At 58.5% G+C, this 115343-nt stretch carries 103 protein-coding genes (2 of these 103 only partly in view); 52 read left to right on the forward strand and 51 right to left on the reverse strand.

Annotated features, from left to right (window positions below):
• From ETAA8_RS03295 to ETAA8_RS03330, 8 genes are all read left to right on the forward strand, one after another.
• A protein-coding gene (locus ETAA8_RS03295) for an outer membrane protein assembly factor BamB family protein (protein ID WP_145084831.1) crosses the window boundary here: on the forward strand, positions 1-977 show its 3' portion. 202 nt of this gene lie to the left of the window's left edge; only the last 977 of its 1179 coding nucleotides appear in the window; its start codon lies beyond the left edge, outside the window; its stop codon occupies positions 975-977.
• 11 nt (positions 978-988) lie between these two features.
• Complete coding sequence (locus ETAA8_RS03300; protein ID WP_145084833.1) at positions 989-1588, forward strand: Uma2 family endonuclease; 600 nt, start codon at positions 989-991, stop codon at positions 1586-1588.
• 94 nt (positions 1589-1682) lie between these two features.
• On the forward strand, positions 1683-2255 hold the full coding sequence (locus ETAA8_RS03305; RefSeq protein WP_145084836.1) for a Uma2 family endonuclease: 573 nt from the start codon (positions 1683-1685) through the stop codon (positions 2253-2255).
• 39 nt (positions 2256-2294) lie between these two features.
• Positions 2295-3605, forward strand: coding sequence for a coproporphyrinogen-III oxidase family protein (locus ETAA8_RS03310; RefSeq protein ID WP_145084839.1), 1311 nt, complete (start codon positions 2295-2297; stop codon positions 3603-3605).
• Positions 3602-4066 carry a glycine cleavage system protein H gene (locus ETAA8_RS03315; RefSeq protein ID WP_238397668.1) on the forward strand — a complete coding sequence of 155 codons (465 nt, stop codon included), beginning with the start codon at positions 3602-3604 and terminating at the stop codon, positions 4064-4066. The genes ETAA8_RS03310 and ETAA8_RS03315 overlap by 4 nt, the downstream gene beginning before the upstream one ends.
• 100 nt (positions 4067-4166) lie before the next feature.
• Complete coding sequence (locus tag ETAA8_RS03320; protein WP_145084842.1) at positions 4167-5342, forward strand: ATP-binding protein; 1176 nt, start codon at positions 4167-4169, stop codon at positions 5340-5342.
• Positions 5343-5676: 334 nt separating this feature from the next.
• The gene (locus ETAA8_RS03325) at positions 5677-6969 is read left to right on the forward strand and encodes a glucose-1-phosphate adenylyltransferase (RefSeq protein WP_238397669.1); all 1293 of its coding nucleotides are present in this window, start codon (positions 5677-5679) and stop codon (positions 6967-6969) included.
• Positions 6970-7534: 565 nt separating this feature from the next.
• Complete coding sequence (locus ETAA8_RS03330; protein WP_145084848.1) at positions 7535-8935, forward strand: M48 family metalloprotease; 1401 nt, start codon at positions 7535-7537, stop codon at positions 8933-8935.
• A gap of 74 nt (positions 8936-9009) precedes the next feature.
• Here the strand turns inward: ETAA8_RS03330 and ETAA8_RS03335 are convergent, their stop codons facing one another.
• The 5 genes from ETAA8_RS03335 to ETAA8_RS03360 form a co-directional block, all read right to left on the reverse strand.
• On the reverse strand, positions 9010-9306 hold the full coding sequence (locus ETAA8_RS03335; protein ID WP_145084851.1) for a hypothetical protein: 297 nt from the start codon (positions 9304-9306) through the stop codon (positions 9010-9012).
• Between the two features lie 20 nt (positions 9307-9326).
• Positions 9327-9926, reverse strand: a complete 600-nt coding sequence (locus tag ETAA8_RS03340) for a GNAT family N-acetyltransferase (RefSeq protein ID WP_202921532.1) — start codon at positions 9924-9926, stop codon at positions 9327-9329.
• Between the two features lie 28 nt (positions 9927-9954).
• Positions 9955-11085, reverse strand: coding sequence for an SGNH/GDSL hydrolase family protein (locus ETAA8_RS03345; RefSeq protein WP_145084858.1), 1131 nt, complete (start codon positions 11083-11085; stop codon positions 9955-9957).
• Positions 11086-12344: 1259 nt separating this feature from the next.
• Positions 12345-13601, reverse strand: coding sequence for a prepilin peptidase (locus ETAA8_RS03355; RefSeq protein ID WP_145084864.1), 1257 nt, complete (start codon positions 13599-13601; stop codon positions 12345-12347).
• A complete protein-coding gene (locus ETAA8_RS03360) occupies positions 13598-14134 on the reverse strand; it encodes a shikimate kinase (protein ID WP_145084867.1) in 537 nt (178 codons plus the stop codon). Before ETAA8_RS03360 ends, ETAA8_RS03355 begins: the two co-directional genes overlap by 4 nt.
• A gap of 390 nt (positions 14135-14524) precedes the next feature.
• Here ETAA8_RS03360 and ETAA8_RS03365 point away from each other — a divergent pair, with 390 nt between their 5' ends.
• Together ETAA8_RS03365 and ETAA8_RS03370 are read left to right on the forward strand one after the other, a co-directional pair.
• Complete coding sequence (locus ETAA8_RS03365) at positions 14525-17224, forward strand: hypothetical protein (protein ID WP_145084870.1); 2700 nt, start codon at positions 14525-14527, stop codon at positions 17222-17224.
• Positions 17225-17418: 194 nt separating this feature from the next.
• Complete coding sequence (locus ETAA8_RS03370; protein WP_145084873.1) at positions 17419-18237, forward strand: PilZ domain-containing protein; 819 nt, start codon at positions 17419-17421, stop codon at positions 18235-18237.
• Positions 18238-18369: 132 nt separating this feature from the next.
• Here ETAA8_RS03370 and ETAA8_RS03375 read toward each other — a convergent pair whose 3' ends face one another.
• The 5 genes from ETAA8_RS03375 to ETAA8_RS03395 form a co-directional block, all read right to left on the reverse strand.
• The gene (locus ETAA8_RS03375; protein WP_145084876.1) at positions 18370-19461 is read right to left on the reverse strand and encodes a YIP1 family protein; all 1092 of its coding nucleotides are present in this window, start codon (positions 19459-19461) and stop codon (positions 18370-18372) included.
• Positions 19462-19471: 10 nt separating this feature from the next.
• On the reverse strand, positions 19472-20209 hold the full coding sequence (locus ETAA8_RS03380; protein WP_145084879.1) for a YIP1 family protein: 738 nt from the start codon (positions 20207-20209) through the stop codon (positions 19472-19474).
• A 418-nt stretch (positions 20210-20627) separates the two neighbouring features.
• Entirely contained in the window at positions 20628-22058 is a 1431-nt protein-coding gene (locus ETAA8_RS03385; protein ID WP_145084882.1) for a hypothetical protein, read from the reverse strand.
• 159 nt (positions 22059-22217) lie between these two features.
• The gene (locus ETAA8_RS03390) at positions 22218-22517 is read right to left on the reverse strand and encodes a hypothetical protein (RefSeq protein ID WP_145084885.1); all 300 of its coding nucleotides are present in this window, start codon (positions 22515-22517) and stop codon (positions 22218-22220) included.
• 211 nt (positions 22518-22728) lie between these two features.
• On the reverse strand, positions 22729-23427 hold the full coding sequence (locus ETAA8_RS03395; RefSeq protein WP_145084887.1) for a hypothetical protein: 699 nt from the start codon (positions 23425-23427) through the stop codon (positions 22729-22731).
• Between the two features lie 202 nt (positions 23428-23629).
• Here ETAA8_RS03395 and ETAA8_RS03400 point away from each other — a divergent pair, with 202 nt between their 5' ends.
• The gene (locus ETAA8_RS03400; RefSeq protein ID WP_145084890.1) at positions 23630-24910 is read left to right on the forward strand and encodes an acetylxylan esterase; all 1281 of its coding nucleotides are present in this window, start codon (positions 23630-23632) and stop codon (positions 24908-24910) included.
• Between the two features lie 352 nt (positions 24911-25262).
• On the opposite strand, the gene ETAA8_RS03405 is transcribed toward ETAA8_RS03400, so the two are convergent.
• From ETAA8_RS03405 to ETAA8_RS03415, 3 genes are all read right to left on the reverse strand, one after another.
• Positions 25263-26036: a VOC family protein gene (locus ETAA8_RS03405; protein WP_145084893.1), complete on the reverse strand. Its 774-nt coding sequence runs from the start codon at positions 26034-26036 to the stop codon at positions 25263-25265.
• Positions 26037-26044: 8 nt separating this feature from the next.
• Positions 26045-26503 (reverse strand): DinB family protein, encoded by a 459-nt coding sequence (locus ETAA8_RS03410; protein WP_145084896.1) that lies wholly within the window; start codon positions 26501-26503, stop codon positions 26045-26047.
• 146 nt (positions 26504-26649) lie between these two features.
• Positions 26650-27456 carry a hypothetical protein gene (locus ETAA8_RS03415; protein ID WP_145084899.1) on the reverse strand — a complete coding sequence of 269 codons (807 nt, stop codon included), beginning with the start codon at positions 27454-27456 and terminating at the stop codon, positions 26650-26652.
• Between the two features lie 148 nt (positions 27457-27604).
• Between ETAA8_RS03415 and ETAA8_RS03420 the strand changes: the two genes are divergently transcribed.
• On the forward strand, positions 27605-28051 hold the full coding sequence (locus ETAA8_RS03420; protein ID WP_145084902.1) for an SRPBCC family protein: 447 nt from the start codon (positions 27605-27607) through the stop codon (positions 28049-28051).
• Between the two features lie 69 nt (positions 28052-28120).
• Positions 28121-28555 (forward strand): DoxX family protein, encoded by a 435-nt coding sequence (locus tag ETAA8_RS03425; protein WP_145084905.1) that lies wholly within the window; start codon positions 28121-28123, stop codon positions 28553-28555.
• A gap of 12 nt (positions 28556-28567) precedes the next feature.
• Here ETAA8_RS03425 and ETAA8_RS03430 read toward each other — a convergent pair whose 3' ends face one another.
• The 3 genes from ETAA8_RS03430 to ETAA8_RS03440 all read right to left on the reverse strand — a co-directional run bounded on the left by ETAA8_RS03430 (position 28568) and on the right by ETAA8_RS03440 (position 37534).
• Positions 28568-35821 carry a protein kinase domain-containing protein gene (locus ETAA8_RS03430; RefSeq protein ID WP_145084908.1) on the reverse strand — a complete coding sequence of 2418 codons (7254 nt, stop codon included), beginning with the start codon at positions 35819-35821 and terminating at the stop codon, positions 28568-28570.
• Positions 35822-35923: 102 nt separating this feature from the next.
• The gene (locus ETAA8_RS03435; protein ID WP_145084911.1) at positions 35924-36403 is read right to left on the reverse strand and encodes a hypothetical protein; all 480 of its coding nucleotides are present in this window, start codon (positions 36401-36403) and stop codon (positions 35924-35926) included.
• A gap of 48 nt (positions 36404-36451) precedes the next feature.
• Positions 36452-37534, reverse strand: coding sequence for an AOC03_06830 family ribosome hibernation factor (locus ETAA8_RS03440; RefSeq protein ID WP_145084914.1), 1083 nt, complete (start codon positions 37532-37534; stop codon positions 36452-36454).
• A gap of 272 nt (positions 37535-37806) precedes the next feature.
• On the opposite strand from ETAA8_RS03440, the gene ETAA8_RS03445 reads away from it, so the two are divergent.
• A complete protein-coding gene (locus ETAA8_RS03445; RefSeq protein ID WP_145084917.1) occupies positions 37807-38061 on the forward strand; it encodes a hypothetical protein in 255 nt (84 codons plus the stop codon).
• A 12-nt stretch (positions 38062-38073) separates the two neighbouring features.
• Here the strand turns inward: ETAA8_RS03445 and ETAA8_RS03450 are convergent, their stop codons facing one another.
• Together ETAA8_RS03450 and ETAA8_RS03455 are read right to left on the reverse strand one after the other, a co-directional pair.
• Positions 38074-38769, reverse strand: coding sequence for an ureidoglycolate lyase (locus ETAA8_RS03450; protein WP_202921533.1), 696 nt, complete (start codon positions 38767-38769; stop codon positions 38074-38076).
• A 26-nt stretch (positions 38770-38795) separates the two neighbouring features.
• A complete protein-coding gene (locus ETAA8_RS03455; protein WP_145084920.1) occupies positions 38796-39563 on the reverse strand; it encodes a DNA alkylation repair protein in 768 nt (255 codons plus the stop codon).
• A gap of 220 nt (positions 39564-39783) precedes the next feature.
• Here ETAA8_RS03455 and ETAA8_RS03460 point away from each other — a divergent pair, with 220 nt between their 5' ends.
• Positions 39784-41031: a PIN domain-containing protein gene (locus ETAA8_RS03460; protein ID WP_145084923.1), complete on the forward strand. Its 1248-nt coding sequence runs from the start codon at positions 39784-39786 to the stop codon at positions 41029-41031.
• Between the two features lie 7 nt (positions 41032-41038).
• Here the strand turns inward: ETAA8_RS03460 and ETAA8_RS03465 are convergent, their stop codons facing one another.
• Positions 41039-41557 carry a DUF4189 domain-containing protein gene (locus ETAA8_RS03465; RefSeq protein ID WP_145084926.1) on the reverse strand — a complete coding sequence of 173 codons (519 nt, stop codon included), beginning with the start codon at positions 41555-41557 and terminating at the stop codon, positions 41039-41041.
• A gap of 245 nt (positions 41558-41802) precedes the next feature.
• A complete protein-coding gene (locus ETAA8_RS03470) occupies positions 41803-42027 on the reverse strand; it encodes a hypothetical protein (protein ID WP_145084929.1) in 225 nt (74 codons plus the stop codon).
• A gap of 1142 nt (positions 42028-43169) precedes the next feature.
• On the opposite strand from ETAA8_RS03470, the gene ETAA8_RS03475 reads away from it, so the two are divergent.
• Positions 43170-44579, forward strand: coding sequence for a transposase (locus ETAA8_RS03475; RefSeq protein WP_145083689.1), 1410 nt, complete (start codon positions 43170-43172; stop codon positions 44577-44579).
• Between the two features lie 260 nt (positions 44580-44839).
• Here ETAA8_RS03475 and ETAA8_RS03480 read toward each other — a convergent pair whose 3' ends face one another.
• Together ETAA8_RS03480 and ETAA8_RS03485 are read right to left on the reverse strand one after the other, a co-directional pair.
• Positions 44840-45859 (reverse strand): hypothetical protein, encoded by a 1020-nt coding sequence (locus ETAA8_RS03480; protein WP_145084933.1) that lies wholly within the window; start codon positions 45857-45859, stop codon positions 44840-44842.
• A 770-nt stretch (positions 45860-46629) separates the two neighbouring features.
• Positions 46630-47955, reverse strand: coding sequence for a TlpA family protein disulfide reductase (locus ETAA8_RS03485; protein ID WP_145084936.1), 1326 nt, complete (start codon positions 47953-47955; stop codon positions 46630-46632).
• Between the two features lie 154 nt (positions 47956-48109).
• Here ETAA8_RS03485 and ETAA8_RS03490 point away from each other — a divergent pair, with 154 nt between their 5' ends.
• The 3 genes from ETAA8_RS03490 to ETAA8_RS03500 are packed head-to-tail and all read left to right on the forward strand — an operon-like array spanning position 48110 to position 49052.
• The gene (locus ETAA8_RS03490) at positions 48110-48391 is read left to right on the forward strand and encodes a DUF4258 domain-containing protein (RefSeq protein WP_145084939.1); all 282 of its coding nucleotides are present in this window, start codon (positions 48110-48112) and stop codon (positions 48389-48391) included.
• Positions 48392-48402: 11 nt separating this feature from the next.
• The gene (locus ETAA8_RS03495; protein ID WP_145084941.1) at positions 48403-48630 is read left to right on the forward strand and encodes a hypothetical protein; all 228 of its coding nucleotides are present in this window, start codon (positions 48403-48405) and stop codon (positions 48628-48630) included.
• An 8-nt stretch (positions 48631-48638) separates the two neighbouring features.
• Positions 48639-49052 carry an NUDIX hydrolase gene (locus ETAA8_RS03500; protein ID WP_145084944.1) on the forward strand — a complete coding sequence of 138 codons (414 nt, stop codon included), beginning with the start codon at positions 48639-48641 and terminating at the stop codon, positions 49050-49052.
• On the opposite strand, the gene trpS is transcribed toward ETAA8_RS03500, so the two are convergent.
• The 5 genes from trpS to ETAA8_RS03525 form a co-directional block, all read right to left on the reverse strand.
• On the reverse strand, positions 49049-50014 hold the full coding sequence (trpS, locus tag ETAA8_RS03505; protein WP_145084947.1) for a tryptophan--tRNA ligase: 966 nt from the start codon (positions 50012-50014) through the stop codon (positions 49049-49051). The two genes, ETAA8_RS03500 and trpS, sit on opposite strands and share 4 nt — an antisense overlap.
• Before the next feature lie 22 nt (positions 50015-50036).
• Positions 50037-50960 carry a dihydroorotate dehydrogenase gene (locus ETAA8_RS03510; RefSeq protein ID WP_145084950.1) on the reverse strand — a complete coding sequence of 308 codons (924 nt, stop codon included), beginning with the start codon at positions 50958-50960 and terminating at the stop codon, positions 50037-50039.
• A gap of 169 nt (positions 50961-51129) precedes the next feature.
• Positions 51130-51348, reverse strand: coding sequence for a hypothetical protein (locus tag ETAA8_RS03515; protein ID WP_202921534.1), 219 nt, complete (start codon positions 51346-51348; stop codon positions 51130-51132).
• 106 nt (positions 51349-51454) lie between these two features.
• On the reverse strand, positions 51455-51841 hold the full coding sequence (locus ETAA8_RS03520) for an HU family DNA-binding protein (RefSeq protein WP_145084956.1): 387 nt from the start codon (positions 51839-51841) through the stop codon (positions 51455-51457).
• A gap of 476 nt (positions 51842-52317) precedes the next feature.
• Positions 52318-52737: a YkgJ family cysteine cluster protein gene (locus ETAA8_RS03525; RefSeq protein WP_145084959.1), complete on the reverse strand. Its 420-nt coding sequence runs from the start codon at positions 52735-52737 to the stop codon at positions 52318-52320.
• Positions 52738-52826: 89 nt separating this feature from the next.
• Between ETAA8_RS03525 and ETAA8_RS03530 the strand changes: the two genes are divergently transcribed.
• From ETAA8_RS03530 to truB, 3 genes are read left to right on the forward strand one after another with little or no spacing between them, the layout of a single operon-like run.
• Positions 52827-53186 carry a hypothetical protein gene (locus ETAA8_RS03530; RefSeq protein ID WP_145084963.1) on the forward strand — a complete coding sequence of 120 codons (360 nt, stop codon included), beginning with the start codon at positions 52827-52829 and terminating at the stop codon, positions 53184-53186.
• 58 nt (positions 53187-53244) lie between these two features.
• Positions 53245-54663, forward strand: coding sequence for an MATE family efflux transporter (locus ETAA8_RS03535; protein WP_202921535.1), 1419 nt, complete (start codon positions 53245-53247; stop codon positions 54661-54663).
• Between the two features lie 20 nt (positions 54664-54683).
• Entirely contained in the window at positions 54684-55571 is an 888-nt protein-coding gene (gene truB, locus ETAA8_RS03540; RefSeq protein ID WP_145084968.1) for a tRNA pseudouridine(55) synthase TruB, read from the forward strand.
• 171 nt (positions 55572-55742) lie between these two features.
• Here truB and ETAA8_RS03545 read toward each other — a convergent pair whose 3' ends face one another.
• The 3 genes from ETAA8_RS03545 to ETAA8_RS03555 form a co-directional block, all read right to left on the reverse strand.
• Positions 55743-56222, reverse strand: a complete 480-nt coding sequence (locus tag ETAA8_RS03545; protein ID WP_145084971.1) for a cupin domain-containing protein — start codon at positions 56220-56222, stop codon at positions 55743-55745.
• 33 nt (positions 56223-56255) lie between these two features.
• The gene (locus ETAA8_RS03550) at positions 56256-56771 is read right to left on the reverse strand and encodes a DUF421 domain-containing protein (RefSeq protein ID WP_145084974.1); all 516 of its coding nucleotides are present in this window, start codon (positions 56769-56771) and stop codon (positions 56256-56258) included.
• Between the two features lie 137 nt (positions 56772-56908).
• Positions 56909-57211, reverse strand: a complete 303-nt coding sequence (locus ETAA8_RS03555; protein ID WP_145084977.1) for a hypothetical protein — start codon at positions 57209-57211, stop codon at positions 56909-56911.
• A 364-nt stretch (positions 57212-57575) separates the two neighbouring features.
• Between ETAA8_RS03555 and ETAA8_RS03560 the strand changes: the two genes are divergently transcribed.
• From ETAA8_RS03560 to ETAA8_RS03570, 3 genes are all read left to right on the forward strand, one after another.
• Positions 57576-57719 carry a Sec-independent protein translocase subunit TatA/TatB gene (locus ETAA8_RS03560; protein WP_145084980.1) on the forward strand — a complete coding sequence of 48 codons (144 nt, stop codon included), beginning with the start codon at positions 57576-57578 and terminating at the stop codon, positions 57717-57719.
• Positions 57720-57889: 170 nt separating this feature from the next.
• Positions 57890-58132, forward strand: coding sequence for a twin-arginine translocase TatA/TatE family subunit (locus ETAA8_RS03565; RefSeq protein WP_145084982.1), 243 nt, complete (start codon positions 57890-57892; stop codon positions 58130-58132).
• A gap of 117 nt (positions 58133-58249) precedes the next feature.
• Positions 58250-58555 (forward strand): Sec-independent protein translocase subunit TatA/TatB, encoded by a 306-nt coding sequence (locus ETAA8_RS03570; RefSeq protein WP_145084985.1) that lies wholly within the window; start codon positions 58250-58252, stop codon positions 58553-58555.
• A gap of 149 nt (positions 58556-58704) precedes the next feature.
• Here ETAA8_RS03570 and ETAA8_RS03575 read toward each other — a convergent pair whose 3' ends face one another.
• From ETAA8_RS03575 to uvrA, 7 genes are all read right to left on the reverse strand, one after another.
• The gene (locus ETAA8_RS03575) at positions 58705-60966 is read right to left on the reverse strand and encodes a xanthine dehydrogenase family protein molybdopterin-binding subunit (RefSeq protein ID WP_145084988.1); all 2262 of its coding nucleotides are present in this window, start codon (positions 60964-60966) and stop codon (positions 58705-58707) included.
• 114 nt (positions 60967-61080) lie between these two features.
• On the reverse strand, positions 61081-61554 hold the full coding sequence (locus ETAA8_RS03580; RefSeq protein ID WP_145084995.1) for a (2Fe-2S)-binding protein: 474 nt from the start codon (positions 61552-61554) through the stop codon (positions 61081-61083).
• 45 nt (positions 61555-61599) lie between these two features.
• Positions 61600-62484: an FAD binding domain-containing protein gene (locus tag ETAA8_RS03585; protein WP_145084997.1), complete on the reverse strand. Its 885-nt coding sequence runs from the start codon at positions 62482-62484 to the stop codon at positions 61600-61602.
• Between the two features lie 95 nt (positions 62485-62579).
• A complete protein-coding gene (locus tag ETAA8_RS03590; protein ID WP_145084999.1) occupies positions 62580-63305 on the reverse strand; it encodes an alpha/beta hydrolase in 726 nt (241 codons plus the stop codon).
• The gene (locus tag ETAA8_RS03595) at positions 63302-63691 is read right to left on the reverse strand and encodes a hypothetical protein (RefSeq protein WP_145085001.1); all 390 of its coding nucleotides are present in this window, start codon (positions 63689-63691) and stop codon (positions 63302-63304) included. The genes ETAA8_RS03590 and ETAA8_RS03595 overlap by 4 nt, the downstream gene beginning before the upstream one ends.
• 134 nt (positions 63692-63825) lie before the next feature.
• The gene (locus ETAA8_RS03600; RefSeq protein ID WP_238397670.1) at positions 63826-64479 is read right to left on the reverse strand and encodes a DOMON domain-containing protein; all 654 of its coding nucleotides are present in this window, start codon (positions 64477-64479) and stop codon (positions 63826-63828) included.
• Complete coding sequence (gene uvrA / locus ETAA8_RS03605; protein WP_238397671.1) at positions 64476-71756, reverse strand: excinuclease ABC subunit UvrA; 7281 nt, start codon at positions 71754-71756, stop codon at positions 64476-64478. Before uvrA ends, ETAA8_RS03600 begins: the two co-directional genes overlap by 4 nt.
• 212 nt (positions 71757-71968) lie before the next feature.
• On the opposite strand from uvrA, the gene ETAA8_RS03610 reads away from it, so the two are divergent.
• Entirely contained in the window at positions 71969-72496 is a 528-nt protein-coding gene (locus ETAA8_RS03610; protein WP_145085023.1) for a hypothetical protein, read from the forward strand.
• A gap of 5 nt (positions 72497-72501) precedes the next feature.
• On the opposite strand, the gene ETAA8_RS03615 is transcribed toward ETAA8_RS03610, so the two are convergent.
• Positions 72502-73113 carry a hypothetical protein gene (locus tag ETAA8_RS03615; RefSeq protein ID WP_145085026.1) on the reverse strand — a complete coding sequence of 204 codons (612 nt, stop codon included), beginning with the start codon at positions 73111-73113 and terminating at the stop codon, positions 72502-72504.
• A gap of 256 nt (positions 73114-73369) precedes the next feature.
• On the opposite strand from ETAA8_RS03615, the gene ETAA8_RS03620 reads away from it, so the two are divergent.
• Complete coding sequence (locus tag ETAA8_RS03620) at positions 73370-74824, forward strand: outer membrane protein assembly factor BamB family protein (protein WP_145085029.1); 1455 nt, start codon at positions 73370-73372, stop codon at positions 74822-74824.
• 14 nt (positions 74825-74838) lie between these two features.
• Here the strand turns inward: ETAA8_RS03620 and ETAA8_RS03625 are convergent, their stop codons facing one another.
• Positions 74839-75771, reverse strand: a complete 933-nt coding sequence (locus tag ETAA8_RS03625) for a DUF1559 domain-containing protein (RefSeq protein ID WP_145085032.1) — start codon at positions 75769-75771, stop codon at positions 74839-74841.
• A 340-nt stretch (positions 75772-76111) separates the two neighbouring features.
• On the opposite strand from ETAA8_RS03625, the gene ETAA8_RS03630 reads away from it, so the two are divergent.
• From ETAA8_RS03630 to ETAA8_RS03640, 3 genes are all read left to right on the forward strand, one after another.
• On the forward strand, positions 76112-77197 hold the full coding sequence (locus ETAA8_RS03630; RefSeq protein WP_145085035.1) for a 1,9-bis(guanidino)-5-aza-nonane synthase: 1086 nt from the start codon (positions 76112-76114) through the stop codon (positions 77195-77197).
• A 355-nt stretch (positions 77198-77552) separates the two neighbouring features.
• Entirely contained in the window at positions 77553-78413 is an 861-nt protein-coding gene (locus ETAA8_RS03635) for an MBL fold metallo-hydrolase (RefSeq protein WP_145085038.1), read from the forward strand.
• A 58-nt stretch (positions 78414-78471) separates the two neighbouring features.
• Positions 78472-78678 (forward strand): hypothetical protein, encoded by a 207-nt coding sequence (locus ETAA8_RS03640; protein ID WP_145085040.1) that lies wholly within the window; start codon positions 78472-78474, stop codon positions 78676-78678.
• Between the two features lie 30 nt (positions 78679-78708).
• Here ETAA8_RS03640 and ETAA8_RS03645 read toward each other — a convergent pair whose 3' ends face one another.
• The 3 genes from ETAA8_RS03645 to ETAA8_RS03655 are packed head-to-tail and all read right to left on the reverse strand — an operon-like array spanning position 78709 to position 84014.
• Positions 78709-81942, reverse strand: coding sequence for an efflux RND transporter permease subunit (locus ETAA8_RS03645; protein WP_145085043.1), 3234 nt, complete (start codon positions 81940-81942; stop codon positions 78709-78711).
• Positions 81943-81944: 2 nt separating this feature from the next.
• The gene (locus tag ETAA8_RS03650) at positions 81945-83345 is read right to left on the reverse strand and encodes an efflux RND transporter periplasmic adaptor subunit (RefSeq protein WP_145085046.1); all 1401 of its coding nucleotides are present in this window, start codon (positions 83343-83345) and stop codon (positions 81945-81947) included.
• A gap of 6 nt (positions 83346-83351) precedes the next feature.
• Positions 83352-84014, reverse strand: coding sequence for a TetR/AcrR family transcriptional regulator (locus tag ETAA8_RS03655; RefSeq protein ID WP_145085048.1), 663 nt, complete (start codon positions 84012-84014; stop codon positions 83352-83354).
• A 281-nt stretch (positions 84015-84295) separates the two neighbouring features.
• On the opposite strand from ETAA8_RS03655, the gene rimO reads away from it, so the two are divergent.
• The 4 genes from rimO to ETAA8_RS03675 all read left to right on the forward strand — a co-directional run bounded on the left by rimO (position 84296) and on the right by ETAA8_RS03675 (position 87341).
• Positions 84296-85729 carry a 30S ribosomal protein S12 methylthiotransferase RimO gene (gene rimO / locus ETAA8_RS03660; RefSeq protein ID WP_202921536.1) on the forward strand — a complete coding sequence of 478 codons (1434 nt, stop codon included), beginning with the start codon at positions 84296-84298 and terminating at the stop codon, positions 85727-85729.
• The gene (locus ETAA8_RS03665; protein ID WP_145085055.1) at positions 85726-86124 is read left to right on the forward strand and encodes a hypothetical protein; all 399 of its coding nucleotides are present in this window, start codon (positions 85726-85728) and stop codon (positions 86122-86124) included. Before rimO ends, ETAA8_RS03665 begins: the two co-directional genes overlap by 4 nt.
• Complete coding sequence (locus tag ETAA8_RS03670) at positions 86105-86692, forward strand: hypothetical protein (protein WP_145085057.1); 588 nt, start codon at positions 86105-86107, stop codon at positions 86690-86692. The genes ETAA8_RS03665 and ETAA8_RS03670 overlap by 20 nt, the downstream gene beginning before the upstream one ends.
• 229 nt (positions 86693-86921) lie before the next feature.
• Positions 86922-87341, forward strand: a complete 420-nt coding sequence (locus ETAA8_RS03675) for a hypothetical protein (RefSeq protein WP_145085060.1) — start codon at positions 86922-86924, stop codon at positions 87339-87341.
• 814 nt (positions 87342-88155) lie between these two features.
• On the opposite strand, the gene ETAA8_RS03680 is transcribed toward ETAA8_RS03675, so the two are convergent.
• Positions 88156-88395: a hypothetical protein gene (locus ETAA8_RS03680; protein WP_145085063.1), complete on the reverse strand. Its 240-nt coding sequence runs from the start codon at positions 88393-88395 to the stop codon at positions 88156-88158.
• A gap of 74 nt (positions 88396-88469) precedes the next feature.
• Here ETAA8_RS03680 and ETAA8_RS03685 point away from each other — a divergent pair, with 74 nt between their 5' ends.
• The 7 genes from ETAA8_RS03685 to ETAA8_RS03715 all read left to right on the forward strand — a co-directional run bounded on the left by ETAA8_RS03685 (position 88470) and on the right by ETAA8_RS03715 (position 94759).
• A complete protein-coding gene (locus ETAA8_RS03685; protein ID WP_145085066.1) occupies positions 88470-88685 on the forward strand; it encodes a hypothetical protein in 216 nt (71 codons plus the stop codon).
• Between the two features lie 121 nt (positions 88686-88806).
• Positions 88807-89046 (forward strand): hypothetical protein, encoded by a 240-nt coding sequence (locus ETAA8_RS03690; RefSeq protein ID WP_145085069.1) that lies wholly within the window; start codon positions 88807-88809, stop codon positions 89044-89046.
• A 9-nt stretch (positions 89047-89055) separates the two neighbouring features.
• Positions 89056-89310 carry a hypothetical protein gene (locus ETAA8_RS03695; RefSeq protein ID WP_145085072.1) on the forward strand — a complete coding sequence of 85 codons (255 nt, stop codon included), beginning with the start codon at positions 89056-89058 and terminating at the stop codon, positions 89308-89310.
• Positions 89311-89381: 71 nt separating this feature from the next.
• On the forward strand, positions 89382-89561 hold the full coding sequence (locus tag ETAA8_RS03700) for a hypothetical protein (RefSeq protein ID WP_145085075.1): 180 nt from the start codon (positions 89382-89384) through the stop codon (positions 89559-89561).
• A gap of 229 nt (positions 89562-89790) precedes the next feature.
• Complete coding sequence (locus tag ETAA8_RS03705; RefSeq protein WP_145085078.1) at positions 89791-90054, forward strand: hypothetical protein; 264 nt, start codon at positions 89791-89793, stop codon at positions 90052-90054.
• Between the two features lie 146 nt (positions 90055-90200).
• On the forward strand, positions 90201-91304 hold the full coding sequence (locus ETAA8_RS03710) for an efflux RND transporter periplasmic adaptor subunit (protein WP_202921537.1): 1104 nt from the start codon (positions 90201-90203) through the stop codon (positions 91302-91304).
• 77 nt (positions 91305-91381) lie between these two features.
• On the forward strand, positions 91382-94759 hold the full coding sequence (locus tag ETAA8_RS03715; RefSeq protein WP_202921538.1) for an efflux RND transporter permease subunit: 3378 nt from the start codon (positions 91382-91384) through the stop codon (positions 94757-94759).
• A gap of 41 nt (positions 94760-94800) precedes the next feature.
• On the opposite strand, the gene ETAA8_RS03720 is transcribed toward ETAA8_RS03715, so the two are convergent.
• A complete protein-coding gene (locus ETAA8_RS03720) occupies positions 94801-97437 on the reverse strand; it encodes a tetratricopeptide repeat protein (protein ID WP_145085088.1) in 2637 nt (878 codons plus the stop codon).
• Between the two features lie 95 nt (positions 97438-97532).
• Between ETAA8_RS03720 and purE the strand changes: the two genes are divergently transcribed.
• Positions 97533-98024 (forward strand): 5-(carboxyamino)imidazole ribonucleotide mutase, encoded by a 492-nt coding sequence (gene purE / locus ETAA8_RS03725; RefSeq protein ID WP_145085091.1) that lies wholly within the window; start codon positions 97533-97535, stop codon positions 98022-98024.
• A 44-nt stretch (positions 98025-98068) separates the two neighbouring features.
• On the opposite strand, the gene ETAA8_RS03730 is transcribed toward purE, so the two are convergent.
• Positions 98069-98647, reverse strand: coding sequence for a hypothetical protein (locus ETAA8_RS03730; RefSeq protein ID WP_145085094.1), 579 nt, complete (start codon positions 98645-98647; stop codon positions 98069-98071).
• A gap of 171 nt (positions 98648-98818) precedes the next feature.
• Here ETAA8_RS03730 and ETAA8_RS03735 point away from each other — a divergent pair, with 171 nt between their 5' ends.
• Entirely contained in the window at positions 98819-99628 is an 810-nt protein-coding gene (locus ETAA8_RS03735) for a cupredoxin domain-containing protein (protein ID WP_145085097.1), read from the forward strand.
• 26 nt (positions 99629-99654) lie between these two features.
• Here the strand turns inward: ETAA8_RS03735 and ETAA8_RS03740 are convergent, their stop codons facing one another.
• The 3 genes from ETAA8_RS03740 to ETAA8_RS03750 all read right to left on the reverse strand — a co-directional run bounded on the left by ETAA8_RS03740 (position 99655) and on the right by ETAA8_RS03750 (position 102837).
• Complete coding sequence (locus ETAA8_RS03740) at positions 99655-100680, reverse strand: cytochrome-c peroxidase (RefSeq protein ID WP_202921539.1); 1026 nt, start codon at positions 100678-100680, stop codon at positions 99655-99657.
• 207 nt (positions 100681-100887) lie between these two features.
• Entirely contained in the window at positions 100888-101739 is an 852-nt protein-coding gene (hisN, locus tag ETAA8_RS03745) for a histidinol-phosphatase (RefSeq protein WP_145085100.1), read from the reverse strand.
• Between the two features lie 174 nt (positions 101740-101913).
• The gene (locus ETAA8_RS03750; RefSeq protein ID WP_202921540.1) at positions 101914-102837 is read right to left on the reverse strand and encodes a hypothetical protein; all 924 of its coding nucleotides are present in this window, start codon (positions 102835-102837) and stop codon (positions 101914-101916) included.
• 231 nt (positions 102838-103068) lie between these two features.
• Here ETAA8_RS03750 and ETAA8_RS03755 point away from each other — a divergent pair, with 231 nt between their 5' ends.
• The 5 genes from ETAA8_RS03755 to ETAA8_RS03775 all read left to right on the forward strand — a co-directional run bounded on the left by ETAA8_RS03755 (position 103069) and on the right by ETAA8_RS03775 (position 107298).
• Positions 103069-104577 carry a right-handed parallel beta-helix repeat-containing protein gene (locus tag ETAA8_RS03755; protein ID WP_145085106.1) on the forward strand — a complete coding sequence of 503 codons (1509 nt, stop codon included), beginning with the start codon at positions 103069-103071 and terminating at the stop codon, positions 104575-104577.
• Complete coding sequence (mgsA, locus tag ETAA8_RS03760) at positions 104574-104966, forward strand: methylglyoxal synthase (RefSeq protein ID WP_145085109.1); 393 nt, start codon at positions 104574-104576, stop codon at positions 104964-104966. Before ETAA8_RS03755 ends, mgsA begins: the two co-directional genes overlap by 4 nt.
• A complete protein-coding gene (locus ETAA8_RS03765) occupies positions 104963-105346 on the forward strand; it encodes a hypothetical protein (RefSeq protein WP_145085112.1) in 384 nt (127 codons plus the stop codon). Before mgsA ends, ETAA8_RS03765 begins: the two co-directional genes overlap by 4 nt.
• A 75-nt stretch (positions 105347-105421) precedes the next feature.
• The gene (locus ETAA8_RS03770; RefSeq protein WP_145085115.1) at positions 105422-106543 is read left to right on the forward strand and encodes an AIR synthase related protein; all 1122 of its coding nucleotides are present in this window, start codon (positions 105422-105424) and stop codon (positions 106541-106543) included.
• A 248-nt stretch (positions 106544-106791) separates the two neighbouring features.
• On the forward strand, positions 106792-107298 hold the full coding sequence (locus tag ETAA8_RS03775; RefSeq protein ID WP_145085118.1) for a chemotaxis protein CheX: 507 nt from the start codon (positions 106792-106794) through the stop codon (positions 107296-107298).
• Between the two features lie 177 nt (positions 107299-107475).
• On the opposite strand, the gene menC is transcribed toward ETAA8_RS03775, so the two are convergent.
• The 3 genes from menC to ETAA8_RS03790 form a co-directional block, all read right to left on the reverse strand.
• Positions 107476-108600 carry an o-succinylbenzoate synthase gene (gene menC, locus ETAA8_RS03780; RefSeq protein WP_145085121.1) on the reverse strand — a complete coding sequence of 375 codons (1125 nt, stop codon included), beginning with the start codon at positions 108598-108600 and terminating at the stop codon, positions 107476-107478.
• Between the two features lie 88 nt (positions 108601-108688).
• Entirely contained in the window at positions 108689-109609 is a 921-nt protein-coding gene (locus ETAA8_RS03785; protein ID WP_145085124.1) for a hypothetical protein, read from the reverse strand.
• An 8-nt stretch (positions 109610-109617) separates the two neighbouring features.
• Complete coding sequence (locus ETAA8_RS03790; protein ID WP_145085127.1) at positions 109618-111285, reverse strand: hypothetical protein; 1668 nt, start codon at positions 111283-111285, stop codon at positions 109618-109620.
• 191 nt (positions 111286-111476) lie between these two features.
• Here ETAA8_RS03790 and ETAA8_RS03795 point away from each other — a divergent pair, with 191 nt between their 5' ends.
• The 4 genes from ETAA8_RS03795 to ETAA8_RS03810 form a co-directional block, all read left to right on the forward strand.
• Positions 111477-111863 carry a hypothetical protein gene (locus ETAA8_RS03795; protein WP_145085130.1) on the forward strand — a complete coding sequence of 129 codons (387 nt, stop codon included), beginning with the start codon at positions 111477-111479 and terminating at the stop codon, positions 111861-111863.
• A 70-nt stretch (positions 111864-111933) separates the two neighbouring features.
• A complete protein-coding gene (locus ETAA8_RS03800; protein ID WP_145085133.1) occupies positions 111934-114210 on the forward strand; it encodes a hypothetical protein in 2277 nt (758 codons plus the stop codon).
• Between the two features lie 66 nt (positions 114211-114276).
• Positions 114277-115221, forward strand: coding sequence for an ABC transporter ATP-binding protein (locus tag ETAA8_RS03805; protein WP_238397672.1), 945 nt, complete (start codon positions 114277-114279; stop codon positions 115219-115221).
• Positions 115218-115343 carry the start of a hypothetical protein gene (locus tag ETAA8_RS03810; protein ID WP_145085135.1) on the forward strand. It continues 1575 nt past the right edge of the window, so the window shows 126 of its 1701 coding nt (coding positions 1-126); the start codon lies at positions 115218-115220; its stop codon lies off the right edge, out of view. The genes ETAA8_RS03805 and ETAA8_RS03810 overlap by 4 nt, the downstream gene beginning before the upstream one ends.

Raw genomic sequence — 115343 nt, forward strand, 5'->3', positions numbered from 1 at the left:
CGGACAACCCCGATCAGCTTTGGAAGATGTCGGTCGAAGGGGGCGCGTTCGAATCGACTCCGGCCATTGTCGATGGCGTCGTCTATATCGGCGATCTCGATGGCAAGTTCTTCGCCCTCGATCTGCAAACCGGCAAAGAGAAATGGCACTGGAAGATCGATAGCGGCTTCATGGCTGCCCCCGCGGTTCGCGATGGCTTGATCTTCCAGGGCGATATCGACGGCAACTGCCACTGCCTCGATCTGGCGACTGGCAAAGAAAAATGGAAGTTCGCGGCTGAAGCCGAAGTCGATTCCAGCGCTAATTTCTGGCAAGACAAAGTTCTGTTCGGCTCGCAAGATCGCTACCTCTATTGCTTGGAAGCAGCGACGGGCAAACTTGTTTGGAAGCACGCCATCGAAGATCAGATTCGCTGCACGCCGACCGTCGTCGGCGATCGCTGCTTCGTCGCGGGCTGTGATAGCAAGTTGCACATTGTCGATCTGACGAAAGGTGCCGACGCGGCGGAAGTTGCCATCGATGCACCTACCGGCGTTACTCCGGCGGTTCTCGGCGATCAGGTGTTCTTTGGCACCGAAGCCGGTGAACTGTTTGCTGTCGACTGGAAGGAAGCGAAGGTCACTTGGCGCGACAAGGGTGCAGGACAGCCGTATCGCAGTTCTCCGGCAGTGATGGAGGGGATGGTGGTTTGCGGAACTCGCGAGCGCAAAGTCATCGCTCTCGATCCGGTGAATGGCAACTCGTTGTGGAGCTTTGCCACCAAGCAGCGGATCGATAGCTCCCCGGTCATCGCGGGCGAACGTGTGATTGTCGGCGCGGCGGATGGCCGCTTGTACGGAATCGATCGCAAGACCGGCAACGAAGTCTGGCAAAAGCAGGCTTCCGGCGGCTTTGTTGGCTCAGCTGCCGTGGCTGACGGCAATATTGTCGTCGCCACCGACCGCGGCACCGTCTATTGCTACGGCGCGAAGGGTTAAGGAACTACCGCATGTCCATTTCATCGCTGCCGCCGCCAACTGAAAAGTTGATCACCGCGGATGACTTATTGAATATGCCCGATGATGGCCGCGTAACGGAGTTGGTAAGGGGAAGGATTGTTGAGATGCCGCCGACTCAATTGCCGCACGGTAAGGTTTGCCTCGCGATTGGAGGCATCTTGGTCAAATATCTTGAGGTTCACGACGTTGGTCACGGCGCGGTTAATGACTGCGGAATCATTACGAAGCGTGCCCCAGATACGGTGCGTGGGGCCGATGCCGCCTTTGGAAGCTATGTTCGGCTGCCGAAGGATCAACCGCCACGCGGCTATTGGCCAGTTTCGCCTGAAATTGTGTTCGAGGTGCTAAGCCCCACAGACCGCCCCGGCGCAACCCTTACCAAAGTTTCAGAATATCTCGCAGCGGGTGTCGTTGTGGTGATTGTTGTTGATCCAGACGAGTATTTAATTCACGTGAACGCCGCCAGCCAACTCCCTTTCGAGCTGGGCTTCGGCGATCAACTCAAGCTCAACCAATTCCTGCCCGAATCGCTTCCCGAATGGACCGTTGCTGTTCGCGAGTTTTTTAGATTTCTGCCGCAGCCGAATTAGAAATAATTGCATAAACGTGACCATCGAAACTGTAATAACTAAAGTTGGCAGTGAAGACACCATAAGAAGTTTTGCTCGAGGTTAAAGAGAAGCCATGCCAACTGTTTCCAGCACTTCAGCCAAGCTGCTAACTATGGGGGAGTTCATCGCGATTCCCGCCGGTAGTATGCCATTCGAATTAGTCCTCGGCAGGGCTGTAGAGATGAACGTTCCCGCCCCAACTCACGGCAAGTGCTGCTCGAACATCTCGCGTGCCATGGGGCGCTACCTCGATCAATATGACCTTGGACACCTCACGAGTGAGGCAGGTGTCATCACGCACCGCGACCCAGATTCAATCCGTCCCCCAGACGTGGCGTTTTTTAGCTACGCGAAAATGCCTCGTGGCGATCTACCGGAAGGATATTGGCCCGTTAGTCCTGAGCTGGTGTTTGAGGTTAGGTCTCAGTACGACCGTTGGGTCGAGATTGTCGCCAAAGTCGGCGAGTTCCTCAGCGCGGGCATCCTTGTTGTCGCAGTACTCGATCCACAAGAACGCAAGCTGCACGTTTACTCAGCAGATCGGCCCACGCAGATCTTGGCAGAAGCGGATGTGTTTCAGGTGACGGAGTTCCTGCCCGACATCCTTCCCAATTGCACACTTGCCGTTCGCGATTTTTTGAAATAACCGCATGCAAATTGCCCGCCTTTTTGGAAACAGCTTCCCGTGACCATCGAAACCGTAAAAACCGAAGTTGGCAGTTACTTCATCTCCAACTATCCGCCATTCTCGCAGTGGAAGGCGGAAGAAGTCGGCGCGATCGAGAAGGCGCTCCATAGCCCGCCGCTGCGCGATACGCCGCTGGGGCTGTATCTGCACATTCCGTTCTGCCGTAAGCGCTGCAAGTTCTGTTATTTTCGCGTCTATACCGACAAGAACGCTCACGACGTCGAATACTACGTTTCCGCGCTGTCAAAAGAGATTGAACTCGTCAGCCAGTTGCCGGTGATGGGTGGCCGGCCGTTTCGCTTCGTTTATTTCGGCGGTGGTACACCGTCGTTCTTGAGTGCCAAGCAGTTGACCTCGCTCGTGGACCGCTTAAAGAAGCATGTCAATTGGGACCATGCGGAAGAAGTGACGTTCGAGTGCGAGCCTGGCACGCTGTCAGAACCGAAGATTCACACGCTCAAGGAACTTGGTGTCACGCGGCTGAGTCTCGGCGTCGAGAACTTCAGCGACGCGGTGCTGGAAGAAAACGGCCGGGCTCACTTGTCGCCCGAAGTTTACAAAGCGTGGCAGTGGATTCAGGATGCTCAGTTCCACAACGTCAACATCGACCTCATCTCCGGCATGGTCGGTGAGACGTGGGACAACTGGCGCGAGAACATCAAGAAGACGATCGAGCTGTCTCCCGATAGTGTCACCATCTATCAAATGGAGCTGCCGTTCAACACTGTCTATTCCAAAGACATGCTCGGCAATCAGATCGAAAGCCCGGTTGCCGATTGGCCGACCAAGCGCGCCTGGCTCAATTACGCGTATGACGAACTGCAGGCCGTGGGCTATCACATTTCCAGCGCCTATACGCTGGTGAAAGACCCGACCAAGGTCAACTTCAGCTATCGAGATAATTTGTGGCGCGGTTCCGATCTGCTGGCGACCGGTGTCGCCAGCTTTGGGCACGTCGCAGGGATTCACTATCAGAATAAAACCGAGTGGGCCGACTACACCAAGACCCTGCTCGAAGACAACAAGCTGCCGCTGCTGCGTGCGATGCAGCCGACGCAACATCAGCTTTTGATTCGCGAGTTGATTCTGCTGCTGAAGAAGGGCTATCTCGACGTCAACTATTTCCGCCACAAGTACAACGTTGACGTGCTCGACGAATTCCGCGATGCCTGGCAGCAGCACCGGTCCGAAGGAATGCTCAGCTTTGACAACGACCGCGTCACGCTGACCCGCGACGGGCTGCTGCATGTCGACGCGTTGTTGCCCGCGTTCTTCGAATCGCAACATCAAGGGGTTCGCTACACTTGAGCGAGCCGCTGACGTTTGAGATGGGGAAATTCGTCGCCGAGTTTCCCGTGGACAGGCTCTACGCCAAGAATCACATGTGGGCTGAACCGCGCGGCGAACTGCTGCGCTTCGGCTTCTCTGCCTATGCCGTGCGGCTGCTGCAGGACGTCTACTTCCTTGACTGGTCGATCGACGCCGGCACCGACCTGAAAGAGAAACAGGAAATCGGCAGCATCGAGAGCAAAAAGGCCGAGAGCAGCCTCTACTCGCCCGTGGCCGGCCGCTTGCTGGAGTTCAATCAGGAAATTCTCTCCGACCCGTCGTCCATCAACGTCGACAAGTACGGCGCAGGCTGGATATTTGAGATGCAGCCCGTTCCCGGCCTGGCCAGCCCGTTGCTCACGGCTCAGCAATATCTCGAACACCTCGCCGCCGTCTGGGAAGTCACCCAGCGGACCATCAAAGGCCAGATGAACGAATAGGCTGCATTTTTCCGCCGTTTGAGGCTAAACTGAGCGTTGGTCCTTTGCCTGTCCTGGACCATCCCGATCCATTTGAATCCTCCCCAGCACGTACAAAATCATGGCCAAGCGCATTGCCGTCGTTCTCTCGCAAGGTCAGAGCCAACATCCAGCCAAGCGCCAGCTGGAAGAAGACATCGCTGCTGCCCTCCTCATGGAGCCCGGCATCGATCTGGTAATTGTCCCGCACCTATATGATCTCAAGCCCGATGGCACTGGCACTCTCGCGCTGTCGAACATCAAAGGCAACATGATCGTCCTGGCCTGGCTATTTGATCGGGCCACGCGCTGGACGCTCGACCGCATGGGCATTCGGGGCAAAGAAGGAACTTCGCTGCTCAAATCGGCCGATGAAGAGACGGACGAAGATGAGGATGAAGCTGCCGAAGCTGAAGAAACCGCAGCAGCGTCGGAGAAGACGCGAGTCAACGACTCGCGCGACCTTCCCAATCGCAAGATCTACTGCCTCGATCTGCGCGTGCAGCCTAAGGCGGAAACGTTCGTCGAAGAAGTGAAACGGATTGCCCGCGAAGCGTCGATGCAATTGATCGGCCTCGGTGGTCTGGGCGGCGGAATCGGGAGCAAACCAACTGGTCCTTCAGCGTCTGGCCCTTCACCGGCCGCACTGGCTCGGTTTGCAGAGCCAACAAACTCTACGGCCCTGCCCATCATTTCGGCCCCCGATCTTTCGCCTGTGAATACACCGTTCTCGTTCCTGACGGAAAGCAAGTCGGCCGATGCCAGTGGCGAAACACCTTCGCAAATCATTCGCATCGAAGAGACCGGCGATCGCCGTTGGTATCCCGTCATCGATTACAGCCGTTGCACGAACTGCATGGAGTGCATCGACTTCTGCCTGTTCGGCGTTTACGGCCTCGACCGCGCCGATACGATCCTCGTCGAGCAGCCCGACAATTGTCGCAAGGGCTGTCCGGCGTGCAGCCGCGTTTGTCCCGAGAACGCCATCATCTTCCCGCAGCACAAGACGCCATCGATCGCGGGCTCGCCCGAAGTGGCCGGCAGCATGAAGATCGATCTCTCGCGTCTTTTCGGCGCTCCCGAAACGGGCGAATCCGCCGAGCAAGCTGCCGTCCGCGAGCGCGACGAGCAACTGCAACTCGCCGGCCGCACTGCCGTCGGTGCCTCTGTCGGCCTGCCCAAGCGGCAAGCCAGCGCTCCGCAGCCCAAGGACGAACTCGATAGCTTGCTAGACTCGCTGGATGAGTTGGATATTTAGCAGTCCTGTCTTCTTTACTCCTAGAGTAAGCCTAGTGCTGCGCACTAGGCTGGTAAAAATTACACCTTTGGTGCTGGAAAGTAATCGCGCATTTTTCCTCGCTTGTCTTTGGGCATAAATAGAAATGGCGAATCGCTAACCCATCGGCTGACTCCGATCCCACAAAGGCCAGCTTGGGGCGTATCTTGCCCCATAGAGCCCTTCGGGCTATGTTATTGCCTGCAGATCGCGTAGGCGCGCCTCTCCCCGCCTACTCGGTCTATCGTTTGCTTGTCTAAGTAGTTCGTGCTCCTGCCTCACCCATCGCCCCCCTCTCGTGTCCTAGAAGTTGATCATGCGCAATGTTATTTCGCTCGTGCTGGGCGGTGGTCGCGGCACTCGTTTGTATCCATTGACGAAGTTTCGCTCGAAGCCGGCCGTTCCGCTAGCCGGTAAGTACCGGCTGATTGATATCCCCCTGTCGAACTGCATCAACAGCGGGCTGAACCGCATGTATGTACTGACGCAGTTCATGTCGGTCAGTTTGCACCGTCACATTCGCCAGACGTATCGCTTCGACCACTTCAGCGGCGGCTTCGTCGAATTGCTCGCTGCCCAGCAAACGACCAACGACGAGAAGAAGGACTGGTACCAAGGTACTGCCGACGCGGTGCGCAAGAACCTGCGTTACTTGCAACAGCCGGGCATCGACTATGTGCTGATTCTGTCCGGCGATCAGTTGTATCGCATGGACTATCGCGAAATGATCAAGACGCATCAGGATAGCAAGGCCGATGTGACCATTGCCGGCATTCCTGTCGATCGCGAAGCGGCAAAGGGCTTCGGCATCATGCGGATTAATGACGAGGGTCGCGTGCAGGGCTTCTTGGAGAAGCCGCAGACCTACAAAGAGATGGACATGGTCAAGATGGACCCGGCCTGGATCGATGCCCGCGGCATCCCCAGCAAGGGACGCGACCTGATCGCCAGCATGGGCATCTATCTGTTCAATCGCGACATGCTCGTCGATGCACTCGAGAAAACCGATTACCCCGACTTCGGCAAAGAGATCTTCCCCGCTGTGGTCCGCTCCAAGCGAGTCATGCTCCACATGTTCGATGGCTACTGGGAAGACATCGGCACGATTAAGGCCTTCTACGAAGCCAACCTCAGTCTGGCCGGCACGCATCCTCCCTTCGATCTCTCTGCGGCTGTCGCGCCCATTTATTCGCGGCCGCGCTTTTTGCCCCCCACGATGTTTGATGGCGCCACCATCAAACGCAGCTTGATCGCTGACGGTTGCCAGATCGGTCAGGGCGCAGTGATCGAGAACAGCGTGATCGGACTGCGGACAATCATTGGCGAAGGCGTGACCATTCGCAACACCGTCATCATGGGTGCCGACTCTTACGACACCGATGGCACTAAGCAGAAGCACGCGAATAACGGCACGCCCCAGACCGGCATTGGTGACCGCTCCTACATCGAAGGCGCGATCATCGATAAGAACGTCCGCATCGGTAAAGGCGTGCGGATCGTCAACGAGCAGGGGGTCGAAAACCGCGGCGAAGACGAAGCTTGCATCATTCGCGATGGCATTCCGTGCGTGGTCAAAGATGGTGTCATCCCCGACAACTTCCGGTTGTAATCGTCCGGATTGAAAACGCCTACGAAGCCCGCACAACTGGGAGCAGATGAATTAGGCTGCGTCCGAATTTCTCTCAGTGCGAAGCGGCCGCACGGACTGTCCATAGGCCAGCTTGACGCTTCGCGGTCGGCTCTGGCTTGTTCTCGCTCATGGCGAAGAAGGGGCCGCGTAACGTTTTTGATAAACGAGAGTCAGCGGTCAAATGTTCTTGGCAGCGGGGACAGCAGGCACCCTCAGCAGATTCATTCACGCCCCGGCAATGGGCATCGCAAGACCAACAGTAATAAACACTTCCGTCCAACATCAGCCAAACTCGCTAACGACACGAACTGGGTATAAGAAAGTTTTATCGGCAGGCCGTGCAATCGACATGAGTCGTAATATGCGAAAACCTAATCCACACAAACGGCATCTTCGTACTGCAATTCAAGTGCCGTGATCCGTGCCAGCCCGCTAGCAATTGAAAGCTTGCGCGCGGCCAACTAGCCTGAAACTCAGCGAAATTGCTGCTCCGTTGTTGTGGCAGACTTCGCGCGACCGCTTCGCAACGTTCCCAGGGAAATCCATGCAGCTGATCATTCTTGCTGCCTTGCTGGCCACCCTGGCACAGACTGAGTCAACCCCCGCACCCGTCACGGGCACAGGGGTCTCGGCCATCTCCGACCAATGGCGACTGCTGTTGATCCTGCTGGCCACCCTCGCCGCACCGGTCGCTACGGCCTGCGATTGTTATTGGTTCATCTCGCGACTGACCAAAGCCAGCCCGCTCCAAACTGCCGATTGGCAGCAAGTCGGCCACCGCTATCAACGCTTGCAACTCGCTGGGCTCTGGCTCTGGCTGGCTGGTTCCCTGGCCGTCATTTACTTGTTGAATTGGCCAGCCATTGTTCGCCTCGCGTGGGGCTGGCAGGCCTGGCCACTCGTCGATGATCTACTGGTCCTCGCGCCGGTCATCGGTTCGCTCCTGCTCGTTTGGACGACGTTCTTCTATGTCGAACGAACCGCCCAACGACTGCGCCACGCTCCGCTCCGCGCATCATCGCTACTGACTTACCTCGTCTGGCAATCCCGCCATTATCTGGCCATGGCCTTGGTCCCCGCGCTCCTCATCATTGCCGTCCATGATCTGGCAACTACCTACTTCGTCACTTCCATGTGGGGTACATTCCTACCGCAGGAATCTGCCTGGCTCCTCGCAATTCCCCTGCTTTTAATCATTTCGCTGGGTCTTCCCCTCTTGCTGAGCAGACTCTGGGCCACCAGCGACTTGCCCGTTGGTGAACTACGCACCAATCTGGAATCGATCAGCCACGAACTGAAGACGCCGCTGACGCGGCTCCTCGTCTGGCACACGCAAGGACGAATGGCCAATGCCGCCGTCGCTGGCCTCTCGCGCTACTGTCGCTATTTGTTCCTGACCGATGCCTTGCTCGTCCAGCTGACGCCTGACGAAATCGCCGCCGTCTGTCGCCACGAACTGGGGCATCTCCAGCGTAAGCATTTGCTACAGCGGTTGCTTCTCCTCGTTATTCCTGCCCTCGCTTGGTTCGCTATCCAATCTTTCTTCGCAATCGACGTCGATCTTCTCTCGACGTACTCTCCCTATTCCCTAGCAGTCTCAGCTGGCTACTTGGCCTATGCGGCAATCGTCATTGGTCTTGTCTCGAAATGGCTCGAATACGACGCCGATTTGTCCGCCGTGTACGATTCGCAAGGAAATCTAAATGCCGACAGCGCTCGCGACCTGATCCACGCCCTCGTCGTCCTCCAAGGACCGCACCGCGATAGCCGCTTCACGCACTGGCTTCATCCGCCGACTGCTGATCGCGTCGCTTGGATCCGACGAGTTCTCATGCAACCTGCGCTCGGCTTCGCCTATCGCCGCCGACTCGACCAATTGGCTCGCGGCATCTATGCCCTGGTCGTTGGCCTGGTGCTGCTTGCCGTACTCGCGATCGCCGCGTAGCTGCTAAAGTGCGGGCATGCACGCAATTCCTGCCTCGGCACCAACGAACTCTCGCTGCAGCACAGTTTTGAGGATCAGCTGCTCTTGCGCGACTGCCAGTATGCGACGAGTTCTTGCGCGCAGTTCCGACTATGTCGCTTGTCGAAGTGACTCATTCCCATTTGGTCTGTGACAACCCATCGCATGTATTCCACGATCTCCTCCACGCTGGCTCCACGGTCAAGGAGGCGAACTACATCCACCGAATAGCTATCGTATTCGTCCTGGTTTTTCTCGCTGATGACGCCGATAGGATCCCAGCGGCGCAGAACTTCCATCACCTTCAGGTGCGGTTGATTCTGCGGCATGCTCAGGTAGTCAGACGGTTCCATGAGCAATCTCGGACCAGCATTCAACGACCTGCATCCGTCGCGTCGCGCAACTGTTTGCTCCAAATTAATTGCACTTCGTTCGGCAGGAGGGGATACGCAAACCGGTCAACGCACCTCAACTCGAATCCCGCCGCGGCGTAGAAGCGGCACGCAGGAACATTGTTATTCTGGGTCTCGACGGATAAACGCTGCTTTCCCGCCGAGCGTGCGCGGCGCTCTGCAAAAGCCAGAAGTTGCCTTCCCACACCACGGCGCTGGTAATCTGGCCGGACACGAATATCCCAAAGCACCGCCTCGGCATTATCCCTGAGCCGGCCGTACACTTGAGTCGTATCGATGATGATGGCCACGCTGCCAACATGGGCTTCATCAGAGAATGCAGCACAGAGGCACCACTTTGTCAGATCCCATTGCTTCGCCCAACCGTCGGGGGACTGCCCAGGCAGCGAATCATAGTCTTTTTTATAAGGTGCATCGACGTCGCGACGGATGAGCCGTATGCCTCCCAGTCCATCAGCGAACAATTCGACCGCCAGATGCTCATTGACCTCGAATGCAATCGGAATCGAACCGTATTGCGCGATGAAGTTCGGCAGTTGCTCACGAAGTTGAAGATTCAAGATGCGCAGTCTCTCACGTGCCAGATATCTACTTCTTCACCAGCGGGGCGAGGACTTTGGAAAACTCGTCCGCCATGCGCAGGAAGCCGAGGTCGGTGGGATGCGAGCCATCGACCGTATCTTCGCCATCGGCACCCAGTTGGTTTTCGCCGGGCAAATAGAACAGCAGTTTGTCGTGCGGCTGTAACTCGGCAAAAATCTTCTTGAGTGCAGCTCGGCTCGTCGAGTTCCGTTCGGCGCGGTCGCGTTTGAGAAATGCATCGCCGTAAGTTCGATCTTCGGCCAGGACAATGGGCGTATTCGGGTGAGCCTGGCGGAGCGTAGCAACCAGCGGTGCCGTGTTGGCGGTAACTTCGGCAGCCGTCATGTTCGGCAGGCAGTCGATGACATAGACAACCGCTTCGATATCGACGATGCAGGCGGTTACTTCCGCTTCCATCTTGCCGTTGCCCGAGAAGCCCAGATTGATCACCGGGCGATCGAGGCGACGCCCAAGGATCGCGGTGTGCACCATGCCAGGGCGTGACGCGCAGCCTCCCTGTGTGATGCTGGTGCCGTAAAACACAATCGGCAAGCGAACCGACTCTTCGCGCACGAGGCGTTCGATCTTACTTCCTTCAGCAACGCCAATCTCGACTTGTGATACGCCGTTGTACAGCGGCAGGTACAAGCAATAGTCGCGCGGAGTCTTCGATAGTCCGTCGACAAGCAACGCCGTGTGCTTCGTTCCTTCCTTGGGCTGACCGACGCTCAACCAGCGCCACGTACCTTTATCGTCGCGCACATAGAGGTCGACCCCGCTCACGCCGGTCGCCGGCATGTGCGGCATGCCGAGCTTGGCCGACGTATTCGTCCATTGGCAGCGGATGGTGGGCGAATCGGTGCGAAAGCGAACGCACAGGCCCGCTGAATTCTGACTCAAGCTCCAGACCGGTGGGCGGACTTTTCCTTCCGCGCGTGCCGGGAGTCGATCGTACGGAGCTTTGGTATCGGTAAAGCCTTGCCCTTCCAGGCCAATCACGCGGGCATCGTACCAATCGAGTTTGGCCGCTTCATCACGCCGTACTCTCGATCCATCGACAGCCCCGGTTAGATCAGCAGCAAGCAGCGCCGCCGGGCTAAGAGTAAGAAACGCAACAACTGCGACGCGGCAAAGCATGGGACGTTCCGGGGCAAGTTTGAAGTTCAGAATTGAAGAGGCATGAATAATCTGAGCGATTCGCGGGCAATAAGCAACAATCTCCGGGCGCTGATTTTTCTGACCTCTGACACCCAACTCCGCCAAGAAATGATTAGAGCCGCCCTGACATCGCGTCGCGGCGGCTCTTTCTCGTTGTTATCGGTTGCGTGCAGCCGGCATCTGAGGGCAAGGCATCATGCCCGCTGATTCAGGCGGCTACAACAGCTTAGGGGCTGCGGTCACCAAAAAGCACTTAGGCCTTCTTGGTTGCAGGTGCCTTCTTCGAAGCCTTCTTGGTTGCCTTCTTAGCAGCCTTCTTCGGGGCAGCCTTCTTAGCAGCTTTCTTCTTGGCCACAGCAACATCCTCCCTTAGGAAAAACTTGGCGAGTCGAGCAGCAAACGAAACAGATCGATCCGCTCTGAACTCACCTATGCCACGGTCCGCGGTTCCTGTCGCCATGTTTCCAGTGCGATAGTGCCAGTGTGCCGTAACATCCCGTGTGTCACATCCACTCTGGCAGGCGGTCCGGTAACTCCCTGCTTTGGTCACTCGCGTTGTGTCGTTGAAGACAGCTCGTTGTCGACTTGAGATCGGCAACTTTTGTGGTCAAGTGTCATTGACAAAAGTCATCGACATTTTTTCCACGCGAGTTGCTACCAATGTTGCGAGTTGCTTGCAAATCGTCAAGAGGAAATGTCGCCGCGCGCTCCAACATCGTGCAAGAATTCAGCGCGCGAAGGATGTCGCGCGACACTTACTCGTGCGCTTTCGCGCGCGTGCGCAGCGGCGCCGCCCAGTCCTTTCGCAGCGCTGAAAACAGTGCGCGCTGAACTGCACACATGATCGATAGCGTTCACTCTACACACGGTGATACCGCTTGCGCAGCGCTAATTGCAGGTTGCCTCTCGTCCGCGGTGCCACGTTATTTTTCGCAAAATTCAGCCTGTTTTTTCGCAATTCTAAGGACTCACCTGTTTGACTCTTGAGTCCGCGCAGGTGCGTGCGCGCCGCACATCGTGAGTTCGTTTCTGCGCAGCGCTCATCGCGCGCGAACTACGCAGACCTGACATTGAACACTCACGCTCGCGCGCTGATCACAGTCGCGCGCGAGCGCTGACGAAGAGAAAACCTGCGCTGAAAAGACGCGCGAAATATTTTTTCAAATTTGTGCGCGCGGCTCGCGTTTACTGGTCACTCGCAGACAAGAAATGTGACATCGCGCGCGTTCGCGCGATCTCTAGTGACCTTCGATGCGCGCCCAAATCGCATCTCGAATGAGGCGCCACACCATCAGCATGCCGGTCATCGCGAGCAAGAAGAAGGCGATGGCGATGGGGACGAGTGCGCCGAGTTCGAAGATGCCACGGGCATATCCTTCCCACAGTCCACGCCAGGCAACGATCACGATCACGGTTGCCAAAGAAAGATACGGACCAAAGGCAATATCTTTGCGCCTGGTGATGATGAATTGTGTCAGCGCGACAAAAACGGCAGCTGCCGGAGAGAGAAAAAAGACCAGCAACGACGCTTGCCAACCGACCACGACACCAATCATCGCCATGAGCGTGACATCGCCAAAACCCATCGCCTCTTGCTGCAACCCAATGCTGCCGCCGATGCGCACGCCCCACACCAGCCCGCCTGCAAAGGCAAGTCCAGCCAGAGAGGTGAGCAGCGACTGCCAATGTGTACCGCCCCACAGCCAGGTTCCGGTCACAGCCAGCGAAATCAAGACAAACAGGATTCCCAAACGCCACCAAGTGCCGTGGCGAATGATACTTGCGATGTAAAACTGGGCAGCTTTGAGTGGGCCGCGGCGAAAAGTAAGCGTGCCGGGAACGATGGCCAGCCACCACAGCCAAACGATGGTCAGGGCCAGCGCCAACCCTGGCCAGTTCATGAATTCCGCCGGAAACATAACCGCTGGTCGAGAAGTAAGCAGGAGTGATTCAACCGTGGCAACGCCGGGCAGGGGGACACCGAAGTAGATCACAGGCAGATGAGCTGTCGGCCAAATTGTCATCACTAGCAGGAGCAACAACGTGCCGGGAAGGGTGACCGTATCGGGAATCGTTTGTTCGTCGAAGTCAATGAACGTCGCGGCCGTCAGCAGGGCGATTAGCGCCGCGTGGGCGGCGAACATGGGATACCAGTAGCTAGTGGCGAGCGGCGCGCTGAGCGGAATGGGCGGCAGCAGTCCGCCTGTCGTCTCAAAATGAAACAGCCAGACCATGCCCGCCCCATAAACGGCTTCGATGAGTATCGGGCGAACCCAAAACCAACGGCCATGCAGGTGTTCTTCGCGCCGCAAGCGCCACCAACCATAAAGCGGGACGCAATCGAGCCAAGTGCGCGGTACCGCATGTTCCGGAGGGAGTGACCAAGGGCTGATCGGTCGTGCGCGGAACGCCAGGGTGTAGACCGCCCAGTTAATTCCACTACCGACCAGTAGCGCCACGACAAAGATCAGCACAGCGATCAGCGGCCCCATCATTGCCGACCTTCCTGCTGAGTCACCAGCCAGGCGGCGATATGCTGCGCGATTGCAGGTGGTGCGTTATCATCCACGTCGACAATCAAGTTCGCGAGTGCGGCATAGATCGGTTCGCGCACTGCGAGTAGCTGCTTCACTTCTTCAATACCGCCCCCGGCTGTGAGGTTCGGTCGCCGCGCTCCGGTGGTGGGATCTTGTTCGATTCGCTTTATGAGCGTTTCGGCGCGAGCTCGCAGCCAGACAATGTGGCCGCTAGTGCGCAGCGCCGTCCGGTTTTCCTCTCGCAAGATGACACCGCCCCCCCAAGAGACCACGATCGGTTCGCGCGCTGTTAGTTCCCGGACAACCTGACTTTCGCGATCACGAAATCCTGCTTCGCCTTCGAGAGCAAAAATCTCGCGGATCGTCTGTCCTGCCTGCTGCTCCAGGAGTTCGTCGGCATCGAACGCCGGCCACCCGAGGCGATCACCCAGAAGGCGGGCTACTGTGGTTTTGCCGCAGCCGCGATAGCCAACAAGATAAAGACTGGTCATGAGTTGAATTGACCGGGACGATGGAGCCGAGTTTGGGGAGAGTGATTGGCGTGAAAAAACGAACTGATCAGTTAGCTTCGCACTCAAGTCAGGCTGCTAACTGAACACAGGCAAGACAGTGCTGCTCTGGCTCTGCAGGTGTGCGGAATTCCGCGAGCAGTCGCGGCTGGCCGCAGCCGCTATCACCGCACTTTTTTACTAATCGGCAAAGTCACGGGGCAAGTGCTGTCAAAGCAGTGATTTCTGTCTGGCAACTTGGGGCGGTCGCAGAGGTTACCCCTCATTCACCGTTGTAATTCGTCTTGGCGGCCCAAGTGTTCCGATTTTACTATCAGAGAGGCGCGAATGTGCGGCCCCTCTAGGCGAATGCATGGAACGCGGAGCCGGGTGATGAGTCGACTTGTCCGACGCTACTCTTGGAAGTTTTTGGGTCTGGTACTGCTGATTGCCGTTCTAAGTCTGGTCGCGCCCTACGGGTGGCGACATTTCTTGCCTCAGCAGGCCGAACATCAGATCACTTCGCACTTTGGGGTGCCCGCGCACCTGCAAAGCCCGACGGAGAACGTGGAGTTCACTCCTTCTGCACCCGCGATGCAGACCGCACTGCCGTATCAGGTGGCAGAAGCCCCGCCGGCATTCGAACTGCCCGACTTCCCTGCCCATCAGCCAACTCAGCTGACCGAACCGACCCCAGCCTCCGAAGAACCGCTGGAAACGCCGACGAATCCCGGTTTGGAAGCCTTTGAAACTCCGAAGCAAGTCGCGCCGACTGGCCCGGTCGTGGCCGAGCAAATTGATCTCGATCCTTCCTTATCGGAACTTCCTACCCGTACCGCCCCCAAGTTCGATCTGGAACTGACTTCGCCAGGTTCAGAAGAAGCCCCTCCTACTGAAACTCCAGCTGAGCCTTCCTTGCCACCTGCGAGCCCACTGGAGCCGCGCACACTGCCCGATTCAGCAGACCTGCCCAATCAGGCGACCATCCGACCTGAAGTTCATCCCGATATTCCCGCCCCTCCGGCGCACACTTCGGCTGGAGTGTGGCCTTACCCCACGGCGCTGATCACTCAGCTGCGCGAACTTGCCGAAGAAGAACCATCAGCTGCCGCTTGGGCCCAGCGGACCATCGTCCAGCTGGAAGCTTTGGCGATGATTAACAAGCTGGAAGTGCCTGCGGTGGGCGCTGCCCTCGATGAACTCCATTTGCTTTCGTCGCAGGCCAAAGACATTGCCGCCGCCTTGCCAACCGATAATCAGCGGTCGCGCGTGCTGCGTGTGGGTTATGCGATTGTCCGTCGTATCGCCATCTGGCAAATCACGCATGCCGTGGCATTCGAAGCGGCAGATCGAAAGACTGCAGTTCCCAGTACGGCGGATTGGTCACGCTGCCTCACGTCACTCGAACATAAACTGGCCACGCTGCCCGGCGGATCGCCCTGGACCAACTATCTGCGACTGGAACAAGCCAAGCAAAAGATCGGCTCCGCTGAAACTTCACCGGCCGAACGCCGCACTTTGGCCCGCGACATCCTCCGCCGCCTGAACTCGACACAATTTGATGCCAACCAAGGTGACTTCGCAGAATCTCCGGTCTTTGCCGATCTGACGCGCCACCTCAAGATCTGGTCCGATGAACCAGTCGACCTTGTCCACGTCCTGCAATCGATCGAAGACTACGAGCGACAAGACTTGACGGCCGAGAGCACCGCGCTGTCGAACGTCTATCAGCAGCTCCGCTGGTCGCCCGATGCACGGATTGCCGAACTGGGCGAGACGATCAACATGTACTATCGCAACGCCAACGTCCGCGTCGCGATCTCGGCTGAGCTCGTCAATCGCATGCTCCCCAAGGAAGCGCGGCAGTTCGAATATGTGCAGGATTACATTCAGGGTGCGCGGGTTGAGGGAAACAGCGAAGCCAGCACGAAGCTGCGGTTAGTACTCCTGCCTGATCGACTTCGCTGGCGAATGGGGCTGGAAGCGAATGGTCAGGTCGCTTCGGACACCTCATCGACGAAGGGCCCCGCCACCTTCTACCAGAATGGTGTTTCGAGTTATCGAGTGCGGAAAATGCTGCTCGTCGACCGCCGGGGTGTCCGCATGTTCAATGCCGAAGCCGAGGCCCAAGCCAATAACAACCTGCTCGATTACGAAACTTCGTATGACGGCATTCCCCTGCTGGGGAGCATTGCTCGCGCGATCGCCATCAGCCAATACGACGCCGCGCAAGATTCGGCGCGGCTGGAAGTAGAAGGAAAGATCCAAGGTCGTGCCACTTCTCGCATCGATCAAGCGGTAGCCGAGCAGTTAAAGAAGGGGAAGGAAAACTTTCAGACCAAACTGCTCGAACCAATGCGCAAACTGCAACTCGAGCCAACGGCCGTCGATATGGAGACCACTCACGAGCGACTCATTGCCCGCTATCGCCTCGCCGGGCACGAGCAGCTGTCTTCGCATACGCCGCGGCCCCAAGCCCCCGGTGATAGCCTGCTGAGCGTACAGGTGCACGAAACGGCGTTGAACAACATTCTGAACCGATTGAACCTGTCGGGTCGCCGCATTGAACTGCGAGAGTTGTATCGCGAGGTCACTTCTGTCTTCTCGAAAGATGTCCCACCGCCGCCGGACGATTTGCCGGAAGATGTTTTCGTCACATTTATGGACAGTGACCCAGTGCGAGTTGATTGCGATGAAGGCCGCGTCCGTCTCACGATCCGCATCGAGTCGCTGGAGCACGGCAAGTCGAAGTGGCAGAACTTCACGGTGCGGGGCTATTACGCTCCCTACTCCGACCAACTCGATGCCAACCTGGCGCGGGATGGAGTTATCGAACTGATCGGCAGCAAGCTGCGGTTCGGCGATCAGATCGCCCTCCGCGGGATCTTCAGCCGAGTGTTATCACGAAATCGCAAACTGAACCTCGTCAACAAGCAGATTGCAATGTCGCCTGAACTGCAGGATCAGCAGGTGACGCAGCTGGTCATTCACGATGGCTGGATCGGCGTCGCACTCGGACCAAAGCACCCGCAGCGGCAGACCATTGGACCAAGCATGACTACTCGTCCGGCCGAAGGACAGCGCTCGCGATAATCGTGGTCATTGCAGTCACAACGGCTGTCATCCCGCGATGGAGGCAGCCTTGCACGGCACGATCGTTACAACCCACATTGGCAAGCCGTGGTGGGTCGTGAACTGCGACCCGACAACGCGAGAATTTCGCCCAAGCACAGACCGGCAACCTATGTTTCAGGGAGCCGAGATTAGGTTTGTGTTCAGGTGCGACCATGAATTCCTCAGAACAGCGTAATGCTTTTCGCATTCAGATGCCCGACGGGCAGAAGAAGGCGAGGCTGCGCATTGAGGGTCGGTCGTTCGATGTACAGCTGCTCGATGCTTCGTCAACGGGCGTCGCAATTGCTTGCCCGCTGACTGTGGGACTCGAAATCGACGATAAGTGCGAACTCCATACGCCGAGCGGCGGCAGCTTCATTCGCATTGTGCGGAAGGAAGTCTTTTCCGACGGCATCTTGCTGGGTGCGGAGCGTACGGGTGATCTGTCGGATGCCAAGCGAGGTTGGCTGGCGGCGGTTCTGGAGTTTGTGACGCCGCCGAAATACTCTGTCGAAGGCTTCTCTGCCAAGCTGGCGGTGGGCTGGGCCGCAGGTTTAGTCCTTGCCATCTGTGGAATGGTCTACGCCTGTTGGCACTTTGGCTGGCTGGCGACGCATCAGCCGTTAGCTGCGGCACCAGCCGTGCAACTTCCGTTGAGCACGCCCGTAGTTGAAGAGCAGCTGCAACAGGCGGTTCGCACCGTCGAAGCTGCCTTGCCGGAGGTTCCGGTCGTTACTTCGGAAAGTGATCTCCGCGCGCTGAAGATATTCAACCAACAGAAGCTGTTGCTCTTGCCCGAAACGGCTCGCCGCCTACGTTTAACCCCCGCGCAAGAAAGCCAGATTCAGCGGGCCGTCGAAGCCGCCGCAGCAGCAGCGGCCGATACCTCGCGGAACGACTTCTGGGAATCCATTCGCCGCAGTGAAGTCCAAATTCTGAGCGTGCTCAGCCCGGGGCAAGTCAAAGCCTGGCGTCAACTGAACGGCACTTAAGGGGGCGTAGGGAGCACGCCTGTCATTCGTCAGCCTGAGTTTCTGCTTCGCTACCCGCCCCAGTGCTTGCTCGCCGAGGGGTTTCTGCTTGCGCACGGGCTAGCATTCGCAACCGTGTTCATTCTTCCAGCCTTAGTTTTGAAAAGCGTTAAGCGAATTTAAGGCGAGAGCGCCCACTACCAGCACGAACGCGCTGCCGACCAGAACGACGATCATCAGTGCGACCGCACCGATTCCTTGTCCAGTGGTGCAGCGCTGCGCTTCCATCAGCGCGTTCGCCAGGCAGGCGATACCCCAGACAAAGAACACGCAACTCCCCACGCAGGGCACCATGGCAACGATGCACATCCCGCCCAAGCTGTAGGCCATCACGCGAAGCGTCGTTTCGAAACCGAGGTTGGCACCTCCGACCAAATACAGGCAGCCGTGTAGCAGCGCCGCCCCGAGGTAGCAAAAGATGGGCATCAGTAAACAAAGTATGCCCATGCCAAACGCCATGCTCAGCATTTCCCAGACAAACTCGTCATCGCCACCTCCCCCGGCTTGAAGTGCCCCCATGCCAGCCTGCAGCACCAGGTTGTACGTCCAGAAAATGGTCGAGCAGCTTAGAAAAAACAATATTGGTACCAAGTGCCCGCCGGTGGGCTTCATCCGCCGAAAAGCCTCGTTCATTTCAAACAAAATCAACTTGAGTGTCTCGAACCAGGTGCCCAGGCCCATCGACAACTCCCACGGCAACCCTTGACCGACACCTGCCTGCTGTGGCACTTGATGCGGCAAGAAGCCGCCCCCTGGCGAGGCATAAGGATTAGCGGCGGATGGTGCAAACGAAAACGGCTGATTCGAGCCCGGCTTGGATTCGCCCAAAGGCGTTGCTTCGGCAAACGGATTTGTCGCTGGTCCGGAATGTCCCGCGGGAGGGAGCGGAGAAAATGCACCAGCACTCGGCATCCACGTGGGTGCCGTGGGAGCGGGTGGAGTTGTGGGCGTTGGAAATGCTTGTGGTGGCAAGGGCTCCAATGGTTTTGGGTCGAACGAACCAAGTCCACTCGGATTTGCACCCAGACTGCCGAGACCTGGTGACAACATACCCGGCGATGACGGGGCACTGGCAGGAATCTGATTGATCGTCTGACAACCGGGACAACGCGCCATTTTTCCGGCGCTGGCGTCGGGCACTCGCAATTGACGGCCGCATTGCGAGCAAGTGAGTTCGATGGGCATGCCAATCCGATCAACGGGGAGCTTGCGACAAAGCCGCCACGATTACAGAGAAAAACAAAACACCAATCAGAGCCAACAGCATAAAGCAAGCAATCAGCGGCAGCAGTACCACCAACGCGGCTCGCCCCATCGGCACTTCATGAGCCTTGTGCACCGCCACAATGTTGACCCCAATCGACCAGAAGACCTGAATGACCGGACCAATGACTGGAATGAGTTGAAGCCAGGTGAGCGAGCCTTGTGAAAAAGCGACAATCCGGAAGGAGGTATCAAATGTTTGCCGGCTCCCCCCCGTGATCAGCAGACAGATATGCAGAATCGCGGCAGCGATCAAATTGCCGAGCGTTGCCCCCAGCACCACGCCGACCGCCCCAGCCACCACATTGCCAATCAGGTTCATCAGCACCGCCGCACCGATGGCGTCGGCCGGCGCATCAAGCAGCGTCATCTGGATGTATGTCAGCGGCACGCCCCAGACAATGTTCGCCACGGCACCGATGCTCAGCCCGAGCATCGAGAACATCATCGGGCCACCCATGTCGCCCCGTTGCAGCATCATCGAGAAAGCGCGGCCCGGTTCGAACGAAACCAGTTTGGCGGTATCGATGTACGCCTTAACATCTTTCCTGCGAGACTTCTCCCAAGGCAGGCCAGCTCGACCAGCTTTGGACTTCTGCGGCGCTGGCGTTTGATAACCAATGTTCGGCGAAGCATATGGATTGACGGGTGCCGCAGCTCCAAATGGCATTCCCCCACCGGGCGGTGGTGGTGGAGCTGCGGGTGGAGGTCCACCGAGAAAATCGAATGGACTCGGCTGATGCGGACCACTACCGTGCGGTCTGCCTGAGAAATCGAATGGGTTCGGGAGCGGGCTGTGGCTGGGAGGTCCGAAACCTGGGGGACCAATAGGTGGCGGTACGAATGGAGGTGGAGGAAAACCGGGCGGAGCAAAACCGGGTGCAGGTGGTGGCGGAGGACCGAAGCCCGGGTGAGGGGGTAATGTTGGTGGTGGCGGTGCGTGTGGACCAGCAACAGGGATCTGCATGAGCAGCTGACACTTCGGGCAACGAGCATTCTTGCCGGCACTCGCGTCCGGTACTCGCAGCAACTGATTGCACTGCGCGCAGCGAAACTCGATCGTCATAAGTCAGCCATCAAGGTGAGAGTCAGCTTCGGAAAGAACGTTTTACCTGATCCTGATAAAGCACCACAAGCGCCCAAATGCCGAACGGGAACGCGCAACCTCCCGTGCAGGGAATTGCGGCCAACCAAGCCGCTGCCACTGCATTCCCGTAATTCTTACGCTGCAGCATATTGATGGAGCCCACGATAATCATGATCTGGAAGATGAGCCAAAGAATGTGCAGCAGCACCGGCCCCACCGTCCGAACGATTCCGACATCAGTACCGTGCCTGACTGAAAGACCAGTAATGGCGGCAAAATAAAGCGCATCTAGCACTAGCAAAAAACAGATATAGAGCAACAGAGGTCCGACAAACACCAGTTGAAATATCGCGGGGAGAATTAGATGGAAATTGCCGCTTCCCGAACTGGGCGTGTTGGCAGGCGGCCCCGCATAAGGCTGTGGTGACTGATACGGATTTGGCGCGAACGAACTGGCTGCCGGCAAACCATAGCCGCTCGACGGCGCGCCGAACGGATCACTGCCGACGGGAACCAGCCCTGGCGCGCCATTGTTAAAGCCTCCTCCGCCACCACCGCCGCCAAACAAATCGCCGCCAGGAACGCCTCCCATTGGCCCGAGTGGAGTCAATCCACCCATTCCCACCGCCGGTGGACCGCCGAACAAATCTCCTCCAGCGCCCCCTATCGGCGTTAGTCCCGGTACAGCTGCCGGTCCGCCAAACAAGTCACCGCCACCAATGGGTGTCAGTCCCGGCGTAGCAGCACCTCCGCCAAACAAATCGCCGCCACCACCCAGCGGAGTCAGCGGCGTGAGCGGTTGTAAGCCGGGAGTTGCGGCAGATGCCGGAGCCTGTTTGGCGGGAGCAGGTCGGGCACTAGCCGGCGTCGGTTTTTGCGGTGGCCTGGCCGCCGGTTTTGGTTCGTCGAGCGGGGCGAGACCGTCCAGCGGAGCCAGGCCGATCTCTGCTTGAACTTTGGGCTTCTTGGGTACTCCCAACGGCCGCGCAACAGGCAAAGGCGCGGGTGCCTTTTTCGCAACAGCCGCTGGGGAGGGAGGCGTTGGAACAGAAGCAGGCGGGGGAGCGCTGGGAGCGACTTTCGTCACTGCCGGTTTGGGCTTGTTGTTGAGCGGAATCTGCACCACTTCACTGCAGTGCGGACATTTCCCCTTCTTGCCCGCCGCAGCCCGAGGAGTGCGAACCATTTGCCCGCAGCCACTGCAAAAAAATTCGATCGGCCCCGTCTCGGCGGCCTCTGTGGCTGGCGTGCTCGAGGTAGCAATCTCTGGCGGTTTAATGGTCGCCGCGGGCGGAACAGATGTCGAGGCAGGTGCAGCAACGGGAATCTGGACGATCGCCGCACAACTCGGGCACTTCCCCCGCTTGCCAGCGGCAGCATCGGGAGTGCGAACCAACTGGGCGCACTGCGGGCAAGGAAATTCAATGGTCATGACCAGCCAAAGACACTAGTGCGGCGATTGAAAATTACAACCGAGGTCACCTGGCTGCTGCCCCACGGTCCTCGCACGTCACCCTATCGTAGTTAATGGCGGTGACAGTTGCACGTCATACGCTGACCGATCTTCGCTCCGATTTCACACGATTTTCCACTAGGGTCGCCGGACTTCCGGCAGCATCGGTCGTGACGAATTTTCGGGTGCGAAATCTCGGCTGGAAAAATCGCCTAACGCTGGCCGCTGCGTAATCGTTGGAGTCTGCTGCAGCCGTTGATAGACGACAAATCCAACGCCTCCCAAAACAACCAGCATCGCCAGCCAGAGCACGCCGTCGCGAACCACCGAGAATAGTCCCTTGAGCCCCGGGAATGCTCCGAACAGAGAGATGACTAGAGCCAGCCCGGCCATAACGACCGCGACCAACGACAGCTGCATGTTCGCGTCCAGTTTCATGGCCGCACCTGCCCGAACAAACTCAGTAATGCGAAGTGATCACTGTTGGCCCCTCAGCCTGCTGCTGAACGAGCGACGCAACGTGACCTACTCTGTTTATTTCCGCTTGGACCGATTTTGACAATCGTATTCTTGCCTCTTTCTGCCGAAGGACACCAACTTTTTCGAAGTCGCGTTCGGCTTATGCCGGCTGCGAAAACTTTGTGCTCCACTACTTACTCGGTTGCAGACAAATCACAAAATCCGGATGCGATTCCTCATAGTCATGTCTCGCCTGCTGCACAGCCAGATAGGCCCGCGTGCGAGACAACACCCACGCGATCAGCGATAGGGCAAATGCCACCGCCAGTGCGGCGAACATGATCGGCCGCGTGCCGAAAAACAGACAGCCGACAAAAATCATCGTCGCAACCACCCCCGTCGCAGCGAACCAGCTTTGCACGTCCCACAATCGCTTGGCTGACGGACTCGACTTCTCGACGAGCCACGCTTCGTAGACTTCATCTGGCACATCGGTCGCGTAAATCGTCGCTTCGTACTCGCCCGCAGCAATTGCCACTGGCGAGCACATGCCCGGCCTCTTTCCCAGCATGGTCCGATCGGTCTTGAATGCGTACTCCAAACCCCCGAACCAACTTTCGCCTGCCACCTTCACCTTCCGCAGCCACTTCACCTCGCGCGAGTACAATCGCAACTCCGCTGGCAACGGTTCATCGACACACAACACCAGCGAGTAATTCCCCTCAGCCTCGCCAGGCAACTGGATCACCGTGCCGCGCTCGGCCAACTCGTCGAACAGCTTCGATTCACTCCCCTCCTCGACCCGCTCATCAAAATCATCCGGCAGCAGTTCCGGCCAGAACAGCCCGAGCAGTGCAGAATCAGTACCGCCGGTGGCGAAGTGTTTCATGGATTCCCATTGCTGCTTGGTACTGGCAATCACTAGGTGCGTCGATTGTCATTAGGTTCGATTGCGCGACCTTGTGCCAGCCCGGTGTAGCGTTCGACGAGCATTCTCGCCTGACAACCGCTCGATACACACCGCGTTCTCAATTCAATTATGATTTGGTCGTTCGCCGCATATCATCCTCATTGCCTCGCCGGAGCTTCTCATGTTCTTTCGCACCACGCTCGCGCTGGCCGCGATCTTTCTCCCGTTGGTCGCGCTGGCCGAAACGAAGTTGCAGGTTACCACCGACAAGCCCGCGGCCATTTATGAACCGGGCGAAGCAGTGGTCTGGAAGGTGGTGGCCAAAGATGGCGAGACCTTGGTCCCCGGCAAAATCACCTACACCGTGAAGCGCGGCGGACTCAAGGAAATCGCCAAAGGCGAAGCAACCGGCAGCGAAACCACCGTCCGTCATCAAGACCCAGCTGACGCGGCGAAGGCGCCCGGCGTTGTTTTGCTCGAAGTGACATTCAAGCCCGACGGTGACGGGAAAGAATTGAAGGCCAGCGGCGCTGCCGTCTATTCCCCCGAGAAGATCACTCGTTCCACGCCCGTCCCTGCTGACTTCGATGAGTTCTGGAAAACCAAGATCGCCGAACTCGATGCGGTGCCCATGAACGTGCAGGTCGAGAAGGTCGACATCGGCGATGCCAATATCGAATACTACAAGATCACGATGGACAACATTCGTGGCCGCAAGATCTACGGCCAACTGGCCAAGCCGGTCGGCGGCGAGAAACTCCCCGCCCTCTTGCAAGTGCAATGGGCCGGCGTCTATCCGCTGAATCGCGATTGGGTTCTCGGTCCCGCGCGGCAAGGACGGCTGGCCTTCAACATCATCGCTCACGGCCTGCCCATCGACGAACCGGCCAAGTTTTATCAAGAGAAGGCTGCGAAGGAACTCAGCGATTACCCCGGCCAGGGAAATGATGATCGCGAGACCAGCTACTTCCTGCCGATGTTCCTATCCTGCCGCCGCGCGGTCGACTACCTCACCCAGCGGCCCGATTGGGACAAGAAGCATCTCGTGGTGCAGGGTGGCAGCCAAGGTGGTTATCAGGCCATCGTCACCGCAGGCATTCATCCGGCCGTCACCGCCTTCGCTGCCAACGTCCCTGCGGGCTGCGATCACACCGGCAAGCAAGCGGGGCGTGCGCCGGGTTGGCCCAACTGGGCGAGTCGGCAGAAAAAAGACGTCGAGAAGATGCTCGAGACCTCGCGTTACTTCGACGCCATGAACTTCGCGACTCGCGTCAAGGTCCCCGGGCTCATCGGCCTCGGCCTGATCGACCCCGTCTGTCCCGCCGAAGGTGTGCTCGCCACCTGCAACGAACTGCAAGGCCCCGAGCAAATCGTCATCATGCCTCTGGCCGATCACGGCGGCGACCACAAAGCCTACTACGCCAAGTTCGGTCCATTCCTCGACAAACAGTTAAAGGACTAACGTCGTGCGGCGAATATGTGGGTTTCGATTTCAACCAACTTGTTCAACTAGAGCCTGTTAATTGAACACCAATTGCTCGCAAACCCGAGAGTTGCGCTAGGTGCTGTCCATTTAAGGGGAGCTTAATTGAACACCCCCCTTGGCGGTTTGGTGCCTTTGTCTTCAGGCCCCAAGGCCCGGCTATAGGTTAGCCCAGGGCCAGCGCAGCGATGAAGTCGCAAAGCGTCGCCCTGGGCTGACATGGCGCCGCACCTTCGGTGCTAATGACGTTTCGAACGGCTGACGATTTACTTCCACGCATCTTTAAATGCGCCCACGTTGGAACCACCTGTTGCGGTCGTGCAGTAATTCGTTACCCAGATTGTGAGTTTAGATTAGCCTTCAAGGTGAACTTGATGTCGGCAAGCTCTTCACATGTGATGAAACGTTGAATCAAGTCATGGTTCGTGCCGTCAACATGAATGTCGGCCTCGTGGCAAAACAACAGGCTTAGTTCGCCATTAGGAGCATCGATGATTAAGTCGGTACCTCCAGGCTCAACAATTTTCTGCTCCAGGGAATCTTCTAGGAAAGACGGCAGGTAGTCCGTTGGTACGCCCAACGGGTGGAACAGTAACGAGCCGTGGAGACGAGTTCCAACGCCGTAGGAAACAGAGTATTCGCACTTGCCCAGTAGTCGAAACAGAATCGGGGGGAGTTGCACAATCGCGGATCGTATTCGCTCGGGCTTTAGATACTCAGACCGATAACTTTCGGTTGGAGGGGGCCCGGGTGAATTCACCGCCGTCCCAAACGAAACTTGATTTCCGTCGGGATCGCGCACGATGAAATCCCGCATTCCATATTCGTAGGTCTTCGGTTCCTCTGCTGCCACGGCACCGCGGCCGGTAATCTCGGCAAAATAGCCGTCGACTTCATTGCAAAAGATATACACCGCGCCCGAACCGGGTTGGCTCGCGTTTGGATTGCCTTGCTGTGACAAATGCAGGCGGCATTCGTCGCGCTCAATGCCCGCATATTGCCCGAAACGAAACGCTTCGCGAAAGCCGAGCACGTCGACATAGTACCGCAGCGAAGCATCGAGGTCGGTCACGGTGAAGACGGTCGCAGCACTGTTGATTTTCATGGTTGAGCTCAACCACCCTCGCGCGTGAAAATGATGAAATCGGTGCTAGGGACCGTGCCACCGTGGCGGCCAATGATCTTGGCGATCTGCCCGCGGTGATAGGGACCGTGCGCAATCACCTGCGTGAGAATATCGATGACCAGCGTCGCAAACTCCTGACCGGCCGCGTTGCGATAGTGCTTCATATCGATCAGGTGGTTCTCGGCCAGGTTCTCCAAAAACTCGCAATAGCCCGCTTCGTTCTCTGCCGCCAGCTGTTCGCACTCGTCGAGCGTCAGCGCGGGCCAAACGGCATGGCGCGGTTCACGCTGCTGCAAGCGCGAGAGCCACACGTGCTCAGCGGCCAGCAGGTGGGCCATTAGCGGCAACGCTTCTGCCTGTGCCGCGGCAGTAACACGCACGGTTGCTAATGTTCGTTGATCTGCCCAAGCCACATAGCGGAACATCCGCTGCAGGTACGGTTTCATAGGGCGGCCTACTAATTCATTTCTATTTTGAGTTCATCATCGCGCTGCCGCATTTTATCACTGCCACTCGAATAGGTAGAGAGTGCAGCCCGACGAAACAACCGCTGGACGCCTGGGATTTATGAACGGATGAGATCCAGATGGAGCTAAGGGAGCGGTCGCCGCACATCGTAGAAAGTCTTCGCGTAGTCTGCGTAGGCTTTGATTCTCGCATCCAAATCGCGGCGATGCTCTTCGCTGCTGGCGGGTAACTTGGCATCCTTGGCTGAATACCCACCGTTGTTCAAAATCCAACCGGGTGCGTGCCGGTGAAAGTAGTCTTCCATAGCCAGCTTGATTGGCTCAAACGGCGCAGGCATGCCGTTCGGTGGTCCCAAGGCCCCGAATTCACCACCGGCGGAACTGGCGGCGTTCTTAATCAAGACCACATGACCATAGGTCATGCTGCGCGCGGGAACGGAGCGCCCTCCGCCCAGATTTGTTTGATCCAGGATGTTGTCTGCCAGGCGAACGGCGACTGCCACTCCTTCCGGCGGCACTGCCATCATCAGGCCTGTGTCCTTGGCCTGCGCGGTCTCCACCACGCTGATATCGACCGGCAAATCGCCGTGCAAATGCCTGAGCAATTCGCGCGTCTTCTCATCCTTCGCCATCCTGGGTAGTAACTCGCGCCAGGCTGCAAGCGCCGCTTCTTCTGTGGTCTGAACCTCTCCCGCCAAGCGCCGCAGCTCAAAATAGGCGTTGGACGTGACTGCCGCCTTGTATTCAAGTGGCTGTGGTGCGGTACTCGACGGCGGAGCAGTTGTTAACGCCTGCGCAGATACCGGTGGCACAGTTAGCGGCGGTTGGTTTTTCTGGCAGCCAGTGACCATGCCACTTACGGCGAGCAAGAGCGAAACCCAGCCGAAGCGATGGGCAAATAGCGACACAAAATAACGGCGATCTGTGAACATGGCGGCAGGCCCCGAACGAAGAGTTAGTGTTGCCGATGGTAAGCGAGGCCCTTGCCCTCGCACGTCATTGCCCATGCCCTACACCCAACGATATTCAACCTATAATGAGTCAATCACAATCACAACTCTTCCCCAGGAGCCAATCACCATGTCGACCGGAACCGTTCGCTTTCAGCGAGTACTGCGTACGTCGCCCGAGAAGGTCTATCGCGCTTTTCTCGATGCCGATGCGATGGTCAAGTGGTTGCCGCCGCATGGCTTCACTGGCAAGGTGCATCAAATCGATGTGCGGGTCGGCGGCACCTACAAAATGTCGTTCACCAATTTCACCAGCGGCCACAGCCACTCGTTTGGCGGCGAGTACTTGGAACTCGTTCCCAACGAAAAGATTCGCCACACCGACGTATTCGACGATCCGAACTTGCCCGGCCAGATGGAAACCACCATCACGCTAAAGCAAGTCAGTTGCGGGACCGAGGTGAACATCGTCCAATCAGGCATCCCCGCCGTGATTCCCACCGAAGCTTGCTGCCTCGGTTGGCAGGAATCGCTGCAGCTACTTGCGCTGCTCGTTGAACCAGAAATTCCTGGTTAGCTCACGATATGGCAGGCCCGTTGCCGGCGGGAACCGGCTCTACACGACTCAACAATTCAGGAACCTCCTGTGCCTCAAGAATCGACCGTGCCGCAGCCCTCGCAGCCGCGCTGGATGACCTACACAGGCTGGTTTTTCACCCTGCTGATTTTTGGCACGCTGTTGTTCAGCGCGTGGATGAAGTTCAGCGTAGTGCTGAAGATCGGCCCTTGGGAGGACGCTGCCAAGGAGTTCAGCTCGCTCGGCATCTCGCCTGAGACCATGGCCATGATTGGGGGCGTGGAAGTGGTCTGCGCGCTGCTGTATCTCTTTCCCAGAACGGCCATCTTGGGTGCCGTGCTGCTGCAGGGTTATTTGGCCGCAGCGTTTTGCACTCATCTCATCGCCCGCGAACGGAACCCCGCGGCCGAGTTCGAACTGGCCCCACTCATTGTCGCCGCGCTGATGTGGCTCGGCATCTTGTTGCGCGAGCCGCGCCTGCGCGCGATTATGTTCTGGCGATAGGTCCGCGGCAATTTACTTGGGTGGAGTTGCGGGAGCGGCTTCGTCGCAATTGATGATGCATTGGGGGAATGCCTGCTTAACGGCGGCGACGCCGGCCGGATCGAGATTATTCTTTTCGCCCTCTATGAGGGTCAGGTTTTTGCAGGTCAACAGCGGGCGCAGATCCACGATCTTCGTGTAGCCACAGAACAACCGGCTGAGGGGCGAATTCGACAGAGGAGTCAGGTCCGCCGTCGGCGTGTCGCCAATGTTTAATGATGTTAATGGCATTCCGATCAGCGGACTGAGATCGGTAACGTTGCTATGACATACATTAAGAAACGAGATTGGCATTCCACGTAACGGGCTGAGATCTGAAAACGGCTTGCGCTGATTATCGCTCGCGACGAGGTCGAGCACGTAGAGCTTGGCAAACGCGCGCACTGGCGACACATCGCGCAGGTTGTCAAGACGCAGCCGAATTCCAAACACGGCTCCCCCGTTGAGCACCGGTTCTGCTTCGCCTTGATTGCCGCGAATGATTCCATCAAATCCCGGGTTGAGTGCGACCAACTTCTTGCTGACAGCTGCGATTTGTTCATTCGCGGGAAGCTGTTGCGTTTCGGCGACCCATTGTTGGAACGCAGGCGATTGCCACGGCCTTATTTCGGTCGGCGGCGCGGCGGTCGGCTCGAGGACCATTTGTTTGCCTTGATCGCCGTCCATGCCGACCAGTGTGATGCGGCACCAAGGAACTAGCTTGGCAAATCGCTGAGCCGCGGGGAGCCGCGCCGCATGACCGTCCTGATAGCCGCTAAAATTCAGGCGAGTCAGCCGCGGCAAGGGGCCGAACTCTTCCAACTTCGCGTGATTGATGTTGTAAAGCCGTAGGTCTTGGAGCGACGTCAAACGTGCGACCTGACGTTCCCAGTCCGGGTAGGCGACGTATTGCAGGCCCAGCGATTCCAATTGGTTAAACGCAGCCAGAAATGCAGGGTCCGTATCCTTGGGGCCGATGCGTCCCAAGGAGAGCTGGCGCAGGTTGACCAGCGTTGCCAACTGCGGCAGCCCGTCTTTGGTCACCGGGGATGACGACACGTCGAAAACGCCCTTGAGCGATTCCAGATCGGCGAGCGTTGCGAGGCGTTTTAGCACTTCGTCGGTGACGGCCGCGCCGTTGTTGTAGTCAAGCGCGACGCCGACGATTGTCGCGGGCGAGGTTGGCGGCGTCGCGGTTGGCTTGAGCGTGGTTTCCGTGTACGGTCCCGAACGCAACGTGAGCGTCGCCCTGAGCCCTTGCAGCCAGACGATGTCCTCGGGCTTCGACGGCGCAAGGGGCCAGCGAAGGGCCGCGGCTGCCGGCGTCCCACTGCGCAGCGGTTTCATCACGCCGCGGGTCGTGGTCAGCTTGGCTTCGATGAGTTTTGTGGAGGCGGTCTTGGTGAGGTAACTCTCAAAAAAGAGTGTCGGCTCGGGGAGGTCGGGGCCGACGGCCGCTTGGAGTTGTGCGCGCGTGCCGGTCCATTCGAACACCGGCTTTCCAGTATCGACGACGACGATTCGGACTTCGTTCGCAGTGGGGCGAGTCACTTCGATCTGGACGTCGCGCCGCTTATTTTCGCCGAAGTGCGATCGCACTTCGGAGCTCGGGTTGGTGGAAGCGTCCGCCTTGGGCCCTCCCAATTGGAGGATCACCCGACCAGCACTAAAGGCGACGACCAGGCCTTTCGACTCGAAGGGGAGCGTCACCTTGGGATATCCCCGATCGGCCGAGAAGGCTAGTCGCAACGAATACTCCTCGCCCGGATCGACAGGCAAACGGAGCAAGTAGTTCACGCCCGCCGTTGCCGCGGTGTGCAACTCCGCCCCTTGCCTGGTCCACTCGCCCCTCAGCACGTCTTGGCTCAGATCGACGAATGGCAAGAGATCGACTTCCGTCGCCGCCGCACCCGGCGCGGGCAGCGCGATTGGCAGCACGACGCGGCCGAAGCCGGAGTAATTTGTCTTTTCTACTTCGGTCTCGTCGGCCCAGAAATCGGCGCGTGCGAAACTATTGACCGTTCGGCGATCTACTCCGCCACCGTCCTTGCCCGAGCCGCCGCGCTTGATCCGAAATGCCCCGACGTCTTCCCGAGGATCGTCGCGACGGCTAAGCAGCCCCGCCGAGTACGGACCGCCGCCGCGAGCAGTGCAGTCCCAACACGTCTCACTCGACCCAGCGTATAGGCCAACCAGACCGAACGGATTGGGGGCAGCGCACTGTCTCTTGAACTCGACGTCGTTGACGCTGTCATTACCGAAGTACCAGAGCGTGTTCGTACCCGCGCGGCAGGCATATTCCCATTGGGCCTCGGTGGGCAAGCGGTAGCCGTCGGCATCGTCGATGGGTGTGATCTGCGCCCCTTCGATCCGGTAGGCGGGCCGCTTCCCTTCGCGCTCGCTCAGCTTATTGCAAAACGCGATCGCGTCGGGCCAGGCCACGTAGCTCGACAACGGTTTGTTCGGATCCTGCTCCATCTCGGGTCGTAGTTGCCCGACGACGTCGCGATAGCGGCCGGACGTGACTTCCTCTACTTCCATGTAGAACGGCCGCGTGATTCGTACGGGATGCGCCGGCCGCGCATGAACTAGTTGCCTATTCAATCGATCTTCTTTCACACCCGTCAGCCGCATCAACTCTTCGTCGGTATACTCCGGGCCAAGCCCCATCTGGAACTCGCCCGGCGGAACGAGTCGGAACTTCATGCCCAGGCCGTTGGTGAATTCGACCGGCTTGCCGAGATACCTCGCCCAAGATTCTTGATGCTTCAGCGCAGCCGCCGTATCGAAGGGAAAGACTGCCGGGGGCGGTGCTTGCGAAGTGGTGGGAGATGGCACGGCGACAGCCTTCAGCAAGTCGTCGTCGCGGATGACCCACAGCGTACGACCGTCGCCAGAGATGGACACGGCCAGGTTCGCCGCGCGAAATTCGGGGCCGAGTTCGATTGGGTTTTCGAACGGTGCGTCGATCGTGGGACGCGTCGCCATCCAAATGGCTTTGGGCGCTTCGGGGGTCCGATCTTCGGCCACCACCGCCACCAGCGTGAGGCCGTCGTTGGTAATGGATGTCGAACGGAGATTGCCCAAACCGTCGATTGCTTGGCCGATTGGCTGCACCGACGCGAATTCCTGGTCAGGCCCAGTTCGCCGCGCTACACGACCGACCGATTGCTGCGAGGAAGTCGTCCGCGTAAACGTCAGCCACCGGCCATCGGCAGAGAGGCCGGGATACCAAGAGCGACCAGGCTCATTGATCTCGGTTCCTAGCCGGACGGGTGCGCTAAATGGTTGGGCGGCGTCGGCACGGGCGGTCGACCACAATGCTTCGCCTGCCGATCGTTTAGAGAAGAAGACTAGCGTTTTGCGATCCTGCGAAATCGTCGCGTAATTGTCTTCCGATTCGTTTGCCACTTTGCCATTGACGATCGGCCCCAAATTCACCGGTGTGGGCCAAGGATCGCCGACACGCTCGCGGGTCGTAAGCACCACGTCGCGATCTTTGCCCGGGGTACTTCCGACCAACGTCATGCCGTCGTGGCCGATAAACGGCGCAGATACCTTGGGCAAACTCCCCGGCCCGTTGCGGGCTTCGGTCGCCACGATTTTCCATCTGCTGCCAGCTGAAGACGGAGACGTCGCACTCGGCCGCGCTGGGGCAGTAGCATTCGGCGCAGTACCACTTTTCGGCACGCGGCGGGTCTGCCAAAGATCAGTACTACCCTGTCCACCTGGGCGATCCGACATAAACACTAACGTCGTATCATCAGCTGAGAGCGCAGGACAACCATCGCGAATGTCGGCTCGGCCGCGAGGCAGATTCAACGGCGTCACCGTTTCAAACGGTTGGTCGGTGTTAGCTCGTGTGCTGACCCAAAGCTGCGAATCTTCTTTGGTGGTGACGGCAAAAATCAATGCTCGACCGTCCGACGATAGAACGGAATTCATGGTATTGCTGATCTCCGTCATTGCCGGATGGCGTGGCAGGAGAAACGGAGCTGGAGTTCCGAACGGCGCATTGATCTTGGGTCGCTGACTGAGCCAATATCGATCCCGTAGAAATCCGGCTCGCTCCGAGCGAAACAACAGTGTGAGGCCGTCTGCCGACAGGTTCGGTTCGCAATCCATAGCCGTTGAATTTAACTCGGCCAAAGGTTTGGGGGCGTCGAACGGAACGTGGATCGAACGGCGACGTGCTTCCCAAAGATCAGTGAATTGCAGATCCGTCGTTCCTTTGGCAAACCGGCGAAACACGATCGAAAGGCCGTCTGTCGAAAGAGTTGGCGAAGTCGATCCATGTTCGGCGAAGACAGGGTCGGTTCCCAAAGGTTGAGGGGCGCTGAAAGGAGCATCGACCGACGTGCGCGTCGCCATTACCATTTTTGAGCGACTGTTGCTGTAACTGAAATAAACCAAAGTGAGCCCATCGCCTGACAGGGTTGGACTTACTTCGGCAGACGCGCCGTTGATCAACGGGCCCAGATTCTCCGGCTCGGTCCAAACATAATCGGGCGAGGTAAGCACCTCGGCCGGCGAAGGCATCGAACTTCTCCGGGCTCCCCTGACGTTAACCCACTTGGCCCCGACGATCTTGCCGTGGTGGTTGTTGCCGCTGGAGTCGTTGAGCACGTCGCCCTTCCCGTCGTCACAGTGGTAGAGCGCCACCGTGTCGGCGTCCGGCTCGAACCGCTTGTAGGGGACGAAGTTCTCGGTATACCGAGCCTTGTTCGATACACGAATTTCGTAAGCCTGCCCGGTAAAGAACATGGGGTTCTTCTCATCGGGTAGCCTGCCCAACAAAATCGGACCGATGTTCGCCGCCTTGAGTTCTCCTGGGCCGTAGTTTTGTGGAAACTCGGGGAAGCGCAAGCCGTCGACGAAAAGCGCGATCTTGCTCCCATCCCACACCCAGGCGAAATGGACGGCCTTTCCGGGTTCGACATCCTTTCGGCGAGTCAGATTGTATCCATTAGCCGTCTGGCTGAGTTGGGCCTCCCACATCTTCCCTCGGATCACCAAACCGGACCATTTGCGTCCCGAAAAATGAACTAGACCAGCGTTTTCCAGGTCGTCCGGCAACTGGGCAATCACGTACCCTTCCACGGTGAATGGCCTCTTCCCGTCGTACTCAATGGGCAATTCGGCCCAACTGCTGCCGGTAAACGACAGGGCACCGATCGAACCTGATGCAGCCGGGTCGGCATCGTTGTTAACCCACTTGGCCCCGACGATCTTGCCGTGGTGATTGTTGCCGGAGGAGTCGATCAGGACGTCGCCGGTTCCTTCGTCGCAATGGTAAAGCACAAGCGTACTGGAATCTTTGCTAAAGCGATCGCCACGTGCGGGGGGCGCAAAGTTGCCCTGATAACGGGCAACATTGGAAACGCGCACTTCGTCGATCAAGCCGGTGTGAACCCAGCCAAGCCGTAAGTCATGTCTTTGCTTGAGAAAGTCCTCATCAAGGTCCAGGTTCTTGGTTCCGACGAGAGCACCGTTCACATAGAGGCGGATTTGCTTCTTTTCGTAAACGCCTGCCAAGTGCGTGGGGCGGTCGGTTGGAGCGGAGTGAACAATCTCACCTTGTTTCCAAACGCGGAAATGCCACTGACCATTTTCGCCACCGAGGTTGAGCAGGTCATAGAAAAACACCGACGAAGGAACTTTATCTGGAACCACTTGTTGCACAGCATCTGGATGCAACCAGGCTTCGAGAGTGAGTGGTCCCGAAAGATCGACCTCGACGGGGCAGGTAACAACACTATCGACGTCGAACTGCAGTGCGAAGTTGGGGGAAGACACTGCGTTACGCGATGCAGTCGGCCTCCCACTAGTTTCGTCTGCTTTCACAATCGCTGTGCCTCCATCGGGCACTTTGACCTTTGCTACTTCATTCCCATCTTTGTCCTTAATGATGACCCACACACCGAGCGCGATCAGAAGCAGGCCGCCCAGCCCGCCGGCGACAAGCGCGAGCGGTTGTCGCCACCAAGGACCGCGGGGCCTCTTGAGTGAGCGATCGCTGGCGACCTGGATCGATCGTTGTGAGATAGGATCCGTCGTGGCTTGCGAGTTGTTGAGCGCGATTGTTGGGGAAACGTCGGCCGCTGAGTTGGCAGTCGTGCGTGGCTGTTCGGCAAGGGCCGCTCCGCTGGTCGTTGCCTTGTTGCCCGAGAACGATTGAAAGAAGGAGCCGAGCTTGCTCTCCGCTGCAGGCTTGGCGACAGGACCGGACGCCTTGGCAGCGAGGGCGATGAGAGCCCCTTCGACCTCGGCCATTGTTTGATAGCGGGCTTCCGGTTTCTTGGCCACCATTCGCTCGAAGATTGCCACCAACTCTTTGGGCGCATCGGGCCGCTGCGTGGCGAGGGGCGGAATTGGCTTCTGCTGGTGCGCCATCAGCTTTTGCACGAGTGATTCACCCTCGTACATGTTCTGCGCGGTGAGTAATCGATAGAGCGTGCAGCCCAGCGAGTAAATATCGGCCCGGCCGTCGGCATGGCGAGTATCGAAGGCCTGCTCCGGTGCCATGTAGTCGACAGTCCCCATTACGTCGCCCGATTTGGTAAGCCCGTCCTGAACGGCACCATCATCGAAACGAGCGAGACCCATATCGAGAATCTTGACGACGCCCTCTTGATCCAGCAGCAGGTTGGCCGGCTTGATATCGCGATGAACGACTCCCTTGCTGTGGGCAAAGGCGAGCCCCTTCGCCGTCTGGCGAATGTAATCAACGGCTTGCGCGACCGGCAGCGCGCCGGACGAAGCGACGATGTGTGACAGGTCGCGTCCCGCGACGTGTTCCATCACCAGAAAATGCTGTCCCTTGGCGTGCCCTGCATCGTAGGCCACGACAATGTTGGGATGGACCAACTTGGCGGCTGCTTCAACTTCGCGCTCGAACCGCTTGATGGCCGCATCGTCTTTGGTGAGGGAAGTCGGCAGCAGCTTGATCGCCACCAGGCGTTTCATGCGGCGATGCTGGGCCTTGAAGACTTGCCCCATGCCGCCAGCGCCGATCCGGGCGAGCAACACGTAGTCGCCCAGCACCAGTGGAGTCTGACTGCCGGCCAGCAACTCCTCAGCCTGAAACTTGGTGAGCTTCTCGCGCTCGACGAGCAGCTTGGCGAGGGCTGCGCCATCTTTTGGCCGCTGGCCGGCTGGGAGTTCGTTCCACAGCCCTTTGATTTCGTCAGCCGACGAAAGCCCCGCGACGATGACGGACTTTGCAAATTGATCGGCACCGACAGCCACGGCAGGTTCTCCAGCAGCCCCCCATTCTAACCAGATGGGCCAGGTTTTCGCCACACTTCAATGGTGCGGAATTGAAGCCGAAGCGTGCCGGGACTCTCCGTATCAAAGCCAAAAGCGTTCACGCTGTTTGCGGGTTAGTTGTTGATAGGCGTCGGTGTCTTTCGCCAGGCGGTCGAGAAATCCAATGGCCAGTTCCCACGCCATGCTCTCGCGCTCGGCCTGAGTAATCACCTTCAATAACTCGCTCGCATAGGAGCCAAACATATAGACCTGCGTGGGGCGAGGCACCGCTTTGTTGTTGGCCAGAATGGCCAGGTGCTCGATCTCGAGCAGCATAAGGTGAAACTTGCGTTCCATGTCGCAATTTGTTGGGTCGCGCACCAGGGTCCGGCTCTCGATCGCCGCAATATTCTGCGCGATGTAGCTTCCTTCGTCGAACAGCCGCAGATGCGCCTCGATGAACCGCGACAGATTCTCAATGCGGCGATTGCGAATCTGCGCGTACGAGTTCAGCGCGAAGACCGACAGCGCAACGATGGCCGTTACGACTGTCGCATAATCGCGCAGCTGGCTGGTATCCACAGGACAACCCTGCTATCGACGGAAAGGGAGAGAGGACGCAATCAGCGCTTAGCTGCGGACCACGACCGCGATCTTTTGATGAACTTCCAGATCGTCCTCTCCATAAAAGTAAACTTCACCACCGGCTTCCATGACTCGTTCGATGACCTCATCGACCACATCGTCGAGCGCTGCCGGCCCATTACCCGTGAAGGGCATTAAGCGGTCACCTTCCGGGCTGATATCGGCCGGATACTTGAAGTTCTTTTCGACCAGCAACACGCGGACCTTGCCGCCGACCACAGCGCGCCAGACCTGATCGATTCCCGAAGCATGCCGACTCGCGCTCACCGCGTCATCGAGTTGCACCAGCGCTTCGGTACGACGAACCGTCGCGCCAGCTTCAAACACGGGCCACACCAACTTGCCGAGTGCCAGGGGGGCCGTCTTTTCGTGATTGCCGGCGAGCATGCCCACGATCGATGCCTGCTGCGAGGTCACCTCGCGATAGAAGGCCAAGTTCCGTTCGACGCCGACCACCACCAGCGGCAGCGGACTGGCTTTTTGAATCTTCGCGACCGCTTCGTCGACCGTGCGAAAATACTTCCGCATCGCTTCGTCGCGGATGGCTGAACGATTGACTCCCACACCGCCGGGCAGCTTCGCCGCGCCACCGGGTCCGCGATGCTCGAACGGAAACGGCGCCTTCGTGTGCTCTTCGAGCACGGTCGTCCAAGCGTCGTAGAAGTATGTAGTATGCCCCAACACCAGCACGCGATAAGGGACCGCGCGGTTCAAGGCATACACGAGATCGCGGGTCGCAAACGTCTCGTCCACGATGGCGCGAGGCTTCACTTTAAAGGGGAGATTGACCGCCAGCGATTCGGTCGCACTCGCAAACAGCGCCAAGCCATCGAGCGTATGTTGCCAATCGACTTGCTTGACGAGTTCCTTCAAGTTGTTGACCACAGCCGCCACTTCACGCTTTTTAAATTCCTTTTGCAGGCGGGCAATCGCCTTGCTCACCAGGTTCTTCACCTTGATGGGATCGGCCTTGTTAGCCGGCGCCGTCCGATGCGTAGGGGCCAGAATCGAAACGGAGGGGTAAGCACTCTTGGCTTGAAAGGCCTTCAACTCAGAACGGGACAGCATGGAAAGGTCCTTGTGCAGGAAAAGAATAATCAGTAGCGAAACAGCGATGTCTTGCTCAGCAGATCAGAGTTGTAAGTTACCCTCGTTATCGGCCTCGCACTAGCTGCCCAACGTGCTCCTGCCACGGCTGGTGCGTTGCGCGGTTCAGCAGGGAATTGGGTGCTTCCCGGCGCGGCCCTGCCGGCGTATCGTAAGGCCGATCTCGCCAAATATGGTCGCATCGCACTACGTTGCGTGATCGAATTAGTACTTCAACGGAAGTGGGAGTTTTCATGGATCGCCGGACCAAAAAAGTCGGTGTCGTCCTCGCCCTGGTGGCCATGGTCGTCTTCATCTTGCCGATGTGCGGCTGGCTGTGGTATTTGAGAGTTGCCAACGCCAACCTGGTTACTCGCACACGCGCAGTGGTGGAAAAGAACCCGCAGCTACAGGCTGCCTGGGAGCAGGCGATGCAGGATAAAATGCTGACCGCGGCCGAGGCGAAAGCCATCGAAGATGCGGCCGGCCAGCCGGCTCCCGCGAACTGAGCGGCCCGCAAATTAAAGCGTCTCGCGAGCGTCTTCTGCGCGTAAAGAGACTGATAAGTAGCAGCCGAACTCTTGGGGAAAGTTCGAGCCGACGCGGGCATGGACTTTTCCCTGACGGCCGAAGAAGCGAAAGCTGTCGTTGACGGGGCAGAGCGCTTCGTGCCAGACGCCAGGATGAATGTAGAGGCCGGTGCCACCCTCCGAGTAGAACGCGACGAAGCTGTCGGGCGTGATGTCGTCGCCGGGAAGAGCCAACGTGGTGACGAAGGGACCAGGCTCCAGCGGAAAGAACAACTGGCCACCGTCAGGATGATAGTTGCACCGCCACAGCAGCAACTCTTCGCGCGGGGCCGTCTGCCGGTCTTCGCGGGCCTGGCTCGGTTGGCAAGTCCAACCCAACACATAGTCGTCATTCACCGCTTCGTTGCGGGCCCGCAGTACATCGCCGTGCCACTTAAAGGCAAACATCCCTTCGGTGGTGCCACCTTGATCGCCGGTCCCCGGTTCCACTTGCCGCCACCCCAGCGAAGGCCAGCGCACGATCTCGACCTTGCGCGCATCCGGATGCTCGATGATCTCGCCGAAGCCGCGCAAGTTCGCAGCGGTCGCTTTGACGAGCGGCACTCGATGCACCGGCATATCGGGCATCGTCGCTGCCAAGGGCTTGAGATTCGGAGCAGCCAAAGTCGCCGCAATCGCATCGGGCATTCTGAAGTTCTCCCTCTGAAACGTGTTCACCCTTGCCGCTTCACCATTTCGTTAATCCAGATCGGGGCGAAGGGTGAGGTGCAGCCTTTGGAACAAGGATAATCGCGATAGAGCCCCAACTCATCACCGATCGCGATGGCGCGCTTGCGTAGCTTGGGGAAGTGGATGCCGATTTCGGCGAGACAAGCATTCATTGTCCATTGCACTTCGGGCATGGCGGTGGCCATCTCCTGCTCGATGCGACCGAGCAGCGCTTCCAGGTCGAGCCCGTCGGGGCTCTTTGCAACGCGGCCAGCTGTCAGTTGCCAGCCAGAACGGGCCGTCCAGCGGTCTTTCGAAGTTAGCCATTTTTTGCGCAGCGTTTCTTTGTCGGCATGCTCCTTCACGACATAGGAATGGAGCCAATCGGCCACCCATGTAAAGGAGATCGACTTCACCATTTGCTCCAACTCAGCGGACGATAGGAGTTTGACATCGATCAGGAGCGTCGCCAGTTGCTGGGCGTCCACGTTGCCGGTTTTCCACAACGACAAGGCCAACTCGTGATTGGTCTTGATCTTGTCCGCAAGCTTACGAATGTCGCCGCGTTTCACCCCGAACTGATTGTCACCAGCGCCGGCGCCCCAAGCCCCGCCCTTAGCGTTTTGCGCCCGCACACTTGCATTGCCCAACGACTTCAGCTGGCTGAGCGTTTCTTCCAGAGTGAAGGTCTTGCCCTTCGGCGACGCGGGTGCCGCTTTGGCCTTCGCTACTTTGGGTTTCGTCGCCGTCTTGGGCGTCACTTTCTTTGCCATCGTACCTGCCTTCTAATTTCCGATATCCCCAAAATGCTGGAGCCCGATGACGGCCTTCCTTACAAGTGCTTTGTAACAAATCGGCCCGTGTTGCGCTTCACCATTCTATGACCCCGAACCTTAGCAGCGTTACTACCATTCCGCCTGCATTGTTGCCGTCCTCACGACGCCAGTTTACGAAACAGAGTTTGCCAATCGGTGAGAAAACGGAGTCTTCGTCATGACGAGAAAGGTCTTACTCGATGCCAACGTCATTGAGCAGATTGGGCGGGGAAATGAAGCAGCTGCGAATGCCTTGAAGCAACTGCGGGCCTCGGGTGCCGAGATCCTCGTCAGCGAGCAAGCGTTTGATGAAATGGTGAACAAGCCCGATATTCCGCGCACGGCCACTGCCAAGAAGGAATTCCTGCGCGAAATGGGCATTAAGACCGCACCGGCCGGCAATGCCAAGATCTACGAGGAAGTGATTGCCAAAAACAACGTCGGCAATGGCAAGACAATCCTGGGCGAGGCGGATGTCAAAACGGCGGCTCAGGCTCGCGCGATTGATGCCGAAGTGTGGAGCCTTGATCGAGGGTTTCGCAACAACGGCACGGCCGTCTCGAAAAAACTGGGCGTGTCCGTGGCGGACGAATGCAACTTGCCGCTGGCAAAGCAGGGGACGCCCGAAGACTTCCGAGTTGCGCGGCGATTAGTAGGGCTGGATGAAATCGAAATCGACCTGAATGGGAACGTCAAAAAAGGGACTGGCAGCGGACCGAAAAGCGCCGCAGCCAAAGCGGGCGGCTCCGGCGGGTCGACGCCCACCAGAGGCGGTGGAGGAGGCAGCACCGGTGGCGGAACTGCACCAACCGGCGGTGGCACAAGTGGAGGAGTCGCGCCAGGCGGAACGGGGACTTCGATTCCGTCGACCGGCGCCAAGATTCGCGTGAAGCTCAACGCGGCGAAAGTTGCCTTCAAGTCAGGGGTCGCCGGTGCCTTCACCGCCTCGAACCTGGCTTCCATGATTCCCGATGTCATCCTAGCCATCGCCGATAAGGCGGCGCTCCGCGACGCCCTCCGAAACATCCAGACCAAATTCATTAAGGAGGGTTTTGGCAAAGGAGTCGCCGCGGCTTGCATGGGTCTGACGCAAGACGATGTCGATGCCGAAATGAAGAACCGCGTGTCGAACTTTCGTGTGCGTGGCATGGGCGATGCAGCCGGGCAACTCAGCCTGACGCACATGCTGCAACTGGCCGAGGGCTGCGAGAACTATGCGGTCGACGTCGGCTTTTTTTATGGCTCAACCCGCCCCTACGAATGGGTTTTCCAGCTGCGAGAAGAAGGCTTTACCACCCTCTCAAAACAGGGCTGGACGTTCAAAGAAGAATGGGAACTATGGGAATACGACTTCATCAATAAGTTCGCTTACGTCATCCGCCACAAGACCGACGCCATCGTCGGCCCGGCCATCAAATTCACCTGATGCAGATCTACGGCGAGGCAGTCGGCTCTGGAAGCAGGAACGGCGGCAGCAGCGGAACAAGGCTGGGCGACGGCGGGGTAGTCTCGATCGGCCGAAAACGAGGAATCGGCCTAGGCTCATAAATATACTGACCGTCCGAAACCAGGCAGAGCACAATCCGGGCTCCCTTCGTTCGCTCGCGGCAGTTCTTCAGGGCCGTTTCCATGGCTTCAGCATTGCCAGCTTCGTCACCGAACGTCCAGCCGGTCCCATAGCTGCCCGCTTCGTCCCCGAGGGCCAAAGCACAAAAGCCCCGATTGACCCAGCAGACAATCTTGGCATCTTTCTCGGTCATCTGCCGCAGGGCAGCCTGCTCGGCCGAGAAGCGGCTGCCGTAGTTGTAGGCGTAGCGATAGTTGCCGGTCGACGGAGCATACGCCACCGCGGCATAGCTGGTATTGCTCACATCAATGGCCGACACTGTCGACGACAAACAAATCAGGCAAGCGAAAACGCTGGCGACACAAAGGAAACGGCGGACGTTCATGCTGGGGCTCCTGCTTGCGGGGTGAATGTGCCAGGCAGAAAGCGCCTGACAACCTCAATACCAGCGACCAAACCCGTTGTGACAGGACCGCAGCAACAAACTGGGCGGGGCAAGCTTGGGCGAAGTGAAATCAATTCGCACTTACGCCAATTTGCCCCCAGCCGCTCTCACCCTAAACGTTCAACAATGTCCTCATTGTTGAACACGAACCCCCAGCCAAACCCGAGAGTTACGCCATCCTCTGTTCAACGATGCCCCCCATAGTTGAACACCCCCTGTTGGCGGTTCGGCGACGTAACTCGCACTCTGCGATCGCCCCACACCGGCACTTTCCGTGATTCTCCCTTCCACTTTCCCAGGTAAACCGAAATGTCAACGAGGAGTGTGCCCCCCGCGCCGTCTGCCGCGCTGACTCCGCCGGAACATTCGCCCCACCGCTGCAGCGCTCGCCACCATGAATCACGAACCATGCAGCAACTCCACAACCGGAAATTTCCGTTATTCTCACTCGCGCGCGAAATTCCCCTCATCGCCCAACTACCCATCGGCCAAACAGTTACGCCCTCCTCCTTCGCCATAACTCCTTACGACACGCTGGAAACGTCCAAATTCAATTTCCATAATTTCCACCTTCCCAGGTAACTCGCAGTGTCAACGAGGAGTGTGCTCGAGCGCCGTCTGCTGCGCTCTCTCCGCCGGAACATTCGCCCCACCGCTGCAGCGATCGCACTCACAAACCACGAACCATGCAGCAACTCCGAAACCGGAAATTTCCGTTATTCTCACTCGCGCGCGAAATTGCCTTCATCGCCCAACTCCTCATCCGCCAGGCAGTTACACCTTCCTCCTTCGCCATAACTCCTTACGACACGATGGAAACATCCAAATTCAATTTCCATAATTTCCACAACCAGATGCCACGACTCACAAGACACTTTACGCATAACTTCCATCGCACATTTTCTTTATTTCCACCCAAATTGCCAAAGTTCTAGCCAACAAGTTAGATGCGCAGTCGTTGACTAGTCTGGTCCACCTCAAAATTATTTTTCCACCGTTCTCGCTGGCACGAAGGAGCGTGTTGGGAGTGAGAAAAGCCTCTGCAAATAGCCCGACGTGTCAGCAAGGGGAAATCGAGAGCAACCGCTCCTCGCAGCGGAACGCGATATCAGAATAGTTCCCTCGCTCACGCATCGGGCTAAGTAGGAAACTCATCCTGCCAGCGTGAATGGGTATACTATTTTGCCACTACTCGCACGCCGAAGCGACACGCCTGGCCGGTCCTTTTTCGGGTGGCACGGGTGTACTCACCCGTGTTCTCCCCTGTCTTATGAGGTACGGCTCCGTCGCCAAGAACGACAGAAACCAGCTCCGATGTCGCCCACCAGGGAAGTGCCGCCTTACCCCAAAATGGCTCGCATTCCACCAGACGTTGCCAGTCGTTCTCGCCCCAAAATGGCCACCAAACACGGGTGAGTACACCCGTGCCACCCAACGCCGTGAACCCTTTTTGGCGAGAGTGAAAAAGTCTTGATGCGATTGAGGTTAGTGGCGATGCTTTCGTTTCTCACCGCGAAAGGATCGTTCACCGCTCACCCGAAAGGATTCGGGAATGTCGCATCAAGACCCTAGTCGAAGTCAGCAAGGTCGAAGTCAGGTTGTCGTTGCCGAGTTCCAAGCGGATCAGCTCAAGCAGTCACTGGAGCGATTGCTCGGCGAGGGGGACTGGGGTGCGATTCGGTTTCGTGACGACTGCACGTGGGGCCCACGGCAATTGGCGGCCACGGCGTTGCTCTGGGCTTGGTCGGATGAACTCACGCTGGGGGACCGCTTCTTTGCTGCCCGCAGATTAGCTCAATTTCTGTTTGCGCCGCAACAGGAGTTTGCCAGTTCGGTGCAAGCCTTCATGAAGTTGCTGCTGCGTTGGACGGTGCTGCTGGTCGGCGTATTGCAGGTGACGTTTCGACGGCAGATGCAGCGTGCATTACCCACCCTTTGGCGAGTTCATGGCCTGGTCCTCTTCGGCATTGATGGCAGCCGAGTCGACGTGCCGCGAAGCAAGTCACACGAGGCGGCACATGCTCCGGTTCGCGATGGTAAGGGACGAAAACTCAAACGCAATCGTCGCCAGAAACCGCGCACCGCGATTCACTCGCGCAAGGCAAGCGTCCCGCAAATGTGGTTGACCCTGCTGTTTCACGTCGGCACAGGACTGCCTTGGTCGTGGCGAATCGGTCCGACCGGCAGTAGCGAGCGCGAGCATTGGTTGGCGATGCTCGACGAACTTCCGAGCAATGCCCTGATCACCGCCGATGCTGGCTTCGTGGGTTACGATTGTCTGCGCGCCGTTGTTAACAGTGGTCGCCATTTCCTGGTGCGAGTCGGTTCGAATGTGCGTCTGCTGTACAAGCTGGGCTTCTCCCGCGAAGTCGTTGGCACGGTGTATCTCTGGCCCGATCGTGCTGCCCGTCGCAGTCAGCCGCCGCTCGTGTTACGCCTCGTCGTGGCCACTGGTGGAAAGTATCCGGTCTACTTGCTCACCAGCGTCGGAGAAGAAGAATTATCGCGCGGACAAGTCCTCGACGTTTACCGTCGTCGCTGGGGCGTGGAACTCTTCTTTCGCCACTTGAAGCAAACGTATCAGCGCCGCAAACTTCGCAGCACCAATGCCGCGCATGCGCGTTTGGAGTTGGAGTGGTCGCTGCTGGGACTATGGAGCATGGCGCTCGATGCTCAGGTCCAAGCGACGCGCGTACAACTAGATCCTACTCAACTCAGCCTAGCGGGCGTCTGGCGCACGTATCGGCGGCTGATGCGCGACTATCGACATCCGCTGGCTCGGCAACAATCGCTCCCCCACCAACTCCCTCAAGCAGTGCGCGACACCTACGAGCGAGCCAACAAATCCAGCCGCAACTATCCTCGCAAAAAACGTCCCGACCCGCCCGCTGGCTCTCCCGAGTTCCTACTCGCTACCAAGTCCCAAATCCATCGCGCCCGCTACCTCACGACCGCTGCCTAAAAAGGGTTCACGGCGTTGGGTGGCACGGGTTCTACCCGTGTCTGCAGGCAATTTTCGTTTGAGGGAGAGTGGCTCCGTCTGGTGGACTTCGTGCCGTTCTGAGGTAACGCTGCGATGCAGTTCATGGCGAAATCGAATTGATGTCCGCGAGAATTGGCTAGGAGCGTTACCGCATAAGACCAGGGAACACACGGGTGGAACCCGTGCCACCGAGGATAAGGCAGCCAGTTGTATGTGCATTGCGGTGATGGGGGCATGATTTAGAGCTCCCTGTAGGTCCGGAGGACGGCCCTGAGAAATTCGGCGTCGGAGTTGTCGGTGCAGAGGTACTTGGTGATGGCAATGCGTTTGGTGCCGAAGACGAGGCGGCCGCCGCCGAGCTTGCGGCCGAACTCGTCGGTGTAGGTGTAGGTGAACTCGACGGTGTCGGGGATGTTGGGCCTGACTTCGAGCCCTTTGATTTCGCCCAGCGTTTTGCCGGCGTCTTGAACAGCCTTCGAGATTTCGATCGCGGTTCGTTCGAGCACCGCTTCGCGCTGGTCCTGCTTGGCTTGCGGGATTTCGGCCACCCTGACGGTGAGGAATCCTTTGGTGCGAGGGCGATCGCCCTGATAGAGTCGGCTGGGCACGCCGCCATAGGTGTCGATGGCTTTTTCTTTCCATAGGCAATCCGTAGGGGAGTCGATGGTGAATTGGCCGGCCACCTGAAAAGGGCTGGACATCGCCAGCCTGGGGCTGTTGTTGGGACTGGAAGAATACTGGCCGAAACCAGGACGTGCCGGGCTTGAACCGCTGGGCATGGAGGGCCGCGGCGGGGGTGTGATGTGCGGCGGGTTTTGCCAGGGCGTGGGCTGAAAGCCTGGCGGCGGCATCCCGAAGCCCGGTGGTGGGCCACTGTTCGTGCGCATGGCAGGTCCTCCGGCGACTCGCGCGGAAGATCCCAAGAACCAATAGCACATTACCGCCACCAGGCCGAGCAGCAGTAGGCCACCCCCCGCGGCACCGCCGATGAGTAGCTTGGTTTGCAAGCTCAGGCCGCCGGCAGTTGCCGGTCGGCCCCCGGGCTGTTGATAAGCGGGCTTGCCAGCAGTCGGCGGATACGAGGGCTGGGCGAACGGATCGGGGGCGAACTGCTTGGGCGCTATGGGCTGCAGCGCAGCTGGTGCCTGGGTTGGCACGGTCAAAGCCCGGCCGCAGGCAGGGCAAGGCAACGTCTTGCCCGCCAGGTGAGGACTGGCCGCGAACGACTGGCCACATTGGCACGAAGCTACGAGAGTCATACACGCATCCCACACGAATAGCCGAGAGACAAACACCGCCGGCAACCGGCCACTCAAGGTACCCACTTTCTTGGGGAGAGGCTACTGTTTTTCGCCCGCCCACCTTCCCTTCATCTTTCCCGCTCGCCCGTTCGGAAATTTCCGTTATTCGCACGTTTCACATACCTGTCGTTCCGTCGTAAGTCATTAATTGACAACGAATTGTGCAATAAACGATCAGGAAATGTCCGCGAAACGGTTTCCGGAAATTTCCGTTATCCAAACTCGCTCCACACGCACTCTTTCGAACTTAAACCGCGATCTTCCCAGGGGTTACTACCGTCGCATGCAGGCAACCACGCCAAATCGAGTTCCAGAAATTTCCGTTATCCGAGCGCGATAACGGCAAATCCATTTCCAGAATCGTCACCCGTTGTCAGCGAGTGCCGGTTGCCAGAAGGGATTTCGTCAGGGCGCAATCCTCGCCCCCCCGGATAGCGCCTGGCGGTCTGCCACCAATCGCATTAGATGCTCCGGTCGTGACACCTCTGGTCACGCCGCGCCGACTTTTTCAAGAATTTCAGGCGGCAGCTGCCATCACTCGCACTTGCGCGCATTTTGGGCCCGGCCGATTTCATCCTCAATGTTCAACTTGGGGTCCGATTGTTGAACACCAATTGCTCGCAAACCCGAGAGTTACGCAACTTGCTGTCCAACAATGGACCCGATTGTTGGACACCCCACTTTTGCGATTTTGCGTCGCAACTCTAAAGTTGTTTTCATTGCGATCCTTACTTGCCGGCCGCAGTCGTAATGGCCGCTTCGAGTTCCTTCAGCCCCTGTTCGGGTTTGATCTCGTACAGACCGGCGTGATAGCTGGCGATCTTGCCGTCGGGGCCGACGACGACGAACAGGGGCAACTTGCCGTTCGCGGCGCGCGGGTCGCCGATCTGCTTGACGAGCGCGCCGTCATCGAGGGCGATGTTGTAGCTGAGATTCATGAAGGCCTTTAAGCGCCGGGCGGACGAGATCGCCCCCCGGCGCGTCTCTTCGACGGCCAGGCGCTCGTCGACATTCACACCCAGGATCAGCGCCTTGTCGGCATGCTTGCGCGAGGCGAAGTCGAGATAGCCGACCTGGCCGTAAGGCTCTTCCAGCGGAGCATCGCGATATTCCCAAAAGTGGAGGACGAGCACTTTGTCTTTCCAGGTCGCGGCATCGAATTCCTTGCCGCTGAGATCGGTCAGCTTGAGTTCTGGCAGTGCCTTGCCAACGGCTGCCTCGCGCAGCGCTTGCATGGCACCCGCGCGGCCTTTTTGATTCTGCAGGTCCTTCACGGCCGCCGCGGCGAAGGAAGCGAGGGGAGTGTTCTCGGTCGCTGACTCGAGATTGGCAATTTGCTTGCGGGCCAGGGCCAGTTGTTCGTCGTTTAGTTCCACGCGTTCGTGGCGCGCGGGGCGCTGCAACTCGGCCCGCAGTTCCAGCCAGGCATTGAAAGCCTGCGCGGTTTTCGCATAGTCGCTCGTGGGCAATTGCTTGATCTCTTTCAGTTCAAACTTCAGTTCGTGCTGCTCCCCTTGGCCAACAAACACTGTTTCGCGCACCGCCACGACTAGCGACGAAGTCTTCGCCACCCAAAGCGTTCGCTTCGGGCCATAAGGGGTGCGAACGTTGATCGTCCAGCAGTTTTGCTCGGCCCGCACGGCCTCGCCGGTCACTTCGTATTCGTAGCGGTCTTCCGTCCACTTCTGACCCTTAGCGAGCGGACTCTCGGCCGTGAACAACAGCGGACAGAGGGGGACGATGCTCTTGCCATCGGCCCGTTCAAACAGCAGCGCTGGTGCTTCGGGCGTATCTTCACGCCGCGTGGCATCGACATTCCAGCGCGCGAAGCGTTCGGTCCACGACCAACTGCCGCGACCGGATTCTTCGATGACCCAATCGATGGGCCGCGAGTTGGCATTCCCCGGCCCCACCAGCGCCAGCAGGCTGAATTCTTTGATCCGCGGATTGCCATCGTCCTTCGAGGCAATCATCGAACCTTCGTAACGAAGTAAAGTCCCTTCGGGCAATTGCGCAGGGACTGCCGCTGCCAGCAGCATGAGAATCGCATTCATGGCGAGCTCTTGTTGAAGAGTAGGTGAGGTGGGTGGTGGGGCGAGGGGGAGTTGGCGGGACAAAGATAAGGTAACCTAAACGCGGCCCAAGCAACAGCAAAACGAACGAATCGTCGGGTTGTACGAGTCTTTCAGAAATCAAGGGCTTCGGCAGATGGGGCAACTTTACGAGGCGATTCGGCGACTTGTCGCTGAAGAAAAATACGTCGTTGGACAGCACGCTACCGAGCGGTTGGAAGAGCGTGGTATTATGGAGTGGCAGGCAGTCGCTGGCCTCGCGGATGGCGAACTGATTATCGAACGAGTTGACGCCAAACCGAATGCCGCAATCGAAGTGCGAGAAGAGTTGCCGGACGGAACGGAGTTCAAGGCGGTTTGGTCTTACCTGCAGCAAAGCGACGTTGCGAAACTGGTCACTGTCCACTTCTTCGATTGAGGCGAATTTCCATGCGCATTCCAGGAGAGCGAATCAGGCGAACGCGGCTCATCCAATCCGAGAAATATGTCGTGGCTGTCGAAGTCGAAATGGTTATTCCGGTCGACGATCCGAGCGAGCCTTGCTATGAGTCAGAGACGATTCAACTGCTCAAAGCGATTAAGGAACATGCAGATAGTGGCGATACTGCTTGGCTAGTCCAGCATGGCAAGGTTTATGCTGCCCTGGAAGCCGCGTAGGGGCCCAGATGCCTGCCAACAAATGTACGCGTGTCGCTGCTTACGGCCTGATCGTCGAAGGTGAGCGAATTCTGCTCTGCCGCATATCTCCCGAGTTGCCGCGGCTGGCTGGCCTGTGGACACTGCCAGGGGGCGGCCTTGATTTCGGCGAAGCACCCGCGGATGGCATGGTTCGTGAGTTAGCAGAAGAAACCGGCCTGATCGTCAAGCCAATATGCCTGGTCAACGTGGATGCGAATGTCTTGCAGGTCGACGAAGTGGTCATGCACAACGTTCGCATCTTCTATCGCGCTCAAGTGATCGGTGGCGAATTGCGGCACGAAGTGCAAGGGAGTACCGACCGGTGCCAATGGTGGCACCGAGAAGAGCTTCCGCCCCTTGTCGAACTGGGGCAACTCGGAATTCGCTTGGCGTTTGGCTAAGCCACACCACAAGCTTTCTTCGCGCGGGATAAGACTTCGCCCGCTTTCTTCCGAGCACGAGCGGCGCCGTCGCGGAGGATTTCTTTTACACCTGCTGGATCGGCGGCCAGTTTTTCGCGGCGCTCGCGGGCGGCGGCGAAATAGGTTTCGGCAGCATCGGCGAGGGCTTTCTTGACGGTGCCGTAGCCAAAGCCACCTTTTTGGTACATGGCCGCCATTTCAGCTTTTTGAGCTTCGGTCGCAAAGAGCGAGAAGAGCTGATAGAGATTATCACCTTCGTAGTCGGGCTTGGGCTCTTCCATGGGGCGCGAGTCGGTGGGGATGCGCATGATCTTTTTGCGGGCGGGGCCGATCGGTTCAAACACTTCGATGGTGTTGTTGTAGCTCTTCGACATCTTCTCGCCGTCGAGGCCAGGCACTTTCGCCGTGGCTTGCAGCACGCGTGCTTTAGGCAGCACGAAGACTTCGCCAAAGTGATGATTAAAACTGCCGGCCAGGTCGCGGCAGACTTCGATGTGCTGAATCTGATCTTCGCCGACGGGGACAATCTCGGCGTCGTAGGCAAGAATGTCCGCAGCCATCAGCACCGGATAAGTGAACAGCCCCACATCGGCCGGCAGCCCTTTTTCTTTCTTCGCCTTGTAGGCATGGCAATTGGCCAGCATGCTCATCGGCGTGCCGGTCATTAGCAGCCAGCAGAGCTCACTGACTTCAGGCACATCGGACTGCACAAACAGAATCGCCTTACTGGGATCGAGACCAAGCGCTAGCAGATCGAGCGCAGCATCCAGCGTATAGCCGCTGAGGGCTTTCGGATCGCGCACGGTGTTGAGTGCGTGCAGGTTGGCAATGAAGTAGTAAGCTTCGTTGCCATGCTGCAGATCGATGTACTGCTGGATGGCACCGAAGTAGTTGCCCCAGTGGAAACGACCCGTGGGCTGAATGCCGGAGAGAACTTTCATAAGCCTGTTGATCTTTTTGTGTTTACTTACCGGGCAATTTCAAAGTGCCGACGATTTCGCGAACCGATGTCGCGCCCAATTCCGCCAAGGCGCTGGGGAGGGCGGCGACAAGTTTGGTGGTCACCGTGGGATCGTAGTAGTTCGCCGTACCGATTTGCACGGCGGTCGCTCCGGTAACGAGGTATTCCATCACGTCGTCGATGGTTGCAATGCCGCCGATGCCGATGATCGGTGTTTTCACCGCTTGCGCTACTTGATAGACGCAGCGGAGCGCAATCGGTTTGATCGCGGGGCCACTCAACCCGCCGACGATGTTCCCCAGCATGGGCTGTCGCTTGCGCCAATTCACAGCCATGCCCAGCACCGTATTCACCAGGCAGAGCGCATCGGCACCTCCATCGGTGGCCGCTTTGGCGATATCGACGATGCGAGTCACATTCGGCGTCAGCTTGGCGAGCACTGGCACGCGGCACCGCTCGCGCACGGCCGAGACCAGTTTAAAACAGAGCGCGGGATCAGCGCCGTAGTCGACACCGTGGGCCACGTTCGGGCAGGAAATATTAAGTTCGATCGCGGCCAGGTTGGGTTGATCGGACAGGGCCGCGGCCATCTCGACAAACTCATCGTGCGTGCTGCCGGCAATGCTCACGACGACCGCTGTCGGCAGGGTTTGCAGGTAGGGCCAGTGATGATCGAGGAACGCTGCCAGGCCGTCGTTATCCAGCCCAATCGAATTCAACAAGCCGGCGGATGTCTCCACAGTTCGCCAAGGGCGATTGCCGGGGCGAGCAGCCTTAGTGATGGTCTTGGGTAGGATGCCGCCCAGCTGGCTGAAATCGACCAGCGACTGCATCTCGCGGGCATAACCAAAGGTGCCCGAGGCAGTGAGGATGGGATTGCGGAGCGAAAGTCGCCCCAGCGAAACGGCAAGATCGGGTACGGGCACGGAAGGGCCGCTGTGTTGGAAGAAGTGGGCATGAGGATGCTGTGTTCGCAGCTGGAGGTGGCTAACGAACGAGCGTCACAAGCCCGAGTCTATCCCGTGCCGAGAAAACGGACAATTGCCAAGCAGTTGGCCCGAGCTTGTGCGGGCTAACTGAATTGCTGCTGGTTGGTTAGATCACGCCGCCGTGGACGCGGTGAGGCGTCAAGTGGCTGGGCTGATCGAGAAACCAGATCCGTTCCCATTCTTCGGTGATCTGCCGGAAGTTTTCCGACGTGTAGATCAACTGCCGAGTACGGACCGCAGGATCACCCGAGTAAATCGGAATGAAGCAGCCCACATTGGCGGCTAGGCTAGCTGCGATGATAGCTCCCAGAATCCACTGCCGCATGATACCATCCTCCGTGAGTGCGACCGCAATCCCTTGCGTTGGCTGATCTTGCGTGCTGATTGTTGCTCAGCGACCGCGATCGTACTATTTCGTTCTACTGCTCGAATCAACCGCCTGTCGAACCGTGATCAGGGCCAGCACCGGCATCAGATGGACCTGGAGGCGGCTCAGTTGAGGGGGGAGCACCATTGCCCTGTCGGGCTGCTTCCCGCTCTTCTAAGAGCCGGACCTTTTCTTCCATCTCCTTACCGGGCTTGAAGGTAACGACGTACTTGGTTGGTACATCGACCCTCGTGCCAGTGCGAGGATTTCGCGCTTTGCGAGCAGCCCGCCGTTTGACCTCGAACACTCCGAAGTTGCGAAGTTCAATTCGCCCGTCCTCAACCAGCGTCTCGACGATAGCATCGAACGTCTTTTGAACGATCTCTTTCGTCTTGAGCTGAGTCAGGCCGATCTCTTCGGAAATCGTCTTCACGATCTCTTTCTTGGTCACGACGGGCACTCCTCCCACTTGGGGCACTTGGCGGCTTTCCGAGAGCAGCAATTTGCTGCCTTAGAACGTTCCAAGTGTAGGTGGCGTAAGTACTAGAGTCAAGCGTCCCCAGTTTTCATCAGCCCGGCAAACGTCGCGTTTAACGACTCTGACGGGTGTATCGCTAGGGGCAACCTGGCTCCGAACTTCCATTTTCTCCACCGACCAAGAGGAAGGCGCACGAAACTCGAATTCCTGTGCAACCATGTATCGGAATGCAGCGCGGCAAACTCCAATACAACCGGCAAAATTTCCCTAGTCGGCACCACCGGCAAAGGCAGAATAGTCATGCCGGTCTTTGCTGCGAAGACTGTAAGTGATTCACTGGCATGCAGTTACAGTCGAACTGATAAATCCAAGTGCCAACTTGCCGGCAACAGAAAATTATTTTCCCAAAATCGGTAAAAGCAGTGTCTTGAAAGCGGGCCAACGACCGCTCAAACCTTGACTTGCTTACGCTGTTCCTCGATTTGACCAAGCTGGTGAAGCTTTCCCTTGCCACTGCCGGGGCAAACTTCGCACGTTTGCTGCCAGGCTGCTTCATTGCGCAGATTCGAGTCCCAGAAGGGCCAGGTCTTGCATTGGCGAGGCCGTGCGCCATACACGCTGCACTTGCGCTTGTCGGTATCGAAAAAGACGCAATCCCCGTTAGGGAACTCTTTTAGGCTCTTGCGCACACCCACGCGGCGAACGTAAAGCTCTTCGAACTTCTCGGGGTCCTCCGGCAGAACCAAAGCTGCCAAGTCTGCGATCTCGGCACTATTCACCCACACGTAGCCAGGGGCACCCGTGCAGCAATCGCCGCACTGCGTGCACTCAAATTGCAGGCCCGCGTGATACCATGGCTGCTCGCTCATTCCACTGTCCTTACTTGCTGCTACTCGATCGGTACTGAGCCGGACGCGTTAGCGCCTCCGGCTCAGCTTTCATGGTATCACAATCTGCTATGCCAACTGCTTGCATCATCTCGGGCGAAATGTTTTTTGCAATGCGAATCGCAGCGGCAGCCCGCGCGCTGGGCGTGTCGCTCGTCATCCTGCGGTCTGCCGCCGAAGTGCCGACCAAGCTGGCCGCCGATTGTCGGCTCGCAATGATTGACCTGGGCTCCGGTGTTGGTGCGGACTTGTTGGGCTTAGTCGCTGCTATTCAAGCAGTTACACCCACGACCCAGATCGTGGCCTTTGGTCCGCACGTCGATCACGAACTCCTCGCCCGGGCACAAGCGGCCGGTTGTACGACCATGTCGAATGGCGAATTCAACCAGCGCTATGCGAACCTGCTCCAAGGGCTATTGTCTGCCTCGTAAGCAACTCTCTTCTCTTCTCTTCTCTTCTGTTTTGTACGGGCACCTCGCCCCCTCTCCCATGCTTGTGGCACCACAATCCGACGGCACCTGGTGGAATCGCCCTGCAGGGGGGCGCGAAGTCCTGGCCCTTTCGTTTCCACTCATCATCTCAACTGCCTTCTGGGCCGTGAGCTGGTTTTTCGATCGGCTGTTCCTCACCTGGTACGACTCGGGTGCCATGGCAGCCTCAATGCCAGCTGGCATGATGCACTGGGCGCTGTTGTGCCTCCCATCCGGCATTGCCTCATACGTCAACACCTTTGTGGCGCAGTATCACGGAGCCGGGCAGCAGAAAAGAATTGGCCACGTTGTTGGCCAAGGAATCTGGTTCGGCATTGCCACCATTCCCGTCTTTGCGTTGACGATTCCGCTGGCGCATTATCTGTTTGCGGGTGCGTCGTCCGATCCGCGGCAAGTGCAACTGCAGACGCATTATTTTCAATCGCTGGCTCTCGGTGCGCCGGCGATGGTCATGGCCAATGCCATGTCGGCTCTCTATACCGGCCGCGGGCAGACCGGGCTGGTGATGATCGTGAATGTCGCCGGCAGCTTGCTCGATGTGGTCCTCGACTACTGCATGGTCTTCGGCGAATTCGGTTTTCCTGAATGGGGGATCGTCGGGGCGGGTATTTCGACAGCCCTGGGCAACTGGTTCAACGTTCTCGTCTTCGGTTTGCTAATGTTGCGACCGTACGACCGCGAACATTTCGGCATTGCCGAAGCCTGGCGACTCGACTGGCCCTTGATGGGCCGGCTGATGAAATACGGCTTTCCCAGCGGTTTGCCGATGCTGATCGAGACCTTCGGGTTTGCGATGCTCACGCGCTTCATCGCCGGTCTCGGCGAAGTCGAAGGTGCCGCCACGTCGCTAGCCTTTAACGTCAACAGCGTGGCTTTCGTTCCCATCATCGGACTGGGCATCGGTGTGGCCACCTTGGTCGGACAATACCTGGGCGATAATAACGACCGCCTTGCGGCCCGCGCGACTTGGACCGGGCTCACCTTCGCGCTCGGCTTCAGCGTGGTCTTTGCCGCTGCCTATTGGTTTGTCCCCGACTGGTTCATCTACTTTCATGCGCAAGGTGCCGACCCGGCCGAGTTCACGCGCGTGCGCGAACTGACGATTACGCTCCTGAGGTTCGTCGCCATCTACTGTCTGTTCGATGCCACGCAAATCATCTTCGTCAGCGCGCTCAAAGGGGCCGGCGATACGCGATTCGTTCTCTATGTCGCCATCGTCCTCTCGACGTTGATGATCGTCCTTGGCAAAATCGCCGAGCACTATTATCACTGGGGCATCTTCGGCTGGTGGTATGTGATGACCGGTTGGATCTTTGCCATGGCCTTTGTCTATCTAGTGCGCTTCCTGCAAGGAAGCTGGCGGACGATGCGCGTCATCGAACCAGAGTTTGTGGCTAAGGAAGTTGCCAGTTCGTAGTTACTCGCTTGATTCCTCCCATGTCTTCCACTCTGAACTTCCCACCCCACGGTCTGCTCAACATCGACAAACCGTCGGCCATGAGTTCGCGACTGGTGGTGACGAAGTTGGAAGGAGTCCTCGCGCCGCTCGCGGTGGGGCATGCCGGCACGCTCGATCCGCTGGCGACCGGAGTACTCGTCGTCTGTGTGGGTCGCGCGACCAAGCTGGTCGATTACTTGCACCGCTTTCCCAAGACATACGTCGCCACGTTCTTACTGGGGCAAGCGAGCGATACCGAAGACATCACGGGTGAAGTGGAAGTCATTGCGAACTCGCGCCGGCCAAGTCGCGCGGAACTCGAAGCAGCACTGCCGCAGTTCACCGGCTCGCTGATGCAGCAGCCCCCCGCATTCTCGGCGTTGAAAGTGGATGGCAGGCGGGCGTATAAGATGGCCCGCAAAGGGAAGACGGTCGCGTTGCAGCCCCGGCCGATTATCGTGCATCGTTTTCACATCCTCCGCTACGAATATCCGCAACTTGAAGTCGAAATCGAATGTGGAACCGGCACCTATATTCGTTCGCTGGGGCGCGACCTCGCGCGGGCTGTGGGAACCGAAGCGCTGATGTCGCAACTGCGTCGCACCGCGATTGGACCTTTCGCAATTGACGCGGCGATCAGCTTCGAGCAAGTGCGCGGCGACAACGTGGAATCACTCCTTAGGCCTTCGCTACTCGCCGTCGATCAAATGCCGCAGATCGTGCTCGACGATGAACAAATGATGGCCCTGCAGCAAACGGGCGTTCTCTTTGGGCTGCCTCAATATCCGCACCCTGAACTCGCTGCGCTAACTCCGACGGGTCGGCTGTTCGCTGTGCTCGTCTCCAGCAAGACCGATCGCTGGAAAGTGAAAACGCTGCTCCGCTGAACTCCTGGGTAATCCCGCAACACTACCGGTTCTACATAGCCCGACGCGTCAGCGAGGGGAAACTATTTGCTGGGTTCCTTTACCGCAGACGAAATCCATATTCCAAGGAGAGGGAACGAGAGATTAAATGTCCCCTCGCTGACGCGTCGGGCTACTTCAATACGAGATAGTTCAATGGTGCGGGACTTTGATCTCCACACCATATTTCGGCGCGATGGCCAGCAGTTTTTCGATCTCGGCCTTGGAGGGTGGCGGCGGTTGCTCGCCGAGCGCGATGGGCTGTCCTACTTCCATAAACATCTGCTCCAGGCCGGCGGGCGCGATGGAGATAATCATCCGCGCGGATTTGTCGCTCGCATTATGAAAGCGATGCAAACTCCCAATCGGCATGTTGGCAAACGTCCCCGCGGTTGCTTGAATCGTCTGCTCGCCGATTTGAAACGTGATCTCCCCTTCGAGCACATAGAACGCCTCTTCCTCGCGGCTGTGAATGTGCGGAGGCGGGCCGCCGCCCGGAGGCACAATCGCTTCCCACATGGCGTACTTGCCACCGGTATCGGCGCCGGTCGCGAGAAAGCGATAGAGATCGCCGACCACAGCAATGGTGCGGCCTTCGTCGGGCGCGCGAAGCACATGAGCAGGAGTTGTCATAATTCTTCCTTGGTGTTTCGCAAAGTGAAGTCGTTAGTGCTTGGCTGCCGGTACCTGATTGTCGCCACCCGAGTCGGATTTCTCTAGCGGGATGACGGAGACGTGGCCATTCGTTTCCAACACGGCATACCGAATTTCTTCGGGACCGGTGTGCCCCGCTGCCCGAATGGCGGCTTGCAGATCGTGCTGGGTCATTTGAACTTCGGCCAATGCCCGGTGATCGATCTTGCCACCGTGAATCAAGATCACCGGCCGGCCTTCGAGCAACTGCTCGACCTTACGACTGCGAAAAGCGAGCCAGCCCAGGCCGGCATCAATGCCCATGAGCGTTGCCGCCAGAATAACCCCCGCGGTGATCGTGTTGTCGCCGCCGTTCATCGAGTTCTGCACGGCATTGCTAATCAGCAGCAGCAGCACCAGGTCGAACGGGGTCATTTGCCCGATCTGCCGCTTGCCGGAAATGCGCAGCAGAAGCAGCACGAAACCAAACACCACCGCCGCCCGAATGACGAACGTCCACCAAGGCTGATCCTGACTAAGTTCCCACACGGCAGTTGCTCCGGTTGCGGCATTGGCAAGCGACGACCCATCTTCAGGAGAGTGGTCATCAGTTTACTCATTGCACGCAACCGAATAATTCGGGAGAGATCGAATTCGGTGATTGGCTCAGGTAAAGGTGCGGCCAATCACTCGGGCATGAACGCCTCAATCGAAACCGCGGTGAGTTTGCCGTTCGCCTCGGTGGCGTTGATTTTGGCCTGGTCGCCAATGCCTAAGTCTGACAACTTGGCAGGTTTGCCGTTGCGGGTGATCTTGGTCTCGGCCGTGACGACAAATCGGTCGTCGTCCATATCGCGCGTATCGCGAATGGTGATCGAGCCGTTTCCAGCAGCCAGGACCTTGCCAACATGAAGCTCCCTCGCCAGCAAAGAGGTTGTGCTACCAATCATCACCACCATGACCACGCTGACCATCAGTTTTGAGAACATCACTTAACTCCATAGGTAAAAATCAGCTTGCGCCGCATCGCCCGGACGCAGCGCGCGACGGCACGGTTTCGCTCACTGCTGGTCCAAAACAGGTCGCCAAAGTGTGCGAACCACGGCTGCCATGCATCGCCTGTCCCCATTCGCAATGGACATGCCAGTCGCCAGGCTGCCCAAAGATCCCGCCAAACCAAATTTGACACGCGGGGCAACTTTTGCGTAGAATCCAGTTACTTCCGCTGCACACGTGCATTCGCTTGCGCGCCGCAGCCCCGATCAGCTGGTTCTAAAGTTGCCCTGCTGGGCTGACTGATGCTCTCGCCGCTGACTCGGTCACTTCTTCCCACCTGTTCGCGAGGGCGCTGCTATGTTCGGGATTGGTACCACAGAACTGATCGTTGTCGGAATCGTTGTCTTGTTGCTGTTCGGCACTCGGCTCCCCATGGCCATGAAGTCGCTCGGGCAAGGCTTCAAGCAATTCAAAGAAGGCATCAATTCCGACGCCACCTAATTGGCCGCCGTAGTTTGGCCACCCCGCGCAGAGTTGCGCAAAATCGCTGTCAGCCGACTATACTGGAACTAGTCCGGCGGCTGGCAAGCGGGTGATCGCGTTGCCTCTGTTTCAAAACTGTTCTGCCGTTTGTTTCCCACCTTTTGCTCGTGCTCTATAGAGAGTGACCCATGGCTGCTCCGCTGCTTGCCGTTTTTGGTATCGGCCAAACCGAACTGATCATCCTGTGCGTGATTATCTTGATCTTGTTCGGACATCGGCTCCCCAGCGTGATGTTCTCGCTTGGCAAAGGGATCAAGGATTTCAAGCATGGCTTGAACACCCAGGAAGAAGAGCCGGAAGAACCACCGACCGGCAAAAAGATCGACGAAAAAAAGAGCGCAGAAACCGTTCCCGCCGACAAAGATCACTAGGGATCGCTGCGATCTGCCAGATTTGGCTGCGAATCGCTCGCTTGAGGCGACGGTTCGCAGCTCCGCTGAAGAACATTTCCCGCCTTTACTGGCTGCCTTTGTTGGATAGAGCTTGCCATGTTTGGACTTGGAACATCAGAACTGTTGATCTTGGGAATTGTGGCCATCTTGTTGTTCGGCAAGAACCTGCCGGATGTAGCGCGAAAGTTCGGCAAAAGCTATCGCGAATTCCGCCGGGGCATTAGTGATCTGCAATCGCAGGTCAACTTCAGCGACGTGATGGATGCCACGCCTTCGCGCCCAGCGCCGCCTAAAAAGACCTACAGCGACTACGACGATTACGATGATGTCTCGGCACCCAAGTTCGAGCCGCCACCGGCCCCGCCCAGCGCGAGCTCGTCGAATCAACAAGACGCAGCGTAATTCGTTCCGCCTGCAGTCTCGGCCGCGATCATCAAAACCCGGCACCCATTTTCAATCGCTTCTTGGGTGGCACGGGTTTTCCCGTGTGTATTGCAATCACGCGCTGAGGCACGCTTTCTCCTCACGAGAGCAAGCAGGTTTGCCCTCATTCACTTCTGCAGCGCTTTCCAGACCTTGGGGGGCGACATGGGAAGGTCGGTGAAGCGAATTCCCGTTGCCCGTTGAATCGCGTTCGCCATGGCTGCTGGGGGTGGCACGATGGGAGCTTCGCCGACGCCGCGCACGCCGAAGGGATGACCCGGGTTGGGCACTTCGACGATGATCGTCTCGATCATCGGCACATCCAGGCAGGTGGGCATGCGATAGTCGAGAAAGCTCGCGTTGCGCATCTGGTCATTCTTGTCGAAGAAGTATTCTTCGTTCATCGCCCAACCAATACCTTGCACGGCACCCCCCTGCATTTGCCCTTCGACATAGCTGGGGTGAATTGCTTTGCCGGCATCCTGGATGGCGGTGTAGCGGAGGATCGTCACTTTGCCCGTTTCGGGATCGACTTCGACGTCGGCAATGTGCGTGGCGAAACCGTTGGTCGAACCTTCGGGGTTAACGCTCGAGCGGCCCACGACCGGTTCGAGCGCTGACTGGGCAAGTTTCGCGGCTAGTTCTTTGAACGTCAGCTTTTGGTCTTTGTAAGAGTAGGTGCCGTCTTCGACTTGCACTTCATCGACGGAACACTTCCACAAACGGGCTGCCCGGTCGCGCATTTGCGCCTGCAGATCGAGCCCCAATTTGTACGCGGCAAGACCCGTGGCAAAGGTGACACGGCTGCCGCCGGTTAAGAACGTGTAGCCGACGCTGTCGGTATCGGCGACCTGCGGGCGAACATCATCGGACGTAATCCCCAGCGTTTCGGCCAGTTGCATCGCGATGCTGGTGCGCGTGCCACCAATATCGGTCGAACCTTCGATCAGCGATACAGTGCCGTCTTCCATCACGCTGGCGGAGCAACTCGACGCGCCGCCAATGTTGAACCAGAAACCGCTGGCAATGCCACGGCCCCGATTCTTGCCGGTAAGAGGCGATTTCCAATGCTCGGAATTGCGCGCCGCTTCGAGTGTTTCGATGAAGCCGATGCGAGGATAAACCGGTCCGTCGACCCGGCGAGTCCCTTCCTTGGCCGCATTCTTCAAACGAATCTCGATCGGATCGAGCTTCAATTGCAGCGCCAATTCGTCGATGACTTGCTCGGTCGCAAACGCAGCCTGCGTTGATCCCGGCGCGCGATAGGCTTGCACCTTGGGCTTGTTGTTCAGCACGTCGTAGCCATCGACGCGCGCATGGGGAATGTCGTAGCAACTGAAGACGCACATGCTTCCCGGGCCAATCATGCCGCCGGGAAACGCGCCACAGTCATACGCGAGCCAGGCTTCGCCCGCGACCAGGGTGCCATCCTTCTTGGCACCAAGCTTCACCCGCATGTAGGAACCGGGAGTCGGGCCGGTCCCTTCAAACACTTCGGCCCGCTGCATGGTCATCTTCACGGGACGACCACACTTGCGGCTGAGGAGTGCGGCCACAGGTTCCAAGTAAACCGCGATCTTGCCCCCGAAGCCACCACCAATTTCGCACGGCACGACGAGCACTTGCGAAACAGGAATCTGCAGCAGTTCGGCCGTTTGCTGACGGCAAGTGAACGAGCCTTGAGTGGCCGTCCAGATCTTCAGGCGGCCATCTTCGTTCCACATCGCCACCGCAGCATGCGGTTCGATGTAGCCCTGATGCACGCTGGCCGTGCGGAACTCGCGCTCGACGATAATCTCGGCCTGCTTGAACCCTTCGGCGGGATTCCCTTGCTCGAAGGCGATATGCACCGACACGTTTGTCGGCTTGTCACCTTTCTGCCCCAACTCGTCGGTACGCAGATCGTCGTGCAGAATTGGCGCATCGGGCTTCATCGCATCGAGCACCCAAGTCACGCTGGGGAGCGGTTCGTACTCGACGACAATCTTCTTCGCAGCTTCTTCGGCCACATGGGTATTGATGGCCGCTACGGCGGCGACGGCATGTCCCTTGTAGAGCACCTTGTCTTTGGCAAGGCAGTTACCGGCCAGATGTTGCAGGTTGACCGCGCCCGCTTCACCCATCATGGCGATCTTTTCGGCCAGGTCGGGAAAGTCGTCGGCGGTCACAACGGCGAGCACGCCAGGCACAGCGAGCGCCTGCGAGACATCGATCCGCTTGATCTTGGCGTGGGCATGCGGGCTGCGGATCAGCTTGCCGTGCGCCATGTTGGGCAACTGCAGATCGGCGGTGTAGATCGCCTTGCCGGTGACCTTATCGGCACCATCATGGCGAATCGGGCGCTGGCCGATGACTTTGTAATTCGTCTTGCCGAGATAGAGGTCTTCCATGATTCGTTCCTTTGCATTCCCCGCCACCGCCGCTATTTGGTGGCACGTGGCAGTGGTTTAACGAAGTAGCGCACAAGCCAATGAACCACCGGCACGGGGCCGGTGGCGTGATGATTAACGTACCGCAGTCGCGCAGGCTTGCACGGATTTCACAATCTTGTCGTAGCCCGTGCAGCGGCACAGGTTGTTGGCCAGGTGAAAGCGAATATCGTGTTCCGTTGGCTGCGGGAATTTTTCGAGCAGCGCCTTGGTCGCCATCAGGAAGCCGGGCGTGCAAATGCCGCACTGCAGCGCGGCCCCTTCGAGAAAGCATTGCTGCACCGGCGCGAGCTGGCCGTTCTTGGCCAGCGATTCGACCGTTTCGATCTTCGCCCCTTCCGCCTCGACACCGAGCACCAGGCAACTGAGGACGGGCTTGCCGTCCATCAGCACGGTGCAGGCTCCGCAGTTGCCGTTGTTGCAGCCTTCTTTGCTGCCGGTCAGATGCAGCGTATCGCGCAGCACTTCGAGCAGACTTTGCCGTGGCTCACACAAAAACTCGGTGCTGCTGCCGTTGATCGTAGACGAGACAACCGTCTTCTTAGCCACTCTTTGTTCCTTATGCCTGCGCTGGTGCGTCGTGAGTAACGGCGATTAGTGATTGATGAAGACCTTGGCTCGCTCGGCCGCTTTGAGCAGCGTGCGTTTGACCATCACACCCACGAGGTGCGTGCGGTATTCGGCCGTGCCGCGCATATCGCTGATGGGAGAGGCAATCTTCTTGGCGAGCTCACCTGCTTGGGCGAAAAATTCTTCGGTCGCTGGTTTACCCGCCAGCCATTCGCTGGCCTCTTGAGCATACTTGGGTGTCGGAGCGACGGCTCCCACGCCGATGCGGGCGAATTCAATCGTGTCACCCGTGGCATTGAGTTGCACGCGCGAGCCCACGCCGACGACCGCGATATCCATTTCATTCCGCGGAATGAAGCGTTCGTAGGCCGAACCACTGTGCGACAAGCTGGGCGGAAACACAATCGCCACCAGCAACTCCCCCTTCTGCAGCACGTTCTTGCCCGGCGCGGTGCAGAATTGTTCGACCGCGACCGTTCGCTTGCCCCGCGGGCTGGCGATTTCGCACCAGGCATGATGGGCAATCAGAGCGGGAATGGTGTCGGCCGCCGGTGATGAATTGCACAAGTTGCCGCCGACACTGGCCCGGCTTTGGATCTGCCACCCGCCGATAATCTTGGAGGCATCGACCAGCGCCGAATAAGCGGCCACAAGCTGCGGATGTTCGTAGACGCGATGGCACGGCACGCTGGCTCCCAATCGTAGGCCGTGCGTTGCCGAGAAGGTGAGTTCCTGCAGTTCAGGCACCTTCTTCACATCGACAACCAGGTCGGCTTCGCGCATTCCTTCGCGCAGTTGCACGATGATGTCGGTGCCGCCAGCCAGGATCTTCACGCTTCCCGCTGCGTGTTGCAGCAGTCGACTCGCTTCGCCGAGCGACTCGGGTGCCGCATAACCAAAATCTTTCACGGGCAGCTCCTCAAAGGTGGTCCGCTGGCAATCAGGCCGCCCGCGGTGCGCGGATTATACCCCGGCAACGACTGTTTTCAACGAAGGGAAGCTCGTTATAGCAGCCCTTGCAGCAGATCGGCGGTGGCTTGAATCGCCGCGGGATGAATTTCGTGAAAGCCAGCGAACTCCAAATACTTCACCGAGCAGCCGGCTCCCATCAACTTGTCGCGGAGCGCTTCGGCCTGAAACAGTGGCAGGATCGGATCGCGACGGCCATGCGATTGCAGCACCTTGGTCCCCACGAGTTGTGGCATGCGCGGCACCCAATCGGTCTCACTCACCAGCGAACCGCTGTAAATTATAAGTGCCGCCGGTGCTTCAACCAGCGAGAGTGCCGTATCGGTCGCAACCATCGAGCCTTGCGAAAAACCGCCGACCACGATCTGCGCAGCCGTGAGCTTCCACTCGGAGCGCAGCTCGGCAACCAGTTGGCTCACCTTGTTGGTGGCTTCGGTCATGCCCGCCGGTCGGTCGCGGCGAAACCGCTGCAACGTTTCCGGCGTGGGGAGATTCAGTAAGCGCTCGAGATCGATCCACCACCAGGCACGGCCGCCGGGCATCCCTTGCTCTTCGAGCGATAACGGCGCAGCGGGAAAAACAATCGCGATCTCTTCGTGCCGATCGCCACAGCGCTCGAGAATCGGCTCGGCGAGTCCCGCCAGGTCTTCGCCGGAGGCCCCGAAGCCGTGACAAAGGATGACCGCCAACCGCGGCGGTTGATTGGGTGAACGAACGACGATGCAATCGAGCCCGCCATAGTTTGCCTCGACTGCAATCATGCTTCACTCTCCGGGGATTCGGGCTGCTCACTGGCTGGGGGCGGCAACGGTTCTTCTGCGGGAAGCGCGGTAACAGTCGTCGTCGTGGCAATCGTGACACTTTCGACAACGGTTGTACTCGCCACTTCTGTAGCGATGACATTGACCTGCGTCGTCTCAATAACTGCGACGGGCGAGGGTGCGGGACGTGGCTTGGCGATCACGGGAACCGTGCGGCGGGGACCGTCGCCAATCAGCTTCATCGAAGTCGCTTCGGCGCTATTGCTCTTGCCGCAGGTGCAGAACTGCGTTGTCGTCGTGCCATCGGTACGACGGCGCTGGCCGCAAGCGGGACATTCCCAGATCCGTCGCAGGTCGTATTTCAGTCGCTCGAAAGGGCCGCGCATGTGGAAGCTCGTTGCTACGTGTGTGGTGCTCGTCCCTGTTTCTTATAAGGTGAGCAGAGAGGGAGAGACAAGGAGAGGGGTAGCAATGTGCGTCCCAGTTTTTCCTTCTGCATTCTGCCTTCTTACTTCTGCCTTTATTTCACCAGATTCAACGTTCCCCACAGGCTAGGATCTTCGGCAAAGGGGAACTCGGGACCCACGGTGAACGTTTGGGGCCCCAGTTCGCGATCGATGACGGCGTATGTAAAGCCGAGCGAGGGTTGATCGCCGGGCGTATAGCCCGTGAGCGTCTGCGCGGGGAGATAGGCCTGCAAGGTGTAGCCGTCGTGCCGCCGTTCGCCACGGATCTGCAATTGGCGAGTGTCGATTTCGCGCGGGCTCTCTTTGGCGCGATTGATGGCCAAGAGCGCGATCAGTGGTTCATCCAGCTTGCGGCCGGCACCGAGCGGGAGCAGGGCAATTCGATGGCAGAAACGTCCGGCGCGGTGGATGTTTTGCGTGTTGCGCGTGTCGATCCACAATTGCACGCCGTCACTGTCGTCGATCCGTGAGTCCCGACACCACGGCGGCTGCGTTTTTCCTTTGATCACAAACTGGAAAGCCAGGCCCGCTTCGCTCCAGCCGGCGCGGACTTCGGTGTGAATCTTCTTCCCTTCGAGTTCGCCGAAGCAGGGCAGAATGTGCTTGGGACCGAGAGACGCACCTTTGCTCGACCACAGGTCAGCGGTATAGAAGCAGGGTGCGGCAAAGCGAAAGAGGAAGGTCGGGGCTACGAGTCGTTCGCTCACGAGGCCACCTCCCGCAACTTGCCGAGCGAGGCCAGGTGTTGTGTCAGGAACTGACGAAGCTCGGGCTGATGCACTTGTTCGATGTTGGCGAAGTGAATCTTGATAACGTCACGCTCCTTACTCAAATCGTCGAACTCGCGGGCCGAACCGAGCGTGGTGATGCCACCCAGGGCAAATTTCCCCTTCGGGCCATTCAGCACCAGCAGCAGCGACTGCGGCCGCTTGGTATAGAGAGTGGCCCAGGCATCGCGGCCTTGTGGCACGAGCACGCGAACCAGTTGCTGGTTGTTCCACAAGAACTCCGCTTCCGGCGCGACCTCCTTGATGAGTTCGCACAACTCTTCGAGTGTTTCTGCCTTCCACTCGACATTCCGGCCCGGTGGGAAGCCTTTGCGGAGCAAGTGCCACTTCTGCCCCAGAACCTTCCAGGGAGAAACATCTTCCGGCGCGACGGTGGCCTTTTCGGTGTACTTGAAGAAGCCTTTCACCGCGTCGTCGACAAATTGCCAGAACTCGGGCGTATCGACTTCATCATACGAGTGAACTCGGACTTCAATTTCTTGCCACGGCCCTTGCAGGGTTTTCACCTTCACGCGCGGCTCGTTGCCATAAATGGGGAGCTCGGCCAATTCGTTGAGTGTCTTCAGGTTGATTCGTTCCTGCAGCGCTTCGCGCTTGAACGTTCCCTTGTAAACGCGGAACTTCAACTTGAGGAGCCAGGTCTCGCCGGTGATGGCATGGAAGAACCAGCCATCGGCCTTCTTGGCGGCGGCGATCTCGACGACCGACCGCTCACTCCAATCGGTTTCGCTGAATTCGCCCAGCGAGTGAATGCGATCGACGACTTCAGCCAGAATGCGGCCGTCCCATTTGCAGGGCTCGCCGGTGCGGCCGACGCGCGACTCGGTGTGCCACCGGCGACCGTCGACTTCCCACGGCATCTTTACTGTCTTGCCGACTTCATTGATATCGAGATCACCTTGCTGTTCCTTCTCGGCTTCGTTGGGATCGTATTTCTTACGATCTTCGAACGGGCCGGCGAGCAGTACAGGCGCGAGAGCGGCAGCAGTGTGCGAAAACGGAATCGCGGCCAGTTCTTCGGCGGAGAATGTTGTCTCAGCCTTCGTGGCCTTCTTCTTCCCCTTCGTCTTGGGCTGCTGGCTGGTTTGCGGATTGGCCGGCATGCCGTGCGCGGCGACGTGACGGTCGACAACTTCGTCCGGGGTGCCGAAGGCGACGACCTGGCCCCCCCCTTCGCCCGCATCGGGGCCCATGTCGATCATCCAGTCGCAGCTCTTGATAATGTCGAGATTGTGCTCGATCAGCACGACCGTGTTGCCGAGGTCGACGAGCCGCTGCAGCACTTCGAGCAGCTTGGCGAGATCGTCGAAGTGCAAGCCGGTCGTTGGTTCGTCGAGCAGGTAGAGGGTGCGGCCCGTATCGGGGCGGGAGAGTTCCGCCGCGAGTTTCACGCGCTGAGCTTCACCGCCTGAGAGCGTCGGCGCGGGCTGGCCGAGCGTGAGATAATCGAGACCGACGTCGCACAAGGTTTGCATGACGCGGCGAATCTTCGGAATGTTCTCGAACAATCGCAACGCATCGCCGCAGGTCATATCGAGCACATCGCTGATCGAATGCCCGTGGAACATGACCGCCAGCGTTTCGGGATTGTAACGCTTGCCGCGGCAAACATCGCACTCGACCCACACGTCGGGCAGAAAGTGCATCTCAATCCGCTTCTGGCCATTTCCCTCGCAAGCCTCGCAGCGACCGCCGGGAACATTAAAGCTGAAGCGTCGGCCCGAATAGCCACGCACCTTTGCCTCGGGCAATTGTGAGAAGAGCGTGCGGATCAGTTCGAAGCATCCCGTGTAAGTCGCCGGGTTCGAAGTCGGCGAGTTGCCGAGCGGCTGTTGATCGACCCGAATCACCTTGTTGATATGCTCCAGCCCGTGAATTGCATCGTGCTGGCCGGGGATGACCGACGCGCGATGCAACTGCCGCGCGATAGCCGCATAGAGCACATCTTCGATGAGCGTGCTCTTGCCGCTACCGCTGGGGCCGGTAACAGCCGTCAAAGTACCGAGTGGAATCCTGGCCGTGACATTTCGCAGGTTGTTGTGCCGCGCGCCAACCACTTCAATCCACGCTTGTTGGAGTTCCGGCTTCAGCCGGTCTGGTTCACCGTTGTTTGCTGGAACCGCAGTCAGCGGAGCCTTTTTCTTCTTACTCAATTTGGCCGGAGGAGCAGGCTCACCATTGGCGTCGACAGCAGGCAATGCCTGGCCAATGCGCCGAGTCTTGGGAACTGGAATCGCCTTCCGATTACTCAGGTACGGACCCGTGACCGAGCGAGGCTGGCCATCGAGTTCGCTCGGATGAGCGCTGGCGACGATCTCGCCGCCGAGACGACCGGCCCGCGGACCAAAGTCGAGCAAGTGATCGCAATGCTCGATCACTTCGCGATCGTGTTCGACAACGATCAGCGTATTGCCAAGATCGCGCAACTTGTGGAGTGCGCCGAGCAAGCGGGTGTTATCGCGCGGGTGCAAACCAATGGTCGGTTCGTCCAGCACATACAGCACGCCGCACAGACCGCTGCCGAGTTGACTCGCCAGCCGAATGCGCTGGGCTTCACCATTTGACAAGGTCGCGGCGGGACGCGAGAGAGACAGATAGTCGAGGCCGACATCGAGCAGAAACTGCAGGCGGCCGGTGATTTCACGCAGCAGTTCGCCGGCGATCTTCCGTTCGCGCTCGCTGAGGTTCCAATTGGCGATGGCCGTTTGCAGATGGCTGAGCGGCATCCGCCCGAGTTCGCCAATCGTTTGATTGCGAAAGCGGACCGCCGACGCATCGTCCCGCAAGCGACTGCCGCCGCAGGTCGAGCATTCGACGTCGGCCACCAGTTGTTCCAGCCGAATGCGCAGCAGCGGCGAAAGCTTCGAAGCTTCTTCGAGGGCCGGATAGAGCCCCTTGAATTGAAACCGGAAGAGCGGCTTCACCTTCTTGCCATTCGCACCGGGGGGCAACACGTCGAACCACTGTTCTTCCGCTCCATACAGGACCGTGCGGCGCTGACGATGCGGCAACTGATCGAACGGCACATCGAGCGGCACGCCCGTTCCCTGACCGAGCGCTTCAAGCATTGCCCGGGCATACGAGATTTGCAGATTCGGCCACAGAGCAAGTGCGCCTTCCGCCAGCGTGAGCTTGGGGTCCGAGAGGAGAGCAGCGGGATTGGCGCCGGTCTGCACGCCGAGCCCTTCGCACGACTGGCACCAACCGAGCGGGCTATTGAACGAAAAACTGTGCGGCGTGAGGGGCTCGAAGCTGCGGCCGCATTCGTGGCAAGCCAAGTGCTGGCTGTGGGCGACGGTCCGCCACTTGGGCTCGGGAACATCGTCCTGAGCATAGGCGACGTGCATCACCCCCTTGCCGAGATTCAGCGCCTGTTCGATGCTCCCCGCGATGCGCGAGCGGGCTTCTTCTTTGACGGTGATGCGGTCGAGCACCACTTCGACCTTGTGCTTGCGGCGGCGATCGATTTCCGGAACCGCGTCGAGCGTGTAGGACTGGTTGTTGATCCGGACGCGGTTGTAACCTTTCGTGCGCAGATCTTCCCAGAGCGTGGCGTATTGCTGGCCGACATCGATTTCGACGGGGGCCATCAGATACAACTTCGCGCCCGGCGTTTCAGCGAGGATCGTATCGACGACCTGATCGGCTGACTGTGTACCAACGGGAATCTCGCACGTGGGGCAATACAACTGCCCGAGTCGCGCCATGAGAATGCGCAGGTAGTCGTAAATCTCGGTGACGGTGCCGACAGTCGAGCGCGGCGTGTGACCGAGATTCTTCTGCTCGATGGCGATGGCCGGCGAGAGGCCGTCGATATGATCGACGATGGGCTTTTGCATCTGCGCGACGAATTGCCGGGCATAGCTGCTCAAGCTTTCGACGTATCGTCGCTGCCCTTCGGCATAGATGGTGTCCATTGCCAGCGAGCTTTTGCCGCTGCCGCTGGGACCGCAGAAGACGGTCATTTTGTCGCGTTCGATCGAGGCGCTGACGTCTTTGAGATTGTGCTGCCTGGCACCGCGGACGGTGATATGCGTGGCTAAGTGAGGCGGGCCTTGCGTGACCGGCAGTTCGACCAATTCACCATTCTTCTTGGACTTCTTCTTGCCGTTCGCTTTTTCTTCGCTGGGATGGAGCGCTGCGTAAGCCTTCTCGCGGGCTTCTTTGGCCGCGGAGCCGTCGAGAACTCGCTTGAGAGCGCGGCCCGTATAAGAACCCTCGACCTTGACGATCTCTTCCGGCGTGCCCGCCGCCAGAAGTTGACCGCCGGCAGCACCACCTTCGGGCCCCATGTCGATGACCCAGTCGGCCGTCTTGATGACGTCGAGATTGTGCTCGACGACCAGGACCGTATTGCCGGCATCCACAAAGTTGTGCAGCACCTTCAGCAGCAGTTGAATATCGGCGAAGTGCAAACCGGTCGTCGGCTCGTCGAGCAGGTAGAGCGTCTTGCCGGTGCTCTTCTTCACGAGTTCACGAGCCAGCTTGATGCGCTGGGCTTCGCCACCGCTGAGGGTCGGCGAAGGCTGGCCGAGCTTGATGTAGTCGAGACCGACGTCGTGCAACGTCTTCAGGCGATGGTGAATGTTCGGCACATTCTCGAACAGGCCGAGTAGTTGCTGAACGTCCATTTCCAGGACGTCGGCAATCGACTTGTCCTTAAAGCGAACTTGCAGCGTTTCCCGGCTGAAACGCTTGCCTTCGCAGACGGGGCATGTGACCCACACGTCGGCGAGAAAATCCATCTCGAGCCGCGTGCTGCCGTTTCCTTCGCAGGCTTCGCAGCGCCCACCTTCCACATTAAAGCTGAAGCGGCCGGGCTTAAAGCCGCGGCGTTTCGCTTCGGGCATTTGCGTGAAAAGATCGCGAATTTCGTCGAACAATTTGATGTAAGTGCCGGGATTGCTGCGTGGTGTGCGACCGATGGGAGTTTGATCGATGGCGATCAGCTTATCGAGATTCTCCATCCCTTCGATGGCCCGATGCTTGCCGGGATTTCCGTCACCTTTGTTCAAATCGCGATGCAGGGTCTCGACCAGAATATCGCTGATGAGCGAGCTCTTGCCGGAGCCTGAGACGCCTGTGACGCAGACGAATGCGCCGAGGGGAATCTCGACGTCGACATTCTTCAGGTTGTTGTGTTCCGCGCCGAGAATCTTCAGGCTCTTGTCGGTACGCGGGCGTCGTTGCTTGGGAACGGCGATTTCGAGTTCGCCGGAAAGGTACTTGCCCGTGACGCTCCTCTCAGCCTTGAGGACCTCACCGGGGCGGCCTTGCGCAACGAGTTCACCGCCGCGCACGCCGGGACCAGGGCCGAAGTCGAGAATCTGATCGGCGGCCCAGATCGTGTCTTCGTCGTGCTCGACAACGATGACGGTGTTACCCATGTCGCGCAGGCGGCGGAGCGTGGAAAGCAGGCGATCGTTGTCGCGCGGGTGCAGGCCGATCGACGGTTCGTCGAGAATATAGAGCACGCCGACGAGCCCGCTGCCAATTTGACCAGCGAGCCGAATGCGCTGGGACTCACCACCGGAGAGCGTTGGTGCGGTGCGGTCGAGCGAGAGATAATCGAGACCAACGTCGACCAGAAAGCCCAGCCGGGTCCGAATTTCCTTCAGCACTTCGGCCGCGATGATCTGCTGCGTATCGGTCAATTGCAGGTTCTGAAAAAAGGCCGAAGCGTCGCTGACAGCCAGGTTGCAGATTTGCGGCAGCGTGCGGCTCAGTTGTTCGCCGACTTGATCGCTTTGCGTGGTCACGCGCACCGAGCGGGCCTGGGGAACAAGTCGCTCGCCTTGGCAGGTCGGGCAGCCGACCATGCTCATGTATTTTTCGAGCTGCTTCTGCTGCATCTTGCTCTTGCTGTTGCGATGCTTGCCCGCGAACTCGGGGATGATCCCTTCGTACTTGCCGCCGTACATCATCGGCGCTTGGCCACCGCGCCAAGTGAAGGTGATGTGCTCCTTGCCGGTGCCGTACAACAAGACGTGCTGCTGCTCTTTCGTCAGCTTGTTCCAGGGCGTTTCGAGTAGCGTATCTTCTTTCCACTTGTGCTTCCGTTCGAGCGTGTCGGCCACTCCCTGATAGATATGCCGCCGCCAGCGCCCCAGTTCGTGCCAGGGGCCGATCAATTCGATGGCCCCTTCTTTGAAGGTCAGCTTGGGATTCGGCACCAGCAGTTCTGGCGACAGGCTGTACATCACGCCGAGGCCGTCGCAATCGGGGCACATCCCCTGCGGGCTATTAAAGCTGAAGAGCTGCGGGCTCGGCGGTTCGAACGACAGGCCGCAGGTCGTGCAGGCGTAGTCGGACGAGAAAAGCAAATCGCCCGCGCGAGCGGCGCGACGCTTCCGCTTGCTTGATTTGGCCGAAGTCTCTTCCTCGGCGACTTCGGGCTCCGCTTCTTCGTCCTGCGGAACGGGAACCGCCTTTGTTTCGCCCGCCGCCAGGTCGAGCGCGACAATCAGATTGCCGCCGCCCATTTTCAGAGCCGTTTCGACGGCTTCGCTCAAGCGCGGGCGAACATCGGTGCGCAGCGTGAGACGGTCGACCACCACTTCGATATCGTGCCGCATCTGCCGATCGAGCGAGATGCTGTCATTCAGTTGCACGACGGTTCCATCGACCCGCGCGCGGACGAAGCCCTGCTTCAGCAAGTCTTCGAACAGGTCTTTGTATTCACCCTTTTGCTGGCGAATGAGAGGCGCGAGGACATTCAGCTTGGTCCCCTCGGGGAGTTGCAGAATGCGGGCCAGAATCTCTTCGCGCGATTGGGCGGTAATCGGCTGCTGGCACTTGGGGCAGTGCCCCTGGCCGACGCGGGCAAAGAGGACGCGCAGGTAGTCGTAGATTTCGGTGATCGTGCCGACGGTCGAGCGCGGGTTATTACCGCTGCTTTTTTGGCTGATCGAAATCGATGGGCTCAAGCCGCCGATGAAGTCGACATCGGGCTTGGGCATTTGGCCCAAGAAATGTCGCGCATAGCTAGACAGGCTCTCGACATAGCGCCGCTGCCCTTCGGCATAGAGCGTATCGAACGCCAGACTACTTTTTCCGCTGCCGGAAACGCCGGTGAGGCAGATGAGCTGATTTCGCGGCAAAACGAGGGAAACATCGCGCAGGTTATGCTCGCGAGCCCCTTTGATGACGATGTCCGATGCTGGCATACGGCGGCCAAAACCCCCAAGCAAGTTCATCCGTGACGAATCCTGCCATTGTACGAGTTCTGAGGCTCCGCGGGACAGGGGGAGCATGCTCGCGCCGCATGTCATCTATCTTCAGCAGTCACATGCAAAGGGTGACTTGCGAGTTGTGACGGTTCGCACATCGCAAGAGTGATCGCCAGATTTGCTGCCCCGGTAGCGGGGTGTTAGAGTGCGCCAGGGCGAGTTGCTGAAAAGGCTCTACGATGAAGTCTCGATTAATGCTACAGCTGTGTTTTCTCGCCGCGATAGTGAATGTCGCGGCTGCAGATGGTTTTCCGGAAGCAAAGACGATTCTCTATCCGGCGGAAGTCCGCGAAGCTTTAGAAAAGGCAACATCGGTCGAACTGCTTTCACTGAACTACAAGATTGCCGGAGTGGAAGCGCGGAAAAAGCATCCGGGAGAATTCTTCGATGGTTTGCTGGTTCTTGGCAGCGTTCAGCTAAAGGACGCTGAGCAAAAGAAGCTGGTTGCGGCATTTCACCAGAGCGTCACGAATTGGGACGGAGCAATTGGGTGCTTTTCGCCGCGGCATGGCATCCGGGTCAAGCATGCTGGCAGCACTTACGACCTGGTCATTTGCTTCGAGTGCATCACAGTGGTTGTGAATAAAGATGGAAAACATTTTGCCACCGCGCTGCTGAAGAATCCGCCAGCCGATCTGTTCAATCAGTTCCTCAAAGACGCCAAGGTCCCATTGCCCGAGCAGCCAGAACCGGAGGCGGACGAGTGATCCACTTACGGCTTTTTCTGCCACTCGCGCTTGAGTCCGCTCAATCGGCCCAGCACGAACTCCATGTCCTTCGCTGCGGCTCCGTTTAGCGCAGGCTGCCATGATTCCAGTCGTTCAATCATCTTCAGATCCCAGCCCAACGCTTGATAAAGCTCGACGTGGCCGTCCCCTTTGATCGCCTGCCAACCGAGTCGCTTGAAATCCGCAGCTCCTCCGGTCTTTTTCGCGGTGAGCGTCAGGTTGTAACCAACGGTTGGCTTGATGTCCTTCGTGCTGATGTCACGCGCCGCGGCAATGAAGCCATCCTTCGCCAGCGCATCGATAAACGTGAGCATGGCGTCGCGATCGAGCTTGGTGACGCGGTCGAATGGATTGTTGTCGGCACCTGCGGCAAAGTCGCCGAGGTGGAACGTGAATTGATAGAACGGTTTGTCCTGATCTCCATAGTAGCGCAGAGCCGCAGTGAGAGATTCGCAACTCCGCAGAATCTTCAGCCGGTCGGCTGTGATTTCGTTCTCATCTGCGGAGACAAGGTCCGCGGTCAGCAAATTGGCCGCCAGTCCCACCGCAGCACAGCTGAATAGCCAATTACGCCTGGTTGGTTTGGTGTTGTCCATGTTGAACCTTTGCTCGAAAAAATGAGAGATGTACCAGTTAAGACGAGGCCGGTTTCCGGTTTGTTCTGCAATTGGCAGCCAGCGCCCGGTGGAATTGCCCCGCCCTTCGTGTGGTCTAGGTTAGCTGCGCAACCCAGAGTCGGCACGATTCATCATTTCTTCCGACAAGCTTCACTCGGCGGCGCGATCGAATACGCACAATCCGCCCGGCGAGTGGAATCTTCTTACTTTTCTCTTCTTTGAATTGAGCTGCAGCATGGTGCAAGCGAAAAGCGTCGTTCAGCAGGTGCTAAGAGGGGCTTATTTAGCCCTCATTGCCATTCTGGCTGCCTCCCTGATTGTGGTTCTGACTTTTAACGACAACTGGTACGTATTGTGGACAGGGAACATGTTTACGGGAACGACCTATCCGCCGGTGAGGACGCGGAAGGCATCGTTCGAAGCTGCCGACGAGACAGCAGCACAACCCGTTGCAACGGCTGATTGGCCGGGCTGGACGATGCTGTTTGGCCCGCGACTGAGCAGTTGTTCGCCCGAGACCGGGTTGAACCTCCGCTTTGGCGAAGAAGGTCCGCGCCGCTTGTGGCAGAAACCCATTGGCACCGGCTATAGCGCGCCAGTCGTGGCTAAAAATGAAAAGGACGGAGGTGACCTTGTCCTTCTCTTTCGCGAAGAGAACCAGGAAGTGCTGGCCTGCTATCACGCCGAAAATGGCGAAGAGCGGTGGCGCTGCTCGTGGCCGACAAGCTATCAGTGCCCTTACGAATACAGCAGCGGTCCGTACGCGACTCCGATTGTCGATGGCGAGCAGATTTATGCCGTCGGTGCGCAAGGGCAGTTGCATTGCGTGGCCCGTGAGAGTGGCGAAGTCCTCTGGCAACGTCTGCTGCAGGAAGATTTTCAAGGCAAGGCTGGACTCTTCGGCTATGGTGCCGGCTTGCTGATTGATGACGAGAAGATCTATCTGAATGTCGGCGGCGTGGAGCAGCAGGCGGGCATCGTCGCGTTCGACAAGAAGACCGGCGACACGCTCTGGAAAACGGGCGAACGAAATTGGGCTTACACGACACCACGCTTAACCACGATCGGCGAACAGCGGTACTTGCTCGTGCTGACCGATTTCGGGCTGGCGGCTCTCGAACCAGCTTCGGGCAAGTTGCTGGGCGAGTATGAATTTCATCCGCGGGGCCCGGATGTCATCAACGCCGTCACGCCGGTGGTGCAGGGCGACCGCGTGCTTCTCGTCACGGGACCAGGGCCAGGCGCTGTCTGTTTGCAGCTTGCCCACACTTCAGACGAAGGAATGACGTTTAAAGAACTGTGGCAAGATCGTCGCGTCCTCGATAGTCAGTTCAACAGCTTGATCTTCTATCCGCAGCTCAACGACGACACACTCATCTTTGGTTTCACCGCCTCACAACAAGGGGGAGCCACCTTCCGCTGCGTCGATTTTGGCACGGGCGAATTGAAGTGGAAGCACTCTTCCGAACTAGGGCGCGGCCAGGCGCTTGCCGCCGATGGTCACATCCTGCTGCTCGGCGAGCATGGGCACCTGCAAGTCTTGCCGGCTACCGAGAAGCAGCCCGAACCGGTCTCCAGCACCAAGGAACCTCTTCTGGCCGCACCTTGCTACAGCCAGCCAGCGCTCTGTAACGGCCTGCTGTTCGTTCGCAACGAGCGGGAAGTGATCTGCTTCGATCTGCGGAAATAGCATTCTGCAGAGGCCTACTCGTTCACCTCGCCGCCCCCCTTGGTAACCAAGCGAGCGACAATGCGAACATCCGTTCCCTTCGCTAAGAACCGCACGCTGCCATCACCCATCATGGCATTCGCGCCGCCGGGGTGAAAGCCGAAGATTTCGTCTTTATTGCAGCAGTTGATCGCGCAGTTGACCGGCCCTGCCGTGCAGTCGGTGTTGTAGCCATCAAGCGAGAATGAATTCTCAGGGTCGGCCCAAGCACTACCCGACGCTGAGCCGCTTGAGTTTCTGCTCCGGTCGCCATTATAGGCCTGGGGCCGACCAGCATCTTCGACAACCCACGTTGTGTTCGAAAGGCCGTCGGTGATATCGGCAAAGCGATCCAGTTGATTGATGCGCATCACGCCATACCGCATCGTCCCCGTCACATTATCGACAAACCCTCCGGTGACGAGCCCGTTATCGACCTCGTTAATCACACCGTAGTCGCCGCAGGCTTCCTTCTTCGTGGCAGATGCGACTCGCTTGCCGTTGGGAGTAGACGGGCAGTAAAAGGTCTGCACCCGCGTGGTGACTACTGGCAGATTCTCGGTCGCGTTCCAATTGAAATCGAATCGATACAGGTCGCTAAGGTTCTTCTGCTCCATGTACGGCAACAAAAACACGGCCCAACTATGCTCGGTCCCATTTCCAACATTGAATTTTGAGTGCACTGGATTGGGATAGCCGGTGCTATTCACTTTGCCGGGCGGCAAGCAGCCAAAAGTGTCGTGAAAGTTCTGCATTGCCAGCCCGATCTGCCGCACGTTGTTCGAGCACTGCATGCGCCGCGCTGCTTCGCGGGCGGCTTGCACGGCCGGTAACAGCAGTGCGATGAGGGCACCGATGATCGCAATCACCACGAGCAATTCGACCAGCGTGAAAGCACGACGAGCGAAAGATACGTGGCCTGAACTCATTGCTCGATCCCCAAAAACGTGCTGCGTCTAATGCCAATCAGCCTATCGCGAGGGGAGAGCGGGCGACAAGGAATACGCTGAAAATTAACACATTGCCGGCTACTTCGAAATGACTGCACTCGAGTCGACCGCAACGTTGCTTGCCGAATTGCCCAAATCTTTCCCTCCACCCTCTTCACCTGGGGGGCCATTGCGCTACAATTCGACACTGTACGCTGGTCCTGCTGCGATTCTTACCGTGGCGAGCAGCGTAGTGCTTTGGGTTTGCTGGCCCGTTCTCAGCTGAAAATTTGTTTCGCGAAGCGGCAGTCAGCATTTTAGTCGAGAAGGAAACACGTACATGACCTGGCAACCCACCAAGCAAGAACTGCTGCAAAAGACCATCGAGCACATCGACATGAAGGACCACAACGTGGTGCCGGTTGTCGAAGCCATGCAGCACATGGCCTTCAGCGCTCGCGACTTGAGCCGCGCTGCTGACATTTACGACCGCATGCTCCGCGACACTGAGTGCGGCGTGATTCTCTGCCTCGCCGGTTCGCTGATCAGCGCCGGACTGAAGCAGGTGATTATCGACATGGTGCGCAACAAGATGGTCGATGCCATCGTCAGCACTGGTGCCAATATGGTCGACCAGGACTTCTTCGAGGCCCTCGGCTTCAAGCATTATGTGGCCGAAGAGCGGTTGAAGAGCGGCATGGACGACAGCATGCTCCGTGATCACGGGATCGACCGAATCTACGACACGCTGATCGACGAAGAAGAACTGCGCGTGTGCGACGAAACGACCCGCAAGATCGCCGATGGTTTGCCACCTGGCGCTTATACCTCTCGCTACTTCCTCAACAAGATGGGCGAATATCTCGAAACGAACGCCAAGACCGATTCGATCATCGGCGCGGCCTATCAATGTGGCGTGCCAATTTTCTGCCCGGCCTTTTCCGATTGCTCGGCGGGGCTCGGTATTGTGGCTCACATTCACGAACGGCTGCGAACGGGTCGTCAGCCCATTTCGTTCGACAGTGCGATGGACTTCTACGAACTGACTCAGATCAAAATGAACAATCCGGTCACCGGTCTGTTCATGATCGGTGGCGGCGTGCCGAAGAACTATGCGCAGGACATCGTCGTGGCGGCTGACATTCTGTTGCAAGAAGAGCATGGTGCGCACGAGTATCCCGCGATGCACAAGTATGCCGTGCAGATCACGATTGCCGATGTTCGCGACGGCGCTCTGTCGAGCAGCACGCTCAAAGAAGCCAGCAGCTGGGGCAAGGTCGATACGACCTTCGAACAGATGGTCTTCAGCGAAGCGACGCTTGCCCTACCTCTCATCGCCGGCTACGCCTACCACAAGCGTGGCTGGGAAGGCCGCAAGTTCAAGCGCTTCGCCGACCTGTTCGTCGAAGCTGGCGAGATTGTTTAGTTCTACTTTGTCATAGGCGAATCTCGCCTCATTGCATTTTCCACCTCCTACTCCTCGGCACTCCGAGGAGTAGGTTGGTGTGAGGAGCCGAACTGCAACTGTCCCAGCCATTCACTTCTTCTGCGAGGCGTGCATGAGCTGGGATGCATACGCCGTCTACAATGGCGAGTTCTCGCGCGAGTGTTCTTTAGACCGATCTGTTTCCCTTGGATTTATTCGCGCGCTGCAACTGAGACTCTGCCAAAGCATTTCTGGAAGCTTGTGCCGAACAGGGCTACGGAATCCAGTTCGACCCGTAGAATAAACCGAGGGCCGAACGTGTCGGCCGCAAGATGAATCAACTGGAGACTGCGAAATGGCCAGCGCAGCGCGAGCAGTGCCAGAGAATGTGCCCGGCGATTTCTTTGTCGATGCGACTTGCATCGATTGCGATACCTGCCGGCAACTTGCCCCGCAGACCTTCGGGGAAGGGGCCGACACGGCCTTCGTGCACGAACAGCCCACGTCTGGCTCGGAGCGGCGGCAGGCGTTGCAGTTTCTCGTTTGTTGCCCGACGGGATCGATTGGCACGCGCGGCAACGAGTCGGCGAAGGCCGCCCTGGGCGATTTTCCGCTCATCGTGGAAGAACCGGTCTGGTACTGCGGTTTTAATTCACCCAAGTCGTACGGCGGCAACAGTTACTTCATCGAGCATGCCAGCGGAAACTGGCTTGTCGACTCGCCCAAATTTCTGCCTCAATTGGTGAGGCAATTCGAATCAAGGGGTGGAGTGAAGCACATCTTTTTAACTCACAGCGACGATGTAGCGGACGCCGAGCAGTACGCCACTCACTTTAGGGCTGAGCGCATCATTCATCGCCACGAACTCCATTCTCAGCCCGGCTCCGAGCGTGTGCTCGGCGGCTACGAAAGTGTCCAACTCGCTCCGGAGTTCGTTGCCATTCCCACGCCGGGACATACCGCCGGCCACTGCGTGCTGTTGTTTCAGAATCGGTTTCTCTTTACCGGCGATCACCTGCACTTCGATCGAGCCACGCAACGGCTTGCCGCTTTCCCCGATTACTGCTGGGATTCATGGCCGCAGCAAGTCGAGTCTCTTCGGCGCCTGCTCGACTTTCGCTTCTCCTGGGTTCTTCCCGGCCACGGTCAACGAGTGCAACTGCCTGAAGCAGAGATGCAGCGGCAACTGGCTGAGCTGGTTGCAAGTTCGCACTAAAGCCTCAACGCACCACGCGCTTGGTCACGACTCAACAGCGGCGCGGTATCATGCCCGCATGGAAGCGCATCAACTGCAGCAGCGTCATTGGTACTGGATCCGCCGCAAGGACGGCAGTCTGGCACCGTATGTGTTTCATCAGACGCGGCACGATCACGAGGGCAAGCTCGTCGCCGATTTCTTCGTGGGGAGTTTTCTCGTCCCCTTTGGGCTGAACCAAATCGAAGGGGAGGCGAACATGCCGACCTTCGCCAAAGAGAAGTAACAGCCAGCAGCGTGGCGGGCGAGACGTTTGCTATTTAACGGTCGACGCCTCGAATGCCGTATTGGGCGCGTGAACGTGACCAGCGGGATGAATGACGATCGGGTGTTCGGCGACGGTCGCAGTGCTGATGACCGTTGTTTCGGTCAGGGCAGTTGGCGACAAAGTCGCTGCCTCGTCGGTGAGTTCCGCACGGCGCAGGATGTGCTTGTTCCAAAATAGGGTGAAGTCATCCCAAAGGGAGTAGGCCACTGGCGTGAGGAGCAGCGTTAGCAGCAATGAAAGCGCTTGCCCGCCGATGATGACCTTGGCCATGCTGGCTCGCGAGCCGGCCCCGGGCCCTTGCCCCATAGCGACGGGAACCATCGCGGCGACGAGCATGAGCGTGGTCATCAGGATCGGACGCAAGCGAGTCTGGTTGGCATCGAGAATTGCCTTGTCGCGTGGGACACCTTGTCCGCGGAGCACGTTCGTATAGTCGATCTGCAAAATGCCGTTCTTCTTCACAATGCCGAACAGCATGAACAGCCCGAACATCGCGTAGATATCGAGCGGCGTTTGCAGCAGATAAAGCGAAAGGAAGGCAAACGGCAGCGTGAGTGGCAACGCCAGCAGAATGGTAATCGGATGGACGAAGCTTTCGAACTGCGCGGCCAGCACCATGTACATGAACAGAAAGCTGAGGCCAAAGGCGATGAGGAAGCCGCCGTTCGACTCTTTCATCATCTTGGCCTGACCGAGAAACTCGTAGTGATAACCGGCGGGCAGGTTGAGTGTCTTCATGTACGCGTCGATCTCGTCGACGGCGGGGCCGAGCGGCATCCCCTCTAGGTTCGCCACCACCACCACTTGCCGCTGACGGCTGTGGCGTTCGATCGAGGTCGGCCCTTGGGCCGATTCGAGCGTGGCGAGGTTCGAGAGCTTCACTAGGCCCGCCTTGGGAGACGGAACCATCAGGGCATCGATAGTTTCGGGGGCATCGCGAAAACTTTGATCGGCCCGCACCCAGACATCGTACTGATCGGCGTTCTCTTTGTACTTGCCGATGAGCTCGCCTCCGACGAGCAGATTCAGCGTGGAAGCCACCGTTTCGATCGGCACGCCCAAGTCGGACGCGCGCTCGCGGTCGATCTTCACCCGCAGTTCGGGCTTCCGCAGCGAGAGACTGGTATCGACATCGACATAGCTGCTGCGGGTCTTCATCCACGCGGCAACCTTGTCGGCAATCAGCCGCAGCTCTTCAAGCTCGGGGCCGCGAATATTCAAGTCGACGTCGACCTGCTTGAACCCACTGGCAGAGATCGCGCCGACGTCTTGCACGGCAGTCCGAATATCGGGGTAGCGGGTCATCAATTCGCGAGCCTGTCGCATCACATCGAACTGCGAATAGGGACGGTGACCGACGTCGGGCAAGCGGACATAAATGCTGGCCTGCGTCACATCTCCCTGGCCTTTGCCGACTCGGCCGGTCGTATCGCCGACAATCGTGAAGATGTGCCGCACATCGGGCAGCGTTTTCAGGTCGGTTTCCATTTCCTTCATCAGCTTGTCGGCCCGTTCGAGCGAGTACCCTTCGGGCAGCGTCATACTGACCTCAAATTCGCCCTGATCGTCGACAGGAACAAAGTCGAAGCCGACCATGCCGGCGATCGTCGGCGTCGAGAGGAGCACCAGCACCGAAGTGACGACGATCACCCAGCGATGCTGCAGCGACCAACTGAGGATCCAACGATATGAGCCTTCGATGATCCGCGTCGTCCAGCCCGACTTGCTCTTGTTGTGGGCCCCTTTTTCGAGCACCAAAAACCGCGAGCAAAGCATTGGTGTGAGCGTGAACGAGACAAACATGCTCATCAAAATCGAGAAGCCGACTACAAAGCCGAAGCTATTAAAAAATCGGCCCACTTGTCCCTGCATAAAGGCCACGGGGACGAAGATCACCAAGAGTGAAATTGTGGTCGCGACGACCGCAGTGGCGATTTCAGACGTTGCGGAGCGGGAAGCTTCCATCGCGGAGCGGCCAAACTCTTCCATATGCCGGAAGATGTTTTCGTGCACCACTACCGCATCGTCGATGACGATCCCAATCGCCAGAATCAGCCCCAGCATGGTGATGTTGTTGAGCGTGTAACCCATCGCCATCATGAAGGCGAAAGTGGGAAGCATCGAGGCGGGAATCGCGATGGTCGCGATAATCGTCGTCCGCCAGTCGCGAATGAAGAGCAGAATCGTCAGGCTCACCAATACCGCGGCGAGTACCAGGTGGAACTTCACTTCTTCAATACTGCTCTCGATGAATCGCGATTGATCGCGAATCACCGCCCATTGGATGTCGGCGGGGAGCGACGAACTGATTTCCTTAAGCCGTTCCTTGATGCGGTGCACGACCGCGACCGTGTTCTGCCCCGACTGCTTTTGCACCACCAGACTGACTGCTGAATTGCCATCGAGCCGACTAAGGCCGCGGGGCTCTTCGAACGAATCTTCAACGCGGCCAATGTCCTTCAGCCGCACGGGGTAGTCGTTGCGATCGGCGACGATCAGATTCGCGAAGTCGGCGACCTTTTCAATTCGCCCCATCGTTCGCAGCACCAGTTCCGAAGCACCTTGATCGACTCGGCCACCGGGAACTTCGAGGTTCTGCCGCAGTAGTGCCTGGCGAATATCTTCCGCAGATAGGCGATACGCGGCCAGTTTGTCGACATCGAGGATGATGTTAATCGCCCGCTGACGACCACCGACCAGCGTCACGGCACCAACGCCGTAGATTGTTTCCAGATTCTCTTTGACTTGCTTCTTCGCCAGTTCGGTCACTTCGCGCACATCGCGCTTGCCGCTGACGGCAATCGTCATGACCGGCGCGGCATCGACGGCGAACTTATCGACCAGCGGTGTTTCGGTTCCGGCAGGCAGGCGATTGATGATCGTCGAGACCTTGTCGCGCACTTCTTGCGCGGCGACATCGCCATCTTTGGCCAGCTTGAAGGCGATGACGATCTGCGAAAAACCTTCCTTGGTCGTCGACTTGAGTTCGTCGATGCCCGAGATCGTATTGACTGCCTCTTCAAGTTCCTTGGTGACGCTCGACTCCATTTCCTCGACGCCGGCACCCTTGAGCGTCGTAGTAATCACGACGGTGGGAATGTCGACATTAGGAAACAAGTCGACGCCGAGGCGAGGATAGGCAGCAGCCCCCAGCACGACCGGCGCGAGGACCAGCATGCAAGTGAAGACCGGCCGACGAATGCAAAGTTCCCAGACAGTCATGCTTAGCGAGTCCCTGCGGAGTTCTGAGAATTGCGGGCCTGATCGACAGCATTCTTGCTGTTGACTTCAGGTGCGAGTTGTTCCATGTCGACCAGGTGCGAGGCAGGCATTACCTGCGGTGCGGCGACGGCCAACGGTTGCCGCACGCTAATGCGCGAGCCGTTGGCCAGTTGAGTTTGACCACTCGTGACGGCGACCGCCTGCGCGGGAAGGTCGCCGATGACTTCGACCCAGCCTGCATCGCGCACGCCCAGGGCCACCGGCACATCGCGAACGGTGTCGCCATCCTGACAGAAGATCTTGGTCACACCCGCGTAAGTAATGACTGATTCAGCGGGGGCCATGATTGCCTGGTCTGCGGTGCGGGTCACAATCGCGCCCTTGGCGAAACAGCCGTGCTGCAGGCGGTGATCGTTATTCGGCACATACGCTTCGATTTCAAAGGTGCGACTTTCGGAGTCAATCGTCGGGCTGATGCGGGCGATGCGGGCTTGAAAGACATCGTTGGGATATGCTTCCACGCGCACTTCCACCGCCTGGCCCAGTTGCAATTCGCTGGCATAACGCTCAGGAACGGTCGCGCGTAGTTTGAGCGCGTCGTCGATGACCAATTCGAGCAACGGTGAAGAACCGGCAGTGGCAAGCTCGCCAGCAGTGGCCATGCGCTTGGCGACCACATAGCCCACGCCTTGCTGCTGCAGTTCTTTGACGGAAGGGAAGTCGCTGGGAGGAGCGGTGATTCGCGTCTCGGCCAATTGCCGCTGTGCCGTTTCGAGCACCGACTGCGAATAGCGAACCGCTGCCATCGTGGCGCGAATGTCGAGCTGTGTTTGCAGCAGCGTCGACTCTTCCACACGGAGATCGGTCTCCGCTTTCTCGAACTCTTCGTTGGTGCCGGCATTCTTTTGAAACAAGTTGCGGAACCGCTCGTAACGGCGGCGGGCATTATCGACGAGCAATCGCCCGCGGATCATGCTGGGCAACTGCTCCGCATCGAACTGACCTTTCGGCATCTCCGTAAGGCCCAGCTTCGAGAGTTCCTTTTCGAGTGACCGCTGAGCTTCATCGAGCGCCAGTTTGAAATCGGTCGGATCGAGCTCGACCAGCACCGCGCCAGGCTTGATGCGGTCGCCGACGTCGACGAGGACTTTTTCGATTCGCCCCGGCACCTTCGCGCTGATCTGGATTCGCTCCAATCCATGCAGCGTGCCGACCGCGGTGATGCGGCGCTGCACGGACCGCGTTTCGAGTGCGGCGACCGTGACGATCACCGGCTTCGGCGGCGCTGCCACAGCTGTTGGTTCGGGCTTGGCACCGTGCGAACCGCAGCCAACGAGCGGGATGGCGAGTGCAACAGCTGCCGCAGCGGTGATGAATACGGACGAGCGTCGTGAGACTGACATAGGTAGTTACTCAGGTCGGCAGGTGTCTTGAGTGGGGGCTAAGGCGATGCCTTGCAGGATTAAATCGGCGACGCGATTCCCGTCCGCAGCTGTAGCAGGGTCGCGCTTGCCGAGAAAATGAACGAGGACGGCACCGAAGAGCGACTGCTCGATGAAGTCCATCAAATGTTCGACGGGAAGTGACCGCAGAACCTTCTTTTGGACCAGGTCCGTAAAGTCGTCGCGCCAGCGGCAGGTCATTTCGTCGTCTTTGCGACCAAAGAACGTCGGGGACTCACGATCGCGGAAATGAGCCCGCTCTTGAATCATCAGTTCGACGAACTCCGGGTGATTGCGGAAGAACTTTAAGAACGCGATGACACCGGCTCTTAGGCGATCGAGCGGCAGCGCCTGTGCATCAGCCACTTGATTCACGGCATCCTTCAACCGCCGCAGACCAAGGTCAGCAGCCGCCAGGAAGAGTTTTTCCTTATTGATGAAGTGCCGATAAACGGTTCCCTTGCCAACTCCAGCCCGGTCGGCAATTTGCTGCACTTCGGTCGCTGCGAACCCTTGCCGGGCGAATAGTTCGACCGCTGCCGAAAGTATCTCGTCGGAGCGGCGCGAATGGGCTTCGTCGACTCGCAAGTCGTCGGCGGAAGTGCCAGTCGGTAATTGAGTTACATTCATCGCGAGTTCACAATCCACAAACCAATCGAGCGCCGGACGGACCGGTCCGCCCGCCTGAATATCATTCGAAATGCCGGGCAGAGCGTCAAGACCAATTTCCACTGCACCCCCGGCTTTGCTGCCACCCGCAACGGAATCGCGGCAATTTTGCCCCTCCCGCCGCGAGAACTTCGCCCATAGACTGAAGGATTACGCGCTGCCCAAGGAAGCAAATTTGGTCTCCGGGTGGCCTCTGTTTACGTTCGGACGCAGCCATGCGTCGCGCACCGCCGAGATCTGTCATGAAGCCGAAGAACCAAGTTGCTCCCGCTCCCACCGACTCTAAGGGGAGCTATGCCTTCGTCAGCTTGGGTTGCCCGAAGAACCTCGTCGATAGCGAGCGAATGCTCGGGCTGTTGAAGATCGATGGCTACGACCTCGTCGCCGATCCCGAAGGGACCGACTTCGTTGTCGTGAACACTTGCGGCTTCATCGAACGCGCGCGAACCGAGTCATTCTCGTCGATCGACGAAATGCTGGCCTTGAAGAAGGCCGGCAAGACGAAGGGGGTGATCGTTACCGGCTGTCTGGCCGAACGTCAGAAGGAAGACCTGCTCACCGAACGGCCGGAAATTGACTACCTCGTGGGCGTGTTCGGTCGCGAAGCCATTACCAAGGTCGCCGACCGGTTGGTGGGGAATCTCGAAGAGCAGCGAACCGTCTTTCAGCCCGCTCCGATTCGCGCGCTGTCGGATAAAGATCGCCTGCGGATCACTCCCAAGCATTTTGCGTTTCTGAAGATCAGCGAAGGCTGCGACCGGCTCTGCACGTTCTGCGCAATCCCCAAGATGCGCGGCAAGCACGCCAGCAAGGTCATGGAAGACGTGATTGCCGAGGCCGAACAATTGGCTGCTGACGGCGTGCGCGAGTTGATCATCGTCGCTCAAGACACCACCTATTACGGCATGGATATCTACGGCGAACCGCGGCTCGCGGAACTGCTGCGTAAGCTCGATGAAGTGCAGGGAATCGACTGGATTCGCCTGATGTACTTCTATCCGATGTACATCACCGACGAACTGATCGACGTGCTGGCCAATAGCCAGCGCATCATTCCTTACATCGACATCCCGCTCCAGCACGCCAGCGATCACATGCTGCGCCGCATGGCCCGCCGCGTTACCCGGCCCGATACCGAAGCCCTCCTGGCCAAGCTGCGGAGCAAGATCCCGAACCTTAGTTTGCGGACGACATTCATCACCGGCTTCCCCGGCGAAACCGAAGAAGACTTCGAAGAACTGTTGGCCTTTGCCAAGGCGCAGCGCTTCGAGCGGATGGGGGTCTTCACCTATTCCTTCGAGCCCGATACCCCGGCCGCGAACCTGCCCAATCATCTGAGCGAAGAAGAAAAAGAGTCTCGCCAGGTGCGGCTGATGGAAGTGCAGCAAGCGCACGCTTTTGCCTGGAATCAGGCCCAAATCGGCAAAACCATTCCCGTGATTCTTGACCAGCCCGTCGAAGGCGAGAAGAACGTCTGGATCGGTCGCAGCCAGGCCGATGCACCTGATGTGGACGGCCTGGTGTTCGTCACCGGCGATCGCATCAAGCTCAAGGCGGGCGATATCGTCCCCGTCGAAATCGTCGCCACGCAAGACTACGACCTGGTCGGTCTCGCCGCCGACAAACCGCTGAAGCGTCAACAGCCGGGGCGGATCCTTTCGCTCACCAGCAAATGAACGCCGCTGATCCCTCCTCGGTCGAGCCCCCCGTTGTCGACCCGCAGCCGCGATCCGCGCTGACCGACTCGCCGTGGTTCTGGGCCTATTTGTTCGGCACGGCGGCACTCATCGCCCTGTTCTTTGCCGGGGGCAAGTTCGGCCCGCGCCAAGCGCAGATCGAGCGCGAGTATCAGTCGCGCACCCGCGCGGCCCAGCAGCTCAACGGCCAAGAGCCCTCGATCAAACTCTCGACGCCCGAGCAAACAATGGTCACGCTCGAGCCGTTGTGGTATTTATTAGCTGTCGTGACCGTGATCGGCTGGTTTCTCTTCTGGCGATCGCGACGCGCGACAAACTCTTCTCCTCTCTCATCGACTCCCGCGAGCTCGCACCATGTGGATTCTGGACAATGAGTACAATCCCGCGCTCCTAGTGTTCTTGGCTGCCTTCGTTGCTCTCGTCGTCTTCGTCGCTTGGATCAAGACCGGCAGAAAAGAAGTCCTCTACCTCCTGGGCATGGTCATCGTGCTCGACGTCGGCCTCGTCATGTACGAGCGCTTCACCATCTCTGATCGTGAGGCCATTCAAGCGACACTGCTGCGCGTCGCGCGCGAGTTGGAAACCAACGACCGCGCTGCGGTCTACGCGGCCATTCATCCCAAGGCAGTGGACCAGCGGATGCAGGCCGAAGCGGAATTGCCCAAGTACACGTTCAGCGAATGCCGGATTACCAAGATTCACGAGACGAAGGTCGAAGGAAACCAGTCGCCCAAGAAGGCCACCGTCGAGTTCAACATCATCGCCTCGGGCTCTTTTCGCAGCGGGGCCGACGTGCTGGGCGAAACCAAAATCCCCCGCTTCATTCGCCTCTCGCTCGAGCAAGATACCGACGGCCAATGGAAAGTCACCGACTATTACCACGCTTCTCCCGAGCAGGCGATCATGCAGCAAACTGGAAATTCAGACTTTCCCAAGCCATAATTTCCCAAAATTATTAACGGCAAGTTAACCGCCGCTATCCAAAAAACAGCGTGACTTGATAGCACGCTCGGCTGATTTCACGCTAGTAAAAGCAGTGAATCTGAGGAATCTAGCATCTGTCTGACTAATTTTGTTGTTGCAGCCGATCTGAAATTTCGATAGAAGAAGATAACGCGTCAGCCCGGGCTTCACCGCCAACAGAACTCTATCACCCCTTAGGAGGTGACCGGTGAATCCCTTGATCCTTACCCTTGGCATCGCCCTTTCTTCCGTCGCGATCTCTCCTCGCGAAGATGTTGCTACTGAACGTGTTGACTTGGTTGAGGTTAACCACTTCTACGACGACCAAGGCCGCCTCGTTTTCGACCAGTTACTGTTCTACGACTGGAGCCACGACGACGCTCGCTACCAGCTGCGGGCCTGGCGAATGGTCAAAAACAGCTCGCAGTTGCCGCAACGCAATTGGCAAACGGGGGGCTATACCGCCGTCTGGCAAGACGGCGACATTCTTCGCAAGATCGACTCGCCCGCCACCCGCGAATCGTGGACGCAGTACGACCCCGAACTGACCGAACGAGAATTCCTGCCGAAAGAACGGCGGAAAGAACTCCGTTCCCCCTCGACCCTCGTGAAGGCCCGCACGCGCTAAGAAGTAGGCTAACTTGGGTGCCAATTGTTTTGCACAGCAAAACGACAGGCACCCATTTTCAAGTCTCAAACTAGTAGTCCGACTAGCGCTCAACGTCATCTGGTTAACCCACGTGCTTGCGCGGGTGAACTGCAAAACAAGCGAACTGCCAGTTCAACGGCCGCAAGCGGCCCGGTTAACCAAGTTTGGCAACCCGACATCCATCGGTAGCTCAGCCACTAGCCCACCATCAGCCTGTGACCGAATGCCGGGAGGTTTATCAACACCCCCCTTTTGCGTGCATCACATTCAAGCCATTCTGCGGCAACGATTTGCGCCCTATTTGCTCAACCTGAAATCATCCTATTTGTTGATTAACTGGTTGCTCTGGCCACTCATCTGCCCGGGGTCGGGAGGCTTTTCGGGCGAGTTGACCCTGTCTTTAGCCGCTCAACGACGGCCTGAGAATCCTCCTGAGCCCAGTCGAGTGAATGCCACAGTCGCGCTTCAGTTGGTTTTTCGGGCCAACCGTTAACGAAAAGCGGGCTGTCCAAACTCGCCCAAAAACCAACGCCGCCCCAGGTCGCACTGGCGTGACTGATTACCAGAAACCGTTCCTCGCGCTGGCGCGAATTTTCCCCGCCGCGTAGACACGCATCTTCCACCAAGTTGTCAAACAGCCGCTTAATTTATGACGACGTATTGCGCACTTGTCAATCATTTGCACAATATATTTTGGCAAAGCCCCACCTTGGTCAACCGGGCCGCTTGCGGCCGTTGAACTGCTGGTCCCAGTTGTTTGGCTCGAAGATAGTGATCTGATTTTCTCAGCGAGTCATGGCGGAGGCAGTTTGGAAGACAGCCCAATTCCAATAATTACTACCCCCATGATGAGCAGCAACACTCCGCCGATCCGCCCCCAGGTTGCTGAGACGTGAAAATTGTCCGCTCTCTTTTCGAAGTTAAGTGCTCTCAAGAAATCTTCGGTGGGCTGGAATTTCTTCCCAGCCATTGTCAGGCCTATTGAGCCAACAAACAGAAAAATCAAACCCACGAAAACGATTTGGAAGTTCATATAGGCCATTCTACTCGCGCAAGAAAAAGCCCCGCCAGAGTGACAGCGCTGAACGGCCACCTTAGAAACCACCCATGCCCACCACCCGCTCAGCCGCGCCGATCTTCGCAGCTTTTTTGCTGCTGCTGCCGGTGCTGTATTCGGGGAGCTATTTCGCCTTGGTAGCACCCGAGCGAGAAGGGTTCACGCATCATGGTGCGACTTATCCGTATCGCTACGGCGGCGCTCTGGCAGCAAGCGTGTATTGGCCGCTGGAGCAAATCGACCGCCGGCTAAGAGCCCAGGTTTAGGAGGATTGATTTTGGAGTTCGGTTTCCCTTGACTTGTCCCCTAGCCTCGGCAACTCTAGCAGGGCTTTCGCATAAGCGGTTAGAATCGATGGCGTTATTCAATGCGAAGGAAAGAGTATTCATGCAAGATTTCGTCACCGATTTAGTGATCAGAATCGGGGTAAAGCCCATCTGTTTTCTTGCGCTTCTTGCCCTCGGTTTAGCGATGCAGGCAGGTTATTCTCGGCTGCGTCGTCCCGCTAAGGATGCCGAGTTTGTTGGGAATTGGCGAGTGCCTGCGGGGCGCTGGATTTTAGGCGTAATCCTACTCGTCGTTTTCATCTATCTCGGTTATGTCATTTCGAGAGACCCATTGCAGTAAGTACTCGAAATGACCAATCGCGTGCCACTTATCATAGCCATCGTTTTGCTGCTGCTGCCGGTGCTCTATGTAGGGAGCTATCTGGCCAATGTGCGCCCCAGGCCTGTGCTAGTTCCCTTCACGCTTCCGTCGGGCAAGGTTGCCCGCCTAGTCTCGCATTACCGATTTGGAATCGAATACTCGGAACGAATCTATTGGCCGCTGGAACAAGTCGACCGCAAGCTACGGCCAAGGGCTTGGGTTGAAAACGAGACAGGCCCCTGATCAGCCAAGTCACTCATTCTTGCCCACCCGCTAGATTCGCGAGTGCGAAGCCCCAAGCTTAAAATGTCCCAATGCCCTCTACCCGCTCAGCCGCGCCGATCTTCGCAGCCGTATTGCTGCTCCTGCCGATGCTGTACGTGGGGAGCTATCTCGTATCGGTGCTTCCTCAGGGGAAGGTCGTTGTTTGTCCGGTAGTTGGTAGGCCGGGCCATAGTACTGCTCGCTTCACGCACTACCGCTGGGGATACTAACTACCGACTTCGCTATACTCGCCACTAGAAGAGATTGACCGCCAAATCCGTCCTGGTGCGTGGGGCAAGCCACCATCGCGATTGCATCCGTGACCTGACTAGTCCGGCAAAACCGGACACTACCCCGCTGACGCGCTTCTTGAATTTGGCCGGTCGATCTGCGAGACTGCGTGCGATTATCACTTGGCCGCCTCCTCTCGAATTTTTTCAGTGGCGGAAGGAGAGATCCATGTCTCAGCAAAGCATGCTCGGCGAGGTCACTCTGCAAGAGGTGTTTCTTCAAGAGATTGTGAAGTCGAGCGCCGTCGCTGAACTTCGCTCGCTGGAAGTGAAGTTCGTCGGCGATCGAATCATTCTAAGCGGTGTCGTTGGCTCGTATTATTACAAGCAACTCGCCCAGGAATTGGTGCGGAGCTCCGGCGAGGGTTTTGAAATCGAAAACGCGATTGCGGTTGAATACGACAAGTCAGTTACAACCAAAGACTTTGAATAACCAGCATGTTGCTCCTGCCCATGTTCACGAGATATATCATGGCGACATCGCCCCCGAGATTGTTGGTAGTCCTTTTGTCGGCAGCCCTCCTGGGCACGTTGGCAGCAAGTTCTGGCTGCAGGCCCGCCGCGCCAGAAGCTGGCGAAATGCCAGTGCCCAAGGTCACCACGACCGCGGTCGTCGCCCAGGAGACGCTCGATTCGGACGACTATACGGGGCAGACGGAAGCCTCGGAGATGGTTGATATCCGGGCGCGGGTGTTCGGCTATCTCAAGTCGATTGAGTTTAAGGACGGCGATTTCGTTACGGGCCCGGTACTGGGACCGAATGGCGAAGTCGAAAAAGAAGGGCAGATTCTGTTCACGGTCGAGCCGGACGAATACGAAGCAATTCACAACCAATCGCTCGCCCGCATCGATTTGAACCAGGCCAATCTCACACTGGCGAAAGCCAAGCTGGCCCGCAATGCCGCGCTCCTCAAATCGAGCGCTGTCAGCCGCGAAGAATATGAGGAGTCCGTGGCTGCGGTCGCATCGACCGAGGCGACGATCACCGCCGCGCGGGCCGACGCAAGTCGAACGGCGGTTGACCTGAAGCACACCGTGATTCGGGCCCCGATTAGTGGCCGCATCGATCGCGCCATGGTCTCCAAGGGGAGTTTGCTCACCGGTGGGCAGACGAACGGCACGCTGTTGACGAAGATCGTCAACGAAAATCCGATGTATGTTTACTTCGATGTCGATGAGCGATCGCTGTTGCGTTACATGCGCATGCGGGCGGCGACTCGTGAATCTGCCCCCGGCAGCTTGCGCGACCTGGATATTCGCGTTTATTTGCAATTAGCCGACGAAACCGACTACAAGCACGAAGGGACGCTCGACTTCATCTCGACAACAGTCAATCGCACAACGGGAACAGCTCGGCTGCGTGGCGTGTTCAAGAACGAAGATCGATCGTTGGCCGGCGGCCTGTTTGTGCGGCTTCGCATTCCAGTCAGCAAGCCCTATGAAGCACTGCTGATACCGGAGGCCGCACTCGCGACCGATCAGAGCGTGAAGTATGTCTATGTGGTCGGGCCCGATGGGACCACCCGGCGCCAGACGGTCGAGTTGGGCGGTACCAGGGGAGAAATGCGAATCGTCACCGCGGGGCTCAAAGCGGGCGAACACGTGATTGTGAAAGGGCTGCAGCGCGTGAAGCCCGGGCAGAAAGTGGACGCAGAGCTCATCGCTGCCACGTCGCTGCACTAACAGATTGCAGTTGATCCCAGCCGAGAGTTGCAGCAGGTTTTACATCGACGAGTAGCCGTCCACAGGAACGCTCAATCGTGGCTAAGTTTTTCATCGATCGCCCCATCTTCGCAGCCGTCATCTCAGTGCTGATCACGCTCGCGGGGCTGATTGCAGTCGGCGTGCTTTCGGTCGCACAGTATCCCGAGATTACACCGCCGACGGTGCAAGTCAGCTGCACCTATCCTGGTGCCAGCGCGCGGGTTGTTGCCAACACGGTCGCCGCGCCAATCGAGCAGCAAGTGATTGGCGTCGAGAACGCGCTCTACATGAGTTCGCAGAGCACCAACGACGGTGGCTACAGCTTGACCGTCACGTTTGAGGTGGGCACCAATCTCGACATGGCGCAGGTGCTGGTGCAGAACCGGGTGAACCTGGCCCTGCCAAGCTTGCCGTCCGAGGTCAAAGCGACCGGCGTGAGCGTCAAAAAGAAGTCGCCGAACATTCTGCTCGTCGTTAATCTGATCTCGCCCAAAGGGACGTACGACCAGCTCTATCTGAGTAACTACGCGACCATTCAGATTCGTGATGAGTTGGCCCAAATCAAGGGGGTGGGGGACGTCACTTACCTCGGCCAGCTCGATTACAGCATGCGAGCCTGGCTCGATCCCGAACGGATGGCCGCCCGAGATCTGGTCGCCAGTGACGTGGTCGCAGCGCTCCGCGAGCAGAACGTGCAGGTCGCCGCCGGCGCGCTCGGTCGCCCTCCTGTTCCCACCGGACAAGCCTTTCAATACACGCTCAGTACTTTGGGTCGCTTGACCGATCCAGAAGAGTTTGGCGACATCATCGTGAAGATGGGGAGCCAAGGCGAGCTGACCCGCATGCGCGACCTGGTGACGGATCGGCGCGAGGATGAACGGGGCAAAAAGTTCGGCGGCATCGAGCTTGGCGCAAAAGTGCAAGACACCTCGTGCAGCCTCGACGGGCAACCTTCGATCGGGCTGGCGATCTTTCAACAGCCCGGGTCCAACGCGCTGAGTACGGCAGAATCGATTCGCACGACGATGGATGGGCTGAAGAAAAACTTTCCGCCCGATCTGGATTACGCCATCGTCTACGACACGACACCCTTCATCGACGAGTCGATTCACGAGGTGTTCAAGGCCCTCCGCGATGCGATCATCCTGGTCGCCATTGTGGTGCTCGCGTTTTTGCAATCCTGGCGGGCTACGATCATCCCGCTGATTGCCGTGCCGGTCGCGATTGTCGGCACCTTCGCGGTCATGCTGGGTTTGGGCTTCAGCTTGAATAATCTGTCGCTGTTCGGCCTGGTGCTGGCCATCGGCATTGTGGTCGATGATGCGATCGTCGTCGTGGAAGCGGTCGAGCATCATCTCGAGCACGGACTATCGCCCAAGGAAGCTGCCCGCAAAGCGATGGACGAAGTCACCGGGCCAATCATTGCGATTTCGCTCGTGTTGATGTGCGTGTTCATACCGTGTGCCTTTATTTCCGGCATCACGGGGCAGTTCTTTCGCCAGTTCGCCTTGACGATTGCAGTTTCCACCTTCTTTTCAGCGGTCAACTCCCTCACGCTCAGCCCGGCGTTGTGCGGCCTGTTGCTGCGAGCCAAGCACGAGCAAAGTGATCCGCTGACGTGGTTAATCAATCTGACGCTCGGCTGGTTCTTCAAGCTCTTCAACCTGGCCTTCACCTACACCGCCGAAGGGTACAGCCAGTTGGTGCGGATGATGCTGCGGGTGAGCTTTATTGTGCTCTTGGTGTATGGCGGGCTGTTGTACCTCACGTATTTCGCCTTCACGCAAGTGCCGATCGGTTTTATTCCGTCGCAAGATAAAGGCTACCTACTGGTCGATGTGCGTCTGCCCGACTCAGCTTCGCTCGAGCGAACACAAGCCGTGATGGCCCAGGTCGAGAAGATCGCCCGTGGCGAGGGTTCCACCGCGCACGCGGCCGGAGAACATGCCGGCGAACACACTGGTGACAGTCACGGCGCAACGGGGGGCATCCCGGGCATTGGGCATACGATTACTATCTCTGGTCAATCGATCGTGCAGAACGCGATTGGTTCAAACTACGGCACTGTGTATGTCGTGCTCGATGAATTTCACCATCGGCACGGTAGCGATCTAGGAGCCGACGCAATTGCCGCGAAGTTGCGGGCCGCTTGTTTCCGCGAGGTGCAGGAAGCGCAGGTCGATGTGTTCGGAGCACCGGCTGTCGATGGTCTGGGAAGCGCCGGTGGATTCAAGTTCATGGTGCGCGATGTGGGTGCTCTTGGTCTGGAATCGCTGCAAGAGGCGACCGACGGACTCACCACCGCGGGAAACACAGAGCTCACACGTCAACCGAAGCAAGCGGCCGATTCGAGCCCAGCGCCGGGCACCGAACGGGAGCCGGTGCTGGTTGGCCTGTCCAGCGCGTTTCGGGCCAGTACGCCACAGATGTTTGTCGATATCGATCGCGAACGGTGCAAGGCGATGGGCGTGCCGCTGAGTGAAGTCTTCCTCACGCTGCAGGTTTATCTCGGCGGTTATTACACCAACGACTTCAATCAGTTTGGTCGTACCTGGCAGGTGAACCTGCAAGGTGACCCCAGCTTTCGCCTCACTCCCGAGGCGGTGCGCCAGCTTAAAGTTCGTAACCTTTCGGGCGAAATGGTGCCGCTGGGTAGCGTGGCGAGCATCAGTCCCAACGGCGGCCCGGCCCTGGTGATTCGTTACAACGGCGTCGCTGCCGCAGCAGTCAACGGAGCGTCGCTCCCGGGCGTCAGTTCGGGCACTGTCATCAAATCAATCGATGAGTTGGCCGCGCACGAATTGTCGCAGGGGATGAATCTGCAATGGACCGAGCTGACGTTTTTGCAAATCAAAGCTGGCAATACGGCCATGATTGTGTTTGCCCTGGCGGTTGTACTGGTGTTCCTCGTTCTCGCCGCCCAGTACGAAAGCCTGACGCTGCCGCTGGCCGTCATTTTGGTTGTCCCCATGTGCCTTTTGTGCTCGGTGATTGGGGTGGCCTTGGCTGGCATGGACATCAACATCTTCGTGCAGATTGGCTTTGTGGTGCTCGTCGGACTGGCGAGCAAGAATGCAATTCTGATCGTCGAATTTGCCAAGGGGAAATCGGCAGAAGGTGCTTCACCGGCCGATGCGACCGTCGAAGCTTGCCGCCTGCGCTTGCGGCCAATCATCATGACCTCGCTGGCCTTCATTCTCGGCGTGGTGCCGCTGGCCCTGGCCGTTGGCGCGGGTGCCGAAATGCGCAGCACCCTCGGCATCGCGGTCTTTTCCGGCATGCTCGGCGTCACGCTCTTCGGGATCTTCCTCACGCCTGTCTTCTACTACGTCATCGTCAGCCTGACGGGAACGTCGGCCGCGCCCAGCAGTGCTCCTGTCCCCGCGGGCAAAGCAGACGGTCACGCCGCCGGAGCTAAGCACAGCCCCAGTTGATACACCGACTGCGACCACCAGCCAGCGACGCTCGACTTTGTCTACTTCGCTGGCCCTTTTTCCCATTGGGCAAGCCGCTCGCGATATTTAGGATTATTCCGTTCGATCGCTGCGGCGCGCTGGCCGGCGGAGATGGCAGCCCCTTGTTCGCCGCGCAGGAAATGAATCTCGGCGAGCGCGTCGTGATTTAGCGCGGTCTGCTCTTCGAGCTTGACGGCTGCCTGAGCGAGCGCGAGCGCTTCATCGCGGCGGCGATTGCAGCGGGCGAAGAGCAGTGCCAATTCGCGCCGATGATTCGATGTCTGCGGATAGTCGCGAATCACCTGCTCGTAGCGACGGGCCACAGACTCGAGTAATTCGCTGGCCTCTTTCTCGCGCCCAGCCCGTTCGAGCAGCGGGACGAACTCTTCAAGGACGCGGACGTTGCCCGGAATGATCGCCAGCACGCGTTTTACTTCGGCCAGGGCCAAGTCGGTTTTGCCCGCGGCGAGCAACGCTCGGCCACGATTGCGATGGATGACTTCCGGGTCGGTCAAGTAATGATCGAACTGCGTGTAGTTGTTCACTCCCACCAGTTGGCTCAACAGCCAGCGCTGCCAGACTTCGGCGGCAACTGCGGGTGACTGCTGAAATACCAGGTTCCCCCGCAAGTGACCGGCCGCCAAAGTGGGATACTGCACGGTGGGGTTGGCCGTCAGTTCCACAATGCGGGCCTGCTCCGTCGCTTCGGCAAACAGGCCGCGCTCCTTCAGTTGGCCTGCCAGTGCCAGGCGACCCACCGGCGAGAGCGCGGCGAGGCTGGCCCGCCGCTGTTGTTGTTTCGCTTCGTCCGTTTCACCATTCTGCAGCAGCGAATAGCTCAGCAAGAACCGGGGCAACGGCAACACCGGCAATTTGTCTGCCGCGGCCCGATAATGCTTGATCGCGACGGGCCAATCCCTTTCTTCGCGCGCGAGGTCTCCCAAGCGAACGAGCGCATCGGAGTAACTGCTCGAAGCAGCCTCGAACCAACGGCGCGCCTGCTGTCGATCACCGAGCTTGAGCATCAGTTCCCCTAGCTTCAACTGGCGATGATCGGGAGTGCCCATGAAAGGTTCGATGGTCTCGACAATCTGCGCGTTGATTGGCCCGCGCATTTCGTCGGGCATGCCAATGGGGCCGAACACTTGATCCATCGTGGCTAGCGACAACCGCCGCTGCTCGTCTTCGGTTCCCAGGCGCGCATACAACAGTTCGGCCAGCACCGCATCTTGAGGCTGGTCGTACATCGCGCGGAACATAGCACTTGGCGTGATGTTCGGCCTGCCGAGCGCCACGTTGAGATCGGCGAGTGCCTGCTGGCGATCGCCGCAATAAATGCTGGTTTGAATTACGACGGGCCACAATTGCCCGGACTTATCGAGTTCAGCTGCCTTGCGCATGACGGCCAAGACTTGCCGCGCCCGCTCGCGCTCTCCCAAATAGTGCAACTGCTTGGCGATGTTGCGGGCAAACTCGCCGCGGGGAAGAGTTTTCTGCGTCGCCACCAGCCCACCGTCGACCAGGTTGCCGAACCAGGCGTCGTCCAAGACCGACTCTTTGGTCACGCCGGCCAACTGTTGCGAACGGGCGTAGTCGAATCGCAGCTCATGCAGCAGCGAAGCTGCGCCGGGAGTGCAGGTCGCGAGCAATTGCAGCGCCTGCTCGTGCCGCTCGCACACCAGGTGCGCTTCGGCGGCATCCCAGTGCTTCGAGAGTTGCTCGGGAGCGATTTCCCGCAAGGTTTGCAGCCGAAATTCCACCGCTGGCTCGTCGCCGGCAAAAAAGTGCAGCGCCGCGCCGAAGGCGAGCGTTTCCGCCGCCAGATTGGGCACCTTGAACATCTCTTGCTGCAGAGCGGCCGCACCTTTCCAATCGTTGTTCTCGATCAAGATCGCCCGCTGGTAATAGTGCAACTGATGTTTGCCGGCCAGGTCGGCGGCTCCGACCAGGTCGCCGCTGGCCCGGCGCAAATAGACCAGCCGTTTGGCAGTCGCAAACGATGGCGCCCGGGCCAGTTGCTCTTCGGCCCGTTTCAAGCGATCGGGAAGGCGGCCGGATACGAGGAGCATCGCGGTCAATCGCTCCAGCGAAGGATCGAGCGTCATCTCGATCGATTCGAGAATCGACTCCGCTTCGTCAATCTCGTCATTCACCAGCAAATCGGGTACGTAGCGCTGCGCCTGTCGACTGGCACTCGAAAGCAACGAATCTCGCTGACTGGGGTCGCTTTCGGCACGTGCCAACTTGAAGGCCAGCTTGATTTTCTTCTCGTTGATTAACTGATGGAGTGTGGTTTGCTTCTCGTCGATCGTGTTCTGGCGAAAGGCAGTAATCAACATTTCGTATTCAGGTGGCGAATCGGGCGTGATCCCCAGTTCGAACTTCTCCAGAATCGTCTTGGCCCGCAAACGAATCTCGGCATCGGTACTGAGCGCGGCCTGCTGCAGGGCTGCCTCGACGGTCGTGCCCCAGCTCCAGAGTTCTTTCGAAGCCGCTTCGCGCACGGGATAGTCGTCGTGCCCCAGATTCTTGATCGCCCGTTGAATTGCCGCCGCTGAAGGAGCCGCCGCTTCTTCCTGAGCGAATGCCGCCGAATGATGGACGACCAGCGCGCAGACCAGGCAGACGAGCGAGAGTTGTCGTCGCAACGCGAGCACGATTTCGGTTCCTCTCGCCGCAGGTGATGGATGAAGTGGAACGAACTGACGGCCCGTGGCATGTTCCCTTTCCCGCTAGCGATTATCATGGTTGCATGAACACACAACAACCGCTCGTCGGCGTGATCATGGGGAGCAAGTCCGATTGGGAGACCATGCGCCACGCTGCCGAAATGCTCACCCACTTTGGCGTGCCGCACGAATGCCGCGTCGTTTCTGCCCATCGCACGCCGCAATGGATGTGCGAATATGCCGCCTCAGCCGAGCAGCGCGGGCTGGCGGTCATCATCGCCGGGGCGGGCGGGGCAGCTCACTTGCCGGGCATGGTCGCTTCGCAAACGGTGCTGCCCGTCTTGGGTGTGCCAGTGCAAAGTCGCGCACTCTCGGGGCTCGACTCGCTCCTCTCAATCGTGCAAATGCCCGGGGGAATTCCCGTCGGCACTCTCGCCATTGGTGAAGCCGGGGCGAAGAACGCAGCACTCCTCGCCGTGCGCATGCTCGCCGTGAACGACGACAAACTGCGTCAGCAGTTGCACGACTTCCACCGCGAACAGGCCGCCAAGGTGATGCAAGACACGCTGCCGTAGTTTGCCCATCGCTGGTTCACCGAGCCCCTTGCGGCCGCTGACTACTACTCTTGCCTCGGTGCGGGGGGAATTGGTGGCGCAGGAATGCCCGGCGGAAACGGCGGGGCAATGGTGGGATTCGGAATGATCTTTGGCTTGGACGGCGGCGGAGCGTCGGAGAACTCCCCGGGCGTTTCGACGAGCTTGCAGTCTTTCAATTCGAGAATGAAAGCGACGCCACGATCGAGCGATTGCAACTGCGTACCGAAGCACGTTCCTTCGATCGTGACCTTGCTGCGTCCCGGTTCGAGCGTTGCCAGATCCTTGCGGGCTGACGCTGGAAAGTACAGCCCTGCCGTCACATCGACGGCCCGGTCTTCGTGGCCAAGTCGCTCGAAGATTACCCGGTAACCGCTCTCTTTCTTCTCGCCGTCTTTCTTTGCGTCCGTGTCCAGCCGCTCGATCAACTTGACGGTGCCGAACAGTTGCAGCGTTTGATCCTTTAGAAATTCGTCGACAAACGCGTCGTTCCGCGCTCCGGCGGCAATCTGGTCGAGCGTGAAGGGCCGCAACTCTTCCGCCGTCTCTGGCGGCACGTTGTCCGCCCCCAGCAGCACCGCAACCAGCAACACAGCAGCATTCATATCAACTCCTTCAGCGGCAGGCTGAATCAATTCTCTTGGGTGATGAGCAATTGGCAATTGTCGATAGAACGACCGGATGGGGCAAGATGAAAGTAGAGATGCCAGCAAGGCAGCGGCTACAATTCGTTAAAATTGCCCGCTCGGAATGCTTCGCGAACGGAGATTCTTCGGATGCATCGTCGCCAATTAAATGCTCTGGGCGCGCTGACAATTAGTGCGATTGCCGCGTCTGCACTCGCCAACGACTCACTCTTGGCCGGTGAAGAAGAGGCCAAATGGGGCAACTTGTCGGCGACATTTGTCTATGACGGCCAGCCTCCGGAGCGGAGGCTAATCAAGATCGATAAAGACGCCGCGCCTCTCCGGGAGCCCATTTACGATCGAAGATTGGTCGTCGATCCCCAGACCAAGGCGATCCGGTACGTTTGTGCTTGGCTGCTTGTCGAAGATGGAAAAGTGCCAGCAATTCATGCGGACTTTGCGAGTGCAGCGAAGGAACCTGTCGTCCTCAAGATCGACAACCTGCAATTCGAGCCTTTCATCAGCGCAGTTCGCATGGGTCAGAAACTGATCTTCCGTGGGATTGATCGCACCGGGCATGATCCTTACGTCAGCAGTCCTGAGAATCCCGAATTCGGCCGGCTCATTAACCCCAGTCCCGACACCGAACGAGTTCTTGCTAAGCCCACACGCTGGCCCGCGCAGGTTCAATGCTCTCTTCACCCCTGGGAAAACGCCCGCCTGATTGTGCAAGCTCATCCTTACGTCGGTATCTCTGATCGCGCCGGTCTGGTCGCAATTAAGAATCTGCCCGTCGGCACCCACACGTTTGTCTTTTGGCACGAATCAACCGGTGCCATCAGCAAAGTAAAACGCGGCAACACACAGGAAGCCTGGGAGAGCGGGCGAGTCACCATTGACATTAAGCCGGGTGAAAACGAACTCGGCGAGATTCTGATCAAGCCAGAACCTCGCCGCTAGTCGTTTCAGGATTTCATGTCGAACCGTTATTCCGGCAACTTGGGTGGCTTCACGTGCGGATACGATTCGCTGGTCAGCCCTTCGACCAGGAACTTCACCAGATCGGCTTGCTCTTGCTTGGTGAGCTTGAGTTCGAAAATCTCTTCATCGAGTTGGGCATTCGGGTGGCCACCTTTGTCGTAATAGTCCACCACTTCGTCGAGCGTTTTGAAGCGGCCGTCGTGCATGTAAGGAGCGGTGCGCGAGATTTCTCGCAGCGTGGGAGTCTTGAAGGCCCCCTTGTCCCCTTCAATCTTGGTGACGACAAAGCGACCCAGGTCGGGCATGTCCTTGTCCATGCCAATGCCCAGGTTGTGGAAGGCGAAATCGCTAAAGCTGTGACCGGTGTGACAGGCCGAGCAGTTCGCTTTGCCGAAGAAGAGCTTCGCGCCGCGCTGGGCCTGTTCCGACATCGCCTTGGTGTCGCCCGCTTTGAAGCGGTCGTAAGGAGCGTCACCTGAGAGAATCGTTCGTTCGAAGGCGGCGATGGAGCGGGCAATGGCATCGGGCGTGACATCGGTCTGGAAGATCTTCTGGCACTGCTCGCGATAGCCGGCGATCTTGTTCAACTTGGCCACGACCTCGTCGATGGTCATATCCATTTCGATCGGGTTCTGAATCGGCCCGAGGGCTTGCCCTTCGAGATGCGTGGCCCGACCATCCCAGAACTGCAGCGTGGAATAGGCCGAGTTCACAATGCTTGGCGAACTGCGGCCGCCCCGTTGCCCGCGCACGCCGGTGGCAAAGGTGTCGCCGTTCGACCAACCCTTGTCCGGATCGTGGCAGGTCGCACAGCTGACGGTGTTGTCGCGCGACAGCCGCTTGTCGAAGTACAGCTGTTTGCCCAGTTCCACCTTCTCGGCAGTGTGCGGATTATTTTCGGGATAGGTTATCGCCCCAAGTCCCTTGGGGGGCGCAGGAGGTTCTGCCCCGGCGTAACTTGCAAGCGCGAAGCACAAGGCCAGTCCGCAACCGGCGGCAACCAAAGTACGAATCGATGGAAAACAGAGCACGCGGATCACTCCTCAGTTCAAGTTGGGCGAGCCTCGACAGGTGGGAACTTCTATTCTTCCTGCACATTACGGCCAAGGCAAGTGTGCTGCGCGGCGGTTGGTGGGAGTGCGAGAGCCAAGTAGAGGGGGAAAGGGCCGGCAATGTTAGGGTGAGTGGGGGTGACAAGGTGAGGAGACGCGCGGCCCGGTGGGGACTTTAGCCCGCGATCATTGCGGCAATCGTGGGGAGTCGCGAGTGATGGCGAGGACTTCCGCTTGCACCAGGCCGTTGGTGGCAATGGCTTCGCCGGCGTGAATGGTGGGGACTCCTTGCCAGTCGGTGAAGGTGCCGCCAGCTTCTTCAATGATGGGTTGCACTGCGGCGGCATCCCAGACATTCAGCATTGGGTCGACCATTACTTCGGCCCGGCCGGTAGCGACCAGCAAGTAGCCGTAGCAGTCGCCCCACGTGCGCGTGATATAAGCCGCCGCTTGCAGCTTTTCGAACGCTTGCCAGCCGTCTCGCTTGCGAAAGGTATCGGCCTGCGAAGTGACAAACAGCCCCTCGCTCAGTTGCTTCCGCTGCGAGACTTTGGTCGGTCGGGGTGCCTGTGCGCCGCGAAAATGAAAGCAACCCTGACCGTGCGCGGCGAAGACTCCTTCGTCGAGACCCGGAATGTAAACCACGCCCGCCCAGCTGCGGCCGTCTCGTTCCAGCCCGATCATGGTGCCATACATGGGGACACCGCTGATGAACGACTTGGTGCCGTCGATAGGGTCGAGAATCCAACGCCAGCCGCTAGTCCCTTCGCTGATGCCGAACTCTTCGCCGACGATGCCATCGGTCGGATATTGCGCGGCGATCTTGCCCCGAATCAATTGCTCGGCCGAACGGTCGGCAATCGTCACGGGCGAAGCGTCGCTCTTCCGCTCCACTTCGTAATTCTCTTGCTGAAAATACGTGAGCGTGAGTTGACCGGCCTCTTTGGCCCACTGCACGGCGGCCTGCAGTTTTTCGGTCAACAGTTCGGCAGCTGGGACGCTTGCGCTAACGGGCGCTGATGGCGAGTTGGCATTCATGCTGCCAAGGTACCCCGAGCGCTGGCTGCGAGAAAGGTAGGGTCTGCTGTTCGGCGCTGCCAGGCAACGAACAGAGCAAGAAACGAATAGAGCCGGGAAGCGTCCGCTGCTTCCCGGCTCCATTCATATCTGCCTGCGACAGGTCTGCTGATCCTTCGCCCGTCTGACCCTAAACTACTTGCAGGTGGTGCAGCCGTTCGGATAGATCGTGTAGGTCACTTCTTTCGGCACGAGCACGCACTTGGCAACCTTCACTTCGCGTTGTTCGGTGGTGGCAACGCATTCGGTGTAGCTGACTTCCTTCTGTTCGGCAACGCGTTCGCAATAAGTCTCGGTGAAGGTCTTTTCGACCTGCTGAGCTTCGCAAACGGTGTAGTTCACTTCGCGGGTCTTCTGTTCGCTGACCATTTCGCAAACCTTGAAGGTCTTGGTCTGAGCGACAGGCTTGCAAACGTTCACGTTGTACGTGTAGGCTTCTTCCGAAACCTGGTGCTTGCAAACTTGGACTTGGATTTCTTCCTTCACAACATTCGGCACCCAAACTTTGCAGGTGCGGCAGCAACCGCAGCAATCGACATAGGTGCGGCATTCGTAGGCACCATGGTCGCGGCAAACGGTGCGAACTTCCGTCGTCATCACGGGCTTGCAAACGCGGCGAACGCCTTCGCGAGCTTCGACCGACGAAACCATCACGGTCACGTCCTTGGTCACTTCTTTCCAATTTGGTGTGCTGACGGTGTAAGTCTCGGTGCGAGTCTTAGGAACTTGCACGTACTGCGTGACCATCCGCTTCACTTCGCGCGTTTGCGGCACGTTGCGATAGACGGTGATCATCTTGGTCTTGGTGACGGGCTTGTAGACCGTCACGGGAACCGTCATTGTTTCGTACACCGTCTGCGGAACCATGATCGTCTTGGTGACGGTCACAGGCTCGGGGGCCGGTGCCGGTGCGGCACATTCGGCCGGGGCATAAGCTGGCGCACAATCAGGCGCGCAACTGCGATGCCGACGACCTGCTTGTGCCGGAGTTGCGACAAGCAGCCCTCCAGCAACCAAAGCAGCGGCCCAAGCAAGGGCCAATCCATGAACTCGAGTCATTCCAATTCCTCCACGCATTGCTCAAGCCAGGCCGACAAGGTGAATGCCCCATCCAAAAATAGCCCGACCACTGGTACATCAAGGTGTAGCGATCATATGGCACCGACTTTGCCGATTACGCAACGTGCACAATATAACTACGACTAGGGGGTGTGCGAAGCATGTGGTGCCTGGATTTTGAAAATTAACACTCGGTCGGACTACGGACACACTCTTCTGAGAGGGGAGCCAATGAAACGCTTCAAATCGATCACTCTAGCCAGACGTCAAGCCATTCTGCTGTCGCTCGCTGCTGGCGGTGCCGTGTTGGGTGCATGGATCGCAATTCCGGCCGAGGGACAAGCTCCGCAGCCGGCTATTTCCCGCAACACGCCTTCACTTGCGGCCCTTTTGCAGGTGGCCGACGGCGAGGCCGACGCCTCTCCCGCTTTGCAGCGGGCCATCGATCAATCGGCCGGCGCCATCGTACTGCCGCCGGGGACGTATCTGCTGAAAAAGACGCTCGTCGTCGATCTGGCGCGCGTGGGCTTCACGTCGCTCGATGGGCAAGGAGTGGCGACCTTAAAAATGGTTGGCGACGGGCCGGCCCTCAAGTTCGTCGGCACGCATGGTGGCACCGCAGCGCCAGAATCGGTGAAGCCCGGCGTTTGGCAAAAAGAGCGGGCTCCGCTCGTCCGCGATCTAGAAATCATCGGCCCGAAAGTTCCCGACGAACAAACCGCCGCCGACGGCATTGAAGCCGACGGTACGATGCAGCTTACCTTGCGGGGAGTGGTCATTCGCCACGTCCGGCATGCTGTTCACCTGGTCAATCGCAACCGCAACGTCCTCATTGATGGTTGCCATTTGTACGAGAACAGCGGCATCGGCGTCTATTACGATCACGTCAATCTGCACCAGTCGAACATCAGCGCGTGCCACATCAGCTATTGCCGGCAAGGTGGCATCGTGAATCGCGGCGGCGACGTGCGGAACATTCACATCAGCGGTTGTGACATCGAAGCCAACATGCCCGAAGGGGAAGGGACAGCGGCCAACATCCTGCTCGACTCGACGGGCGGCAGCGTGGCCGAAGTGGCCATCGTCGGTTGCACCATTCAGCACTCGATGAAGTGTGCTAACGGCGCGAATATTCGCGTGCTGGGCAAAGCCACCTGGAAGCGAATGGGCAAAGAGACTTTCGAACAGTGCGGACATATCACGATTGCCGACAACGTCCTCTCCGATGTGCAAACGAATATCGAACTGCGTGAAGCGCGCGGCGTGACCATCACGGGCAATACGTTCTGGCAGGGCTACAAGCACAATCTCGATCTCGAGAATTGCACACAGCTGGTGATCGGCAACAACGCGATGGAGCGGAACCCGCTCTATGGCTACACCTCCGAAGCCAACAACACCGTCGTGCTGAAAAACTGCACCGACTGCACAATTACGGCCCTGCATCTTCATCACACGCTCGGCGGCAAGTGTGGCCTGCTGCTCGAGGATTGCCGGCGGATCAATCTCACCAACAGTACGCTGCTCGATTGCCAGCCTGTCGCAATCATGCTGCACAATGTCACCGATAGCCGCATTTCTGACTGCCTGATTCGCGACGATCTCAAGCCAGAATCGCGCGCTCCCGCCCTCGTTGTGACCGGAGGCAAGGGAAACATGGTTGTCGACAATCGGCTGGTGGGGCAGGTTTCGCTCGACGATCCCAAAAATCATCACGTGGAGGGCAATTACACCAAATGATCGCCCTCATTGCTCACGACCAGCAAAAACCCCTGCTGCTGCAGTTTGTGCGAGAGCATCGCGAACTATTCGCAGCGCACGACCTCGTCGCCACGGGGAGCACCGGCCGACTGCTGGCCGACGAATTGGAACTCGACATCGAACGGGTCGCTCACGGCCCTGCTGGGGGCGACTTGATCATCGGCGGCCGCGTGGCAGAAGGAAAAATCCTCGCTGTCTTCTTCTTTCGCGATCCCCTCACTGCCCAGCCCCACGAGCCGGATGTCTCTGCACTCATGCGCGTCTGCGACGTCCACAGCATCCCGCTCGCCACCAACAGTGCCACCGCGCTCGCCGTGGTCGAATGGCTGAAGCTGAATGCAGCAGGAAGAAGTCAGCAGGCAGAATGAAAACAACTGCACAGCTAGATTCGCATTGGTTTTTCAGGCCATCCTTAGGTTGGACTCTGACACTTACGAACATCAATGCTTGGGTGATCCTTTTTCTGATTGTACGGGGGCACATCACTCCAGGAGATCCGTTCCCGGCCTCGGAATTTCTGTTAGTTCTGTTGGGTTTAATGATGTTGATTTTGTCGATTCCGTTTGCAACTTGCGTGATGTTGCCATCTGGCCATGGTGGGATGGACTACTTGGGAATCGTTTTTACTGTCGTGGTCATCGGCGCAAACTCGTTTGCCTGGGGTTACGGCCTTGCTTGGTGCATCAAGACCGGCTGCCGCTTCATCGGCATCAGCGAAGAAGAACGGCAACGATTCGAGTCCGGCTAGGAGTTCAAATTCGCTTTCCTTCACCTTGTCACCCCCTCACCTTGTCACCCCCTCTTCCTCTAGAATCATCCGGCTATGAAGCCTCTCGATTACCACTCAGCGGGCGTCAATTACGACGTCTTGGACGAATTCAAACGGCACTGTCAGCGGGCAGCGGCGACCACGACCGGTCTGCTCGCGCGGCACGGCATCACGGAGCCGGCGGGCATCCGCGGCGAGAGTGCCTACCTGCTCGAAACGCCCGACGAATACCTGGCCCATGTCGAAGAAGGGTTGGGGACGAAGAACCTCGTCGCCGATGCCCTGATTAAGCTGACCGGCGAGAGCCATTACCACGCCATCGGCGTCGATACGGTCGCCTCGATCGTCAACGATTTGATCACCGTCGGCGCGCTCCCCATTTCCATCGCCATGCACGCGGCGGTCGGCAATGCGAACTGGTTTGAACAAACGACCCGCGCTCGCGACCTGGCCGAAGGTTTTGCGGAAGGCTGCCGTCAGTCGGGCGCTGTGTGGGGGGGTGGTGAAACTCCCGCGCTGAAGAATCTGATTTGCGACGATACGATCGTCCTCGCTGGTTCGGCCCTCGGCCGGATCAAGCCGAAGGATTTACGCATCGCTGGGCAACTGCAAGCCGGCGACGCGATGGTCTTCCTCGCCAGCAGTGGCATTCATGCCAACGGCCTTACGCTCTGCCGCGACCTGGCCGATCGTTTGCCACGGGGCTATCTCACGCCGGTTACTCCCGAACAGAACTTTGCGCAGGCCTTGCTAGCGCCCACACGCATCTATGTGCCGTTCATTCAGGCCTGTCAGGATGCCGGCATCAAACTGAAATACGCGGTGAACCTGACCGGCCACGGCTGGCGCAAGTTGATGCGGCTCGATGAGCCGTGGGTCTATCGCTGCACCCGGCTGGGCCCGCAGTTGCCGATTTTCGACTTCATCAAGCAGCATGCGGGAATGGACGACCAGGGGATGTACGGCACCTTCAACATGGGTGTGGGGTTTGCCGTCTATGTCTCGATGGTCGAGGCCCTCAACTGCCTGGAGATTGCTCGGCAGCAAAATCTGCCCGCTTGGATCGGCGGCGTCATCGAACAGGGGAAGACCGCCACGGGTGAACCGCGCCGCGCTGTCGAAATTGAACCGCTGGGAATCTCCTTCGCTGGTGATACGCTGAAGATTCGCGGTTAAGTTCGTTCATCGTCAGGCCAAATCCAAGGTGGAGCCTGCTGGCGAGGTAGCTTTCCCGCAGCAAGCGACAGCTCTTGTCACTGCAGCGGAGTTTTACCGCATCACAATCCTCACGCTCCGCAGATTCGTCACGATGCGCACGAATCGTCTGGGGGGGACTTGCTCCTTCCAGGCTGTAACCTAACTTTCTACAGCCTGTCGAGCATTGGCCAGACAGCCCTCCTAGAATCTGTGCGGAACAGCCCCTCATGCGTGCCGATTACATCAATCCGTTTATCAGCGCACTCGTCAACACGTTCGAGACGATGCTCTCGTGCCAACTCACGCGCGGCCCGCTCTATTTGCGGGGGCACGAGACGCAACTGCACGACGTCAGTGGCGTGATTGGCTTGAGCGGACATGCGCAAGGGACCGTCGTGCTGAGCTTGGAGAAGCAAGTGGCTTTACAAGCTGCTGCGACCCTGCTGTTGTGCGAGACGACCGAACTGAACGACGATGTAGTTGATGCGGTGGGCGAACTGACGAACATGGTCGCCGGCAGTGCCAAGGCGAAGCTCGAAGAATATCAACTGTCGATCAGCTTACCGAGCGTGATTCTGGGGGCGGGACACCTGGTTCGCTTTCCCTCGGATGTCACGCCAATCTGCGTCCCTTTCACTTGTCCGTGGGGCGCGCTCAAAATTGAAGTGGGCCTGACCGACATGCGGTCGTCGGCTGCAAATGCTGGCGCGGCAGCAATGGCCAACGCCAACTAGCGCTGCATTCGCTCCAAGGCAAGTCGCCCTAGTAGTCCGACCACCGATATTGGTCAGCCTGCTGTCCGTCGGTTAACCGGGCCGCTTGCGGCCGTTGAACTGCTGGTCCAGTCATTTTGCAGATTACCCGCGCAAGCGCGTGGGTTAACCATATGACATGGATCGCTAGTCGAACCACTAAGTTAAGCTCGCGCGCTGCACCGTCACGCGACTCAAGCGATCGCTATTTGGCTCGGGTAGTTCGCGCGGCGCTCGGACGCCGGGAAGTCCCTCGCGCGTGCGAATCAGTTCCAGCGGCGGATCGCTCAGATCCTGATGATAAAAGCGACTGCTGGGAAAAATATCGGCCGGATAAGTGAAGTTTGGCAGCATCGCCAGCGAGACGCATAGCGCGGCGCCCGCGGCACTCTCCAGCATGCCACCCACCCAGCACGGAATGCCTGCCCGCTGGAATTCATTGTGCAACTGCACCGCGTTCGTCAGACCGCCGACGCGCCCCGGCTTGATGTTCGCATAGCGGCAACTTCCCAGCGCGATGGCCTGCTGCGCTTGCCGCAAGGTAATCAGGCTTTCGTCGAGACAGACAGGGGTCCGAATCGAACGCTGCAGCTGGGCATGGTCGACCAGGTCGTCGTGCTGCAACGGTTGCTCGATCATTGCCAGGTTCAGTTCATCGACCTGTTGAAAGAGGGGCAAGTCGCTGAGGCGATAGCCACTGTTGCAATCGATGTGGATGGGATGCGTGGGATGGCGCTCGCGCACGGCGCGCAACATGGGAAGGTCCCAGCCCGGCCGGAACTTGAGCTTGATGCGCGGAAAGCGATCTTTGACAGCTGCATCAATGCACGGCAGCAGTTCATCGACCGTATCGAGGACGCCGAAATCAGCACCAACGGCCACTTCATCGCGCGGCGTGCAGCCGGCGTATGCTCCTAACAATTCATGCACCGGTTTGTTCTGCACGCGGCTAGCCAGGCTCCACCAGGCGGTATCGAGCACTGCCTTGGCGAAGGGGTTGCCTTTAAAGTGACCGATGCGGCGCTGCAGATCTTCGCCACTGGTGACATCCTGCCCAAGCAGTGCCGGCGCGAGCCAATCGCGGCAGACGGCAAAGATGCCGCCGCCCCATTCCGGGCTGTAGCAAGGAGCGGCGAGCGGAGAACTTTCTCCCCAACCCACCAGCGAGCCACTCGTCATTCGGCAGAGGACGGCATGAATCGAAGCGTCTTCGCCATAGGCAGTGCGCCACGGCGAGATCAGCGGCATGGCAACGTGAAACAAATCGATCCGGTCGATCTTCATGGCCGTAGTTTTCTGGCGGGTGTGGGATGCGGAACGTGGGGCCGTCGCAGGGGCGAGTTTCTGGCGACTGCAAATTATTTGGCGACGACTAACGATAGTTCTGACTGATGACGAAGAATTCGTACCGGCCCCCGACGTTCTTCACACCAAACACAGTGCGGCGAACTTCGATGATGCGGCGCTGTCCCTTGGCGATGTTCTCGAGCGTCAGCAAGTTGGTATAGGTCTCGGGACTATAAAACTGAAACACAACCTTGCCACTCACATCGACACCAGCCTTGCCGGCCAGTCGACGGTCAGCATCGCGCAGTTGCCCCGAGCGGTGCATGAAACGGAGCCGTTTTTCATCCTTGGGACTTCCCACGCGAACGCTTGGTTTAGCGCTGGAGACATTCGTGACATAGGTCACGTTGGGGTTGCCGCCGCCGGCGACGGCCAACTCGATTTTGAAGAAGTCGAGTTGCTTGGCATATTCTTCGGTCGTAGTTGCGTTGAGGCGCACCTCCCAGCGCTCCCAAGCGGGAATACCATCGCTGGTGCCGGGACCACCGGGGCCGGGGCCGCGGCCATCGCCGGTTCCCGTTCCTTCGCCGTTGCCGCGCGAGCTGCTATCGATGACGCTCAGTTCAGCAACTTCAGGCGTAACGACCAAGGAAATGGCGTCGAGAGTTTGTTCGAGCTTGGGCTCGGTCACTTCGACCAACTCTTCCGCGGTTGGCTCTTGAAATTCTTGTTCGGTCCCTTGCCCGTTGCCGCTGCCGCCGCCACCTACATCTTCCAGCACCATGACAGGAATTGCGGGACGAACCGGCCACTCGCGATTCGAGAGCCAGACGAGGAACATGAGCCCGACGATGAAGCCGAAGATCATCAGCACCGACATGAGAACGCCGGCCACTTGATCGTAGGTCGAGACTTGCAGACCGGCGCTGCGCAGTTTGCCTGCAGACCGTTCAGGGGCCGATATGTTCGGCGGTTGAGGAGGAGCGTCTTTAGATACGGTGGCCACGCGGAATCCTAATCGAGCAGTTCGGCGTCGGGACGGATGGAGAGGAACCACGCGCGCCAGCGCGCCCGGAGTTCGGCCAGGGTTTCTTTTGTGGGCGTGTCGAGTTCTACGACGCCGAGCAGTTTTCGGCTATTGAACCGCAGTCCGCGATCAGCTTCGCGCACGATACGAATATCGGGATCGCTCAGCGCGTATAAAAGCGCGGGAACGTTATCCAGATCGCGCACTTTGGCGAGCGAGCGGACGGCAACCAGGCGAGTCTCGTAAGCACCGGCCGAAACCATTGCCCGCAAGCGATTGATCTGCCCAGCGCGGCGGGTGATATCGGGATCGAGGGCGACGACCTGGTTGGATTCTGCCAGGCGGGCCAGTTCGGGGTTGCTGTCGTCTTCGAGAATTCCCAGGAGTTCGTCGACAGTGCCGGACAGTGGCGAATCGACCAGCTTGCCGTTTCGCTCTTTCAAGTCAGCGGTGTTGGGTGGCAAACCCATGCCACCGAGCAAAATGCCTTCGCCCAGGGCTTCAATTCGCTTGATGACTTTGCGCGTGCTGCGCGAAAGAACCAGCACGCTGAAGGCGGTGCCGGACGCTGGAGTTTCGGAACTATTCCAGTAGCCGTCGCCCTCAACGCTAGAATTGAGAGACTTGTATAAATCGGTATACCATTTCGGTTCAGGGGGAAAATCTCCTTCGGCAATTTCTCGAAAGCTCTCATATCGCTCGTACGCGTAGTAGGCATAGTGAGTCCAATCGGCAATTTCGGCAGTAAACACTTTCTGCACGAAGTTCTTGCCATCGTCCATCGTCTTCTTCAAACGGGCAAAATCAACACTAGCGGGGACGCGCTTGCCGTTGCGTCCTTGATTGGCCCGTTTATCTTGAATCTCTTGCAAGGCCGGAGGAAGCTTCTTCACTGCCGGGCCCTTGGGTGGTGCAATCAGTCCCTCGGGAAGTTGCAGAAGATCGGTAAGAATGTAAATCGAACCTAGAGCGGCTGCCCCCAGCGACAGGGTGAGCGGTGACTGGGCAATGCGATTGCCGCCTGGACCTGGATCGTTTCCCTGGTAGCCCCAGCCACCACTGGGATCTTGTGTGCGGATGAGCCAGTTCAACACGCCTTCGATAGCAGGGAGAGGAACGTCATAGCCGTGGCGGGCTGCGGACCAGAGTGCCAGTACAGCATACTGAGTTTGCGACGTATCGCCCGTAGTGTTCTGGGTGTAAGACCAGGAACCGTTTGGTTTCTGCCGACCAAGTAAATCGGTGAGCATCTTCTGAACTTGGGGGCGCTGCGCAGAATCTTCCATTTCGCAGAGAAAGATGATTGCCAGGGCCAGGTTATAGTTCTCGTCGCCGTAGTTCCCCGTTGTGGCATATTTGAGGCATTCGTCCAGCGCTTCTTTGATCTTTGGGTGACTGATATCACGACCATTCTGCTTTAGCGCGATGGCTATCAATACTTTTCCACCCACCTGCTCGTGTGTGGTTTGCTCCAAGAACTTGGTCGCACGAGTTACTAGCGCCTTCACTTCCGGACTATCGGGCGTCACGGCCCGCGCAGACTTCGTCCCTCCACACACGGCAGCCAAGGCGAACAGGCAGCAGCAGATGGTGCGCAGCAGGCCCGCAGGATTGCGCATGCGCAGCAAAAAATTCGATTCGTCCGTTCGAATCATCGTAGGCCCGATTCGTGCCGAAATGACCGGCTAGTTGGCGGGGAGTAAGGCAAGAAGTATCTGGCTGAAACGAAACTCCCCTAGCGCGATGCTAGTGTGACCCTGGGACAGCGTCAAGTCTCGGCTGCAGGAAGTTCGGCAGAGCCGGTGGAGCAACTTGCATCGCACCTTGGCTATGCGACAATCGAGCGATGCTTATCCCCCGCTTTACGATCAAGATTATGCTTATCGTCACGACCGTTGCGGCCGTGATTTCGTACGTCATGGCCCAGGCACTCAAGGGTGGCTTCGCAGGGATTTTTCTCAGTGAGCGGTTTGCCGGGCGGCGCATGGGTCCCGGCAATGTGCAGGGGTCGGAGTTCGCACAGTCAGCTGGGGAACCTTGGGCAGCAGCCCTCATTTTTGCCTTGGGTGGAATCGGGCTGATCTTTGTCCTGTTCATTCTATTTTGGGCAGCGGCCTGGATCTTGGAGCAAACGTTCGGGCATTTGCTCCGTAGCCCAGCCCCTGCGGGGGGCAACCCGTTCGCGTCGGCGGGTCCGCCGCGGCAAGTCGTCCCGCCGACCGATCCTCAGTAGCACTCGTCATTCACTTCGCCTGATTCGTGCCCCCTTTTCAGCCAGATTTATTTCCGTGGTGGAGCTTTCGATGTCTGACTTCCGCCCTGGCTGCCCGCTCCGCTTGCTGGGGGCATTCCTTTTCGTGCTTGGCAGTTGGGTCGCTGCGCAGCCTTCCATGTGCGTGGCAGCCAGCGGCGGCGTGAATGTGTTGCCGATACCGGGGCGCTTGAACACCAGTGGCGTGAAACTGGTGGTCGATACCCGCTGGGTCGACGGGCACGGCTATCGTCCGGTTCGCCTGGAATTAATTCCCAACAAAGTGCCTGCAGCGGGCTATCGAAAGTTTCGAGTCGTCCTCAGGCCGAACAGTTATTACGGCAATCCGGGCGATACCATTTCGCAAATGATCGAACTCGAACAGGGGAGCAGCAAGGCGACCGCCACGATGCCCGTGCCGCAAGATGCCATGTGGCATTCGGTCGTAGTGGAAGTCTTTGAAGAAGGCCGCCGACATGCCGACCTCTCGGGCGATCATCTCAGCTGGCCGCGCGGTGGGGGGGGCTGGAACTGGAACGAAGGGACACCGGGAGTGCTGTTGATCGATGCTAAAGCGCCGACGCTGGCCGAGCGCGAAGCGTTGCTGCAAGTCTTCCAGTCTTCTGGTACCGGGGGGCTGAAAGGAAAATACGATCACCACTTGCCCGACGTGCGCAATCTCCTGCGGCAATTTTCCGACACTCAGTTTCAAGGCAACTTTGTTTCTGACGAAGATTCGAGAAATGCGCACTCCGTCTTGATGCTGAATGAACTGAAAGACAATGCCAAGGCCGAAGTGCTGCCGCCATCCGAGTTGCCGACGAAGTGGATCAATTACTCGTCGCTCGATTTGATTCTCATCTCGCTGGCCGACCTCAAGGACATGGCCAAGAGTCACCCCGCGGTGATGAGAGCGCTTGCCGATTGGAATCGTGCGGGGCGGTTCTTGATTGTGTTCAACACTGGCGAAGACTTCGCCGGCCTCGAACAGCTCGAGAAGTTGTTGCAGCTGGCGCCGCTGCCAAACCCTGACGAGAACGATACTCGCGGCTGGCAAAAGCCCAGCCCCTATCGCCCGGGCGAGGTGCTCCGCGGCTTGGTGGACAATAACAATGGCAACCTGCGGCAACCGTCACGAGTAGTAATCAACTCGGGCGAGGAAACCGCAGCTCTCACCAAGCTGGGATTCATCTCGCGCGATGCGGGTCTGGGCCAGGTAATCGCTATCGCAGGAGATCCCTTTCCCGGCAGTGAAGTGGAATGGATTTGGATCCTTAACTCCATTCGGGGCGAAGGCTGGAATCCGTCGATTCGCACCGGCACCTCGTTCCAGCAGCGGAACGAAGACTTCTGGAACTTTCTCATTCCCGGCACCGGCCAGGCACCGGTCCTGTCGTTTCTGGTCTTCATCACGCTGTTTGTCGTGCTGATCGGTCCCGTCAACTATTACCTCTTGAATCGCGCGCGGCGGTTGTACCTGCTGCTCATCACCGTCCCCGCAGGGGCCTTGTTGGTAACGGCGAGTCTGTTTCTCTATGCCATGTTGACCGACGGTTTGGGGGTGAAGTCGCGCGTCCGCAGCTACACCACCATCGAGCAACGTGCGGGGAACGTCGCCTCCACTTCGCGGCAGGCGTACTACGCGTCGATTGCTCCCTCGCAGGGCTTTCAATTTCAAGACGATACGTTCATCAGCCAGTACGAGCACGAACCGGTGGCGTTCAATGGCCAGCGCCAGAACCGGCGCATCGTCAACTGGGCCGCGCACGACCAGCAGCTTAAGTCCGGCTATATTGCTTCGCGCACGCTCAGCCAGGTGATGGTGACTTCGGCGGGCAAAACCAAGGCCCGCTTGCGAGTTGGCAAGGCTGAAGGCGAAACGCTGCGCGTGAAGAATGAACTGTCGATGCCACTCAGCTATCTGGTCGTTTGCGCTGAGCAAGACAAGTACTACGTCGGGGAGAAAGTCCCGCAGGGAGAGGCCACGCTGAAGTTGGTTCCGCTGACCGAAGTCTCGCGCGTCCTGGCACAGCGTTTGCGCCGCTTCGAACCGAGCTTTCCGGAAGGGTACGACGCCAACATGCACGACTCACCCCTCGACATCTGGTCCTTTGGCCCGCGCTACTACGGTCGCTATGGCAACACGGCCACCGTGCATCAAGGTGCGAGTCTGCTGGAGCGAAACCTTGCTCAGTTTAGCCATCTGGCCAGCCAACCCCTGGCCCCACGTTCGTATGTCGCCCTGAGTGAAACCTCGCCCGAAGTTCCACTGGGTGTCCCCCGAACCCAGCAGCAGTTAAGCCTGCACGTGACGGAAGGTCATTATTAGACTGCCAACATTTTCTTGTCTGCTCGAGTTCCACTTACTTCTCATCTCCGCTCTGCTGATTGTTCTATGGTCGCCAACCATCCCATGATTGAGCTTCGCCGCTTGCATCGCTTCTTCGGCAAGACGAAGGCAGTGAACGACGTCTCGTTCGAGGTGCCGCGGGGAACCGTGTTCGGCTATATCGGTCCCAACGGCGCGGGCAAGACAACGAGCATGCGGATTCTCGCCTCGCTCGAACTGCCAACCTATGGCGATGCTTTCGTCGATGGTTTCTCGGTCATTAACGATCCTGACCGCGTCCGTCGCCGCCTGGGCTTCATGCCCGATTATTTCGGCACTTATGCCGACGTGAATGTCGAAGAGTATCTCGATTTTTTCGCGCGGTCGTATGGCCTCATCGGCCGCGAGCGGCATCAACGCCTGCAATACGTCATGCACTTCACGGGGCTGGATGTGCTGAAAGAAAAACCAATTCGCGGGCTGTCGAAAGGAATGAAGCAGCGTCTCTGCCTGGGGCGGGCAATGGTCCACGATCCGGCGGTCTTGATTCTCGACGAACCGGCCAATGGCCTCGATCCCCGCGCGCGGATCGAACTGCGCGAAATGATTCGCGAGTTGGCGGCGCGCGGAACGACGGTCCTGGTCAGCTCGCACATCCTTACCGAACTGGCCGAAATGTGCGATCGCGTGGCGATTCTCGAGCGGGGGCAACTCCTCGCGCTGGGCACGGTCGCCGAAATCCAAAAACAACAGCAGCCCCAGCGCGAAGTGAACGTGGGAGTGCTAGGCGATCCCACGAGTCTGCTGCAGTGGTTGACCGTCCGCACGGACGTCGCCGATGTGCGACTCAACGCTCACTCCATTCGCTTTGCCCATCAAGGGGAGCGCGAGTCCGAAGCCGCGCTGCTCCGCGAGATGTTGCAGGCCGGTTTTGCGGTCTGCGAATTCGGCAGCCATAACCGCTCGCTGGAAGACGTCTTTCTGGCCGTGACCAAAGGACTTGTGCAATGACCACCGCCAGCGACGCACTTATTCCGGGCAACGAGCCACTCCCTTCCGAACCGATCACGGCGACCGCCATCGCGCCGCCTCGTGGCGCGTTCTGGCCGCGCGTCGAGCGCCTGCTCGAAGCC

This window comes from Anatilimnocola aggregata (assembly GCF_007747655.1).
GTDB classification, from domain to species: Bacteria; Planctomycetota; Planctomycetia; order Pirellulales; family Pirellulaceae; genus Anatilimnocola; species Anatilimnocola aggregata.

Bases quoted from the DNA above. Each gene is read 5' to 3' on its own strand.
- ETAA8_RS03670 (WP_145085057.1), top strand. From the start codon at position 86,105: ATGTGGATTCTGGACAATGAGTACAATCCCGCGCTCCTAGTGTTCTTG.
- ETAA8_RS03320 (WP_145084842.1), top strand. From the start codon at position 4,167: ATGGCCAAGCGCATTGCCGTCGTTCTCTCGCAAGGTCAGAGCCAACAT.
- ETAA8_RS03545 (WP_145084971.1), bottom strand. From the start codon at position 56,222: ATGACAACTCCTGCTCATGTGCTTCGCGCGCCCGACGAAGGCCGCACC.
- ETAA8_RS03330 (WP_145084848.1), top strand. From the start codon at position 7,535: ATGCAGCTGATCATTCTTGCTGCCTTGCTGGCCACCCTGGCACAGACT.
- ETAA8_RS03370 (WP_145084873.1), top strand. From the start codon at position 17,419: ATGAATTCCTCAGAACAGCGTAATGCTTTTCGCATTCAGATGCCCGAC.
- ETAA8_RS03710 (WP_202921537.1), top strand. From the start codon at position 90,201: ATGCCAGTGCCCAAGGTCACCACGACCGCGGTCGTCGCCCAGGAGACG.
- ETAA8_RS03535 (WP_202921535.1), top strand. From the start codon at position 53,245: ATGCTTGTGGCACCACAATCCGACGGCACCTGGTGGAATCGCCCTGCA.
- ETAA8_RS03565 (WP_145084982.1), top strand. From the start codon at position 57,890: ATGGCTGCTCCGCTGCTTGCCGTTTTTGGTATCGGCCAAACCGAACTG.
- ETAA8_RS03525 (WP_145084959.1), bottom strand. From the start codon at position 52,737: ATGAGCGAGCAGCCATGGTATCACGCGGGCCTGCAATTTGAGTGCACG.
- ETAA8_RS03615 (WP_145085026.1), bottom strand. From the start codon at position 73,113: ATGGACAACACCAAACCAACCAGGCGTAATTGGCTATTCAGCTGTGCT.
- mgsA (WP_145085109.1), top strand. From the start codon at position 104,574: ATGATCGCCCTCATTGCTCACGACCAGCAAAAACCCCTGCTGCTGCAG.
- ETAA8_RS03385 (WP_145084882.1), bottom strand. From the start codon at position 22,058: ATGACCATTGAATTTCCTTGCCCGCAGTGCGCCCAGTTGGTTCGCACT.
- ETAA8_RS03450 (WP_202921533.1), bottom strand. From the start codon at position 38,769: ATGCCCGATGCGATTGCGGCGACTTTGGCTGCTCCGAATCTCAAGCCC.
- ETAA8_RS03365 (WP_145084870.1), top strand. From the start codon at position 14,525: ATGAGTCGACTTGTCCGACGCTACTCTTGGAAGTTTTTGGGTCTGGTA.
- ETAA8_RS03455 (WP_145084920.1), bottom strand. From the start codon at position 39,563: ATGGCAAAGAAAGTGACGCCCAAGACGGCGACGAAACCCAAAGTAGCG.
- ETAA8_RS03325 (WP_238397669.1), top strand. From the start codon at position 5,677: ATGCGCAATGTTATTTCGCTCGTGCTGGGCGGTGGTCGCGGCACTCGT.
- ETAA8_RS03595 (WP_145085001.1), bottom strand. From the start codon at position 63,691: ATGCGCGGCCCTTTCGAGCGACTGAAATACGACCTGCGACGGATCTGG.
- ETAA8_RS03645 (WP_145085043.1), bottom strand. From the start codon at position 81,942: ATGACTGTCTGGGAACTTTGCATTCGTCGGCCGGTCTTCACTTGCATG.
- ETAA8_RS03495 (WP_145084941.1), top strand. From the start codon at position 48,403: ATGCGCATTCCAGGAGAGCGAATCAGGCGAACGCGGCTCATCCAATCC.
- ETAA8_RS03300 (WP_145084833.1), top strand. From the start codon at position 989: ATGTCCATTTCATCGCTGCCGCCGCCAACTGAAAAGTTGATCACCGCG.
- ETAA8_RS03420 (WP_145084902.1), top strand. From the start codon at position 27,605: ATGTCGACCGGAACCGTTCGCTTTCAGCGAGTACTGCGTACGTCGCCC.
- ETAA8_RS03685 (WP_145085066.1), top strand. From the start codon at position 88,470: ATGCCCACCACCCGCTCAGCCGCGCCGATCTTCGCAGCTTTTTTGCTG.
- ETAA8_RS03570 (WP_145084985.1), top strand. From the start codon at position 58,250: ATGTTTGGACTTGGAACATCAGAACTGTTGATCTTGGGAATTGTGGCC.
- ETAA8_RS03475 (WP_145083689.1), top strand. From the start codon at position 43,170: ATGTCGCATCAAGACCCTAGTCGAAGTCAGCAAGGTCGAAGTCAGGTT.
- ETAA8_RS03355 (WP_145084864.1), bottom strand. From the start codon at position 13,601: ATGATGGGGCCGCTGATCGCTGTGCTGATCTTTGTCGTGGCGCTACTG.
- ETAA8_RS03345 (WP_145084858.1), bottom strand. From the start codon at position 11,085: ATGCTTTGCCGCGTCGCAGTTGTTGCGTTTCTTACTCTTAGCCCGGCG.
- menC (WP_145085121.1), bottom strand. From the start codon at position 108,600: ATGAAGATCGACCGGATCGATTTGTTTCACGTTGCCATGCCGCTGATC.
- ETAA8_RS03410 (WP_145084896.1), bottom strand. From the start codon at position 26,503: ATGAAACCGTACCTGCAGCGGATGTTCCGCTATGTGGCTTGGGCAGAT.
- rimO (WP_202921536.1), top strand. From the start codon at position 84,296: ATGAAGCCGAAGAACCAAGTTGCTCCCGCTCCCACCGACTCTAAGGGG.
- ETAA8_RS03770 (WP_145085115.1), top strand. From the start codon at position 105,422: ATGAAGCCTCTCGATTACCACTCAGCGGGCGTCAATTACGACGTCTTG.
- uvrA (WP_238397671.1), bottom strand. From the start codon at position 71,756: ATGAACTTGCTTGGGGGTTTTGGCCGCCGTATGCCAGCATCGGACATC.
- ETAA8_RS03560 (WP_145084980.1), top strand. From the start codon at position 57,576: ATGTTCGGGATTGGTACCACAGAACTGATCGTTGTCGGAATCGTTGTC.
- ETAA8_RS03610 (WP_145085023.1), top strand. From the start codon at position 71,969: ATGAAGTCTCGATTAATGCTACAGCTGTGTTTTCTCGCCGCGATAGTG.
- ETAA8_RS03440 (WP_145084914.1), bottom strand. From the start codon at position 37,534: ATGCTGTCCCGTTCTGAGTTGAAGGCCTTTCAAGCCAAGAGTGCTTAC.
- ETAA8_RS03530 (WP_145084963.1), top strand. From the start codon at position 52,827: ATGCCAACTGCTTGCATCATCTCGGGCGAAATGTTTTTTGCAATGCGA.
- ETAA8_RS03650 (WP_145085046.1), bottom strand. From the start codon at position 83,345: ATGTCAGTCTCACGACGCTCGTCCGTATTCATCACCGCTGCGGCAGCT.
- ETAA8_RS03680 (WP_145085063.1), bottom strand. From the start codon at position 88,395: ATGAACTTCCAAATCGTTTTCGTGGGTTTGATTTTTCTGTTTGTTGGC.
- ETAA8_RS03775 (WP_145085118.1), top strand. From the start codon at position 106,792: ATGCGTGCCGATTACATCAATCCGTTTATCAGCGCACTCGTCAACACG.
- ETAA8_RS03380 (WP_145084879.1), bottom strand. From the start codon at position 20,209: ATGCCATTTGGAGCTGCGGCACCCGTCAATCCATATGCTTCGCCGAAC.
- ETAA8_RS03805 (WP_238397672.1), top strand. From the start codon at position 114,277: ATGGTCGCCAACCATCCCATGATTGAGCTTCGCCGCTTGCATCGCTTC.
- ETAA8_RS03640 (WP_145085040.1), top strand. From the start codon at position 78,472: ATGGAAGCGCATCAACTGCAGCAGCGTCATTGGTACTGGATCCGCCGC.
- ETAA8_RS03445 (WP_145084917.1), top strand. From the start codon at position 37,807: ATGGATCGCCGGACCAAAAAAGTCGGTGTCGTCCTCGCCCTGGTGGCC.
- ETAA8_RS03465 (WP_145084926.1), bottom strand. From the start codon at position 41,557: ATGAACGTCCGCCGTTTCCTTTGTGTCGCCAGCGTTTTCGCTTGCCTG.
- ETAA8_RS03655 (WP_145085048.1), bottom strand. From the start codon at position 84,014: ATGAATGTAACTCAATTACCGACTGGCACTTCCGCCGACGACTTGCGA.
- ETAA8_RS03405 (WP_145084893.1), bottom strand. From the start codon at position 26,036: ATGAAAATCAACAGTGCTGCGACCGTCTTCACCGTGACCGACCTCGAT.
- ETAA8_RS03665 (WP_145085055.1), top strand. From the start codon at position 85,726: ATGAACGCCGCTGATCCCTCCTCGGTCGAGCCCCCCGTTGTCGACCCG.
- ETAA8_RS03335 (WP_145084851.1), bottom strand. From the start codon at position 9,306: ATGGAACCGTCTGACTACCTGAGCATGCCGCAGAATCAACCGCACCTG.
- ETAA8_RS03755 (WP_145085106.1), top strand. From the start codon at position 103,069: ATGAAACGCTTCAAATCGATCACTCTAGCCAGACGTCAAGCCATTCTG.
- ETAA8_RS03555 (WP_145084977.1), bottom strand. From the start codon at position 57,211: ATGTTCTCAAAACTGATGGTCAGCGTGGTCATGGTGGTGATGATTGGT.
- ETAA8_RS03575 (WP_145084988.1), bottom strand. From the start codon at position 60,966: ATGGAAGACCTCTATCTCGGCAAGACGAATTACAAAGTCATCGGCCAG.
- ETAA8_RS03635 (WP_145085038.1), top strand. From the start codon at position 77,553: ATGGCCAGCGCAGCGCGAGCAGTGCCAGAGAATGTGCCCGGCGATTTC.
- ETAA8_RS03480 (WP_145084933.1), bottom strand. From the start codon at position 45,859: ATGACTCTCGTAGCTTCGTGCCAATGTGGCCAGTCGTTCGCGGCCAGT.
- ETAA8_RS03690 (WP_145085069.1), top strand. From the start codon at position 88,807: ATGCAAGATTTCGTCACCGATTTAGTGATCAGAATCGGGGTAAAGCCC.
- ETAA8_RS03630 (WP_145085035.1), top strand. From the start codon at position 76,112: ATGACCTGGCAACCCACCAAGCAAGAACTGCTGCAAAAGACCATCGAG.
- purE (WP_145085091.1), top strand. From the start codon at position 97,533: ATGAACACACAACAACCGCTCGTCGGCGTGATCATGGGGAGCAAGTCC.
- ETAA8_RS03485 (WP_145084936.1), bottom strand. From the start codon at position 47,955: ATGAATGCGATTCTCATGCTGCTGGCAGCGGCAGTCCCTGCGCAATTG.
- trpS (WP_145084947.1), bottom strand. From the start codon at position 50,014: ATGAAAGTTCTCTCCGGCATTCAGCCCACGGGTCGTTTCCACTGGGGC.
- ETAA8_RS03395 (WP_145084887.1), bottom strand. From the start codon at position 23,427: ATGAAACACTTCGCCACCGGCGGTACTGATTCTGCACTGCTCGGGCTG.
- ETAA8_RS03800 (WP_145085133.1), top strand. From the start codon at position 111,934: ATGTCTGACTTCCGCCCTGGCTGCCCGCTCCGCTTGCTGGGGGCATTC.
- ETAA8_RS03500 (WP_145084944.1), top strand. From the start codon at position 48,639: ATGCCTGCCAACAAATGTACGCGTGTCGCTGCTTACGGCCTGATCGTC.
- truB (WP_145084968.1), top strand. From the start codon at position 54,684: ATGTCTTCCACTCTGAACTTCCCACCCCACGGTCTGCTCAACATCGAC.
- ETAA8_RS03695 (WP_145085072.1), top strand. From the start codon at position 89,056: ATGACCAATCGCGTGCCACTTATCATAGCCATCGTTTTGCTGCTGCTG.
- ETAA8_RS03790 (WP_145085127.1), bottom strand. From the start codon at position 111,285: ATGATTCGAACGGACGAATCGAATTTTTTGCTGCGCATGCGCAATCCT.
- hisN (WP_145085100.1), bottom strand. From the start codon at position 101,739: ATGAATGCCAACTCGCCATCAGCGCCCGTTAGCGCAAGCGTCCCAGCT.
- ETAA8_RS03700 (WP_145085075.1), top strand. From the start codon at position 89,382: ATGCCCTCTACCCGCTCAGCCGCGCCGATCTTCGCAGCCGTATTGCTG.
- ETAA8_RS03620 (WP_145085029.1), top strand. From the start codon at position 73,370: ATGGTGCAAGCGAAAAGCGTCGTTCAGCAGGTGCTAAGAGGGGCTTAT.
- ETAA8_RS03470 (WP_145084929.1), bottom strand. From the start codon at position 42,027: ATGGTTCGTGATTCATGGTGGCGAGCGCTGCAGCGGTGGGGCGAATGT.
- ETAA8_RS03590 (WP_145084999.1), bottom strand. From the start codon at position 63,305: ATGATTGCAGTCGAGGCAAACTATGGCGGGCTCGATTGCATCGTCGTT.
- ETAA8_RS03625 (WP_145085032.1), bottom strand. From the start codon at position 75,771: ATGAGTTCAGGCCACGTATCTTTCGCTCGTCGTGCTTTCACGCTGGTC.
- ETAA8_RS03375 (WP_145084876.1), bottom strand. From the start codon at position 19,461: ATGCCCATCGAACTCACTTGCTCGCAATGCGGCCGTCAATTGCGAGTG.
- ETAA8_RS03360 (WP_145084867.1), bottom strand. From the start codon at position 14,134: ATGACCAGTCTTTATCTTGTTGGCTATCGCGGCTGCGGCAAAACCACA.
- ETAA8_RS03415 (WP_145084899.1), bottom strand. From the start codon at position 27,456: ATGTTCACAGATCGCCGTTATTTTGTGTCGCTATTTGCCCATCGCTTC.
- ETAA8_RS03390 (WP_145084885.1), bottom strand. From the start codon at position 22,517: ATGAAACTGGACGCGAACATGCAGCTGTCGTTGGTCGCGGTCGTTATG.
- ETAA8_RS03515 (WP_202921534.1), bottom strand. From the start codon at position 51,348: ATGCGGCAGTGGATTCTGGGAGCTATCATCGCAGCTAGCCTAGCCGCC.
- ETAA8_RS03795 (WP_145085130.1), top strand. From the start codon at position 111,477: ATGCTTATCCCCCGCTTTACGATCAAGATTATGCTTATCGTCACGACC.
- ETAA8_RS03735 (WP_145085097.1), top strand. From the start codon at position 98,819: ATGCATCGTCGCCAATTAAATGCTCTGGGCGCGCTGACAATTAGTGCG.
- ETAA8_RS03730 (WP_145085094.1), bottom strand. From the start codon at position 98,647: ATGAATGCTGCTGTGTTGCTGGTTGCGGTGCTGCTGGGGGCGGACAAC.
- ETAA8_RS03305 (WP_145084836.1), top strand. From the start codon at position 1,683: ATGCCAACTGTTTCCAGCACTTCAGCCAAGCTGCTAACTATGGGGGAG.
- ETAA8_RS03460 (WP_145084923.1), top strand. From the start codon at position 39,784: ATGACGAGAAAGGTCTTACTCGATGCCAACGTCATTGAGCAGATTGGG.
- ETAA8_RS03490 (WP_145084939.1), top strand. From the start codon at position 48,110: ATGGGGCAACTTTACGAGGCGATTCGGCGACTTGTCGCTGAAGAAAAA.
- ETAA8_RS03765 (WP_145085112.1), top strand. From the start codon at position 104,963: ATGAAAACAACTGCACAGCTAGATTCGCATTGGTTTTTCAGGCCATCC.
- ETAA8_RS03705 (WP_145085078.1), top strand. From the start codon at position 89,791: ATGTCTCAGCAAAGCATGCTCGGCGAGGTCACTCTGCAAGAGGTGTTT.
- ETAA8_RS03750 (WP_202921540.1), bottom strand. From the start codon at position 102,837: ATGACTCGAGTTCATGGATTGGCCCTTGCTTGGGCCGCTGCTTTGGTT.
- ETAA8_RS03400 (WP_145084890.1), top strand. From the start codon at position 23,630: ATGTTCTTTCGCACCACGCTCGCGCTGGCCGCGATCTTTCTCCCGTTG.